Here is a 111,987-nt window from a genome sequence, read left to right on the forward strand (position 1 = left end):
CGAACAGTGTGACCCCCAGCTCCGCTTCCAGGCGCTTCATCTGGGCGCTGACGGCCGCCTGGGTCAGCCCGGTCTGCTGCCCGGCAGCGGCAAAAGTGCCGTACTGGGCCACGGCGACAAGCGTTTTAAGCTCACGAATCATGATCGGTAACTCATCAATATTTTTTGTGAGTTTATCAAAAAACAATTGATTTTATTTTTGCATGGCGGCTTTTAGGATGGCTGAACCAACCATAAACGCAGCACATCGCGGCATACCCGATAACAGGAGCTTCTCATGAGCCTTTCCCCTTTCCACCTGGCAATCCCCGTTTACGATGTGCCGCTGGCACGCGCTTTCTACAATGATGTTTTTGGTCTGGAAGAGGGGCGCTCCAGTGACCATTGGGTGGATTTCAACTTCTTCGGCCACCAACTGGTGATTCACGGGCATCCCAAGACGCCTGGGCAGGAAAGCGCGCATACCAACCCGGTGGATGGCCACAATGTGCCGGTACCGCATTTTGGTGTCATCCTGGAGTGGGATGAGTGGGAAACGCTGGCCGAGCGCCTGAAAGCCCGCGATACCGATTTCGTGATCGAGCCCTATATCCGCTTCAAGGGAGAAGTGGGTGAACAGGCCACCATGTTCCTGCTCGACCCCTGCGGCAATGCGCTGGAGTTCAAGGCGTTCAAGGACAAGAGCCAGATTTTTGCCAAATAAGCGCACTTGGGTCGCCGACAGGGCGCGTGTCAGGCGCGCATGGCCTGCTCCTGTCGGCGATGCTGTAGCGGTGGCTCGCCAAAGTAACGCTTATAGTCGCGGCTGAACTGAGGCACGCTGCGGTAGCCGACGGCCAGGGCGGTCTGGTTGACGTTATGGCGGTCCTGCCGCAATAGCTGCTGAGCCTTCAATAGCCGCAGCCGCTTCACGTACTGCGCTGGGGAGGCCCGAGTGATCTGCTTGAAGTGCTGATGAAAGGTCGAGACGCTCATGTTGGCCTGCTGGGCCAGCTGTTCCACCGAAAACGTATCGGCAAAATGAGCATGCAGGTGGGAAAGCACCTGTACGATTCTCGCATAGTGGCCCTGGCCGCTGACCAGCGCGCGTAGCGCTTGCCCCTGCTCCCCCTTGAGCGCTTCGAACACCACATCACGTATACGCGCTGCCCCCATGGTGCGGCACTCCACTTCGTCGTGCAGGGTGTGGGCGAGCCGCAGAACCGCAGCCTGCATGCCTTCGTTCATGGCCACCGAGGCCATGGGTCTGGGGGTTTTTACAAGCGGCCCTTGATCGCCCATGGCCGTGACCAGCTCGTTGAGCAGCGCGGGGTCCAGAGAGACCGAAATACCCAGCAGCGGCGCCTGTTCGGAACCGTGTGTTTCACACTCGAAAGGCAGCGGCAGGGTCTGAACGAGATAGTGTCCAGGGTTGTAGTGAATCTCGCGGTCACCCAGGTAACCGATCTTTCGCCCTTGGGCAATGATCGTCAGCCCCGGTTCGTACATGAGCGGGGTGCGCGGCTGATGCCGTTTCAGGTACAGCAGGCTGACCCGTGGCAGGGCCGAGGCGTTCATTCCTTCCCGTCGAATCAAGGGAAAAAGGCACTGAGCGAGGGCGTTGCCCGCAGCGGTGTTGGTGGCCATGGGGGCTCCATAGGCGAGACTGTCATCAGTTCGTTTAGGACAATTGTGACTTTTTTGCGCGTGTTTTTGTTATTTTATTACGCCTTTATGGAGAAATAGGCAAAAAAATCGGAGCTTCGTTCATCGCTAACCGCGGCGGTACGGCCAATAATGGAGACTTCTCTCGCATGGGCGGGATGCCTTACCAAGGAGTTTCCATGAGCCAGGCAAAATCGTACGCCGCGTTTTCCGCAGACAAACCCCTCGCGCCGTTTACCTTTGAGCGTCGTTCGCCCCGTGCCGACGACGTTGCCATCGAGATTCTTTACTGTGGCGTATGCCACAGCGACCTGCACTTTGCGCGTAACGACTGGGGCATGAGCCAATACCCCGTCGTGCCCGGCCACGAGATCGTCGGCCGCGTAACCGCCGTGGGCAGCGACGTCAGCCGCTTCCAGGTAGGCGATCTGGTAGGAGTGGGCTGTATGGTCGATTCCTGCCGCACCTGTTCGGCCTGCCAGGAGGGCGTAGAGCAATACTGCCTGGAAGGCTTCACCATGACCTACGGTAGCCCCGACCGTCAGGATGGCACCCTGACTCAGGGCGGCTATTCCGATGCCATCGTGGTGAGCGAGCATTTCGTGCTCAAGATGCCTGACGGTATCGATCTGGCCTCGGCAGCGCCTATCCTGTGCGCCGGTATCACTACCTACTCACCGCTGAAGCATTTCGGGGTAGGTAAAGGGCACAAGATCGGGGTGATTGGCATGGGTGGCCTGGGCCATATGGGCGTGAAGCTGGCCAAGGCGCTGGGCGCAGAAGTCACGGTATTTACCCGTTCCGACGCCAAGGTAGAGGAAGCCAAGCGAAACGGTGCTGACCACGTGGTGGTATCCAGCGACCCGGCGCAAATGGAGGCCGTGGCAGAGACCTACGACTTCATGCTGGACACCGTGCCGGTACAGCATGACCTCAACCCCTACCTGGCCGCGCTCAAGTACAACGGGACGCATATCATCGTCGGGCTGCTGGAGCCCATCGAGCCGACCATCGAAGCGTTCAATCTGGTCTTCAAACGCCGCGTGGTGGCTGGTTCACTGATCGGCGGGATTGCCGAAACGGAAGAGCTTTTGCAGCTGTGTGCCGACCAGAACATCACCTGTGATATCGAAATGCTGGATATTAACGACATCAACGAAGGTTTCGAGCGCATGGAAAAAGGTGACGTGCGTTACCGCTTCGTGATCGAGATGGCCACGTTGAAAAACACACCCGCTTAAGTGGCCTTCTCTGGATACAGCCCGCTCCTGTTGGAGAGGGCTTTTTCGTTGTGCGCATCGATGAAAATGGTTGGTATACATAAGTCGTAGAGGTGCCGTTTTTTCACGTGGATTGTTTTACTCTGCGCTTGAGCAGCGCCATAACAAATAAGCACAAGGGAACTCACTCATGAAGCATCTCTCGATAAAATGGAGCCTGACGGCTGCCCTCGCGGTGCTGGTGGTGATGATTGGCCTGATCAGTGGGCTGGGTTTTTACGCCAATACCAACAGCGGCCAGGCACTTGCCGAAATCAACAATACCAACGTCAGGCTGGTCAATCTGGCCAACCGAATGCAGGTCAACGCGTTACGTGCGCAGACCTTTCTCGACCGTTCGGCCAGCTTCAGCACCATGGGCAACCCTGAAAGAGGCCAGGAAAGCCTGGAGCAGGCGGCCGAAGCAACGTTGGCGGCCCAGCGCTATTTTGAAGAATTCTCTGCCGTTGCCGTGGACCCAGCAAGCGAGCTGGCCCGCCACAGTGAAGCGGTGAGCGAAGCCTACCAGGCCTTTGTAGTGGAAGGGCTGGAGCCCTTATTGAATGCGCCGCCGTTCCAAATCCAGCGCCGCCAGGTCGCACTTGGCGAGCAGAGTGCGGCGCTGGACAGCGCCATGGGTAACTTTGTGGCCTATACCGAGTCGCGTGGTCAGCAGGTGATGCAGCAGGTGGAGCGCGTAGCGACCTGGGTCGGTGCCATTGCCATTGGCCTGCTGCTGTTCTCACTGGTAGCGGCGCTGGTCATTCGTATTGCCATGGTGCGAGGGGTGGTCACTCCGTTGCGCCAGGCGCTCGACCACTTTGCGCGTATTGCCGATGGCGACCTGACCGGCCGCATCGAAGACCGCGGTCGTAACGAGATCGGTCAGCTGTTCATTGGGCTAGCCGCCATGCAGGAAAAACTCAAGACGCTGGTCCTCTCCCTGCGCAGCAGCAGTGAACACGTTTACAGCGGGGCCAGCGAGATTTCCACGGGCAGCCAGGATCTCTCCTCGCGTACCGAGCAGCAGGCCGCTGCGCTTCAGCAAACCGCGTCCAGCATGGAGCAGATGGCGACCACGGTGGGCACCAACGCAGATATCGCCCAGCAGGCCGACCAGCTCTCCGTGGCAGCCTCGCAATCGGCCGAACGCAGCGGTGAGGAGGTCGAGCGGACCGTGCAGCTGATGCGCGAGATTGCCGCCAGTGCCGACAGGGTGAACGATATCATTGGCGTGATCGACTCGATTGCCTTCCAGACCAATATCCTGGCGCTGAATGCCTCTGTGGAGGCGGCCCGAGCCGGTGAGCAGGGACGCGGCTTTGCCGTGGTGGCCAGTGAGGTGCGTTCTCTCGCCACCCGCAGTGCTGAGTCGGCCAAGGAGATTCGCGGCCTCATCGAGCAAACCACGACGCAAATCACCAGCGGTGCCAGTCAGGCCGAACGTAGCGGGCAAACCATCCATCAGACGGTGGACGCTATTCGTCGGGTCACCACGCTGGTGGGTGAAATTTCCACGGCAACCCGTGAACAGAGCGGAGGGATCGAGCAGATCAATGCGGCGTTGACTGAAATGGATTCGGTGACCCAGCAGAACGCGGCGCTCGTGCAGGAAACCAGCGCGGCGGCCACGGCCCTGGAGGGCCAGGCCAGCGGTCTGGCAGAACTGATCTCCACCTTCCGGCTGGCTGCTGGCGAGCAATTGTCGCCTGCGCCGCAGGAGATAGCGCCCGCTCTTGGGCGACAAGTACCCGCCCCGATGCCCAAAGCCAAGTCTACCCAGACACAGCAGGACGAGTGGGACGAGTTCTAAAAAGGAAGGTCCAAGGAAGGTTACAGGACGCCCCCTGAGCGCACGACGTGCTCAGGGGGCGTTGTTCATTCAGGCGTGAGCCACCACGCGCAGGCGCACGTAATCGGCGGTCCAGTTGCCGTGCCCATCGCTCAGACTGTGCGACAGCAGGTTGACGGTATGATCGAACACGGCGTCTCTCAGGTCATCATCCAGACCGTGAAAGAACGGGCTGGCAAAGGTGTCCAGCCAGTTGGCCATGCCTTTGGGCAGTGGCGTAGGGCGCGGGATGAGCTCGATGCTGTCGATGCGGAATCCCACGGTTTGCAGCAGGTTGGCGTAATCCTCTGCCGTCGGGAAATACCAGGGGTGACGCCCTTTGGAGCTGATCCCACGGAACTGCAGCGAGGCAATCAGCGCGGTGCAAATAGCCGCCACGTTACCGTGTCCACCAAACTCGGCCACAAAGCGCCCCCCGGGCTTGAGGGCCCGCTTGACGCCGGCCAGCACGGCCTGAGGGTCGAGCATCCAGTGCAGGGCGGCATTGCTGAAAACCGCATCGAACTCGTGGTCGAAAGGCAGCTGGTGACCATCGACTACCCTGGCCGTTACGCCGCGCTGCTGCGCTGCTTCGACCATTTCCGCCGACGCATCGACGCCCAGCACGGTCGCGCCCAGCTGCATGATGCGCTCGCTCAATACGCCATCACCGCAGCCCAGGTCCAGAATGCGCTCACCCGGCTGAGGAGAGAGCAGTTTGAGCACCTCGTGGCCCAGCTTGGGCACGAAAGGTGCGTTTTCCGCGTACTGGCTAGCATCCCATGCTTGCCCAGGCGGTGTATGTGAGGCGTTTGTCATGGCGGCATCCTGGCTTCGTTATTCAGTGGTACGATTATTCAGAGTGAAACACTGTATTAGAATAACGCTTCTTACAGTATAGCCATCCGCTGGATAAGCCCCAGGCAGTGCGTACATTTTTCACGCTAACCCTGCCCATCATTCGGGCAGGGCGAAGGCCATGACGCTATCGCCCAGCGTGGTTTCCGATTGGAAAGAGCCGCCTGCGGCGATCACCACATACTGGCGTCCCTGGTGCACGTAGGTCATGGGGTTGGCCTGCCCGCCTGCAGGCAGGCGCTGTTCCCATATCAGCTCGCCGGTCGCGCTGTCGAAGCCGCGCAGGTAATCGTCCATGGCGGCCCCAATGAAGGTCATGCCCCCTTGGGTGGCCAACGGGCCCCCGCTAGTGGGGGCACCCACCGTCATCTTGAGGCGCGAGGGAATGCCCAGCGGCCCCTGGTCCATGCTGGTGCCCAGCGGGCGTGACCAGACGATCTCGCCGCTGTTCAGGTCGGTGGCGCTCAGAAAGCCCCAGGGTGGCGCCGTACACGGCATGTCCAGTGGAGAGAGCCAGGCACCGCGCTCCGCCGCCACCGGTGCGCCCAGCATGGGCTGGGCCTGCTGGTCGATGTAGCTGGCATCCTGAGCACCAATGGGGGCAATGTTATCCATGGTATCGGCTTCTTCACGGGGGTAGAGCACCACCTGCGAGGGCATGCGGTTGTTGTTCACGATCATTAGTTGGCGCGTGGGGTCGAATGAGGCGCTGCCCCAGTTGATGCCGCCCAGGATGCCAGGAAACTGCAGCATGCCGCCCTCCTCCAGGGTGGGAGGGGTAAACATGCCCTCGTAGCGCATGCGCTGAAACTCGATGCGGCAGTAGAGGTGGTCCAGGGGCGTCGTGCCCCAGGTATGCGCCCCGGTCAAGCGTTCGACTTCCTGCCCTGGCAGTGAGCCAAAGTTGGGCATGTCTGGTGAAAAAGGCTGTACCGGCGAGGTCCAATCTCCTTCGATGGCTCCTTGGGGCACGGCGCGCTCCTCGATGCTGCGCAGGGGTTCACCGGTTTCACGGTCGAAGACGAACACCTGCCCATATTTGGTGGCTTGTACCACGGCGGCTCTGGGGCCTTCCTCGGTGGGGAAGTCGATCAGCGCTGGTTGCGCCCCCAGGTCGTAATCCCATAAATCATGTATCACGGTGGTGAATTTCCAGGCGACGTCGCCGGAGTCGGCTTCCACGGCGACCAGCGATGCAGTGAAGGCATCCTCCTCGGGCGAGCGGTCGCCGCCATATTGGTCATTGGTAGGGTTGCCGGTGGGCAGGTAGACCAGCCCCAGGGCTTCATCCGCGGTGATGGCCGCCCACACGTTGGGGGTGCCGCGCGGGTACACTTCACCGGGTTCGGGCTGTTGATCGGGAGTCGTCCAGACCGCGTCCCAGGTCCACTGCCACTCGCCCGTCAGGGCATGGTAGGACCTAACGGCGCCGGAAGGGCCGTCCCGGCGCTGATTGTCGGTCACCTGATGCCCTACGATCACACTGTCGTTGACCACGGTAGGGCCCGACGTATTGGAGAGATAGCCCGGTGCCTGCGGGTCCATGAACTCATACAGGTCCACGGTTCCCTGCTGGCCGAAATCGGTGCACTGAGAGCCATCATCGGCATTCAGGGCCATCAGGCGTCCATCCATGGTGCCCATCAGCAGACGGCGCGGGCACTGGGTCGTGGGGTCGTCGGTTTCATGGTATGCCAGCGAGCGGCAGGCGGCAGAAAAGACATGCTCCAGCGCATCGCGGTCGACCTGTGGGTCGAAATGCCACTGCTGCTCGCCGTTGCCGGGGTCCAGTGCAAACACCTGGTTGCTCTGGGTACAAACATAGACGCTGTTGCCCACTTTCAGCGGTGTATTCTGAAAGGCATAAGGTGTCGCGTCACTATGGGGAGTATCGCCGGTATTGAAGGTCCAGGCCTCGCTGAGCCGTGCCGCGTTGTCTGGCGTGATCTGGCTTGCCTCGGAAAACCGCCGAGCCGAAGCATCGCCGCCATAGGCCGGCCAGTCCATGGAGGTCTGTTCGTTCATGGCAGGCGGAGAGGCGCCTTCCGCCAAGCGTGCCTGCGCCGGGGAGTCGATATCCACATGACGATCCTGCAACAGCCACAGAAGTGCCAGGCCCGGCAGCGCCAGGGCGATCACTCCCGGCAGGCGTGCCCCCCAGCCAGGCTGGTGGCCGCGGTGTCGGTACAGCGCGGGCAACAGCAGCAGTGCTACCACCAGCAAACCCCACAGCACCCCCATGCGCGCCAGTAAGTCCACCTGCCAAATCGGCAGCCAGCCTTTCTGGTCGATTTCCCATAGCGACCAAGCCAGGGTCGCCAGCACCGTCGCGGCGTAGAGCCAAACGCCCGTGGGGGAGCGGCGCCATATCAGTACGGCGGCGCTCAGGATGGCAAGGCCCGCCAGCAGGAAATACCACGAGCCCCCGAGCAGAACCAGATATCCCCCTCCCACGATCATGGGCAGGCTCAGTAGCAGGAGTACGCCTGCCAGGGCGAGCATGGCCCAGACGGCCGGTCCTTTTCGATAGGTAGCGTCCATGTCTTTTCCTGTGGTGATGTGTCGGGTATTGCCTGTGTGGCGACGATACTGAATTAACCTTAGAAGAGTGAGCAGGGCTTGGCAAGTGGCAGAGGGTTGTTTAACCCATGTGGCCTGGTGAAGCTGCATTTGCCTGCCAGCGAGCCTCGCGGGTTGCCGCAAGCGGGCAAGAATGCGTTACGATTCGAGTCTTCCAATGAAGCACGCCCCCCTACTATTTCGTGATCAGTGAGGCACCATGAACGACGTTATCAAGCTCTTGCAGTCCCACCGTTCCATTCGTAAATTCACCGATCAGGAGATCCCTCGTGGGCTGCTCCTGGAGCTGATCAAGGCCGGGCAGGCGGCGGCGACCTCCAGCCATGTGCAGGCTTACAGCGTGATTCACGTGAAAGATGCGGCCAACCGGGAGCAGCTGGCCGAACTGTCCGGTGGCCAGGGCTATGTGGCCAGCAGTGCGGTGTTTCTGGTGTTCTGCGCTGACATGAAGCGTCCTACCGAAGCCTCGGCACGCACTGGCGCCAACGTGGAGCGCGGCATGACCGAGCAACTGCTGGTGGCCACCGTGGACACGGCCCTGATGGCCCAAAACGTGGCCGTGGCGGCCGAATCCGAAGGGCTGGGTATCTGCTACATCGGCGGGATTCGCAACAACCCCGAAGCCGTCAGCGAGCTGCTCAAACTGCCGCCCCATGTCTACCCGGTATTTGGCATGTGCCTGGGTTACCCGGACCATCAGCCGGAGGTCAAACCCAGACTGCCCGTTGAGGCGATTCTGAAAGAGGACTACTACACTGAAGACAGTGATCAGGTCGTGGCCTTCGATGACACCATGCGGGCCTACTACCAATCACGCAGTAGCGGCAATAAAAATAGCGACTGGTCGCACAACCTCACCCCTCTGTTCGACAACAAGCTGCGCCCCCATATGCGTGACTTTCTAGTGAAGCGTGGCTTTACCATGAAATAAGGAGCCCCTCATGTCCCTACAGCGTGCCTACCTTCTGTTCGCCGGGCTTTACAGCCTGCTGCCTGTCATGGGCATCGTGGCCATTCTCTTCGGGGGTGGGACACCGCTGGCGCTGGTGCACCTCTCCTTTGGGGTGTTGGGCGTCGTGGGGCTGTGGGGGTACATGCTCAACCGGGGCGTCATGAATCAGCGCATGTGGCGGCCGTTGGCGCTGGTGTTTGCCGTAGGAAGCCTGGTGCAGATGGGGATCGTACTGAGTGTGCCGGTGGCGGGGGTAGAGTTGACCTGGATGCTCATCAGCAGCATTTTTGCCCTCATCCTGGCCGTGATGCTCTATCACTACGGCAATCGAGACCAGCCGCTGTGGGCCAGTGAAGAAGAGCGAGCCGCTGCGATGAAACTGGCCCAGCTGCTGGAGCAGCAATCCAGCGTCACGGCGTATCACCGTGAGCCCGGCCATGAGAACAGTGTCCGCGTCTCCAAAGTGGGCAATGCCTATCAGGCCAGCGTTACCCGCCGCACCCCTAAGGGGCAGGAGACATTCGAGCAGCGCTTTCGCCATCCTGAAACCCTGCTGTTTTTTGCCGAAAAGTTCGCGAGCGTCGCGCCGCAGGCGTTTACCGGCCAGGAGGAGCGAGGCTCACAGCTGGCGTGATGTCCTGCCATCTTGCAGCAACGGGCTCTTCGCCAACTGGCTGGCCAGTTGGCCCTTGATGAACTGATAGAGAGGCGTGAGGCGCTTGGGTAGCCGCTCCTCGGCTACGCGCTGATCGATGTAGTAGGCCGCGCGACTGCCACAGTAGTCGATGACGCCGCCCACCTGGTGAAACTGGAGACCGGAAGCCTTCAGCAAGCGACTGAAGCGTGGCTCCAGCATGGCGAACACATGATGGCGTTGGCTAAGACCCACCAGTGCCGTGGCGGCAAGAAACAGGCTCAGGCTAAGCAGGGCGGGGCTCTCCTTGATGCTCTCGTAGGGGCTTTGTACTTCGCTTTGCTTGCGACGCACGGTGGGGTGAACGGCCAGGCGCGATACTTCGCATACCTGATGGGAAGCAAAATGGCGCGGGTGCGTGTTCGGCAAGAACAGGTGCGCTCCGTAGTAGGCTTCCAATGGCAGGCTATGCAGCCCATGAGCGTTTTGCTCGTCGAACAGCACGACCCTCAGACATCCTACATCCAGCCCTGTCGCCTTATGGTGGAGCAGGCACAGCAGCGACTGTTGGTCATGGTCATCGTGTTCGATATTGAGCGCGCTGCTATTGCCAAGATCGTAACGCAGCTCTTCGATGAAGACCGCGTGGCGCAAGGTAAAGGCGCGCCGCTTTTCGGTGGGCGTCTGGGCAATCAGCAGAGAAAAGTGAGTATCAAAAAAGGCGGGTGTAAAGATATTTTCGACGAGTGTATCAGGGGTGGTGACTGAGGGGGCGATGGGTATGATCACCGTCGTTTATCCTTTCAGGAGCTGTGTTAATGGAATGGGTTTACCCAAATAGAACCCTTGACCATAGTTAATACCGTACTCTTCCAGAATAGGCGACAACGCTGCCTGATCGACAAACTCGGCGATGGTCTGTTTGCCGAACCCCTTGGCAATGTCAGCAATCGCCTTGACGATGGTGTGGCTGTCGGGATTGATCAACAGGCTACGAATGAACGAGCCATCGATCTTGATGTAATCCACCGGCAGCTGGCCAAGATAATGGAAACTGCTGAAGCCGATGCCAAAATCGTCCAGTGCGGTACGGCAGCCCAGATCTCTGAACGTTTGCAGGACGTTGCGGGCGGTGGAAAAGTCGGTGATCGCTGCCGTTTCCGTGACTTCGAGAATCAGGTGATGCGGGTCGGCACCGCTGCTGCGCAGCTCGTCGGTGAGGTACTGCTTCAACCCCAGGTCGTGAAGCGACTGGCCCGACAGGTTCACGGCCAGTGAAACGCCGTGCTCCTGCAGCTTGCCTAGCGCCTGCAGGCTGTGCTTGATGACCCAGCGATCCAAAGCGACTACCAGGCCGCTCTGCTCGGCAACCGGTATGAAGTGCTGAGGCGCTATCAGGCTGCCATCGGGTTGACGCATGCGGATCAGCACTTCGTAATGTTTGATGTCGTGATCCTTGAGGCGCACGATGGGCTGAGCCATCAATTCGAACTGCTCGTGCTCCAGCGCGTTGTGCAGCTGTTCCACCCAATACACGCGATCCTGTAGCTCATCCTTGGCATTTTCGGCCTGGGATAGCAGATACCAGTCCTGGTGGCTGCTCTCCTTGGCCTTGTACATTGCCATGTCGGCACTGGCCAGCAGGTCGGCGGAGGTTTGCCCGTGGGCGGGGAACAGCGCGATGCCCATGCTGGCGGAAATATGATGCTTCCGGCCGGCAGCCTGAAAGCCAATACGGCTCAGCAACTGGTTGATATAGTCGGCAACGCTGATGGCCTGCTCGCTGTTCACTCCCTCCAGTAACAGGGCGAACTCATCGCCGCCCAGCCTGGCAATCGTGCCTCGCTGCCCGAGATTGAGGAACAGAGTGTCGGCGACTTCGCGCAATAGCTGGTCGCCTACGGGGTGCCCGCTCAGCTCGTTGACTTCCTTGAACTGGTTGAGGTCGAGTAGCACGATGGCGCCTTCGCTTTGGCACAGCAGGGCGTGCTGAACCGCATCCTGGAAGTAGCGGCGGTTGTACAGCTCGGTGAGTGGGTCGTGCTCGGCCAACCAGGTCAAACGCTCCTCGGCGGCTTTGCGCTCGGTGATGTCCAGACCTACCGAGATACGCGCCACCTGCTTCTGGTGGCTACTGGTGAGCGGCGCATGGTACCAGGCCACGGTGGCGTAGCGCTTGTCCTGGGTATGCAGCGTTTTCTCTTCCTGCTGATGGCTGGTCAACTGTCCCGTGGGCGCTTCCCGATGAGTGTGATCCCCTTGTGGCGTGTGCGCCGTGCTGTCGAAGATGTCATAAAAATGGCGGCCTTCCAGATCCCGGTCACACAGCCCTAAACGGCTGCGGGTATACTCATTGACCCGCTGAATGCGCCCGGCAGCCGTTTGCACGACGATGAACACCTGGGCCGTATCCAGCAGACTATTGACGAAATCGCGCTCGCTGGCCAGCTCCTCGATACGCTCGGCCAGTTGGTCGCTGTGATCATGTACCGACGACTCCAGGCGCTCCAGCTGATCGGTCAAGGTGCGTGTGGCACTTTCCAGAATGTCGATCTCGTTGGAACGTCTGGGCGTGGTCTGGGGCAAATGAGCGCGCACACGCTGAAACTGCCCGTCCGACAGCGCCGGTAACAGGGCTGCCACCCGGCGCAGCCGCGCCATGGGGCCGAGCAGAATCGCCAACAGCAGCAGCTCCGCCGCCAGCCAGCCCGCAACGCCCAGTGCCAATAGCGTGTTGGTGGCCCGTTGGATGGCAGCGGTTTGCGTCGTGATGTCGGACACCAGCAGAAAATAGCTGGTGCTACGCCAATCGGCGTCGTCTTCCATGTAAACCGCGCTCAGCTCCAGGTGTCGCCCGGCATACTCCATACTGAAGGGTGTGTCTGCCAACTGATAGATAGGCGTGGCCAGTGAGGCCTGCTCCAACAGTGACAAGGTCGGCTCCCGGTTGGTGATGGCGACCAAGTGGCCGTTCCAGCCTGGCAGGTATCGCGATGGGTCGTTGGCGTCGCTTTCGACCTGCCCCGTCACCATCAGCGCGACTTCGCTACCCGAGACCTCCTTGGCTTCACGGGTCACGTCGGCGAGTGAGCGAGACAGCATGACCATGCCAATGCTGTCACCCTCCACCAGAATGGGGACCGCTGCATATTGCTGGCAGCTGGTAGTACAGCGCAGCGTTTTGATGGGCACTTCCCGCGTCAGCAGATCGTCCACCCAGCCGCGAATGGGCAGCTCCATATCGGGAGCGCCCATCCCGGACTGCCCGCGCTGCTGCCCCCGACGATCGAAGACGAACACGCCATCTACCCCGGCTTCCAACTGCAGCGAAGGCCACTGGGCTGCCAGCACCGTGCGTAGGCCTTCATCATCGTTCTGAGCCAAGGCATTGCCCAGGTCGGGGGCGTTTGCTGTCAAGCCTGCCAACTGGCGCAGGTTATCGGCAGAGCGCTGCATGGCCAGGCGGATTTCTCGCTGTTGACGCTCGTGGTGCCCCTGGCGGCTCTGTTCGAGCTGCTGGGTCAGATGGTGATGGCCCAGCCAGACAAACAGCGCCACCAGCACCAGTAGCAGCAAGCTGCTGGGCGCAATGACGCGCCAGGCAAGGCTCGAACGACGCTTGACGGAGTGGCTGGACTGGTGCATCGAGACAGATCCCGGTGGCAGGGTTTAGAAGCGCAGGGAAAGTTGAAACAGCAGCATGTTCCAATGTCTGCGGGTCAGGCTGGTGTCGGGATTATCCTGCCGAGGTAGCCAGCCGGTGCCATCGACGTAGTGGTACTCCCCGGACAGCATGAGCTGGGAAGTAGGCGTCCACTGCACGCCGAGGGTCATGTCATCGGCAAACTGCGAGTGCGCAGGCCCAAACCTGGCCCGTTCATAGGCATGCCCCGAACGGTCGTCGGTATTATTGACCAGCCGGTCGAAGCGAATCAGGCCGCTCCAGTCGGGAGAGAAGCGCCGCTGATACTGTACGTACCAGCTTTCACCCGTGATATCGAAGGTGCGTGGCAGGTGATCACCGCTTAGGGACTGCTGGCGCAGTGCGTATTCGGCGGTCAGGCTCCAGTGCTCCTGGTTGTACTGCACAGAGGCTATCCAGGGCTGAAACTCGAAGTCGGCTTCCTGGCCCATCAGCGTCGCTTCCAGATTGACCGAGGCCGCGCTCAGCGCCGCTACCCACTGGCCGCTGTGATCTTCGAACAGCAGTTGCGCAATGGCCGAGGGCGCTGATGCTGAGACCCGCTGAGCAGTACCGCCAAACAGCTGGTCGGACAATGCTGACCCCGTTTGTGGGCGACCCAAACCGCCTCTCAAGCGCCATGTACCCGCCGCGGTATGCTCCTCGGCATACAGGCTAATGCCGTCCGCCGCCAGCCCCAGCGCGCGGGTGCGATCGAAGTAGATGGATTGAGGCAGCAGAATGCTCGGGCGCGTAAAGGCGACATCGCGCGTCTGGTTGTAGAGTCCAAACGGGTTCTTGAAACGGCCTACTTGCACCCCCAGCGTGCGCGCGGGGCTGGCCAGCATCTGGTAGTCCACCACGCCATAGTCGAGAGTGGGGGCCGCATCGCTGGTATCGCCTCCTGCGCGGCGGCTGAGCAGTTGGCCTGCCACCAGTACCCGGCGGTGCGGGCGAAACGAGGCGTTCAACCCCAGCTCGGTATACTCCAGGCTGCCCTTGTCGCTACTGTTGCCAAAGAAGTCGTTATGGTCGGTAATGACCAGTGCCTGGCTGAGAAACCCGTGCACCTGAAGGGTATCGGCGGGGTGGTCATGGGCCATGCCTGCCACGGGCAGCCAGGTCAGCAAGCCCGCCAGGGCGCAGCGTTGCGCCAGGCGCTTACTCCATGGAGATGACACGGACGCTTTCATCCAGGTACTCCCGTTCAAGGTAGCCCAGCGCGCCGGGAGTGCGGGCAACTTGCTCGCGCATATCCACCTGGTCGCGTACACGGTGGGGAGCTTGCCCCATGCCAGAAAACACCATCCTGTCCCAGGCCAGCTGCAATTGATGCGGGTAGACGGCCAGCATCTCCTTGGCAAAGCGCGCATGGACAGTATCGCGATTGGGTAACACAAAGACCTGCATGGCCTGGCCGTTGGGCCAGGTGCGTTGGCGCATGGCAAACATGGCACGCAGAGCGTCGCGGGGCAGGGCCGAGTGCTCGATGTCGGGATGGGCCACCAGTACGATGACCGCGAGCGACTCTGCGGGCTCGGCCCTGGCCGTGGCAGGCATGAGCAGCAGCCAGCATAGCGCCAGCAGCCCATAGGTGCGCCAGTGGTTACGCGGCCTCACGCTAAGCCAATGCACCAGGAGTAGGCGCCATGTGTGTAAGAATGAGGGACCCCTCCCTACCATGTAAAAACGATGACCTGACAACGCTTTTTTATATCAGCAAGATAGCACGCTAAAGTGTGGCCGGGTAATCGTGATGAACGCTGGAAAAGCATGCCTATTCAACGATGAGTGCCTGTACACGATCCGGGTAATCCGAAAACAGCCCATCGACGCCCAGCCCCATCAGGCGCTCCATCTCCGAAGGCTCGTTAACGGTGTAAACGTGCACCGGCAGGCCGTTCTGCTGGGCCAGCTCGATAAAGTCAGCATCGATGACATCCTGCCCATCATGGCGTGCGTTGGTGCCGATACCGACCGCGTATTCGGCGATGCGCTGAAAGTCGCTGGCACGCATCTGGGCGGGGGCTGGTGTGGTGTCGTTCCACTCGACCAGGGGAGTGCCTTCGCCCTCGCTGGGGGAGTACCACAACAGTTGCACCAGCGGGATCTCAGGGTTGAGCGCCTGTATTTTCAGCAGGCTTTCCTGAGCAAACGACTGCACCAGAACACGCCCTTCCTCGACCATATCGTAGGCTTCCAGGCGCTCCACCAGTGCGGCTTCCAGGCCCGGGTTCAAGTGGGGTGACTTGGTTTCGATGTAATAGCGGGTGGTATGCCCGAAGTGATCGAACAGTTCCTCCAGCGTCAGCATGGGTAAACCGACAAAGTCTTCCGACGCTTGCTCGGGGTTTGCTTCGTTGAACCAGCTGCCGGTATCCAGCGCCTTCAGTTCGGCCAGCGTGTGCTCATGGATATGCCCTTCACCGTTACTGGTACGTTCCAGCGTGTTGTCATGAAAAATGACCACTTCGCCATCGGCGGTGATCTGAGCGTCCAGCTCCAGATAGTCCACCCCCCACTCGTGGGCCAGCTCGTAGGCGGGCAGCGTGCTTTCGGGGGCATGGCCACTGGCCCCGCGATGTGCGATGACCTGAAAGTTTTCCAGCGCGTTCAACTGCTGAGCGAGTGGAGACTCGCTGGCGATTCCCACAGAAGCAACGGCCATGAGTGCCGTCAGTGCGGTAGCCGTACCCAAATAGCGCGACATGGTAACTCCATCTATAGGCAACATTTATCAAAACCATAACGTCTCTCTATCGAAAACGCACGCACTCGCTGAGCAGAGGCTTGCCTATCGTAACGCCCGGTGATGCAACACACTCAGCGAAGCCTACGGCAACTGATGTATGCTGATTTGAAAAGCCGTTCAAAACGTGAAGAGGGCATCATGGGGTCTAAGCAGGGCTGGGGCAAAAAGGGCAGGGGAGCGCTGGCGCTACGCGTGTTGCTGGCGACGATCGTGGGCGTGGCGCTGGGCAGTGTCGTACAAACCCAACTGAACCTGGGTGAGCTGCAGGCGCTGGGCGTGGCCATTCCGCTGGGTACGCGGCTATCGACCACGGCTCAGGACTTGATTCACTTTGCGCCCGTATACGCAGGGCTCTTTCTGGTGGGTTTTCTCATCTCCCAGGCCGTGGCGGGCTGGCTGGCTCGGCGGTGGCCTGCCAGCCTTCGACGCCCGGCCTTTGCGCTGGCGGCCGTGGCCGGGCTATGGCTGACTTTCCTGCTGACCAATATGTTTGCGCCCATGCCCACGCTGGTGGCAGCCACCCGCACTGCCGGTGGGCTGGCCGCCATGCTGGCAACGGCCGCCGTGGCAGGCTGGCTGCTGGCCGTGTTGACATGCTCCGCGTCGAACAGACGGCGTAGCAACGCACCTTTGGCCATCGTGCTGTCTACTTTTATGCTGCCTGTGATTCAGCCCGCTGCCGAAGCCCAAACGGCTTATCAGATCGACACCCTGGCCGATGCGCTGGAGCACCCTTGGTCGCTGGCATTCTTGCCCGATGGCCGATTTTTAGTGACCGAGCGCCCGGGACGCCTATTGCTGCTGGATGACAGCGGCCAGACGCTGGCCGACTTGGAGGGCGTGCCGGAGGTGTTTGCCTCTGGGCAGTCGGGGCTGTTCGATGTGCTGCTGTCCCCCCAATTCGAGACCAATCAACAGCTCTACCTCAGCTACGCCTGCGGTACAGCCAGTGCCAACCATACCTGCCTGGCTCGAGCCACCCTGGGCGATGGGCGTTTGGAGCAGGTGGAAGAGATTTTTCGGGTTCACCCCGCCAAGCGTGGCGATGCCCACTATGGGGGCCGCCTGGCATGGCTGCCGGATGACACGCTGATCCTCACTCTGGGCGATGGTTTCGATAACCGTGAAGATGCCCAACGGGTGAGCAGCCATATCGGCAGCATCGTGCGCCTGAATGCCGATGGCAGCGTGCCCGACGACAACCCCTTCCTGGCCCGGGCCGATGCACTGCCCGAGCTCTACAGCATTGGCCATCGCAACGTGCAGGGGCTGGTCTACGACGCTCAGCGCCAGCAGCTGATTGCCCACGAGCATGGCCCGCGAGGCGGAGATGAGCTCAACCTCATCCAACCCGGCAACAACTACGGCTGGCCGATTGCCACCGGCGGGCTGGATTACACTTGGGCCAGGGTCTCGCCGTTTACCGAATACCCCGGCATGCAGCCCCCGGCGCTGGAGTGGACGCCTTCTATTGCCCCTTCGGGGATGGCCGTCTATCGGGGCGAGCTGTTCCCCGAGTGGCAGGGCGACCTGCTGGTGGGGGCATTGGTCAATCGTGAAGTGCGTCGGGTACGCTGGCAGGAAGACGGCAGCGCCGAAGACGTAGAGGGGCTGTTTGGTGAGCTGGACGCGCGCATTCGTGACGTGCGAGTAGGCCCCGAGGGCGCGGTCTACCTGCTGACCGACAGCCCCAAGGGCAAACTGGTCAGAGTGACGCCAATCGAGCCACAATAAGTACGAGATAATAAGTACGAGACAATAAGCACGAGAAAGGCAACTCCGCGGCGCTGCGCCGCGCGATGAGGAGATAGCGCATGCTGGCTTACACAATGGTGGGAACCCAGGATCTGGAGCGTGCCCTGCAGTTCTACACGCCGCTGTTCAATGCCATGGGGCTGGATATCTGCTGGCAGGATGACAGCTGTGTTTCCTTCGGCGACCCGGATGATGTCGAAGTGCCCCAGTTTTTCGTGGGCCTGCCGTTTGATGGTCATCCTGCCACGGTAGGCAATGGCACCATGACCGCCTTCCAGTTCAGCGACATCAAGGAAGTGGATACGCTGCATCAGCTGGCCTTGCAGAGCGGCGGCAGCGACGAAGGCGAACCAGGTTTTCGCCCTCAGTATGGCGACGGCTTCTACGCGGCTTACGTCCGCGACCCCGACGGCAACAAGCTCGCCTTCGTGGTGTATCCACACCGGGTTGGGCTTTAAGCTCCCAACTCCCTGCGCAACCAGCTCGCCAGGGCTTCGCTGCGGCGGGCGTTGGTGTGTTTGGGTAGCCACAGGCAGAGCCTGGCCGAGGTTTCGATATAGCCCCAGGGGGCGACCAGCCGACCGCTTCTCAGGTCGTCTTCCACCAGTAGCCTGGGGGCAATGGCGACCCCGAGCCCTGCCACGGCGGCTTCCATCAGGTAGTAAAGGTGTGCAAACCCCTGGCCCTGCTGCAGGGCTGCTTTCAATGCGGCGGGTTCCAGACCTTGGGCGGCAGCCCACTGCGGCCACGCCTGGGGGCGTGATGCGGTATAGAGCAGCTTGCTGCCAAACAGCGATGAGGGGGCTTCCACGTGGCATGCCGTGGCCAGCCGGGGGCTGGCCACGGCGCAAATTTCCTCAGCTATCAGAGGAATGCGCTCTCCTTCCTCGGGCCAGGGTGGTTCGAAGAAGGCCAGCGTGGCGCTGGTCTCGGGTTGGCCCGGCTGTTCTGCATCGCTCACCACCACTTGCAGCTTCAGTTCGGGCAGCGTCTGGTTCAAGCGGTCCAGGCGGGGGATCAGCCAGCGGGCCAGCAGGCTGCCGGGGCAGGCCAGCGTAAAGGGCGCCTCTTCCACCTCATGCTTGAGCAAAGTGCAACTATCCCTGAGTTTGGCGAAGGCCTCTCCAACCCCGCTTTGCAACTGCTCACCGTGGTGGGTCAGCACCAGCCCGCGTCCGGCTTTCGTGAACAGCGCCACGCCAAAATGCTCATCCAGACTCTTGAGCTGTCGGCTTACCGCGCCGTGGGTCACGCTCAGCTCGTCAGCGGCCGCAGTGACACTGCCCAGCCGAGCAGTGGCTTCAAAGGCGCGCAAAGCGCTCAGCGGGGGCAGGCTGTGTTGCATGGGGTCTCCTGGAACAGTTGCGAAAAACTCACAGGTGCTTGACATCTTATCGATTTTTCTTCCGACCTGCCTGCGCTAACGTCGACACATTGCAAAAACGCCCCAAATCGCAGAGGTCGAGATGAACCAACCGTTAAGCCTACCCGATGCCAACGGCATGTTTGGCAGCTTTGGTGGCCGCTTTGTGGCCGAAACCCTGATGCCGCTGATTCTCGAGCTTCAGGATGAGTACACCACGGCCAGGAACGACCCCGAATTCCAGCGCCAGCTCGCCTATTTCCAAGGCGACTACGTGGGGCGCCCCAATCCGCTCTACTTTGCCGAGCGCCTCACCGAGCACTTCGGCGGTGCCAGCATTTACCTCAAGCGTGAAGAGCTGAACCACACTGGCGCGCACAAGATCAACAACTGCATTGGCCAGGTACTGCTGGCCAAGCAGATGGGCAAGAAGCGCATCATCGCGGAAACCGGCGCAGGCATGCACGGCGTGGCCACCGCCACCGTAGCGGCCCGCTTTGGGTTGCCCTGCGTGATCTACATGGGCGCCACCGACATCGAGCGCCAGCAGCCCAACGTGTTCCGCATGAAGCTGCTGGGCGCGGAGATCGTGCCGGTCACTTCCGGTACCGGCACGCTCAAGGATGCCATGAACGAAGCGCTACGCGACTGGGTCACCAACGTAGACGACACTTTCTACATCATCGGCACCGTGGCAGGCCCGCACCCGTACCCGGCCATGGTGCGCGATTTTCAGGCGGTGATTGGCCATGAAACCCGCGCCCAGATGCTCGAAAAGCAGGGCCGCCTGCCGGATTCACTGATTGCCTGTGTCGGCGGCGGCTCCAACGCCATGGGCCTGTTCTACCCGTTCATCAACGATGACAGCGTGCACATGGTCGGTGTGGAAGCGGGCGGTAAAGGCGTCAAGAGTGGCCTGCACGCCGCCAGCCTCAACGGCGGCACCCCCGGCGTATTGCACGGCAACCGTACCTACCTGCTGCAAAACGAAGATGGCCAGATTAGCGACGCCCACTCTATTTCCGCAGGGCTCGATTACCCCGGCATTGGCCCCGAACACGCCTGGCTGCACGAGCAGGGGCGGGTCGAGTACGTCTCTGCCACCGATGACGAAGCGCTGGAAGCGTTCCAGATCTGCTGCCGCCAGGAGGGCATCATCCCCGCCCTGGAAACCGCCCACGCCCTGGCAGAAGTCGCCAAACGTGCGCCGACACTGCCCCGCGAGCACCTGATGGTGGTCAACCTCAGCGGACGTGGTGACAAGGACATGAACAGCGTGGCCCAGCATCTGGGCGACCGCTTCGGCATGAAACACTCATGAGCGCGATACAGGAGACTCCCATGCAACCTACCTTGCAACGTACTTCTCGGCTCGACAGCTGCTTTGCCGCGCTCAAACAGCAAAACCGCCCAGCGCTGGTCAGCTACCTCACTGCGGGCGACCCGGACCCCGAGACCTCCCGCCGCCTGCTGCACGGGCTGCCGGATGCCGGTGTGGATATCATCGAACTCGGCATGCCGTTCAGTGACCCCATGGCCGATGGCCCCGCCATTCAAAAGGCTGCCCTGCGCGCCCTGGAAAAAGGCCAGACCCAGGCCAAAACGCTGGCAATGGTGCGCCAGTTCCGGGAGCAGAACAGCACCACGCCCATCGTGCTGATGGGCTACTACAACCCGATTTACTGCTACGGCGTCGAGCGTTTTCTCAGTGACGCAGCCCAGGCAGGGGTAGACGGACTGATCGTGGTGGACCTGCCCCCCGAGCACGACGAAGAGCTGTGCCAGCCCGCCGCCCAGCACGGCATCGATTTCATTCGTCTGGCCACGCCCACCACCGATGCCAAGCGGCTACCCAAGGTGCTGGCCAACGCTTCCGGGTTCATCTACTACGTTTCCGTGGCGGGCGTGACCGGCGGCAGTGCCCCCACACCCGAGCGGCTGGAAGGCGCCGTGAACCAGCTGCGCGAACACACGCAGCTACCCATTGCCGTGGGCTTCGGCATTCGCACCGCCGAACAGGCCGCCACCATTGGCCGCTTCAGCGACGCCGTGGTAGTAGGCTCTGCTCTGGTAGATTGCATCGAACACGCCAGCAGCGGCGAAGAAGCCATCGCCCAGGTACACGGGCTGGTGAAAGCGCTGTCGGCCAGTGTGAGAGGGTGTCGAGAACCCCAGCAGGAGCGCGCGGGTTTGCCAGCCTGATGGTAAGCACCATCACACCACAGAGCGGGCCATGGCCCGCTCTGTTTTTATTCTGAAACCACTACGCCCAACTTGCCGCTGTTTCCATAAAACAGGCATCATCCACGTTTGAGGGTGGCGGGATAACGTCACGTGTATTCAAACAGAGGAAAACCATGGGCAAGCTCTTTTCGTTGCTGGTGCTGCTGGGGTTGGGCTATGCGGGTATCTATTTCTATTATGGCGTGGTGATTGAGCGGGAGGTCGAGCAGCAGCTGGTAGCCCGTGGCCTGACCTCGGTCAGCGTGGATAACGTCGAGTATGGCCTGCTGGCGCCGGTCAGCAACAGCGCCAATATCGCCGTCACCGTGGGGTATCGTGGTTCCTAGGCGGCGGTCAACGTGCGCGTGCAAGGTCACCCGCTGTGGTCCGATGAGGTGACGGTACAGCTGGACGGCCTGCAAGCCCTGCGTTTGGGGATCAGCTTCGGGCAGTAACCACGAGCCAAACGTGTTCATGGCCAATCGATACCGCTACGGCTACCAGTAGCCCCGCCATGACCCAGTTGAACCCTTTGATCAGCATGGGCTGCCTGACACGCTGGCCAAGCAGGCTGCCTATCACCACATAGCTGCCGGGGGCACCTGCCGCCAGTGCGGCCAGCCCCAGTGCCCAGATAAACAGGCTCATGCCCTGAATACCCTCGGCAGGAAACTGCAGCGTCGCGATGGGCAGTGTCGCGACCATGGCTTTGGGGTTGAGTAACTGCATCATCAGGCCATCACGAAAACTGAGCATGCGTGGTGCCGGGGCGTGGGTATCCAGGGTGGCATTGGCGCGGGCCACCTTGTAGGCCAGATACAGGATATAAGCGCAGCCGAGCGCGCTGAGCAGCACCAGGGAGTCTTGAGATATCCAGGCGGCTCCCGCCCACCCCAACACCAGCAAGTACAGCAGCATGGCCAGCCCCACGCCCAGGCAAAACCCCAGCGAGGTTTTACCCTGCCCGTTGATACCGACATTCAACCCCAACAGATTCACAGGCCCAGGCGTGTACATGACGCCCAGGGCATAGGCGACGATTGCTAACATGAGAAAACCTCTAGGTGGACGTGATGCTTAACGCGTGATGTCGCGTTGGTACTGGAAAGGGGTCATGCCATAGATGCGTTTGAAACGGCGGTTGAAGTGGCTCAAATCCGCAAAGCCGAAACGCAGCGCTATCTCGGTGAGTGGCGCGCCCTGGTCGAGCGCGGAGCGGGCGGCGTTCACGCGGCAATTGATCACGTATTGATGAGGGGTCATGCCGAACTGTTGGCGAAATAGCCTCAAAAAGTGGTACTTCGACAAATGCGCGGCCTGGCTGATGTCGTCCAGCGAGATATCTGCCTCAAGATGCTCATGAATATACGTTTTGGCGTGGCCCAACAGCGTGTCTGGGCGGTTGGTGCGTTGGCCAGTCACCATGTGCCCGCCAAGCTGAACCATGCGCTCGATCACGCGATACAGCGCGTTTTCCTGGTCGATGCAGCTGCCCGCTTGATGCGTGGTCAGGCGTGCGACTTCCTGTATCGCCTGGCGCAGCAGCGGGTCGTGAATGAGCGTACTCCGGGAACGAAACGGTGACGTTTGTGGGCGGCCAAGCAGCTCCTCGAACAGCGGCAACACTTGGTTGGGATGCACGTATACCATCACGTAGCCCAAAGCCTGCTCACCGCCAGCGTGGCCGTCATGAACCTCTTCTGGGTTGAACAGAATCACGTTGCCCGGTGGGCTACGATGAAACTGCCCGCCGCTGAAGAAATCCTGTCGCCCCGCCAGCGTCACCCCAAAGGCGTACTCCTCGTGGGCATGACGGTCATAGCTAAAATCCTCGATGGCCGCTTTCAAGACGGTCAGTGACGGCACATGATGATTTTTGAAAAACTCGAACTGGCTGCTGCCCATGCCAACCTCCTTGATCACATTCGGCCCATGGCGAGCTTACCCTGACCCGTTTCAGGATATGACGCGGGCGCCAGCGTGGCTTGTACATAATTGCTCAACGGCGGTGTCAGTGTATATTCACTAGACGGTACACAGTGGGCGGCATTCGCAAAACGCTGGCAAACGAGGAGGGCGCATGGCAAACCCCAACGTAGTGGTGATTACCGGCGGGAGTCGAGGCATTGGTGCCGAGACGGCCCGGCTGTTCGCCCGGCATGGCTACGATGTCTGCCTCAACTATGTCGAAAACGACGCAGCCGCCGAGCGTGTGCGCAGTGACATCCTCGCCCTGGGCGTGCGCTGCCTGGCCGTGAAGGCGGATGTGTCGAAAGCCGATGAGGTGGCGAACCTGTTTCGCCAGGTCGATCAGGAACTCGGCACGTTGACGGTGCTGGTCAACAACGCCGCCATTCTCAACACCCAGGCGCGGCTGGTGGATATCTCGCCGGAGCGTTTTGGCAACGTGCTGCAAAAGAACGTCATGAGCTGCTTTCTCTGCTGCAAGGAGGCCGTGCAGCGCATGTCTACCCGCCAGGGCGGCGCGGGCGGCAGTATCGTCAACGTTTCCTCCATGGCCGCCAAAAGCGGCTCGCCCAACGAGTACGTGGATTACGCCGCCTCGAAAGGGGCCGTGGATACCTTGACTCGGGGGTTGGCGCTGGAAGTCGCGGCCGGAGGCATCCGCGTGAATGCAGTGCGCCCCGGCCTCATCTACACCGAGATGCACGCACTCGGCGGCGAGCCTGCCCGCGTAGACCGGTTGAAGTCTCGCATCCCCCTGCAACGGGGTGGCCAGCCTTCCGAAGTGGCAGAAGCCATTGTCTGGCTGGCCAGTGACAAGTCATCCTTTGCCACCGGCACTTTACTGGACCTGGCGGGTGGCCTGTAATGCCCTGACCAGCCCCCCAAAAAAGGACACCCCATGTTTACCGGCCTGAGTGCGTTTCCGCTGACCCCCATGAACGAGCAGGGCATCAACGAGCAGGAGTTCATCCAGCTAGTGGCCCGGCTGGCCCACGCGCAGGTGGATTCCATCGGCGTGCTGGGCTCTACCGGCAGCTACGCTTATTTGAGCGTGGAGGAGCGGGCCCGCGTGGCCAAGCTGAGCGTGGAAAACGCCGCTGAGGTGCCGGTGGTGGTGGGCATTGGCGCGCTGCGCACTCGCGATGTACTGGCCAACGCCGAACATGCCCAGCAGGCCGGGGCGAGCGGCCTGTTGCTGGCGCCGGTGTCTTACCAGAAGCTCACCGACGACGATGTGTTCAACCTGTTCAGTACCGTCAGCCGCGCCATCAGCGTGCCGCTGTGCGTGTACGACAACCCCGGCACTACCCACTTCACGTTTAGCGATGAGCTGCACGGGCGCATTGCCGAGTTGCCCCTGGTGCGCTCCATCAAGATTCCGCCAGTGTCTACTGACTTGGAAGATGCCAAAGCCCGGGTGGCGCTGCTACGGGCGCTGATTCCCGAGGACGTGACCATCGGCATCAGCGGCGACCCCGCCGCCGCCACGGGCCTGCTGGCCGGCTGCGAGGCATGGTATTCGGTATTCGGTGGGCTGTATCCGGAACACGCGCTGGCGCTGACCCGCGCCGCTCAAGCGGGAGATGCCGAACAGACCCTGGCCCACTCCAACGCGCTGGCAGCGCTATGGGCGCTTTACCATGAACATGGCGGCAGCCTGCGGGTGGCCGCGACCATGGCCGAACTCACTGGCCGCGTGAGCGCGCCCTGTCTGCCCCAGCCACTGAATACCCTGCAAGGGCAGGCACGCCAGCAGGTGAAGGCGGTGATCGAGGCGCTGGGGCTACGCTAAACCATACGGCTCACGTAGCGTAGCGTTGACCTACAGCCCCTGTGCGCCACGGCGCAACCAGTCGTGGACGAACACCAGTTTGCGTAGCGTGACCTCGGAAAGCACAAACGGGTAAAGATCCGACAGCCCCATGGAACGGTTCACATGGTTTACGCCCGCCACCAAGGATGCCGCAATATGAATCAGCCGCTCAGAATCAAGTTCGGCGTAGGCATCCCAGTTGTGGTCGTCCGGTAGAACGGGCGAGGACATGCCCGACGACACAAAGCTGTCGGTGATATCCGTCAAGTGCAGCAGGTGCGAAGTCGTTTCCGCCCAATCCTCGTGGGGGTGGGAAGAGGCGTAGGTGGAGAGAAAACGCGTTTGCCAATCCGCAGGTGGGCCATTCTGGTAGTGGCGCTGCAAGGCTGCCGGGTAATCCTCACGCTCATCGCCAAACGCCTCGCGGAATGCTTCTAAAAAATCTTCCCGCAGGCTAAGCCGCCACCACAGCATATGGGCTATTTCATGGCGCATATGGCCAATCATGGTGCGGTAGGGCTCATCCAGCGCCTCTTTGCGGGTGGTGCGCAGCACGGCATCCGCTTCGGCCACGCTAATCGTCACCACGCCGCCCACGTGCCCCATGGGCACTGGGGTATCGCCTTCGGCCAGCAGATGAAACACCGGAGTGGCGCCGGGGTCTTCCGGGCGAAACCAGTGCCAGCGGCCCAGGTTATCGATCACCCAGCGTTTGGCCGCCTCGGTTTGTGCCCAGTGGGGGATCGCATCGGTGATGGAAGGATCGGGAGCCAGCGCCGTCATGGCACAGGCGCGGCAGAACTCTCCCTGCCTGGGGGCTATCCAGTTGCAGCCGATGACGTCGCGGTTGGCACAGAAGGGCGTCAAGGAAATAAACGCCCGCGCCTGGGGGTCGTAGGCCACCGGCACGCCATCCGCCGTGACCAGATTATCAAACCAGAGTGAACCGGCTCCGACCGGGTTGGCAAAAACACGCATAGGTCGGCTATCTCAAGAGAAACGAGGCTTCAGTCTAGGTGCGTCGCCCTGAGTACGCCAACGGGGATATCGACGGTGCTATTTTCCATCAACGTCATATTGTCCGGCAGGCGTGCCGAGAATTGCCGCCGCCCCTGGAGCGCTCATGCCTACTCCGCGTTCTCCATTCTCCGCTTTGCCAGGCTGGGGGCGCCTGGCATTCGCCAAAGGTTCGCAGGCTCAGTATCATAAGCGGACGACACCAACTCAAAGAAGCCACTGCTCATGTCTTGCCCACCGTGCCCCCGCTGCCAATCCGAATTCGTCTACCAGGACCAACGCCTGTTCATCTGCCCCGAATGCGCCCACGAATGGAACCCTGAAGAAGCCGCCGCCGAAGAGGCCGTGAACGTGGCCGATGCCCACGGCACGCCGTTGGCCGAGGGCGACAAGGTCACGCTGATCAAGGACCTCAAAGTGAAAGGTAGCTCTCTGGTGCTCAAGATCGGCACCAAGGCCGTCATCAAGCGGCTAAAAGAGGGCAAAGACCACCAGCTGGACTGCAAGGTAGACGGCGCAGGCGACATGATGGTGACCGCGCAGTTTGTGAAGAAGGCTTGATGAAGCATTATGTGCTCTAAGCTGTACAGGTTGGCGTGCGGTCGCTAAACTTGTACCGTGAATGGTACAAGTGAGGTGTGTATGAAAATCGTGTCTTTTACAGAAGCGAGGAATGGCTTGAAAGCCGTGCTGGATGGCGTTGTGAATGATGCAGACACCACCGTGATCACGCGCAGGGATGCTGAAGATGCCGTTGTGATGTCACTGGATTATTACAATAGCCTCATGGAAACAGTGCACCTGCTTCGTTCACCTGGTAATGCTGAGCATCTTCAACGCTCAATAGCGCAATATCGTGCTGGCCAGACAAGCGCACGAGCGTTAATGGATGAGTAGCCAACGGCTATTGTGCTGGACAGATGAGACTTGGAACGACTACGTCTATTGGCAAGGTCAGGATAAGAAAACCCTCAAGCGCATCAACAAGCTGATCAACGATGTAAAGCGCTCTCCCTTTGAGGGAATCGGTAAGCCAGAGCCCTTGAAAGAAAATCTGGCGGGCTTTTGGTCTCGACGCATCGATGACACCAATCGGCTTGTTTACGCCGTCGATCAACATGCCATCACGGTCATTTCATGCCGCTATCACTATTAGCCTGAAACTGACCTTGTCTCCGGGAGTCAGTCCGCCTTGCGGGAGGTGGCTTTAGCCCGCGACCATGCTAGCCGCCAGGCCGCCTTTAGCACCATGGCGCTTGCCCAACTGCCCATCGTAACCCCCTGAATTCTTCAGTCCACCTCACGATGCATTCAACTGAGGCTCATTCACCACCACCGCGTCACGCAACGTTTCAGCAAAGCTTGCCAAGGCGGGTGTCCAGGTTTCTGATTTGGGGGCGACAAAATAGGTATCGATATTGGCGATGGAGGTGGACAGTTCCAGCGTGTGAATCTCGAATCGGTGCTGGTGGGCTTCAACCGTGCCACGGGGGAGCACTGTGTAACCCATCCCGGCAGCAACGCAGCCCAGCATTGCATCCAGCGAACCGAGCTCGAAGATCCTGCCCGCATTAACACCCTGGGCGGCCAGCAAAAGCTCAATACGCTGGCGGTAGCTGCACCCCTGGCGAAACGCCAGGAAAGCAGACGTAAGCAGCGCTTGTGAAGAGGGCATCTGCGTCATCGGCGTAGAGCCGACTAAGACAAGCTGCTCGCTAAACGCTTTGAGCGAGTGGTAGTGGCCATGCTCGAGCCTCCCGGCCACGAAGATACAGTCCACCTGCCCATTAAGCAACAGCTCGACCAGCTCAGCCGTCGGCCCGGTTTTGATCTGGATATCAACGTCAGGCTGCGCTGCGTGATAAGCCGCCAGTATCGGCGGAAGGCGTAGCGCCGTCGTGGTCTCCATGGCACCTATGCGCAGCCGCCCACATGCCTTCACCTGGCCTTTAAACAGCGACACGGCTTCATCGTGGGCCGTTATCATGCGCTCAGCGTACTCCACCAGTGCCCACCCGGCACTGGTAGGACGAACTCGCCCCGCACGGTGAATCAGCTTTACGCTAAGCTCCTCCTCAAGCTTCTTAATGTGGGTAGTCACATTGGATTGAACCGTGTGTAGCCGTTTGGCCGCCGCCCCAAAGCTGCCGGTTTCGGCCACGGCCACCAGTAGCCGTAGCGATTTAAGTTGCACGTGCCATCTCCCAGTCAGGTTATCTATAAAAAAGATAGTATCGATCAAAACTAATCGTTTCCAGGAATGGCTACGCACGCGTAGCCTAAGAGGGTAACTACCTGCTGCTGACCTACCTGAGGTGGCTCCAAAGGGAACTGGCTTGATGAAGCGAACACTCACTACCGACGATCTGCCCGCGTTAATGACCGGCATCATGGCGACCCTGGCGGGGATAGGTATTGCTCGCTTCGCCTATACGCCGCTATTGCCTGCGATCATTCAGCAAGGGTGGTTTACCGCAAGCCAGGGCGCTTACCTGGGGGCGGCCAACCTGTTGGGGTATTTTATCGGCGCGCTTGCCGCCCACTCGCTGAGCGAGCGTTTTGCGCCGCGCTGGGTGTTGGCGGCAAGCTTTGCGGGTATCGGGCTCAGCTTCCTGCTTTGCGCCGGGGCGGGTGGTTTTCACTGGTTCTTCTTCTGGCGGCTGGTCTCGGGGGTAGGCGGGGGGATCTTGATGGTCGTGGGTCCCTCGCTGGCGCTGGCGGCCACGCCCACGGAAAGGCGAACCCGTGTCGGTGCCCTGGTGTTTACCGGTATCGGGTTTGGGGCGCTGCTTTCCGCCCTCGTGGTGCCGTCACTGCTCGGGGTAAGCCTCTCGCTCACCTGGGGTGCGCTGGGGCTGCTCTGTTTGGCGGCTGGCCTGTCGTGCGACCGCGGCGTCACGCGCTTGCCCCCACGCCCCGTGGCAAGCCAGGCAGCAAGCCCGGTGGGTAATAGCCCCGTTGGGTATGCGGGGGTAAAGTGGGTGGTGGTGCTGGTCATCGGCGCTTACGCGCTGGATGCGGTGGGGTTCGTGCCCCACACCGTGTTCTGGGTGGACTACCTCGCCAGGGAGCATGCCCTGGGCCATCAAGCCGCTTCCCTGCAATGGGGAATCTTCGGGCTGGGTGCCCTGTGCGGGCCGTTCATGGTGGGAGCGCTGGCCCAGCGCGTGGGGTGGCAAGGGGGCTTGATGATCGCCTTTACGGCCAAGGCCGCTGCCGTCATGCTCCCGGTGTTCTCGCTTGCCCTGCTCAGCCAGTCGGTTTCTTCGTTCATGGTGGGGGCGATGATTCCCGGCATCGTAGCCCTCACCTCTGGCCGCCTGGCCGAGCTGGTCGGGCCCACCGCCCACAAGCAGCTCTGGGGGCGAGCCACGGCCGCTTTCGCCGCCGCCCAGGCAGGGGCAGGCTATGCCATGTCGGCGCTGTATGGCATGTGGGGCAGCTATACGCCGCTCTTCACCATCAGCGGCATGGCGCTTGCCCTTGGCTTGTTGCTCGTACTGCTTAGCCGAGGCGTTCAGCAGCGCCGCACACATCCTTCTGCCCAATAACCTAACAAGCACTATTCAGACAAAGGGAGGCAACCATGGAACTCTACCTGAACGCAACATCCCCCTATGCGCGGCTGGTGCGCATCGTGTTACTGGAAAAAGGCCTGATGGACGCCGTGACGCTCAAGTGGTGCGACCCCTGGGCCGACGACGGCGACCTTCTAAAGGCCAACCCCGCCGGGCGCATCCCCGCACTGGTGACGGAGGAGGGCACCACGCTCAGCGAATCCATGCTGATAGCCATGTACCTGGACAGCCTGGACAACGTAAAGCCCACCCCGCCCGTACTGCCCACCAACTCGTTGAGCGACGTACTGCACTTGGCAGGCCTGGGCCAAAACCTCATGGATGCCGCATTCACCACCGTGATTGCCCGCAAGCACTATGGCCCCGAGATCGACCAAAGCGAGCTGGGCCAACGCCGGGCAAGGGCCATGCAGCGGCTGTTGAAGCAACTGAATAGCGAGCTGAGCGGCAACCCCACCGCCGCATCGATCCACCTGGGCGACATCGCCATCGCCGTCGCGCTGGAATACCTCGACTTCCGGCTGCCAGAAATACGCTGGAAAGAAGCGCATCCCCAGCTTGCCGCGTGGCATGCGGCTGTAACAGCGCGAACAAGCTTCCAGCAAACCGCCTTCACCTAGCCCCCCGTGGGAGGCCGCTTCAGCCCGCGACCACCTCCCCCATAGGTGAACCCGCCCTGTGGGAGGTGGCTTCAGCCCGCGACCATTCCAGCACCCAGCCAGCCAAGGGAAATTTTTCGTTGCGGCTCCGCCAAAAGCTGATTCAACTAGAACCAATGGTTTTAACCTCCAACCCCACTAACCCTAACCACCTCCCTCACCACCGCCTCATTCAACACCCCGCGCTTGGCTTCCACCACCGTGAGCCATTCGCGGGCACGGGTGATGCCGGTGTACACCAGCTCGCGGGTCAGGATGGGGTTCAGCGTGGGCGGCAACAGCAGGGCGGTGTGCAAGAACTCCGAGCCCTGGGATTTGTGCACCGTCATCGCAAACACGGTTTCCACCGCGTGCAGGCGGGAAGGCAGCACCCAGCGGATGGGTTTGTCGGTGTCGCTGGCAGCACTTGATGAAGGAAAGGCCACTCTTAATAGCTTCTGCTGCGGGTTGCGCGGGTCGGGTACGGCCAGGGTGATGCCGATATCGCCATTCATCAATTTCAGGCCGTAGTCGTTTTGGGTCACCAGTACCGGGCGGCCCTCAAACCAGCCTTTCTCCAAGGTGTAGTCACTGCCGAACAACAGCTTTTCGCGACGCAATGTGCTGGCGATGCGCTGGTTCAAGCCTTCAACCCCCCAAGGCCCTTTGCGCAGCGCGCACAGCAGTTGGAAATGGCTGTAGGCGCTGAGTACCTCGCTGGCCCAGGTGTTGTAGACGGCGGGGCTCTCCTCGAAGGATTCCCCCCTTGGGCGCTGTGCTTGCAGCACCTTGAGGTAGTGGCGGTAGCCCGTGGGCGGGGCGATGGGCTGGCCTTGGTGGTCGGTGCGGCCTTCGCCGTTGCCTGCAAAGCCGCTGGGGCTGCCGTGAATCACCAGCTTATCCAGCGCGGCGTCGTCACTCATCACCAAATGGTGAATATCCGGGTAGCCGTGGCGCAGCACGGCGGTGACGGCCTGCTGCTTTTCCCGCTCGCTTTGCGCATGGCCCGGCTGGTTGATGGCCTTGGCGAGCTGGCCGATGCCGCTGTGTTCATTGAAGCGGTGGCTGACCCGCAGCATGGTAATGGCCTGGTCCAGCGGCTGGCCTGCGGGGTCGATGAACTCCGCTGGCAGCGGTTGCCCGGTGGCCTGGGCCAGCCATTCGGCGGTGGCCGGGGTGTAGTGGGCGGCTTCCGCGCGGCGGCACAGGTCGCCGAGTACCGAACCGGCCTCTACCGAGGCGAGCTGGTCTTTGTCCCCCAGCAGTATGCACTGGGCGTGGGCGGGCAGGGCGCTGAGGGTGGCGGCCATCATTTCGATATCCACCATCGAGGCTTCGTCGATCACCAGTACGTCCAGGGCCAGCGGGTTGGCGGCGCTGTGGCGGAAGTGGCGGGTGTCGGGGCGTGCGCCGAGTAGTCTATGCAGAGTGGTCACTTCTGTGGGGATGGTGGCTGATAGTTGTTCTGTGTGTGACAGCTGTTCTGTGGCTGAATCGTCGTCGAGGCGTCGAACCGGAGCTGAAGCTCCCTCCCACAAGGCTCCCTCCCACAAAGTCCTCTCCAACACAGTTTCCTCACTCAAAGCTTCTGTCTGCTCGGCTCCTTTCAGCAACATGGTGAGGTCGGTGAAGGGGAGTTTGGCGACTTGTCCGGCGATGGATTCGTTCAAGCGGGCGGCGGCTTTACCGGTGGGGGCGGCCAGGCGGATGCGCAGCGGCTGGCTGGGGTGCTGGGCCAGTTGCAGGGTTTGCAGCAGGGCGAGCAGGCGCACCACGGTGGTGGTTTTGCCGGTGCCGGGGCCGCCGGTAATGATGCCGAAGCGGCTGCGGGCGGCCAGGGCGCAGGCGGTTTTTTGCCAGTCCAGGGCGTTGCTTGGCTTGAACAGAATGTTCAGGGCTTGGGGGAGTAACCCAGGGTGACTGGCGTCACCCATCGCCCAGTGAATTGGCCTCCCACTTTGGCTTTCTGTGCCCGTGCTTTCTGCGCCTGTGCCTTCCAGGCGGGCGGCGATGTGTTGGTGGAGGCTTTGTTCGTACTGCCAGTAGCGGCGCAGGTAGAGCCGCGTGTTGGGCGTGGCGCTGGTTAAGTGAGTGGTTACTACTACCAGCGGCGTGTTGCCGGGGCCTTCGCTGGTGAGCAGCGGGTGGTGCAGGGCGGCTTGCCATTCGCTGAGCGTGAGCGTGGCCAGCACGTCGCTGGGCAGCGGCGGCGGGTCGGTGAGGTCGTCGCCTTCGGGCGGTAGCGAAAGGGCGAAATCCGGCGCGTTGAGCGTGGCGTTGATATCCAGGCACACGTGGCCCCGGCCTAGCTGGTGGCTGGCCAGCGCGGCGGCCAGTAGCAGCAGCGTGGGGGCATCCGGTGCTTCGCTGGCGAGAAAGCGCACCAGGGCGCGGTCCAGGTCCCGCAGCCAGCCGCGTGCTACCCAGCGTTCGCACAGGGCCAGCAGTTCCGGAGTGCTGCTCAGTGCAGGGTGAGCGCTGGCGGTGGGCGCATCGCCGAACATGTCGAAGGTGTGGGTGTCGTGCTGGCGGCTCATGCCGTGGCCTCCTGCTGGGTGGCGTGGGGCTCGCCTGCAAACAGGCTGTCCAGGGCTTCGATGAGTTCAACCGGGGCGGGCTCGCCCACCACGCCACGCCCAGGGCTGCGGCTGCCGCGCAGGAATACCGTCATCGAACCGCCCAAGTGCTGGTGCGGGTCGTAATCCGGCAGGCGCGCTTTTAACAGCCGGTGCATGGCGAGCAGGTAGAGCGCAGCCTGCAGGTCGTAGCGTTTGGCGAGCAGCGCGTGGCGCAGGGCCTCGGGTTCGTAGGCGCTGTCGTTGGGGCCCAGGTAGTTCGATTTCCAGTCCAGCACGTAGAAGCGCCCTTGATGCTCGAAGGCCAGGTCGATGAAGCCTTTCAGCATGCCGTTGAGGGTGTCGGCATCCAGCGCGGGGCGCTCGATGCCTGGCAGTAAGTGCTTGCTCACCAGCGCGTCGATGGCTTGGGTGTTCACCCGCTTGGCGGCAAACCAGAACTCCAGCTCTACCTGGTAGCTTTCCAGCTCATTCAGCGCCACGCTTTGCGGGGTGGGCGCGGCCAGCGGCAGCGGCGTGGTGAGCAGGGCGCTTAGCCAGCCCGCCAGCGGCTCTTGCCACGCCTGCCAGCCGCGTAGCTGCACCCGCCGCCACAGCATGTCGTTGAGGGCTTCTCTATCATTTGCGGCAGCATCGAAACCTTGCTTGCCTGCCCACTCCAGCAGCCCGTGCAGGAAGGTGCCGGGGCCGGGGCCACGGGGGAATTTGTGCAGGTGATACGCTTCCGGTTGAGATAGATCCCGAGGTTCATCCAGCACTTCGAAGGCGGTGGCTTCCTGGGCGGTGGTGGGCTCTAGCGGTGGCAGCACCGGGGCGGTGAGCGTGCCGGAAAGCCGCAGCGCGGAGTAGCTGGCAATCCACCAGTGCTCTTTGGCCGGGCGCGTGGGCGTGCGGGCGTGGCCCAGGGCGTTGCTTTCCGCCACGGGCGTCACGCGTTCAGCGGTGGGCTCGGGCGGCGTGCCGAGGTGGATGTTGCTGCCAACCACCAGGGCATCGAGCGCTTTGGGGAGCGCATCGGAGGAAAGGGTGCTGCCACCGGTCAACAGGTAGCCCAGCGCGCTGTTTTCCAGGCCTTTCAGCGGGGCTAGCCCCAGCCAGGTGGCGTGGCGGGCGCGGGTGAGCGCCACGTAGAGTTTGCGCAGGTCTTCTCCCAGCCGTTCGCGGTCGGCGGTGGCGAGTATCGTGTCATCGGCGTCCAGGCTGAGCTGCAGGTTGCCCTCGCTGTCGTGCCAGCGCAGCGGTACGTCTTCGGCTTTCACCGGCCGGTGGTTGGCGATGAAGGGCAGGAACACCAGCGGGTACTCCAATCCTTTGGATTTGTGGATGGTGACCACCTTGACCAGATCCGCGTCGCTCTCCAGGCGCAGCTTGTGGCTGTCGCCGTGGCTTTCCGGGTCGGCAATGGCATCAAACAGAAAGCGAATCAGCGCGTGTTCGCCGTCCAGCTCGGCGCTGGCCTGTTGCAGCAGTTCGCCCAGATGCAGCAGGTCGGTAAGCAAGCGCTCACCTTCCTCGAACTCTGCCAGCAGGCGGGCGGGAATCTCGAAATCCACCATGATGCGGCGCACTAGCGGCAGCACGCCCTGGCGCTGCCACAGGCGGTGGTAGTGGCTGAACTGCTCGACCCGCGCTTCCCAGGCCAGCTCGTTCTGCTGCAAGTGGTCCAGCTCGGCAAGGCTGAGCCCCAGCACTGGGGTGGCCAGCGCGGCGCGCAGGTGCGCTTCGGCCTGGCGGGAGCTGGCCAGCGGCTCGGCGCAGGCGCGCAGCCAGCGCTCTACCTGGGCGGCCATGGGCGAGCTGAACACCTTGTCGTGGTCCGACAGGTACACGCTCTTCACCCCTCGGCTGGCCAGCGCCTGACGAATGGCGCGGGCTTCCTGCAGGCCGTTCACCAGTACTGCCATATCGGAAGGCTTGAGCGGGGTGAGCACGTCGTCGGTTTGAAAGCCGCTCTTGCCGTGTTGGCCTGCGTTGAGCAGTTCCGCCATGTACGAGGCGCAGCGTTCGGCCATCTCGGTCTGGTAGGCGGTTTTGGAGAGCGGCTCGTCGGCGGCGAGTGGCCAAAGCGTCATGGCGGGCAGTGGTTGGCCCTGGTGAACGAGCTGTTCACTTCGGCCTTTGGCGTCTACCGGCAGAAACGGCAGCGGGTTGTCGCCGCCTTCTTCGCGGAATAAAAACGCCCCTGCCGGATGTTCATCGGCATAGCGGAAGCAGTGGTTCACCGCCGCTACCATGGCGCGGCTGGAGCGGAAGTTGGTGCCCAGCGTCACGTGGCGGCCTGCGGTGTCTTCGCGGGCTTTCAGGTAGGTGAAGATATCCGCGCCGCGAAAGGCGTAAATGGCCTGCTTGGGGTCGCCGATCAGCAGCATGGCGGCGTCGCGGCGGGGCCTGGCGACTTCATACACCGCGTTGAAGATGCGGTACTGGATGGGGTCGGTATCCTGGAACTCGTCGATCAGCGCCACGGGGAACTGGCGCAGTATCTGCGCGGCCAGCGCCTCCTTGTTGGGGCCTTGCAGGGCGCGGTCCAGGTGGGTGAGCAGGTCGTTGGGGCCCATTTCGGCGCGGCGCTCTTGCTCCCGCTCCAGGCGCACTTTGCACCACTGCACGGCGTGAATCAGCAGGTCGTTGCGTGGCTCGGGCAGCGTGTTGAGCGCGGCGGGCAGCTCGGCCAGCGCTTGCCAGGCTTTCGGGCAGGGTGGCGCGCCCTCTTTCCATATTTCCGCCATGCCGTCCGGGGTCAGGCGTTTCCAGGCGGCGGGAGTGAGCGCGGGGCGTTCCTGGTCGCTGTTGCTCCACTCTTGCAGTGCGCCTAGCCAGTTGGCGCGGCTTTTGGCGTTGAAGCTTTGGCCTTTGAAGGCTTTGCGCTGGGCGGCGTCTTCCAGCGCGGGCACCAGGTCGTCCAGCCATGCGGGCCAGGGGGCTTTCAGGGTGCTGAGCAGGGCGCTGCGCTCGGCGGCGGCGGTGCTCAGCGTGTGGGTTGGCTCGGGGCGTAGCGCCCCCAGCGCGTCGCTTTCGTGGAGCAGTTTGCGCACGTCCTGATGCAGGTGGTCGGGGGATTTCCAGTAGCCGGTGATGCTGCCCAGCGCCTCGGCGTCCAGCGGGTAGTAGAAGGTGCGCCAGTAATCGCGCACCACTTCTTGCTCCAGTTCGTGCTGGTCGTTTTCCAGGTTGAGCGAGAACAGGCTGCCGCTATCGAAGGCGTGTTCCCGCAGCATGCGGTAGCACCAGCTGTGGATGGTGGAAACGGCGGCTTCGTCCATCCACTCGGCGGCCAGCTCCAGGCGGCGAGCGCAGGCGGGCCAGGTGGCCTCGGGGTACTGGCTGCGCAGCGCCAGAAGAAGAGAGTCTTCACCCTGATCACGAAATACGGCAGCCGCCTCCACCAGCCGATGGCGAATGCGTTCGCGCAGCTCCTGGGTGGCGGCGTTGGTGAACGTGACCACCAGAATTTCCGGCGGGGTGAGCGGGCGCACGAAGGCGGTGTCGTCCTCGCCGTGCTGCCCGCCCAGCACCAGGCGCACGTAAAGCAGCGCGATGGTGAAGGTTTTCCCCGTGCCCGCGCTGGCTTCGATCAAACGGCTGCCGTGGAGTGGTAGCGTCAGCGGGTTCAGCGGGGCGGGCTGGCTCATTCTTCTTCTCCGAACATCACGGCAGGCGGAAAGCAAAGCGCCTTGGGTGGGTGACCCAAGGCACCGGCACTATATCGCGTCGCCGGGTGCTGGGCAAAAGAGCAAAGCAGCGTTAGAGGCTGGTTTGAAAGACGCTATCGAACTCGCTGGAGAAGTCTTGGGTGGCTGGAAAAATCCCTAATTGTTCAGCGCTCCATGTCACGAGTCTTTTTGACGTGATGAGAAGAACGTCAGAAAGTTCGTTCAACAGGTTAAAGTGCTCTGCTATTTGCGCGTAGTGTGTCGAGTAATCATGAGCGGCAATATTGCGAATGGCACGACAACGCTGCCAGTCGCTGGTGGCGTCCACGACGCCTTGTTTTTCAAACAGCGAAAGGACTTTGAGAAAGCTGTCGGTCGATTCACCTGCCAACAGAGCGCTGTGCCTCATGGCAGACGCAATGGAGTCCTGGAGTTTGGCAAAGCGCTCATTGATAGCGGCCAGTGTTTCAAAAAGGTCGACGTCTTTTTTATGGTCGGCTAACCAGTCACCGTCCAAAGGCCATGTGACTTTTTTGCGTGACTGGTGAAGAAACCAGGCGCAACGCTGGATGGCTTCAAGCAGCTGCGCCAGATAACGCTGCTGTTCGCTAAGGACATCTTGGCTCATGCCGCTTCCTCAAGCGTTATTGAGCGTGACTGTGCGAGCGCCATGGCTTGAAACGGGGTGGGTTCCGCCTTTTTTACGTAGGTTACGAGATCGAACGGTAGCTGGAGGCGCTGTTCAAGCGCCATTTTGAGTTCAGCGCAGGCAAGTAGCGAAATAGCGGTGGGTGAGATAAGCAGTAAATCGACATCGCCGCCTCGCTTACCATCGTCTAGTCGCGAGCCGAATACATGCACGGCCACCGAAGGCCCAGCAAACTCACGGACGGCTGCCAGAATAAGCTCACGCTGTGATTGAGAAAGACGCATGGGGTCTGCTCCTCGCTGAACGCTAATGTTTTAAAGGTTAGCACTCTATTGCCGATGGCGGATAGTCGCTCAACTGCCCGCAAGTTAGGGCAAAAGAGGGCAGGGTGTGAGGTATCGCTGCCAACTGCTAATCTAGTGGGCTAGCCGCTCTTGGCGATCTGTTGACGCTGGTGAAGGGATCTCATGCTGACCTCGCTTCTGGATAACGATTTCGTAACTGTTTAGCTCACGCCGCCTGATCCGTGGCTGTAGGCTGCATGAAGGATGGCACATCACCCGCAAACAGTTGCTCCAGTGCGGTATGCGCCGCCACCCCTTGCTTGACGGCGGTCGAGAGGAAGCTGCGCATCCGGCAGAAGATCTCCGCCCCCTCCCAGGAGCGGAAACAGCCCGAGATTTTCTGCTGGACCTTGGTCATTCGCAGATCGCGTTCCCCCTGGTTGTTGGTGAAGGGAGCGGCAGGGTCGTCGAGGAAGCGCAACACGTCGTCCTCGTACGCCTGGAGGCGTTCCAGGAGGTTGCGCGACTTGGTGCGCTTGGCCCGGCCTCGCGTTCCAGGTGGCGGTTTCACCGGCGGGGGGCACTCGGCGTCCCCTTTCGCCAGGCAATCTCGATAGCGCTGCCGCCAGGCTCGGGTCTCATCGGCCGAGAGGCAGCCGTCGGCCACCTCCACGGCGCGATGCATCTCCAACAACAGGTCATGCAAGGCCTTGGCCCATGCCTGGCCATCGTTCTCCCAGGCCGCTGTCAGCTCCCGAAGGTGGTGCGCATTACAGAGCGCGTGCCGGCAATCCGGATAGCGGTAGTAGGGCTTCCAGTGATCATGCACCAGCACGCCACGCACGAAGGGCAATACGCCGATGGCGTCCATCGCTTCCTGGCCGCGCTTGGGGTGCGGGGCCAACCAGGTCAGGGCCTCGTTGGAGGCGCTGTGTAGCCAGTAGCGTTTGCCACCGACCTGCATTCCGGTTTCATCGGCATGGACGGTGGCTGCTTCACGTAGCGCCGGGATCACCCACTCGGCGAACGCCTCGGCCCGCTGGTAGGCCTCCTGGTTGAAGGCGAACAGGGTGCCGGTGCTCAGCGACAGGCCGCACTGCGAGGTGAGCAACTCGCGGATACGCGCATAGGGCAACAGCTGATACTGGGAGAGATAGACGACATGCGCCTTGAGGCGAGGGCCATACTGGATGGGGCGAGTCACGCCCTCGGGGAATGGCGCCACGTAGCGTTGCCCCTGATCATCTTCGAGGACCTCAGCCTGATATTCGGTGACCACGGCCTGGATTACGATGTCCTGCACTTGGCGCGTTTCGACGCCGACCGGGCGGTAAGAACGCCCCTTGGGGAGTTGCCGACGATCGACACGGAGCTTGACCACCTCGTCGGGGTCCGTCACCGGCGCCAACGTCTTACCCTCATGCCCTGGCTGTCCGCCGGGGCGCCGCTCGCCTTTGGCGCGCGAGCGGCGCTGGCGATTGGGATCCTGGGACGGTGGCTTGCTGCTGTTGCGGCTACTGGTGGCCAGGCGATCGGCCATGAGCTTGACCAGCAACATCAGCACATCGATGGCCGCACGCAGCGACGGAGAGACCGTCTGGTCTTCCTTGAGCTGCTGTCGGACCCGCTCCAGAGCCTCGTCGACGTTGATATCGCTGATGGTCATGTCACCGCATAGATATGCCGAAGGATTAGGCACACTATGCCAGAAAAATCAGGTGGTTGTCGACAGGCTATCCGCAACCACCTGAATAGTTACACGATTTCTACAAGATCACGATGCAGAATGCCGTGATCAAACGCTTTCCCTATGCCCATGCCCGTTACGCCTTCATCAATCGCGGGGAGCATGCCTTTCCCGAGGGCTTTGGTGAGGCGCTGCGCGGGGAGGTAGACCGCATGGTGGCGCTGTGCTTGACCGAGGAGGAGAAGCGCTATCTGGAAACCACCTGCCCTTACCTGGACCCCACCTATCTCGATTTTCTGGCGGGCTTTCGTTACGACCCCCGCGAGGTGACCATAGAGCAGCAGGGCGGCGAGCTGTCGGTGGTGATCGAAGGGCCTTGGTACCGCACCATTTTATGGGAAGTGCCGCTGATGGCGCTGATCAGCGAGCTTTGGTATCGGCTGCGCGGCGTGGCGGTGTCGGAAGAGGATGAAGCGCTCATCGAGCAGCGCACCCGGGAGAAGATCGAACTCTACCGCCAGCACGGGCTGAAGATTGCCGAGTTCGGCACTCGTCGGCGCTTCTCGTTTGCGGTGCATGACCGGGTGGTGGAAGCGCTGCGCCACTACGGCGGGGAGGCCTTCAGCGGCACCAGCAATGTGCTGCTGGCCATGCGCCACGGGGTGAAGCCCATCGGCACCCACGCCCACGAGTGGTTCATGTTCCACGGGGCGCGTTTCGGTTTCAAAATGGCCAACAGCCTGGCGCTGGAGCACTGGGTGGATGTGTACCGGGGGGATTTGGGCATCGCGCTCACCGATACGTTTACCACGCGGGCATTTTTCGAGAGCTTCGACAAGAAGTTCGCCAAGCTGTTTGACGGGGTGCGCCACGATAGCGGCGACCCGATCGAGTTCGCCGATGCCACCATTGCCCATTACCGGCGCCTGGGCATCGACCCGCTGAGCAAGACCATCATCTTCTCCGATGCGCTTACCCCTGAAAAAGTGGAGCGCATTCGCGCCTTCTGCCAGGGGCGCATTGGCATGGCCTTCGGGATCGGCACCAACTTCACCAACGATATCGGCGTGGCGCCCATGAACATGGTGATCAAGATGGTCGAGGCCCGCCCCGAAGGGCAGGGCTGGCTGCCGGTGGTGAAACTTTCCGATGTGCCCACCAAGAACACCGGCGACCCTGAGATGATTGCGTTGGCGAAGAAAGTCCTCAGCATGGGCCGTTCATAGCCGTGTGGCTTTACTCCTTTTTGCCCTTAACAGCGAAAAAGAGCGGCGCGTAAAGTGATTCGGTCAGTGTGGCAAAAGTGTGCCCGTTGGCCTGCTCGAAAAACAGCCGCTCGAAGCGGGGCCACTGGTGGCTCAAGTACGCGCTTTGCGCGGCTTCGCCGGTGACCTTGTAACCCCCTTCATAGGCGGCTTCGGCGGCAGCAAAGGCGTCGCTGTCTCGGCCTTTCTCCTGAGCTATCTCCGGCGTGCCTTGCTTGGCCAGCCAGGCAAAACCGGCCTGTGGGGCCAGCGGCAGCGGGGTTTGCTGGCCCGCTTGCCAGGCGGCGAGCTGGGTTTCCAGATGCTGGCGGGCGGTGTCGGCGGCCACGGGTTCCAGCGTGACATGCCCGGCTTTGGAAAGTAGCAGGGTGGTCATCGGGCCGCTGAGGTTGCCTGCCAGGTGGGCAACCCAAGGGCGCAGCAGGTGGCTCCAGCGGTACTGGCCGCGCCCGCTGCCCTGGCTAATCAGGCTACTGCTGAGCAGCAGCAAGCGGCAGCGCTGGCCTGCCTCATCCTGGCGCAGCTCGCCCAGGGGTTCCTCCAACGTGAGGCCGTGGGCCTCGAACTGCACCTGTGCGTCTGGCAGCGCGTGCGGCCACGCCGTGAGCGCTTCTTCGTAGGCGTTGAACAACGCTTCCATGGGGTCGGCGAGGGCGTCGCGCATGCGCTCGCCGAAGGCACCCATGGCCAGTACCCCTTGGCCTTGAAAGCGCTCCAGCGCGTCGTGCAGCGCCTCGATACGCGGCTGGCCGTGATCCACCGCGTGGCGCTGGGCGGCAATCAGCTGGTCCTGGAGCTGCCAGTTTTGCAGGCCATCCAGCGCGAAGGGCTCGGCGTCCAGCTCGGCGATTGCCTCCTGCTCGAAATAGACCCCCAGCCGGGTATTGAAGAAGCTGCGCACCGGCTCGCGCAGAAAGCCGCCCAACTGCGCCAGCGAGAGGCTGGTGGGGGCGTTTTCCGGTGCGGGTAGCATGCGCTCCACCGCGGGCGGCGTGCGGGGGGCATGCACTTCCCGCCATTCGTGGGCGTAGGTGAACAGGCGGCTTGCCGGTTGGTTGAAGTAAGCGCGGCTGAACGGCTGCAGCGGGTGTTCGGTGGTGAGACTTTCCAGCAGCGGCGCGCCGGTGTGCGTTTGCCAGCCAGCCTCCAAATGATCGCGCAGTTGGCCCACCAGTACCGAGGGGGGCAGCGGGGAGTTGTCGATCTGGCTGCGGCCCATCCAACTGATGTAGAGCTGGTCCCGGGCGGAGAGCAGCGCTTCGAGAAACAGGTAGCGGTCGTCTTCTCGGCGGGAGCGGTCGCCGGGACGGTAGTCGCTGCCCATGAGGTCGAAATCCAGCGGTGGCTGGGAGCGGGGGTAGTCGCCGTCGTTCATGCCCAGCAGGCACACCCGCTTGAAGGGGATGGCGCGCATGGGCATCAGGGTAGCGAAGTTGACCGCCCCGGCCAAAAAGCGCTGGGAAAGGCTGTGTTCATCGATTTGTGCCAGCCAGTGTTCGCGCACCATGGAGAGCGGCAGCGGGTCGTCGAGTTCTGCTTCCTGGCTGCTTTCCAGCATCTGCTGCAAGCCGTTTTCCAGCCTGGTGAGCATGATGCTTTCCTGGGCATCGTCGGTGAGGAAGAAGGTTTCCAGCAGTGCCCGCAGCCGCGCGACCCAGGTGGCGGCATCGGTGGGTTGGCAGAAGGTTTCCCAGGTGGCGTCGAGTTTTTCCAGCAGCGTGGCCAGCGGCCCTGCCAGGCCCGCTTCCAAGCCGCCAATATCATCGAAGGGCTCGATGCCTTGCCAGGCGTGGCCGTCGCCGACGGTGTAGCCCAGCAGCAGGCGGCGCAGGCCGAAGGCCCAGGTGTTCTGGCTCAGCCCGCCGGGCAGCTCTAGCCGCTGGCGCTGCTGGGCGTTCAGCCCCCAGCGGATGCCCGCGCCTTCCATCCAGCGCTCCAGCACCGGCAGGTCGCGCTCTTCCAGGCCAAAGCGCTGGCGCAGGGCGGGCACTTCCAGCAGGTCGAGCACATCGCTGACCGTCAGGCGCAGCTCTGGCAGGCGCAGCAGTTTTTCCAGCGCGATCATCAGCGGCAGGCGGTGGCGGCTGGCCTGGTCCGAGAGCGTGTAGGGAATATGCCGCGGGTCGTCCGTGGGCAGTTGGCCAAATACCGCTTCGATGTGCGGGGCGTAGCGGTCGATATCCGGCACCATGACGATGATATCGCGCGGGCGCAGGGCGGGGTCGGCGCTGAAGGCGGCCAGCAGCTGGTCGTGGAGAATCTCCACTTCCCGCTGGGGGCCGTGGGCAATATGAAACACGATGGAGTCATCGGTGGCGGGCAGCGCTGGCCACTGGCCTTGGGTTTCTGCCACCGGGCGCAGCTCGCGGATATCGTCTTGCAGCTGGCTGAGCAGGCAGTGGCGCTCCTCGCCGCTGAACGGCTCGAACATATCGATGCGCAGCGCCTGCTGCTCGAAAAGCGTTTGGTAGTTGCCCGCGTCGTCGTGCTCATCGAGTAGGCGCAGATAGTCGCGGCCCTGCTTGCCCCAAGCGGCCAGCAGCGGCTGGGCGTGCAGGTGCAGGGCATCATCGGCATCGCCGGTGCCCAGTACGTCCAGCGTGTCGGGCATACCGGTCTTGCGCCGCTGGCGATAGCGCTGGGCGCGCAGCAGGTCTTTGTGTTCGATGATGTCCGCCCAGTAGAACTGGCAGGGGTTGTGCACACACAGCACGATCTGGCAGCAGCGGGAGAGCGCCGCCAGGGCTTCCAGGGTTTGCTGAGGCAGCGACGAAATACCGAAAATGATCAGCCGCCGGGGCAGCCCTGGCGGGCAGGCCTGGCCTTCCAGCTGTTCGGTGGCCTTCAAAAAGCGCTGGTGTACCTGGGCGCGGCTGCTGTTCAGCCCGGCATCGCCTTGGGTGGCGGCCACATCGTCACGCAGGATGCGCCACAGCGCAGGCTGCCAGCACTGGTGCTCTTCCAGCGGGCGGTGTTCGCCTCGGGCGGTAATCAGCACATCGTGGCCGTTGGCCCAGGCGTCCAGCCAGTCGGCGCGGTACACCTGGTACTGGTCGAAGAGATCCGCCAGCCGCTCGGCCAGCTGGTAATGCTTGCGCTGGTCGCGGTCGGTTTCCAGAAACTGCGCCAGTGGTTCGAACACCGGCTGCCCGGCCAGGGTGGGCAGCAGGCGCAGCAGCCGCCACACCAGGCGCGATTTATCGAACGGCGAGGTTTCCGTCACGGCGTCGGCATCGTGGGAAACGTGGGTGAGCACCCGGCGGTAGGCCTGCCATAAAAACCGCGCGGGCAGCATCACGTCCAGCGCCGCTGCAATACCCGCGCCGCCGTTCTTCGGGTCTTCCGCCAGGGCCAGCTTCAGCCACTGCCCAATGCCGTTGCTCTGCACCAGAATGGTTTCGTTCTCCAGCGGCCCCAGCGGGTGTCGCCGCATCCACTCCACCGCCAGCCCCCGTAAATCCTCCAGGCGATTGGCGTGTACCACCATGAAGCCGGGGGTGAGCGAAGTGGGGGAGAGCAGGGCATTGGCAGGCATACGGCGGCGTTCCTTCACGGCAATCGGCGTCACGGGGATGCGGTCACGCTATGGTGCCATAAGATGGAGGTTGTCGTGTGTCTCTGGAGTAGGAACTTTTACACATCCTGAGTTATCATAAAAGATAACTTGATCGGAGCTGTGCTATGGAGTGGCAGGTTGAGTTTTACCCAGGCGTAGAGCAAGAAATTTTAAGCATGCCACCCAAAATACAGGCCAGAATGCTTCGGTTGCTGGAGATGGTAGAGCAGCATGGTGCTCACTTAGGGCCTCCTCACACGGAGTCCATGGGTGACGGCCTGTTTGAGATTCGAGCAAAGGCACAAGAGGGGATTGGCCGTTCCTTGTTCTGTTACGTGCATGGGAAACACATCGTCGTGCTGCACGCATTCGTCAAGAAAAGCCAGAAAACGCCGCGTCAGGCGTTAACATTAGCGCGGTCAAGACAGCGCGAGGTGCAGTCATGATGAACTTAAAGGCACTAAAAGAGCAGGCGCTTCAGAACCCTGAGGTGAAGGCGGAATATGAACGTCTGGCACCGGAGTTTGCATTGGCCTCCACGCTTATTTCAATGCGCCAGCGTGCCGGGCTGACTCAGGAAGAGCTTGCCAAACGTCTGGAGACGCAGAAAAGTAACATTAGCCGCCTGGAGCGAGGAAGCAGTAACCCCGGTTGGAAAACGTTGCAGCGCTATGCAGATGCCTGCGGCTTCGAGCTGACGGTACATGTGGAACCACAAAAACACCCCTCCCACTAAACAACCAATCGCTCCCATGACGGCGGCCTTTCGTGCGTCATTGATTCAAGCCGAAAGTCACCGGAGTCTTCTAAAGCTGCCGATGGGAGGGCGAGCATCATTACCAAAAGGAGCGGCTTACGGCGCTTCTTCTTCCTTGAACGCCTTCAATCCGCCTTCGATATTCACGACTTGGGTATAGCCCAGTTGCTGCAGGGTGTCGGCGGCCAGGGCGCCGCGATTGCCGCCTGCGCAGTGGCACACAATGGGCGTATCTTTATCGGGAATCGCTTCCTGAATGCGCATTTCCAGCGTGCCTCGGCTGATGTTGAGGGCGTTTTCGATATGCCCCTGCTCGTACTCTTCCTTGTCTCGCACGTCCAGCACCACGTGGCCCTGGGCGATGCGCTGTTTGGCATCGCTAGGCGATACCTGGGTGGTACGCTGTTTGGCGGCTTCTGCAAGGCGTAGAAACTCTTCTGAATGATGGGCCATGGGGTGCTCCTGGTAGGTGGCGTTGGAAGGAGTCTCAACGTTGCTCAACCGTCATGGGCATGTCAATAAAATCGTGTATGGTTATTGGCTGCCTGTTGTTCAACGTTGCAAGGAGCCGAGCTTATGTCGGAACCCCGTCCTTCCTCTGATACTGCCGTATCGCCTGCTCGCATTCGAGAGGTGTTCTGGGCCTTTTTGGCGCTGGGGCTTACCTCGTTTGGCGGGCCGGTGGCGCACCTGGGCTATTTTCGTACGGAGTTCGTGGCCCGCCGCCAGTGGCTCAGCGAGAAAGCCTATGCGGATTTGGTGGCGTTGTGCCAGTTCTTGCCCGGCCCGGCCAGCAGCCAGGTGGGGTTTGCCCTGGGCCTGCTGCGGGCAGGCCCCTGGGGGGCGGCCATGGCCTGGCTGGCCTTCACGCTGCCTTCCGCGCTGGTACTGGCGCTGTTCGCCATGGGGGCGGCGGTGCTGGATGGGCCGATGGCCAGCGGCATCATCCACGGCTTGAAAATCGTCGCAGTGGCTATCGTGGCCCACGCCGTATGGGGCATGGCGCGCAACCTTTGCCCGGATAAAACCCGGGCAGGCATTGCCCTGGCGGCGGTGTTTGCCGTGGCCATGGTCAGCGGCCCGCTAGGGCAGGTGAGTGCGATTGTGCTGGGGGGTATGGTAGGGCTGTTGCTCTGCCGCGAAAGCGCTCAGGGCGAGCTGGCGGATTCGCTGCACTTTGCGGTGTCGCGCAAGGTGGGCTTGATCTCTCTGGGGCTGTTCGTGGCGCTGCTGGTGCTGTTGCCGCTGCTGGCGGGCGGCGCCATGTGGCTGGCGGTGGTGGATGCCTTCTACCGCTCGGGGGCGCTGGTGTTTGGGGGCGGCCACGTGGTGCTGCCGCTGCTGGAAGCCGAAGTGGTGCAGTCGGGCTGGATCACGGCGGATGAGTTCTTGACGGGCTATGGCGCCGCACAGGCCGTGCCGGGGCCGCTGTTCACCTTTGCGGCTTACCTGGGCGCACTGCTGCCTGGGCTGCCCAGCGTGGTTGGTGCGGTGCTGGCGCTGCTGGCGATTTTCATTCCCGGCTTCCTGCTGCTGGTGGGCGTGCTGCCGTTCTGGAACCGTTTTCGCCAATGGGGCAGTGCCCAGGCGCTCATGCGCGGTGCCAACGCGGCCGTCGTGGGGGTTCTGGGGGCTGCGCTCTACGACCCCGTCTGGACCAGCGCGGTGGTGGGGCCGTATGAGTTTGCCTTGGCGCTCACGGGCTTTTTGCTACTGACCGTGTGGAAGCTGCCAGCCTGGCTGGTGGTGATCGTGGTGGCTGTGGGTGGGGTAGTGATTGCGACATAGCTTCACTACCCCTGCCGGTTCACACGCGGCTGACCTTGACGGGTAACCCTTGCCTCACGCTAGCGCCGCTAATGGGCTCCAGCCAAGTGCCGCCGACCTCGCGCGTGGGATCTTGAAAGCCCAGGTCGTTGATATTGATACCTGCCCGCATCCAAGGCATATCTGGCTGAGAGGTGCCATCGATAATATGCGGTGTAGCACCTAGATCCTTGTGGCCGTAGCCGTGCTCGATGCCCAGCGCGCCAGGTACGACACTTTCGCTTACCAGAGCGAGCCCTATCACGCTGCCGCCGGGGCTTTCGATGCGTATGGTGTCGCCGTGCTGAATGCCAAAGCGTTCGGCATCTTGACGGTGCATTTGCACGGGGTTGTAGGGCTTGATCATACGCAGCCGTTCGTTACCGATGGCGTAGGAGTTCATCAGATTGGATTTGAACGAGAATGCCAGTAACGGCCACTCTTGCTCTGAGAAGATCTCCCGCATGGGCTGCTTATTCGCCATTTGAGGCAGCGAGTGACACGGTACGCCCCGGTTTGGCAACCCATTGGTGGTATCAATGCTGGTGCCTACTGCTTCGTTATAGACACACAGGGTTTCTTTCCACTGGCGTTTTAAATGCTGGCCTACAAAGTGTTCGCTGGCATCTTCAAAACGTCCACCCCGGGCGTACAGATAGGCCACACGTCCGCGTTCATCGGCTTTCAGCGTGCGCTCAAGCTTAGGCAGCAGCGGTGCAATGCCACTATGGGCAACGTCAGTGTCGCTCGCTTCTGGAAGCGGTTCCTCCTGGAAAGCGATGTTGGCGGCTGCCCTGAGATAGTAATCTTCAGCACGGTTGAGCGGGTGAAGGTGACCGTTAGCATCGGGTATGGCGTTATCGCCAAAGCCCGGCAGTCCTAACCGCTTAGCTACGGCGATAAAGAAGCTATCCATAGACACCGGCTCGCCTTCGGCGGTTTTTTGTTGGCGCGGTTCAACCACCGGCCAGCAAGCGGTGGTCAGTTTGCCCAGCGTGCCTTTCCATGAGCCTGCAAACCCCCATACTTCGTACATGACTGAATCCGGTACGATGTAATCGGCGTAACGATTGGTCTCGTTGATAAAGCCATCAACCGCGACAAATAACCCTAGTCGGCTGGGATCTTTTAACTTATCGACAACGACGCCTTTCAGGCCCGCTTGGCCATAAATCGGGTTGGCCATGCAGCCAATCAGGGCTTTGATGGGGTAAGGGTAACCATCCAGCGCAGAAGGTAAATGCTCGGTGAGGGTGGGTGGCGCGAGTGAGCGCCAAGGAGCCTTCGCAGGGTAAGGGTTCTCACCAGCCGCTACCTTACGCTGGTACTCCGATGATTTTTCATAGGGGAAGCGTGAGCGCGAGAGAAAAACGCCCTGCGGACCACGCTTTCCGGGGAAATTGGCCAAGTCGTAGCGTGGACCTTCGCCGGTGCCTGTATAAGTGCCACCGCCCACCGCGCTGCCGCCTTTCATGTTGTAGTTGGCGGCCAACAGGTTGAGCATTTGAACGCCAAAAGCAGCGTAGAAGCCGTTGCCTGACATCATACCACCGTGGCAGTTAACGGCGGCCTTACGGCCGTGGCTGGCATACTTTTTGGCTAAGTCGATAATCGTTGCTTTGGGAATACCACAATGTTCAGCATAGGCGTCCATGTCGTATTCATGGGCCGATTCATGCAGCAGCGTTAGGCTGGTTTTAACGGTGACGGTGCTGCCATCGGCAAGCTCCACTGCACGCTCGGCAAATAGTTCGGCGGCCATGACATCTTCGTTGAGGGCGAATTCGCCGTCTGAAACGACGACGGGCATATCCGCATCGCTACCGGCCTCAGCAAGGCCCAAATCGCTGGCGCGCAAAAAGTAGCCACGGCGCGGATGTTCGAAGGTATCAATGACCAAATGCGTTGCGTTGGTGTGGGTGGTCTCGCCCGCGGCATCAGCAGCAGACTGGCCCGGCAGGGCGAGAAAATCGCTGGCATAGCCCTCGTGGTCCAGCAGCCACTGAATCATCGCCATGGCAAAGGCGCTGTCGGTGCCGGGGCGAATGGGTACCCAGCGATTGTTATCCGCCGCATGGGAAGTCGCGGCATTTAATGCCGGGTCGACCACCACGTATTCAAGGGTGCCAGCGGCGCGTGCTTGGGCAATCAAGCGGCCTTGGCGCTTGAACGGGTTGCCTGCTTGTCCCGGGGCACAGCCAATGTACATGATGAACTGCGCGTTCTGAATATCAGGTTTGACGTGGGCATTGGTGACGATGTTATTCATCACGGCCCCTGAACCCATGCGAAATGCCAGTCCGCAGTAAGCGCCATGGTGCCCATAGTTGCGGGTGGCAAAGGCATTGAGCGTAAAGCGTTTGAGTAGGTCCGAACGCCCGTAATCGGTGGCTTCCATGACCATCAGCTGGTTTGCTCTGGGGCCGTATTCTGGATTGTCTGGGTCGATAGGTGTGTCATGATCGTGAATAGCGCGCAGCCCTTCCACTTGGCCTTCACCGAATAGATCGCCCCCTTCACAAATCTCTTCGATCAGCTCTTCAAACGAGATTTTTTGCCACTCCCGGTTACCGCGCTCGCCAACGCGCTTCAGGCAGTGGTCGATACGGAAAGGGTTGGTGATCTGGCTCATCATTGAGTTGCCACGGGCGCAGGCGGTAGAGCGATTTACTTGGCCCTGTTCTCCGTAAGCGCTCACGCTGCGCAATGCCTCGGCCACTGGAGTTCGCATTGGCAGATGGTCATCAGCAGAGAGCGGATGGTATGGGTTGCCAGATACACGCAGCACTTCGCCCCGGGTGTCATCGATGCGTACCCGCACACCGCATAGGGTAGTGCAGCCGTAGCAAATGGTAAAGGCGGTGCGTTGGTCGGGAGTGAGGGTTAGCTCGCCAGTGGCTAAGTCAACGCGGTACTCCGGCGTGAGCGAATTGCCGTGAATGTTGTGCTTGGGTTTTTCTCCTGCGCTGCCACTGAGTCCTTTGGCCATCTTGGCAAGCGGGTCAGCGTAGCCTACTGCAAAGGTGGCGGCACCGCCTGCGGCAGCAGCGCCTTTAAGAAACCGGCGGCGTGAGGGGTCTTGAGCAGACTTAGCCATGGTTAGGCGCTCCTTGTTCGGCGTTAAGCGAGTCACTGGATGTATTGGTATCGAAAGAGGGCGGCGGTTTAACGCCACCTTGCTGGGCTTGCCGCCATGGAATAAATAGCTCAATCAGTAAGATAGCGGCCAGCCAAAGCCCAAAGGTACCGACGATGCCTAAGATGCCGGAAGAGCCAGCGGGAATGCCATAGTGGTGGAAACCAGCACTATTACGGGCGACGTGCTGCACATCCATCAGCACCACCCAGCGGAACATCCAGCCCATATGAATAGCTACCAGGCCGAGTAGCCAAGCCCAGGCAAACAATGCGGGTTGGCGTTGGGCAGGGCGCGAGACTAACCACGCCACCGCTATAAAGAGCGTTATGCCAGTAATACCGCCCCACAGCGCGGTGCTGCGCCAGGAAGGGCTGTGACGAACAGACTCCAGCGCTGCTGCGACCGAGCCAACGTTGGCGTTAATACCATCCAGGAACCAGCTAGCCGCGATTAAACCCGCCACGGCACAGAAGGCAAGTAGGACATACAGCATTTGCCGAACGGTGGCGTGCGAACACACTCCGCTTACCCGGTTGAGTACCAGCACTAGCCCTGCTGCCGCGATGAAGCCTGTCGCGACCAGCATGGGCGGAAGCCATACGGTGTTCCATAGCGGGCGTGCTTTCACAATGGCAAGCTCCGCGCCGGTATAAAGCATAATGCCGCTGGAAAGCAGTAGTGCGGCTAGTCCCACGATGGCCACCAGCGCCCTGGGAGTGGCGCTATCGCCCAGACTTAGCCATTTAGCCATCCATCCGCTCAGCCCTGGCGCATTGCGCCGGGCCTGGAGCGCCGGGCGCCAAGCCAGCCAGGCAAGGCCCAGTACGCTGACGAGATAGAGCGGCAGAACCACGCTGCCAATAGACATCCACGAGCGGGTGTTGGCGTACGCGTAAAAATGCCAAAAACGCAGCGGTTGGTGCAGGTCCGCAAGTAGTGCAACGGGCGCTACCAACGTGGTGCTGACGCAAGCGAGGAGTGCAAGGCGTGCGGTGGGCAGCCATGCTCGTTTGCCGAAAATTAACGCAGGCGCTGCTAGCCAGAGACTCGCGTAGGAGACGGCGATCATGAAAAAGTACTGTACTGCCCAGGGGTACCAGGCAATGTCATAACGCGGGGCGAGCAGTTCAATGGTGGAATTCATAGCCCATCTCCTGGCCGTGGGGATCAAACACTTCAAGCGCCACGGGTTCCGCCACGGGGCGTGTAGTGAAGCGTTCATCCATGCCGAGGTAGAACACTTGGGGAAGCGTGTTTTTTTCTGGCTGAAGTACCATCAGTGCATCACGGTGCTCTTGAATCATGCGGCTGATTTGGCTGTCAGGATTGCGCATATCACCAATAATCCGCGCACCTCCAACACAGCTTTCAACACACGCAGGCAGTAGCCCTGCCTCTAAACGGTGCGCGCAGAACGTGCATTTGTCGGCGGTTTGGGTGCGCTCGTTAATAAAGCGTGCGTCATAGGGGCAGGCGTTAACGCAGTAAGCGCAGCCCACGCAGCGGTCGCTATCAACCACCACGATGCCATCCTGCTGTTGGTAGGTAGCTTCAACGGGGCAAACGGGTACGCATGGCGGATTTTCGCAGTGGTTACACAGGCGTGGCAGCATAAAAGTAGCCAGCTCACCGCTCTCCTGATGCTGCACTTCGTACTGGGAGACCGTGGTGCGAAACTGGCCAAGCGGGGCGGCGTTCTCAATATGGCACGACACCGTACAAGCCTGGCAGCCGATGCACTGGCGAAGATCAATCAACATGCCGTAGCGCTTTGTGGGATCACCTTCGCGCCGGGCAGGCTGTTGATTAATGCCTGCTTGGGCAAGGCTAGAAAAGGGTACCAGTGCAGCGCCTGCGCTTAAGCGGGCCAGCTGGCCGAGTAGCGAGCGGCGTATGGCGTCCATATCGCCTCCTTAGCGGGTAAAACGTCATTCGCAGGGGCGAATGGTCGGGGTACGCTAAGATTACGCCTTACGTTGAAGGGGAAAGTTGATTCTCGTCAATGAGTTAGCGCGCTTTTCTTAATGCTCCCTTAATCTTAAAACGCTAACTAATTGTTTTCGTAACTGTTTAGCTCACGCCGCCTGATCCGTGGCTGTAGGCTGCATGAAGGATGGCACATCACCCGCAAACAGTTGCTCCAGTGCGGTATGCGCCGCCACCCCTTGCTTGACGGCGGTCGAGAGGAAGCTGCGCATCCGGCAGAAGATCTCCGCCCCCTCCCAGGAGCGGAAACAGCCCGAGATTTTCTGCTGGACCTTGGTCATTCGCAGATCGCGTTCCCCCTGGTTGTTGGTGAAGGGAGCGGCAGGGTCGTCGAGGAAGCGCAACACGTCGTCCTCGTACGCCTGGAGGCGTTCCAGGAGGTTGCGCGACTTGGTGCGCTTGGCCCGGCCTCGCGTTCCAGGTGGCGGTTTCACCGGCGGGGGGCTCTCGGCGTCCCCTTTCGCCAGGCAATCTCGATAGCGCTGCCGCCAGGCTCGGGTCTCATCGGCCGAGAGGCAGCCGTCGGCCACCTCCACGGCGCGATGCATCTCCAACAACAGGTCATGCAAGGCCTTGGCCCATGCCTGGCCATCGTTCTCCCAGGCCGCTGTCAGCTCCCGAAGGTGGTGCGCATTACAGAGCGCGTGCCGGCAATCCGGATAGCGGTAGTAGGGCTTCCAGTGATCATGCACCAGCACGCCACGCACGAAGGGCAATACGCCGATGGCGTCCATCGCTTCCTGGCCGCGCTTGGGGTGCGGGGCCAACCAGGTCAGGGCCTCGTTGGAGGCGCTGTGTAGCCAGTAGCGTTTGCCACCGACCTGCATTCCGGTTTCATCGGCATGGACGGTGGCTGCTTCACGTAGCGCCGGGATCACCCACTCGGCGAACGCCTCGGCCCGCTGGTAGGCCTCCTGGTTGAAGGCGAACAGGGTGCCGGTGCTCAGCGACAGGCCGCACTGCGAGGTGAGCAACTCGCGGATACGCGCATAGGGCAACAGCTGATACTGGGAGAGATAGACGACATGCGCCTTGAGGCGAGGGCCATACTGGATGGGGCGAGTCACGCCCTCGGGGAATGGCGCCACGTAGCGTTGCCCTGATCATCTTCGAGGACCTCAGCCTGATATTCGGTGACCACGGCCGGATTACGATGTCCTGCACTTGGCGCGTTTCGACGCCGACCGGGCGGTAAGAACGCCCCTTGGGAGTTGCCGACGATCGACACGGAGCTTGACCACCTCGTCGGGGTCCGTCACCGGCGCCAACGTCTTACCCTCATGCCCTGGCTGTCCGCCGGGGCGCCGCTCGCCTTTGGCGCGCGAGCGGCGCTGGCGATTGGGATCCTGGGACGGTGGCTTGCTGCTGTTGCGGCTACTGGTGGCCAGGCGATCGGCCATGAGCTTGACCAGCAACATCAGCACATCGATGGCCGCACGCAGCGACGGAGAGACCGTCTGGTCTTCCTTGAGCTGCTGTCGGACCCGCTCCAGGGCCTCGTCGACGTTGATATCGCTGATGGTCATGTCACCGCATAGATATGCCGAAGGATTAGGCACACTATGCCAGAAAAATCAGGTGGTTGTCGACAGGCTATCCGCAACCACCTGAATAGTTACTTGTTTTCATGAAAGACGCCCTATTAAGCGTGACAAATAAAAACAGGCTGACCCAATGGGCCAGCCTGTATCGAAAAAGGGAGTAGATTCTGATGTAGTCGCTGTTGCTATGGCACCTCCAGCTCTAAGGTGCGACGCAGTACATTGAGTTCATCAATGTTGAGGTGCTCGAGCCTTCCGGCGAGCAGGTCGCTGACCTTTTGCACTGGAAGACCCGCCCGGCGGGCGATATCACGACTTCCTAGGTCTGAAATAGCAATCAGACGGGTAATAATACGCATTAGGCGCATACGTTTTTCTAAATCCCTGACGTCGAGGTCAGGGCTGCTTCGCGGAGGATCCAGCGTTTCTGCGTAAGCGGTTGAGTATGCCGTACTCATGTGACTCCATCAGTCTGAAATGACAATCACACAATGCCGCCAAGTCGCGCTGTTTTCAATGCCTAATTTGATGAAAATTTCACGACCACGCAAACGCCCGCAAACGCCCACGGCTCTGGTAAACTACGCGCCTTCCTATTTTTGAGTGAGTTGCGCACTGTGTGCGGCTTTTTTCACTGCTTTTTTGCTTAACGAGGCCGTTGGCCGAGGAGTTTTTGCATGTCGAACAGCGCACCTAAAGTGGGCGTGATCATGGGGTCAAAATCTGATTGGCCGGTCATGGAGCATGCGGTGGCGATGTTAGAGCGGTTGGGTGTTGCCTACGAAACCCGCGTGGTCTCGGCACACCGCACGCCGGACCTGCTGTTCGACTATGCGAAAAGCGCAGCGGAACGTGGCCTTCAGGTCATCGTGGCGGGCGCTGGTGGCGCGGCGCACCTGCCGGGCATGGTGGCCTCGCAAACGGCGCTGCCGGTGCTGGGTGTGCCGGTAGAGTCCAAGGCCTTGAAGGGGCTGGATTCGCTGCTCTCCATTGCACAAATGCCGGGTGGCATTGCCGTGGGCACGCTGGCCATCGGTAAAGCCGGGGCCACCAATGCGGGGCTGCTGGCGGCGCAAATCGTCGGCTTGCAGGACAGCGCCGTGCGTCAGGCCGTCGAGGCCTTCCGAGCAGAGCAAACGCAGCTGGTGCTGGATAACCCGGACCCCCGCCCGGATGCGCCTGCGGCCAGCGAATCGGCACAATAGGAAGCCCATCATGAGCGTGCATAGCAATCGCGTAAAACACATTGGCGTACTGGGTGCCGGGCAACTGGGCCGTATGCTGGCGTTGGCGGGCTACCCGCTGGGCAACACGTTTACCTTTCTGGACACCACCGGCAACCCTAGCGCCGGTATCGGTGAGGTGGTGGTCGACCCGGATAATCAGCATCTGGCGGCGTTCCTCGACAAGGTCGATGTGGTGACCTACGAATTCGAGCACCTGCCCGTGGCGCTGGTGCAGCAGATCGAACAGCACAAGCCGGTCTACCCCAGCAGCCGTGCCATTGCCGTGTGCCAGAACCGCGTGGAAGAGAAGGCGCTGTTCGACCGGCTGGGCATCCCGACGCCTGCCTACCGGGTGGTGGAGAGCGCCGAGCAGCTGCAGGCCGCTGCCACTGAGCTGGGCTGCCCCGTAGTGGCCAAATCCGTCACCGAAGGGTACGACGGCAAGGGCCAGGCGGTGCTGAGAGCGCCAGAGCAGGCCCAAGCCGCCTGGGAGTCGATTGGCCATTCCCGGTTGATCGTGGAAGCCTTCGTCGATTTCGTGCGCGAAGTGTCGCTGATTGCCGTGCGTGGCCGCGATGGGGAAGTGGTGTTTTACCCCATGGCAGAGAACCAGCACGTAGACGGCATTCTGCGCTATTCGGTGGCGCCGCTGCCCGACCTGGACGACAGCGTTCAGCAAATCGCCGATGGCTACATTCGTGCGCTGCTGGATGAGCTGGATTACGTGGGCGTGCTGGCGCTGGAGCTGTTCCAGACCCGCGACGGTAGCCTGCTGGCCAATGAGATGGCCCCGCGGGTGCATAACTCCGGCCACTGGACCATGGACGGCGCGGTGACCAGCCAGTTCGAAAACCATCTGCGGGCCGTACAGGGCTTGCCGCTGGGTTCGACTCAGGCGATTGGCCCTACCTGCATGGTCAACGTGATTGGGCAAGAGGGAGACAACCCCGCGCTGCTGGCGATTCCCCATACTCACCTGCATCGCTACGACAAGGCCGAGCGGGCGGGGCGCAAGCTGGCCCACGTGAACGTCGTGGCGGCCAGCCATGCCGAGCTGCTGGAAAAAGTACGCGCCTGCCAGGCACTGCTGCCGGGTGCTCCGGCGGTCGAGTGGAGCTTTGCCGACTCGCTCTGAGCCGTGCGTTCGATGGCTGTCATGCTCTCTTCAAAGCCGCCCTTCGAGGCGGCTTTTTCATGTTCGAAGGCTACTTTTGCTGCGTAAACATGCTAAAAGATAAGGCGTGATAAAACGTTTGTATTAATCAATAAGATTGGCCCATAGGCCAACGAAAACGGGGGTTCTATGTCGCCCAGCAAGCCAGCGGCGCCGACAGCAACTGCGTCAGGGTTACGCAGCGGCTACCAGCGCGATCACCATCTCACCCTGCAACAGCTGCGCGGAGAAAAAGTGCGGTTGTTGTATGACAACCTTTGGCAACCGGTGCTCAGTAGCGTTTTGGCGGGCGGGTTGCTGGTGGCGGCGATGTGGCCCGTGGTGGAAGGCTGGGTGCTGTTGGGTTGGTATGCTGCCTTGGTGGTGGTGTCGGGATTGCGTTTGGCGTTGGCTCACCGTTTCAAGCGCTTGCCGATTCAGCAGCAGCAACGGCACCGGTGGCTACGCTGGTTTGCCATGGGGGCCATCGTTTCCGGGGTGGTATGGGGCAGTACGGGAGTGCTGCTGTTCAGCCCTGAATATCCGGGGCAAATTGCGGCGCTGTCGATCGTGCTGGCCGGTATCGCGGCGGGAGGCGTCACGACGCTGTCATCGGTGTGGTGGGTGGCCACTGGCTTCGTATTGCCCATCCTGTTGCCTTTGAAATTCCAGTTCATGCTGATGGGAACACCGCTTTCCGTGTTGATCGGGCTGATGCTGGTCCTGTTTCTGCTGCTGATCCTGATCACCAGCCGCCGCTTGAGCCGCACCATCCATGACAATATCGCCCTACGCGTTACCATGGCGGCCCGTGAAGCGCAGCTCAAGGAAAGCGAAAACCGTTACCGCTCGATTTTTCAGCACTCCCCCCTGGGTGTTTTGCACTTTGATGACCAAGGGCAGATCACCGACTGCAACAACAAGCTGCTGGAGATCCTGGGCGTCGAGCGTTCTCGTCTGCTGGGCTATCGCATGCTGGACCGTTCAGCCGATCGATACGTCGCCAAGGCTGTGTCGGCAGCCCTGGAAAAAGGCACCGGCTACTACGAGGGTACCTATCGGCTGCCTAGAGCCAGTGAGGGAACGCCACTGCGGGCATTCTTCAACGGCGTACATGGTATGGGCAACCGGATGATCGGCGGCGTGGCGATCGTCGAAGACTTCACCGAGCGTAAGCGCAGTGAGGAGATCATTTATCGTCAGGCGTACTACGATGCGCTGACGGACCTGCCCAATCGGCGTCTGTTCATCGAACGCATGGAAGCGCTGTACCAAGAGGCGGGCCATGCACGGCGGGGTGGTTTGGTAATGTTCATGGACATGGACCGCTTCAAGCTGATCAACGACACCCTGGGGCATGCCGCGGGCGATGACCTGTTGGTACAGGTAGCGCGGCGTCTGGAGTCGTGCTTGCGCGACGGCGACATGGCCGCCCGGCTGAGTGGCGATGAGTTTGTGCTGCTGGCGCAATTCCCGGAGCCAGAGCCGGACAAATTGAGTGCCCTGGCTGAGCAGTACATGCAGCGAGTGCAGCAGGCGCTGTCTGAGGAGTATCGGCTGGAAGGCCGTTGGGTAGAGGTGACCCCGAGTATGGGGTACACCTGCTTTGAAGCATCGACCTGTGACCATGCCGAAGTGCTCAAGCAGGCAGACACTGCCATGTATCAGGCCAAATTGGCGGGCCGTGCTCAGCTATGCCGCTATCAGCCCTGGATGCGAGAAGCAGTGAATAAACGAGCGGCCGAGCAAACGCCTAACTGGCCAGCTGACCGCTAAGCAATAGCCACAGCGCAATCAGGGCGAAGTGCCCCGGGTACCAGGCCAGCCACAGGCGGCGGGGCATGGCCAGCGCCACGGGCGGTACGCGCTGGGCGGCGCCCGCGGCCAGCATCAACACCAGAACGCAGGTGCCGACGGTAAAGGATTTGGCCATGTCCGACGCGTTCATCTGCCCGGCGATCCACAGCAGCGGAAACGCCGCCAGACCCGCCCATAGCCTTGATTTGAGGGCATCGCGGGTCTCGCTGAGGGCCTGCATGGCAAACATGAACAGCGGAATCAGCAGCAGGCCGTTGTGGCCATACTCCACCCAGAAGCCCAGCAGATACCAGGCGGTGACACACACGGCGGCCCCCAGCATCAGCCAGCCCAGGCCCAGCGTCTGTGCCTGGTAGTGCTGCCACCCCTGGCGTACCAAGGCACCGAGTGCCAGGCCGCTGGCCAGCGTAAAGCAGACATTCAGGATAAACGCATCCGAGGCCCTGGGCATCATCATGTAGGGCACTTGTGCCGCGATACCGATGATCAGGATACGGCGTGCGTAACGCAGCGGGTTGCGAGTGTTGAACAGGCCGTGCCAGGCCACCATGGCAGCAAACAGCGGAAAGGCAATGCGCCCAATCGAAGAGCCCGCCCAGCCCAGGTCCCAGGCATCGGGCAGTACGTAGCGGGTCAGGTGGTCCACGGTCATGGTGAACAGCGCAAGCCACTGGCCCCAGGCCGTCCAGTGGGAAGAGGGGCGCATCGTCTCGGGTAGGCCCGTGGAGGGCGTTGCGTGTGCCGCTGAGTGTTCTGCCATGTTACCTCCTTGTAAAAGCGCATTATGCCATTAAAGACCGGCATTGGCTGAGCAAGTTCGCTGGGCGGCCTCGGGCGCTCAGGGGGCGCTGAAAATCGGTTTGCCCAGTGCCCACACCTGGTCAATGGCCCAGCGACCTTCGCTCAACACGATGAAATCGGCATCCGAGCCGGGTATCAGACGGCCTTTTTGGGGAAGCTTCAAGGCATCGGCGGCGGTGGTGGTAGCACATTGCAGGGCGTGCTCCATGCGGATCTGGTGGTCGTTGACACACTCGCCCAACACGTCGAACAGGCTGCTGAGTCTGCCGGGTTTCAGGCCCACGAAACGGCGCTGGTCATCGAACTCCGGCAGCGAGGCGTTGGCGTCCGAGGAGAGGCTGAGCTGGCTCGGGTCGATCCGCGCTTTCAGTGCCCGCGCTACCGCCTCGGAGGCGGGCACTTCGCCACCGGCCAGCAGCTCGGGGGTGGTGCTGGTGGTGAAGTCGATGCGCCCGCCTTCACGGGCAAAGCGCAGGCCGTCTGCGAACAGTGCGCCAGTACGGTTGATGTGGGTCGGGTAGAACTGCGTGATGGGAATGGCGCTGGTGCTGGCCACCTGACGCAGTGGTTCCAAGTGGGAGTCGGCGTCGCCGGTATGAATGAACACGATGCCGGATTTGCCTGCCAGCAGCCCGGCCGTGCGAGCGTCGGAAGCCAGTCGCGTCAGCTCCTGGGTAGTGGGCTGGGAGCCACGGTGGTCGCTGATGGCCACTTCGCCCACCCCGATGAATTCCGGCACGTAGAGAATGTCGCTGGCCACCGTGCCGGTCAGCGTGACCGGAGGCAGCTGATAAGAGCCGGTGTAGGCGTAGGTGCTCAGCCCACCGGCAGCGAGCTCCCGCGCCTTGCCGATCAGGTTGGCGGGGGTGCGGGTAAGGGCATCGGTGCCCAGAGCGCCAATCAGGGTGGTCACGCCTGAAGCGCAGGCGTCTGCCAGGCTGAGTTCTGCAGTGCGGTTGCCAAACCCGCCTTCACCGCCCCCGCCAATGTAGTGCACCAGCGGGTCGACCAGCCCCGGAATCACCCGACGGCCCTCCAGGTCGATGGTCTTGATCAGCGTGCCCAGTTGGTACGCTTCGTTGGCATCCAGCACGGCCGCGATGCGCTGGTCGGCGATCAGCAGATGGCACAGCCCGCGGGGTTCTGGGGCAAAAAGCTGGGCGTTTTTGACAAGTGTCAGCATGGGCTTTCCGGAAAAGTGATGAGCAAACGGTACGCGCCGACCAAAGGCCGGCGCGTGTAGGCGGGTGGCGCGGTTCAAGCGCGGCGGCCGCCGATCTTACAAGCGTACATCGTAGTTGAAGTAACGGTTCATGATTTCATCATAAGTGCCGTTCTCTTTCACCGCACGCAGAGCGTCGTTGAAGCGTTCGGCGAGGGCCTCGTCACGGGGGCGGAACGCGACGCCAACGCCCTTGCCAAAGATTTCCTCGGGCTCTTTGATGAAGTCGCTGATGCGCTGGAAATCGCTTTCGGGCGTGTCGATGTCGATGGCGGCTTCGGCAATCGGGTAGTCCATGAACGTCAGGTCCAGGCGGCCTGCCAGCAGGTCGGTGACCACATCGTCCACACCGGTATAGCGGCGAATTTCCAGCACGTCACCGTAGAGTTCGGTGACATAGTTATCCTGCAGGGTTGCTCGCTGTACGCCGACCGTTAGCCCTTCCAGGCTGGCCCGGTCTTCGATGTCGATATCGTGGGCGTGGGTCGTGATCCAGGCGCTGGGAGTGGTGTAGTAAGCCTCGGAGAACAGCACGCGCTGGGCGCGCTCGTCGGTAATCGCCATGGACGACATGATGGCGTCGTAGTTGCGGGCCAGTAGGCCGGGAATGATGCCGTCCCAGTCTTGTTCTACCCAGGTGCAGCTCACTTCCAGGTAGTCGCATACGGCATTGCCCAGCTCGATTTCAAAGCCGGTGAGGGTGCCGTCGGCTTCCCGGTACATGAAGGGCTCGTAGGGAATATCCACACCCAGACGGATTTCGTCGTAGTCTCGGGCCAGTGCGGCAGTGGATACCATGGAAAGTGAAGCACCAGCCGCCAGCACGGCAGCCACGGACAGCGTTGCATAACGCATGGTCAGTCTCCTGAAACGATTTTTAGTAGGTATGTGGGAGTTGCTTTATGCCAAGCGCCGAAAGGGGCCGCTACAGCACGGGGTGCGCCAGGCGTGGGAGTGCCCTGCGTCGATCACGCATGGCAACATGCACGCACAGGGGCGTGTTTCGGCACGGGCGTGCCAAAGAGGGGGCTATTCGTCGAACCACTCGCTCAGGTAGAAGCGGGCAATGGTGCCACGGGTACCTGGGCGTTGCGCATGGGGCGCAGAGGGGAGTAGGCGGTATGGAGTCATGGTATTGGCGTGCTGCCATGCCTTCCCTGAGGAAGGCATGGCGAGACGGTCAATGTTTACTCTTCGCCAAAGTAGCGAGCGTAGATTTCATCGTAGGTGCCGTCTTCCTGCAGTTCGGCCAGTGCTTCGTTGAAGCGCTCGGCCAGGGCCTGGTCGCGTTGGCGGAAGGCGATGCCGAAGCCGTCACCGAAGTACTCCTTGGGCTCGCTGATGCGCTCGCCTACGACCACGTACTCGGTGTCTTCGTTGTTCAGCAGGGTGGACTGGCCGATCGGATAGTCGAGGAAGACGATATCCAGGCGCTGTGCCTGCATGTCCAGCACCATGTCGTCAGCGGTGGAGTAGCGGCTGACGCTGGCGATACGGCCGTACTGGTCGGTCACGTAGTTGTCTTGCAGGGTGCCGCGCTGTACGCCGATGGTCTTGCCGGCCAGGGTCTCTTCGTTGGCGTCACTGAGTTCCAGGCTAGCGGGGGCGAACCAGGCCGACGGCATGGTGATGTAGGGGTCGGAGAACAGCACCTGCTGACGACGCTCGTCGTTGATGGTCATCGACGACATGATGGCATCGTAGTTACGTGACATCAGGCCCGGAATGATGCCGTCCCACTCCTGCTCGATCCACTCGCAGGTCACGCCGATGCGCTCGCACAGGGCGTTGCCCAGGTCGATATCGAAGCCGGTCAGCTCGCCCTCGGGGGTGCGGTATTCCATGGGCTCGTAAGGTACGTCGACGCCGATACGCACGTGGTCGTAATCACGGGCTTGGGCAGAGGACGCGGCAGCCACGGCCAGGCCCAGCAGAGAAACGGTCAGCAGTTTTTTCATTGTAGACTCCAAAGGAAGCAGGTTCACCGGAGGTGATCCCCTTTAAGCTACCCCAGCTTGCGGTTGGCGAAAAGGGGGGTGACCTGAATTAAACCAACGCTTGTTTTACGTTGGCGTATGTTGGATTTTTCGTCATGCTCAGGTTTGTGGCCGCAAATGTGCCAGCAGCCGTTTTTCCAGGTAACGGAAAAAATACAGAATGGCAAAAGTGAGGCACAGATAAATGGCCGCCACGAACAGGAAGGCATCGAAGGGGGCATAGAAGCGCGCATAGACGAAGCGTGCGGCCCCGGTCAGGTCCATCAGGGTGACGACGCTGGCAATGGCGCTGGCATGCAGCATGAAGATGACTTCGTTCCCGTAGGCGGGCAGGGCACGGCGAAAGGCGCTGGGCAGGATGATACGGCGCATCATCAGGCTGTTGGACATGCCATAGGCCTTGGCGGCTTCGATTTCACCCCGTGAGGTGGCCTTGATGGCACCCCGGAAAATCTCCGTGGTGTAGGCCGCCGTGTTCAAGGTGAAGGCGATCAGTGCCGGGTAGAAGGCTTCGCGCAGCAGCGGCCACAGGAAGGTTTCCTGAATGCCATCGATGAACACCACCCCGTAGTAGATGATGTAGAGCTGAATGAGCAGCGGGGTGCCACGAAACACATAGGTATACACATAGACCGGCAGGCTGATCCATTTGTGCTTTGAGCTGCGCATGATGGCCAGCGGGACGGCCAGGATCAGCCCGGCCACCAGCGAGAGGAACACCAGCTGGGTGGTGGTCACCAGGCCTTCCCAGTAGTAGCCCAGGGTGGTGGGGGTGAAGATCAGGTTACCCGCCAGTAAATCGTTGAACCATGCAGAGATGTCCAGCATGTCACTGCCCCCCGAAGCCGATGTCGTAACGTTTTTGCAACCGTGCGAAGACCCACTCGGAGACGCTGGCAATCAGCAGATAGGCTGCCGCCACCGGAATGAGGAAGACAAACGGCTCGTGGGTGGCCCGAGAGGCTTCTGCCGCCACCCGCACCATGTCCGTCAGGCCGATCACCGACACCAGGGCGGTGGTCTTGAGCAGCACCATCCAGTTGTTGGAGAGGCCGGGCAGCGCGTGACGCATCATCTGGGGAAAGCGAATACGCCGAAATACCAGTGCGTTGCTCATGCCGTAGGCCTTGCCTGCCTCGATCTGGCCATTGTCGACGGCCATGAACGCCCCGCGAAAGGTTTCGCCCATGTAGGCGCCGAAGATGAAGCCGATGGTGATGACACCGGCCGCGAAGGCGTTGAAGTTGATGTAGATGTCGATGTCGTAGCGGTCATAGAGCATATCGCTGATCGCATTGACCCCGATCTGCCCGCCGAAGAACAGCAGCATCATCAGCACCAGGTCGGGCACACCACGAATCACCGTGGTGTAGACCGTTGCGCTACGGCGCAATAGCCAGTTGCGGGACATTTTGGCGCTGGCGGTCAAGAGCCCCAGCACAATCGCCAGGATCAGCGAGAGGAGGGCCAACTGAACGGTCACGCCTGCGCCTTCCAGCAGGCGGGGGCCGTAGCCTTGCAAATCAAGCATCGTGCATGCCTCGCGGATCAGTATTTGGGCGCCAGAAACTGCTTCAGGCGCGGCGATTGCGGGTTGCCCAGCACGTCATCGGGCGTACCGGCTTCTTCCACGAGGCCCTGGTGCAGGTAGATCACCTTGCTGGAGACGTCCCGGGCAAAGCTCATCTCATGGGTCACCACTACCATGGTGCGCCCTTCGTTGGCCAAATCGCGCATGACCTTGAGCACGTCGCCCACCAGCTCAGGGTCCAGCGCCGAGGTGGGTTCGTCGAACAGCATGACCTCCGGGTTCATGGCCAGCGCCCGGGCGATGGCGCCACGCTGCTGCTGACCACCGGACATTTGCGCCGGGTAGGCGTTGGCACGCGCGCTGAGGCCGACTCGGTCGAGCAGCGCGTGGGCGTGTTCGATGGCTTCTTTCTTGGGTTTACCCAGCACGTGAATCGGCGCTTCGATGATGTTTTCCAGCAGCGTCATGTGGGCCCACAGGTTGAAACTCTGGAAAACCATGGAGAGCTTGGCGCGCATCTGCACGACCTGTTTCCAGTCGGCGGGTTCGCGGCCATGGCGGGTGGTCTTGAAGCGGATCTGTTCGCCGTGGACGATCAGGTCGCCGTCATCGGGCTGTTCCAGCAAATTCATGCAGCGTAAAAAGGTGCTTTTTCCAGACCCTGAAGCACCGATCAGGGTGATCACATCACCTTTCTGGGCTTCAAGAGAGAGGCCTTTGAGGACTTCTGTATCGCCGAAGCGCTTTTTGATGTTACGCACTTCAAGGGGAGTCGGCGTAGCGGCCATAACTTAGGCTCCAGTACAGGGTTGCCGCAGCAACAACGAATGAGTGTTCGTGTTTCTGTGCGGCTGGCGCGAAAAAAGGGGCGATTCTATCAGGAGTGCGCCGGAGACGCGTACTTTATCAGGCCGACCTTGGTCGTGTTGCCTGAAGAGCACTCCTGATGGCCCCTCTACGTTATTGTTATCAAACTATCTTTTCTTCAACGGGACTTTCTGTGGCTAGGGTGCGTTAACAATTGCTGATGGAGATCGGGCTGATTTAGAATATCAGCATTTTTCGGTGATCTATGCCTCGGCTAATGCTACGTGATGACCAATGGGAGCGCATCGAGCACATGCTCCCCGGCAAAGCTTCAGATCGCGGGGTGACGGCCAAGGACAATCGCTTGTTCGTGGAAGCCGTCCTGTGGATCGCCCGGACAGGCGCTCCCTGGCGTGATCTGCCCGACGCCTTCGGTCGCTGGCACACTGTCTACATGCGCTATAACCGGTGGTCTAAGAAGGGGGTCTGGCAGCAGGTTATCGACACATTAGCCGATGATCCCGACATGGAGCAGCTGATGATAGATGGCAGTATCGTCAAAGTTCATCAGCATGGGGCGGCAAAAAAACGGCTCAGAGCACCGAAGCCATGGGGAAATCGCGTGGGGGATTGAGCACCAAGATCCACGCGGCGGTCGATGCCCTCGGCAACCCGGTACGGCTAATCCTCACACCGGGCCAAGCGTCTGAGTACGGAGCCGCCCCAGCGTTACTGGCGGGCTTTTCTCCAGCGGCGGTGCTTGGCGACAAGGGGTATGATTCCACCGCTTTGAGGGACATCATTCGAGCGGTGGGCGCCGAGCCGGTGATTCCGCCGAGAAAGAATCGCTTGGAATGCCCCGAGATAGATTGGCACTGTTACAAGGATCGCAACCTGGTAGAAAGGTTCTTCCAGAAAATCAAGCAGTTCAGGCGGCTGGCAACACGCTATGAGCGACTGGCGAGAAACTACCAGTCGCTACTCAACCTTGTATCCGCCGTCATATGGCTGGCCTAATTGTTAACGCTCCCTAGTTTGCTGTCCGTTCCGGCGCCACCAGCAAGGCGGCTCGGGCGCCTATCTCGACCTGAGCGTTGGGAAACACCACGTGCAGCGGCGTCTCTTCCACCACGAAGTCACCGGCGGTGGCATCCTTGGCCAGGCAGGTGCCGGTATCGAAGCGACTGAAGCTGGGCACGTCTTCATCGAAACACAGCGTGAAGTCTTCGGAGTGACGTATCAGTTCATGCTGCACCCGGTAGAATGCCATGGTGCTGGCTGGCTGGGTGGGGGGCGCATAGCCGCTACCGAGAGCACTGATCAACGTGAGCATGGGGGCCAGGGCTTCCATGTCATTGTGGCCGAACGGGGCGACTTGCCCCAGCTCGAAGGTAAAGGCTTGGGCACCATGGTAGTACTTGCTGTAGTGAGAAAACGTCCAGCTATGCTGATGCTGGTGCAGCACGGCCTGCATGTCGGCGGCGGCCAGCCACTCCCACTGTTCAGAGTCGGTCGCCGACTCGGCGAATGGCTCGACCGCGAAGCGGGTATGCAGGCTGCCGCGGATGGCGGTATGCAGGTCGTAATGCAGCCGAGGCAGGGCGTGATGGCGGGCATAGAACGTATCCACGGCCTCCATCAGCTGGCGCGCCCGTTCGGGCTCGTCGCCCTGGTCGGCCAGTTCGCGCTTGAACAAGCGATTCAGGTTGGTGGTGATGTAGCGCTGCTGGGCCTTGAGGGCAGGAATGTTGCCCAGAATCACCAGCACGGGAGCGCCCAGTTGCAGGGTGCTGGCTTCCAGAGCGGCCAGCCATTCGCCCAGCAGTTCTACCGGAGCGGTCTCGTTGCCATGAATGGCGGCAGAAAAGACACAGGCCCGGGCATCGGGGCGCAAAATGTTGGGCGTTAGCTCCAGTATGCCCGGTCGGTGCAGATGGTAGCTGCCGCTGGCAAAGCGGCCTATGCGTGGCGACGGGCGTTCATCGTCAAGGGTCCAGTCGAGCCATTGGCCTAGCATGAAAGTGTCCTTGGTCATGGGCATCTACTTGTGTTGCCCTACCTTTACCACGCTCAGCTCGTGTCGCAAGGGGTGGCGTCGTGCGCGTGAAAATGGTCGGTGCGAGGATGAAAGTAACCCGTAAAAAAGCGCCCATGGCGTGATCCACAAGCGCTTTGCAATACCGGGCGGGTAAGGCCGGGAGGTCAGCCCGACCGTTGGCGCTGCATTTCGTCCTGATACTCCTTGGCCAGCGTGGTTTTCTGGGCTTCCTGCAAGCCCCGACCGGCCAGTTGAAAGACTTCCTGTTCTTCTTCGTCCAGGTGATGGGTCACCAGATGCTGCAGCTGCTTGGCGTGGGTCAGCCAGTGGCTGGCACTGTAGTCGGTGTCGTCCAGCAGCTCGATCAGCTCATCGATCTCGTGGTGTTCGGCAACGCTGTGGCGCGCTTTTTCCTGGGTGAGGTCGAGGTCCATCATCGGAATATACAGAGCCCGCTCTTCGGCGTTGGCATGGTACTTAAGCTCCGCCCGTACCCGTTGGTAAAGAGAGTCGCGGGCGTCGCTGTCACCGTGGGTCTCTACCAGTTGGGCCAACAGGTCACGCTGAATATCGTGGTCTTTACGCAGTGCTTCGAAAATGGTCATGCCTGGCTCCTTGGCGTTGTACCCGAATGAAACGGCAAACAAGTTGAATACAAAAAAATTAGTGCTGAAGTGGCAAAAGTGCAAGGTGCCCACATCGATGAAATCGATTCAGAGCGTCGAAAACTTTCGCTGATAAGTGGCTGGGGCTGGACTATGGTGTAACCAGTCCTTGCTGCCCGTCTGGGGTAGCGTGTCGTCATCTGAAAGGAGTGAGCCATGACGAAGGTATTGGTACTGTATTACTCGATGTATGGGCACATCGACACCCTGGCGGCCGCCGTGGCAGAAGGCGCCGAGGGCGTGAAAGGGGTCGAGGTCACCGTCAAACGCGTACCGGAAACCATGCCGGAAGACGCGTTCAAGAATGCCGGTGGCAAGCAGGACTTCACTACCCCGGAAGCCACGCCAGGAGAGTTGGCCGACTACGATGCCATCATCTTCGGCACGCCGACGCGTTTTGGCAACATGGCGGGGCAGATGCGTACCTTCCTCGACCAGACCGGCGGGCTATGGGCGAAAGGCGCACTGCGTGGCAAGGTCGCCAGCGTGTTTACCTCCACCGGCACCGGGGGCGGCGACGAGATGACCATCACGTCGACCTGGACCACCCTGGCCCACCACGGCATGGTCATCGTGCCGATTGGTTACGGCATCGAAGAGCAGTTCGATATCTCGAAGGTCAGTGGCGGCACGCCCTATGGCGCGGCGACGCTGGCAGGCGGCGACGGTTCGCGTCAGCCGGATGACCGCGAGCTGAAAATTGCCCGTTTCCAGGGTAAATACGTGGCTGAAGTCGCTGCCAAACTGGCCAGCTAACGCTCAGCGCGCACAGTGTGAACGCCTGCCCCGTTGAGGGCAGGCGTTCGCGCTTTTACAACCAATTTTTATCAACTACCGTTTCAATCGCCTTTACCAACCGCCTTTACCAACCACATTGATCAACGACATGGCCAGTGGGGCCTGGCGCTAGCCCTGGTCGCGCAGGCGCTCGGCAATGGCCTTGCCCAGGCTTTCCGTGGTGCCCTGGCCGCCCACGTCGCGGGTGAGCACCTGCGGGTTCCCTTCACTGAGCACGGCTTCGATGGCCTCGACCATGGCGTCGGCGGCTTCCTTGTGTCCCAGGTGTTCCAGCATCATGGCGCCTGACCAGATTTGGCCGATGGGGTTGGCAATGCCCTTGCCCGCAATGTCGGGTGCGCTGCCATGAACCGGCTCGAACAGGCTGGGGAACTTGCCTTCCGGGTTGATATTGGCGGAAGGCGCGATGCCGATGGTGCCGGTGCAGGCCGGGCCCAGGTCGGAGAGGATGTCGCCGAACAGGTTACTGCCCACGACCACGTCGAACCAGTCGGGGTGCAGCACGAAGTTGGCCGTGAGGATGTCGATATGGAACTTGTCGACGTTGATATCCGGGTACTGCTTGGCCATCTCGGCGACCCGCTCGTCCCAGTAGGGCATGGTGATCGAGATGCCGTTGGACTTGGTGGCCGAGGTGAGCTTCTTGCGTGGTCGCGTCTGGGCCAGGTCGAAGGCGTATTTCAAGACTCGGTCGACCCCGGTGCGGCTCATCACGGTTTCCTGAATGACGATCTCCCGCTCGGTGCCTTCGAACATCTTGCCGCCGATGCTGGAGTATTCGCCTTCGGTGTTTTCACGCACCACGTAGAAGTCGATATCCCCCGGGGCGCGACCGGCCAGCGGGCTCTTGATGCCCGGCATCAGTTTGCAGGGGCGCAGGTTGATGTATTGATCGAACTGGCGGCGGAACTGCAGCAGCGAGCCCCACAGGGAAATATGGTCAGGCACTTTGTCTGGCCAGCCCACGGCGCCATAAAACAGCGCATCGAAGCCCTTGAGCTGCTCGTACCAGTCATCCGGCAGCATCTTGCCGTGCTCAAGGTAGTAGTCGCAGTTACCGAACTCAAAGGTGGCGAACTCCAGCGCGAGGTCGAAGCGCTCGGCCACCGCTTCCAGTGCGCGAATACCTTCCGGCATGACTTCGGTGCCGATGCCGTCGCCAGCGATGACTGCAATCTGATGGGCCATGGGGCCTCCTTTTTTTATGGTCGTGTGAAAGGCGTACCGTTCATGCAGTGTAGCGGCTGTTGGCGATGAGATAATCAGGCTACTATTCAAGCTATTGTTGCTTTCAGGTGTAGAATCCCATGGCTCCACTGGACGATCTGGCGTTTTTTCAGCAGTTGGCTCGAGCGGGCAGCCTGACGGCAACGGCCCGGGAGTTGGGTATTTCCCTCTCGGCGGTGAGTAAACGGCTGAAGCAGCTGGAGGCGCGGCTAGGGGTGTCGCTGGCGGCGCGCACGACCCGCCGCCTGACGCTGACCGCCGAAGGCGAGCGCTATCTTGCCCAGGGCAGCCTGATTCTCGATGAGCTGGACGCCCTGGAGAGTGACCTGCGCGACGCGGCCAGCCATGGGCTGCAGGGGCGCTTGCGGGTCAATGCCACCTTTGGCTTTGGGCGACGCCACATTGCGCCGCTGCTGTCACACTTCTGCGTTCGGCATCCGGGCATCGAGAGCTGGCTGGAGTTGACCAACTTTCCCCTCAATCTCAGCGACCATGGGTTCGATGTGGGGATTCGCATTGGCGAACCGCCGGATTCACGGCTGGTGGCTCGGCGTATCCTGCCCAATCGGCGCATGCTCTGTGCGTCGCCGAGCTACCTTGCCAACATGCCCGCCCTGCGTACGCCGCAGGATCTGGCGCAGCACCGCTGCCTGTTGATCCGCGAGAACGATAGTGACTTTGCGCTGTGGCGCTTCGAGCAGCGCTCCGCAGCGCGGCGCCAGCAATCGGTCAAGGTCAGTGGCCACCTGGCCAGTAACGATGGCGAAGTGGTGACGCGACTGGCGCTGGATGGCCATGGCGTCATGCTGCGCTCTTGGTGGGATGTCAACGAACACCTGGCCAGTGGCGAGCTGCAACTGCTGCTGCCCGAGTGGCAGGGCGTACGGGCAGACTTCTATGCGGTGTTCGAGCAGCGCCGCCATACCCCGGCCCGCATCCGTGCACTAATCGATTTTCTCCAGCAGGAGATCGCGGGCCGAGTACCTGCGTTGCCTGATGCTGAGTAGGTGCTGTGCAGGCGAGCCTGGCAGAGCCTAGCGGCCGGGGCAGCGCTCGTCTTGAACCACATCGATCAGCTCGTCGGTGGGGAAGTCCAGCTCGGCCGCTTGCTGGCGCAGGCGAGCTTCCAGCTCGCTATCCAGCGTCGGTGTGCGTGCCAGAATCCACAGGTAGTCTCGGTTCGGGCCGGAAACCAGCGCCCACTGATAGTCATCATCCAGTGCCAGCACGTTGTAGCCGCCGTAGAACGGGCCAAAGAAGCTTACCTTCAGGCGGCCAACGCTGTCGTCATCGATGAAATAGGCCCGGCCCTCGGCTTCGTCCCAGCTGCCTTCTGCCAGGTTGTAGCCCCGGTTGATGACCCGCACACCGCCATCGTCGCGCAGGCTGTAGTTGGCGGTCACGCAGTCCAGGCCGCGCTCGAAGGAGTGGTCCAGGCGAGCGATTTCATACCACTCCCCGAGGTACTGATCGAGTTCGAACCCGGTGACGGCCTCGGTGCCATCGGGGATGCCCGTGCATCCGGCCAGAAGCACGCTTGAGACACAAAGCGCCGATGCCGTTACCAGTTTCCTTGGCGACAGTAGGGAATAGCGCATGACGACCTCCATGTGAACGGTTCCTTGTAAGCGGTGGGAATATCGCCATTCAATTTAACAGCGAGGCGACGCCACCGCCATGGCGGCGATGACCTGTGGTGAGTTTTATGGGTGCGCGGCGAAATAGGCTATGGTTGAACGAAACGTTTGGGTTTGACGACCCCCATACTTGTTTGCAGGCCCACCATGACAAAGGAGTGTTTATGTGGCACCAACAAGAGATTCACCTGCCCGACATGCCCAGGGGCTTCCATCTGATCACTGATGAGATTGCTCGGGCACTGCCGTGCCTCGAAGAGTGCCATCAGGGGCTGGTGCACTTACAGCTTCTGCATACCTCGGCCTCCTTGACCCTGAACGAAAACAGCGACCCGGATGTGCGCCACGATCTGAACGCCTTTCTAAGCCGCCTGGTGCCGGAAGGGCTGGACTACTTTCGACATACCCTGGAAGGGCCGGACGACATGCCTGCCCACGTGGTGTCCAGCCTGCTGGGTACCCAGCTTTGCCTGGCCGTGCGGGATGGGCGTTTGGCGCTGGGCACCTGGCAAGGCATCTGGCTGGGCGAGCATCGCGAACAGGGCGGGCCCAGAAGAATCCTGGCAACCATCACGGGCTGCTGAGCATGGCGCAGCGTTTTTTGCCGTGTATGGACTAATTTGCCATTTTTCTTGCCATTTTGGTGCAGCCGTGAAGAATGATGCACCTTCACTTTTCTCAATCAAGGTCAATTAACCATGGATGCGACACTTTCATCTCTGTTGACGGCGGTCGTGGATCGCAGCAACGGGCTATTATGGGGCAGTGTACTGATTTACCTGCTCATCGGTGCGGGTCTCTACTTTACCGTGATGACACGGGGAATTCAGATTCGCTATTTTGGCCACATGTTCAAACTGCTGCGCACCTCGCGGCAGTCCAATGGCGGGATATCCTCCTTTCAGGCGCTCTCGACCAGCCTGGCGGCTCGAGTGGGAACGGGGAACCTGGCCGGGGTGGCGGTCGCCATTTATTTCGGTGGCCCAGGGGCGATTTTCTGGATGTGGATGACCGCCATGGTGGGCATGGCGACCAGTTTCGTGGAGTCCACGCTGGCGCAGGCCTACAAGACCGACCACGGCGACAATACCTTCCGTGGCGGCCCGGCCCGCTACATCGAGCGCGGCCTGGGGCTGCGCTGGCTGGCGGTGCTGTTTTCGATCTGCCTGATCATTGCCTTCGGCCTGGCCTTCAATAGCGTGCAGGCCAACTCCATTGCCCAGGCCATGGAGCAGGCGTTTGCCATCCCCACCTGGGCCATGGGGCTGGTGCTGATGGCCGTCGTGGCGCCGATCATCTTTGGCGGCTTGAAGTCGATTGCCAAGGTGGCCGAGCTGGTCGTGCCGCTGATGGCCCTGCTGTATCTGGTGCTGGCGCTGATCGTGGTGGCCATGAATATCGCCGACCTGCCCGCCGCGCTGCTGACCATCGTGCAGAGCGCCTTCGGAATCGAGCAGGCCGCTGGCGGGGCCATGGGCTATGCCATTTCCCAAGCCATCATCAACGGTATTCAGCGAGGCCTGTTCTCCAATGAGGCGGGCATGGGCTCTGCTCCCAACGCGGCGGCCACGGCCAGCACCCGGCCGGATCATCCGGCGGCCCAAGGGTTCATTCAGATGCTGGGGGTCTTCCTGGATACGCTGGTGATCTGTACCGCCACGGCGGCCATTATCATCATGGCGGGCCCGGAACTGCTGGCCAGCGAGGAGAGCAACGGCATCCAGCTGACCCAGATGGCGCTCTCCAGCCATGTGGGCGAGTGGGGCGGCATGTTCATTGCGGTAGCGATTCTGCTGTTTGCGTTTACGTCCGTGATTGCCAACTACTCCTACGGTGAGTCCAACATCGAATACCTGGCTGGCCGCCGGGCTCCGCTGGCGGTGATGCTGTATCGTCTGGCCGTGCTGGGCATGATCATGGTGGGCTCGGTGGCCAGCCTGGGAGCCATCTGGAATTTTGCCGACCTTTCCATGGGCATGATGGCGATCATCAACCTGGTGGCTATTCTGATGCTGTCGCCCATTGCCTTTGCGCTGTTCAAGGATTACGACGCGCAGTTGAAGGCGGGTAAGGAGCCGGTGTTCGACCCGAGCCAGTTCCCCAAACTGGCCAACAAGGTGGACCCCAAGGCCTGGCCCAAAAAGCCCTGAACGCGTCATGAAAACGCCCCGCCCGTGTTGCCGCCATGGCCACGGAGCGGGGCTTTTTTTATGGAGCACGATTCGATTTTGTCGAATGAACGGCGGAAAACGTTGCGCTTTTGCTTATTGGAAAGCGCCTTAGAATAGCGCCATCTCTTTAATCTTTGGCAAGGAATCTTACGATGGCAACCCGTACTCTGTTAGTCACGTCTTCCGTTCTGGGTGAAAACGGCCAGTCCAATGCGCTGGCGAACCATTTTCAGCAGCAGGCCGCTGCCCGTGGCGGCGTGGAGGTCAGCCACCGCGACGTGGTGGCCAATGCGCTGCCCCACCTGGACATCGAAGAGCTGGGCGCATGGCAAACCCCGGCCGACGAGCGTAGCGACGCCCAACAAGCACTGGCGGCCCGCTCCGATGAGCTGCTGGCCGAGCTGCGTTCCCACGACGTACTGGTGCTGGCGGTGCCGATGTACAACCTGGGGATTCCTTCGCAGCTGAAGGCGTGGTTCGACCGCGTGCTGCGCGCTGGTGAAACGTTCCGCTATACTGAAAATGGCCCGCAGGGGCTGCTGGAAGGTAAGCGCGCCATCATCCTCGCGGCCCGGGGTGGTCAATACGCTGGCACCGAGTTCGATAGCCAGACCCCGCACCTGAAAACCATGCTGGGCCTGATGGGCATCAGCGATGTGGACGTGGTGTTTGCGGAAGGCCTCAACATGGGCGACGCCCAGCGTGATAGCGCACTGAAAGAAGCCTTCCAGGCCATTAATCAACTGGTGGATGGCCTGTAAGCCATCTCACCTTGGAGATCCCGCATTCGAGGTAGCCATGCCGCGTCCCGAGCTGTTGGAACAGATCTATACCATCGTCGATCAGATCCCGGCGGGACGGGTGACCACTTATGGGCGCGTGGCCAGCATGACCGAAGGGGCCACGCCGCGCATGGTGGGGTCTGCCATGCGACACTTGCCCGAGGGGCACCAGGTGCCCTGGCACCGCGTGATTGCGGCATCGCTGACGCTGGCCGACCATGGCGGCGCGGCGCGCCAGCACCAGAAGTTGCGTGACGAGGGCGTGGTGTTCGATGCCAAGGGCAGGGTGCCTGCCCATCTGGTATGGCCGGATTAGCGCAGCCGTTTTGGCATCTCATGCCAGTTGCGACGCTAAGCAGGATGTTCAATAAAAAGCCGCTCCCTGAGGTTCTCTCGAGGGAGCGGCTTTTTTTATCCAGCCATCACGGCGGCCGGGGGCTTACTCTTCCCGTTTGGCGCCGGACTTCAGCGACCAGTCCCGCCAGCGCAGGTCGAAGAGATCCTTGCGGCGGTCCTTGAGGTTGGTCACCGAGCCTTCTGCACGCACTACGGTCAGGCGGGTCAAATCCAGGTCCGAGAAGATGATCATCTCGGTATTGGGCGTGGTTTCGGCCAGCACCGCGTCATGGGGGAAGGCAAAGTCGGAGGGGGTGAACACCGCCGACTGGGCATACTGGATATCCAGGTTCTCGATGGACGGCAGGTTGCCCACGCTTCCGCAGATGACCACGTAGCACTCGTTCTCGATAGCCCGTGCCTGAGCGCAGTGGCGCACACGCAGGTAGCCATTTTTGGTGTCGACCCAGAACGGCACGAACAGAATGTCCATGTCCTGGTCGGCCAGCAGGCGGCCCAGCTCCGGGAACTCCACGTCGTAGCAGATCAGGATGCCGACACGGCCGGCATCGGTTTCGAACACCTGCAGGTCGTCGCCGCCTTCGATCACCCAGTCGCGCCGTTCCTGCGGGGTGATATGCAGCTTGGACTGTTTCTCCACCTCGCCGTCCCGATGGAACAGGTAAGCCACATTGTAGAGGCGATCATCCTCGCCCACCTCGATCATCGAACCGCCGACGATATTGATGTTGTAGGACACCGCCATCCGCGACAGCTCGCTCTTGAAACGGTCGGTGAAGCCCGCCAAAAAACGGATGGCGGCGGTCTGGTCTTTCTGGGCGGCGCGATCCTGCAGGCCCATCAGCGGCGTGGTGAACAGCTCCGGGAAAACGGCAAAATCACTTTGGTAATCCGAGAGCGCATCGACGAAATACTCGATCTGCTGAAGCGCTGCTTCCACCGAGGCAAACTCACGCATTTGCCACTGGACTGCCCCCACACGAACCTGCGTCGGGCGGGTATCCAGCACGCTGTCGGCGGGTTCGAAGAGGATGTTGTTCCACTCCAGCAGAGTGGCGTAGCCGCGCGACTGCTCGTCCTCGGGCAGGTACTTGCGCAGTAGGCGCTTGACCTGAAAGTCGTTGGCCAACTGGAAGGAGAGGATCGGGTCGTAGATCTCCTTGCGGGAGACCTTGTCGATGTACTGGGCCGGGGTCAGCTCGCCAGCATGCTGGTGATACTCGGGAATGCGCCCACCGGCGAGAATGGCGCGCAGGTTGTGGGAGCGGCACAGCTCCTTGCGCGCTTCGTACAAACGGCGGCCCAGGCGGTAGCCACGGTAGTCGGGGTGGATCAGGACATCCAGCCCGTACATGGCGTCGCCGTCGGGGTTGTTGAGAATGATTTCCCGGTGGCCGATCAGGTCGTCGTACTTGTGTGGGTTGGAGAACTCGTCATAATCCACTTGTACCGTCAAGGCCACGCCCACCAGCACGCCATCGTCTTCGATGGCAATCTGGCCGTCAGGAAACTCCTGGATCAGCTTGGCAATGGTGTGCTCGGGCCAGGCGCCACCAATATCATGATACACCGCGTCCATCAGCGACTTAAGCTGCTCGTAATCGTCGCTACTCAGGTTACGCAGATTAAGGTGCAGTTCTTCCAGGGACATAGGTCAGGGGTTCCCATTCAGCGAATGATGTTAGCCTATTGTATCATTGCTGGGCGCTGCTCGTTTTACTGGCCGCCACGCGGCTGACCAAGGGGCGGGTCAAGGTCTGCGCCATGATCACGCCTGCCAGGATCAGCAGCCCGCCAATGAAGTGGAAGCCCGCTACCCGCTCACCCAAAAACGCCATGGCAATCAGGGCGCTGAACAAGGGCATCAGGTTGATGAAAATACTCGACTGGTTGGCCCCGATCTGACGGACGGCCCGCATCCATAGGAAGGTAGTGATCACCGAGGCCGGAATGCCTGCGTAGAGAATCAGCCAGACGTTGCTGCTATCCACTGGGGTCATGGGGCCCATCAGGTACGCGGGCAGCAGGAACAGCACGGCAAAACAGACCTGGGCATAGAGCATTACCCAAGGCGGAAGGTTCATGGCCCAGCGTTTCAACATGACGCCGTACAGCGCATAGCAGGTGGCCGCCACCACCATCAGTGCATCGCCCTGGGCCACCTGGAGTTGCAGCAGCGACAGCGGGTTGCCTCGCCCCAGCAGTACCGTCACGCCAATGAAGGCCAGTACGCCGCCCGCCACGCCGCCCAGCGTGGGGGGCTCACGCAGAATCAGCGCGCTGAGCAGCACCGTCAGCAGGGGTACCATGGCCGCCAGAATGCCCATGTTGGTGGCGGTGGTGGTTTCGGCTGCCACGTAGGCAAGCCCCTGCCACAGGCCCATGCCCAGCAGCCCAAGCAGCGCCAGCTTCAGCCAGTTGCGGCGAATCTCGTCGCGGTGACGCAATACCGCAGGCAGCACGAAAGGGGTCATGACCGCCAGCGCCAGCAGCCAGCGTAAAAAGGCGATACTGCTGGGCGCAATCGCGCCGACCGTCAACTGGTTGATGGTCATGTTCCCCGACCAGATCAGCACGGTGGCTAGTGGGGGCAAGAAGTAGATCAATGGCATAGCGCATTCCCTGAAGACAATCCCTTGGAGGATGTTTACAAATGTCACGAGCGACGGTCAGGCAAGGCGAAATCAGCCGAAAAAGCGGAGTTTACAGAGTGTAAATGAGCATTTTGAGGCTGATTTCAACGCCGCATGGCCTAGCGCAGTAGTTTGTAAGCATCCTCTTATCGTTAGTCGGTTAATGTGACCTTCTTTTCCATGATGAGCAAGGGGGCAACGGCGGTAAAAGGCTGTACGCCGAAGGAACTATGTCATACGCTTGTTTGAATATGAGAGGCTTGTCGTTCTAACAACTCCAAAGGAGCGCCGTGATGCACGCTTATCCGCACCTTTTTCGCCCGTTGACCGTGGGCCACCTGACGCTGCCCAACCGGGTGCTGATGGGCTCCATGCACACCAACCTGGAAGAGGCCCCCAACGGCTTTGCACGTTTGGCGGCGTTCTATGCCGAGCGGGCGCGGGCGGGGGTCAGCCTGATCGTCACTGGCGGCATTGCGCCGAATGCCGAGGGTGCGGTGTTTCAGGGGGCGCATGCGCTCACCGAGGCCAGCCAGCTCGAAGAGCACCGCCAGGTGGTGGACGCCGTTCACCAGGCGGGCGGACATCTGTGCATGCAGATTCTGCACGCCGGTCGCTACGCTTACTCCCCTGAGCTGGTGGCGCCTTCGGCGTTGCAGGCACCCATCAATCCGTTCGTGCCCCGTGCGCTGACCAGCGACGAGGTCGAGCAGCAAATTGCCGACTACGTGCGCTGCGCCACGCTGGCCCAGCAGGCGGGCTACGATGGGGTCGAAGTGATGGGCTCCGAGGGGTACCTGATCAATCAGTTCATTTGTCGCCGCACCAACCACCGGGACGATGAGTGGGGCGGCGACTTCGCAGGGCGTATACGCTTTGCGGTGGAGATCGTCAGACGCGTTCGTGAAGCCGTGGGCAACCGCTTCCTGATCATCTTCCGGCTGTCGATGATCGACCTGGTGGAGGAGGGCAGCACTTGGGAAGAGGTCGTGCAGCTTGGCCAGGCCATCGAAGCGGCGGGCGCCAACCTGATCAATACCGGCATTGGCTGGCACGAAGCGCGGGTACCCACCATCGTCACCAGCGTGCCTCGCGCAGCCTTCAGCGAGGTGACCAAACGGATTCGCAGCGCGCTGTCGATCCCGCTGATCACCACCAACCGCATCAATATGCCCGATGTGGCCGAGCGTCTGCTGGCGTCAGGGCACGCGGACATGGTCTCCATGGCGCGGCCTTTCCTGGCAGACCCTGAATGGGTGCAGAAGGCCGAGGCCGACAAGGCCGAAGAGATCAATACCTGTATCGCCTGTAATCAGGCGTGCCTCGACCATACCTTCATGGGCAAGCTGACCTCTTGCCTGGTCAATCCGCGTGCATGCCACGAAACCGAACTGCCTTTGGTGGCTGCCGAGTCTCCCAAGCGAGTGGCCGTGGTCGGCGGTGGGCCTGCCGGGCTTGCCACCGCCGTGGAAGCCGCCCGCCGAGGTCATCGGGTGGTGCTGTTCGAACGGCGCAGCGAGCTTGGCGGGCAGTTCAACTTTGCGCGCAAGATTCCGGGCAAGGAAGAGTTCAACGAAACGCTGCGCTACTTCCGCGTCATGCTTGAGAAGCACGGCGTGGAGGTGCGCTTGAATACCGAGGCCACGCTGGAGGCGCTGGCTGCCTTCGACGACGTGGTGCTGGCCACCGGCGTGACGCCCCGCGAGCTGACCCTGCCCGGCGCCGACCATCCCAGTGTGTTGAGTTACGCCGAAGCCATCGCGCAGCCCGAGCGCGTGGGCCGCCGGGTGGCCGTGATTGGTGCCGGAGGTATCGGCTTCGATGTGTCGGAACTGCTGGCGCATCATGGCCACCCGGCCCTGGATCTGCAGTCCTGGTGTGAAGAGTGGGGTGTGGACCTCACGGTGAGTGAGCCAGGCGGGCTGAAAGCCCCCACACCGCCCGTCTCGCCACGCAGCATCGTGATGTTGCAGCGCAAAAGCTCCAAGCCGGGTAAAAACCTGGGCAAGACCTCGGGCTGGGTGCATCGTGCGTCGCTTAAACAGCGTGGGGTGCGTACCCTGACCGGCTGCGAGTACCTGAAAATCGACGATGCCGGGCTGCATGTTCGCCAAGGCGAAGAGCCGCAGGTGCTGGCGGTGGACACCATTGTGGTGTGCGCGGGTCAGGAGTCGGTGCGGGACCTGCTGGCGCCTCTGGAGCAGGCGGGCAAACGCGTGCATGTGATTGGTGGCGCAGACGAAGCGGCCGAGCTGGATGCCAAGCGGGCGATTGACCAGGGCACCCGTCTGGCTGCCACGCTGTAGCGGCATTGAGCGCGTGACGTTAATGCTCAAATGACGATAGACTGAAGGTCAACCCTAACGACTAAGCCCTGTTAGGGAATTAAGGCGCAGGTGGCACCCGGCCTGCGCTGCACGACCGCCAGAGAAAAAGGATAATCGTCATGCCCTCGGAGTGTACCCCACGATTTTTAGCCAGTGACAACACCTCGGGTATTTGCCCGGAAGCGATGCAGTACCTGCTGGAAGCCAATCAGGCCGATGACCTGGCCTACGGCAACGACCGCTGGACTGCCCGTGCCGCCGACCGCTTTCGTGAGATGTTCGACTACGATTGCGATGTGTTCTTCGTGTTCAACGGCACCGCTGCCAATTCACTGGCGCTTTCCGCGATGGGGCGCAGCTACCACAGCGTGATTTGTCATGAGTTGGCCCACATCGAAACCGACGAGTGTGGCGGTCCGGAGTTCTTCTCCAACGGGGCCAAGCTGCTCACCTCCCCGGGTGCCAATGGCAAGCTGACTCCCCAAGGGATCGAGGCGCTGGTCACCAAGCGTAGCGATATCCACTACCCCAAACCCAAGGTCGTGTCGCTGACCCAAGCCACCGAAGTGGGTACGGTCTACTCCCGTGAAGAGCTGTTGGCGATTCGCGCCATGGCCGACAAGCATGACCTGCGCCTGCATATGGATGGCGCGCGCTTTGCCAATGCCTGCGCCAGCCTGAAGGCGTCACCGGCCGAGCTGACCTGGCAGGTTGGGGTGGATGCGCTGTGCTTTTCAGGCACAAAGAACGGCCTGGCGTTTGGCGAAGCCATCCTGTTTTTCAACCGGGAACTGGCCGAGGATTTCTCCTACCGCTGCAAGCAGGCGGGCCAGCTCGCCTCCAAGATGCGCTATGTCTCGGCGCCCTGGCTGGGCCTGCTGGAAAGCGGCGCCTGGTTGACCAATGCCGAGCACGCCAACGCCATGGCCCGCTATCTGTCGGAAGGGTTGCAGGCGCTGCCTGGCGTCTCGCTGATGTTCCCCACCGAAGCCAACAGCGTTTTCGTTGAATTGCCTCCTCATGCCATCGAAGCGTTGAAAGCGCGCGGATGGACCTTCTATACCTTCATTGGCGCGGGCGGCGCACGCTTCGTGTGCGCCTGGAACACCACCATCGAGCTGCTGGATCAACTGCTGGCCGACGTCAAATCCGTGCTGGAGTAAGCCGCCAGCGAGGCTCGTTCGTGGTCGTCGCGCCGCCTGTTCAGGCGGCGCGTTGCGTTGTTGGAGAGGATTCTTGTCAGCCCGGTGTTTTCAACGCAACTATTTTGCCTCGCCTTTGCTCATAGCCATATAAGACGCGGAAAGTTGCGCTGCGTTGAAGGTTTCGTCATCACATTTTGCTAATGCTGACTACGCTGATAGAGCGACACTTCGCACGGCAGGCGGCCTGGGAATTTGGGTCAGGCGATGGCTGCCGGGGATGGGCCACAGGAGAGTTCCATGAGCATCTTTGATCACGTTCAAGACCGTTTTGCCCGCGTTCAGCAAGAGGACATGAGCCTGGAGGAGTATCTGGCGCTGTGCCGCCGTGATCCCAAGGTGTATGCCAGCGCCGCCGAGCGCATGCTGGAAGCCATAGGCGAGCCTGAAGTGATCGACACGGCGAAAGACCCGCGTCTGTCACGTATCTTTTCCAACAAGGTGATTCGCCGTTACCCTGCGTTTGCCGAATTTCATGGCATGGAAGAGGCCATCGAGCAGATCGTGGCCTACTTCCGCCACGCGGCCCAGGGCCTGGAAGAGCGCAAGCAGATCCTCTATCTGCTGGGGCCGGTGGGCGGCGGCAAATCGTCGCTGGCCGAGCGTCTGAAGCTGCTCATGGAGCGTATCCCGTTTTACGCCATCAAGGGCTCGCCGGTGTACGAATCCCCGCTGGGGCTGTTTTCACCGGAAGAGGACGGCAAGCTGCTGGAGCAGGAGTACGGTATTGCCAGCCGCTACTTGCGCAGCGTCATGTCACCTTGGGCCGCCAAGCGCTTGAAGGAGTACGGTGGTGATATCTCCCAATTCCGCGTGGTGCGGCTCTATCCGTCGCGCTTGAACCAGATCGCCATCTCCAAGACCGAACCCGGTGACGAGAACAACCAGGATATCTCCTCGCTGGTGGGCAAGGTGGATATCCGCCAGCTGGAGCTCTACTCCCAGGACGACCCGGACGCCTACAGCTTCTCGGGCGGGCTGTGCCGCGCCAACCAGGGCCTGATGGAGTTCGTGGAGATGTTCAAGGCACCCATCAAGGTGCTGCATCCGCTGCTGACCGCCACCCAGGAGGGGAACTACAACCCCACCGAAGGCATGGGCGCGATCCCCTTCGATGGCGTCATTCTGGCCCACTCCAACGAATCCGAATGGCAGGCCTTCCGCAACAACCGCAATAACGAGGCGTTCCTCGACCGTGTATACATCGTCAAGGTGCCTTACTGCCTGCGCGTCTCCGAAGAGATCAAGATCTACCAGAAACTGCTGGAAGACTCGTCCCTGAACGCCGCGCCTTGCGCCCCGGATACGCTGCGCATGTTGGCCCAGTTCTCCGTGCTGTCCCGGCTGAAAGTGCCCGAAAACTCCAGTATCTACTCCAAGATGCGGGTCTATGACGGCGACAACCTCAAGGATACCGATCCCCGCGCCAAGTCCATCCAGGAGTACCGCGACGCGGCAGGCGTCGATGAAGGCATGCAGGGGCTGTCTACCCGCTTTGCCTTCAAGATCCTTTCGCGGGTGTTCAACTTCGACAGCCAGGAAGTGGCAGCCAACCCGGTCCATCTGCTGTACGTGCTGGAGCAGGCGCTTGAGCGGGAGCAGCTGCCATCGGAGGTGTTCGAGCGCTACCTGGGCTTCATCAAGGAGTTTCTGGCCCCGCGTTACGTGGATTTCATCGGCAAGGAGATTCAGACCGCGTACCTGGAGTCCTACAGCGAGTATGGTCAGAACATTTTCGACCGCTATGTGACCTATGCCGACTTCTGGATTCAGGATCAGGAGTACCGCGACCCCGAAACCGGCGAGCTGTTGAACCGCCAGTCGCTGAACGAAGAGCTGGAGAAGATCGAAAAACCGGCCGGGATCTCCAATCCCAAGGACTTCCGTAATGAAGTGGTCAACTTCGTGCTGCGGGCGCGGGCGCAGAACAACGGCATGAACCCTAGCTGGCAGTCCTACGAGAAGCTCAAGGGCGTCATCGAGCACAAGATGTTTGCCAATACCGAGGAGCTTTTGCCGGTCATCTCGTTCAACGCCAAGGCATCCAGGTCCGATCAGAAGAAACACGAGGATTTCGTGGCGCGCATGGTGGACCGCGGCTATACCGAAAAGCAGGTGCGGTTGCTTTCCGAGTGGTATCTGCGCGTTCGCAAGTCCCAGTAGCCAGCCGGTTACGGGGGTGAACCTCACGATGGGCGGGCGCGAATGTTCAGCGCTCCCGCCTGAGGCATCAAGGAGGTCGAATGACCTACTTCATTGATCGCAGACCTAACGCCAAGCACAAGAGCGCGGTCAATCGGCAGCGCTTTCTGGAGCGTTACCGCAAGCATATCAAGCGTTCGGTCGAGGAAGCCGTGAACCGTCGCTCCATCACCGACATGGAGCGCGGCGAGAAAATCTCGATTCCAACCAGGGATATCTCCGAGCCGGTGTTCCAGCACGGCAGCGGCGGCGCCCGCACCATCGTTTCCCCCGGCAACAAGGAGTTTCTGCAGGGGGACAAGATACGTCGCCCCGGTGGGCAGGGCGGTGGTGGCGCGGGTGAAGGCGGGGCGTCCAATCAGGGGGAGGGCAACGACGAGTTTGCCTTCACCCTCAGCCGCGAGGAGTTCCTGGAATTCGTTTTCGACGGCCTGGAGCTGCCACACTTGCAGCGCAAGCCCTTGAAGTCGCTGGAGGAGGTCAAGATGGTGCGGGCGGGGCTGGCCCGTGACGGCGTACCTTCGCGCATCAGCATTACCCGCTCCATGCGCGAAGCCTACGCCCGCCGTATTGCCATGCGCGCGCCCATCAAGCGGGCCTTGAAAGAGGCTGAAGAGGCGCTGGCGGCGGAAGAGCGCAAGGACCCGGTGCTGCGCAACCCGGCCCGGGTGGCGGAGCTCAAGGCCGAGGTGGAGCGGCTGGAGAAGCGCATCGAGGCGATTCCGTTCATCGATACCTACGACCTGCGCTATCACCAGCTGGCCGCCCAGCCGCAGCCATCGAGCCAGGCGGTGATGTTTTGCGTGATGGACGTTTCCGGCTCGATGACCCAGAACCACAAGGATATCGCCAAGCGGTTTTTCCTGCTGCTCTACCTGTTTCTGGAGAAGCACTACGAAAAGGTCGAGCTGGTATTCGTGCGCCACCACACCGCCGCTCGGGAGGTCAACGAGGAGGAGTTCTTCTACTCCCGCGAAACCGGCGGAACCATCGTCTCCAGTGCGCTGACGCTGGTGAACAGGATCATCGAAAAGCGCTACCCGGCAGGCCAGTGGAATCTATACGTGGCCCAGGCCTCCGACGGCGACAACTGGGACGATGACTCCAATATCTGCCGCGACCTGCTGGTCAAGCAGCTGATGCCGCAGCTGCAGTATTACGCCTACGTGGAGATCACCCCCCACGATCATCAGTCGCTTTGGCATGAGTATGAAACCGTGGCTGCCCAGTTTCCCGAGCGTTTTGCCATGCGCCAGATCGTCGATGCCGGGGATATCTATCCCGTCTTCCGTGAGCTGTTCAAGCGCCGCCTGAGCCAGGAGCGCTAACGCGCGTTAAGGAGTGGGCCATGAGTGTTGACCGCAACCCCATTGCAACGGGTTCCGACTGGAACTTTGGTATTCTGGAGCGCTTTGACGAAGAGCTGGCGCGGCTGGCTGACGAGTATCGGCTGGATACCTACCCCAATCAGATAGAAGTGATCACCACCGAGCAGATGATGGATGCCTACGCCAGCGTGGGCATGCCGGTGGGCTATCACCACTGGTCGTTCGGCAAGCAGTTTCTGGCCGTGGAACAGGCCTACAAGCGAGGCCAGATGGGCCTGGCCTACGAGTTGGTGATCAACTCCAACCCCTGTATCGCTTACCTGATGGAGGAGAACACGTTGATGATGCAGGTGCTGGTGATTGCCCACGCCTGCTACGGCCATAACTCTTTCTTCAAGGGCAACTACCTGTTTCGTACCTGGACCGATGCCGAGTCCATCGTCGATTATCTGGTATTTGCCCGCAAGTACATCGCCCAGTGCGAAGAGCGCCACGGTACTCACGCCGTGGAGCAGTTGCTGGACGCTTGCCATGCCCTGCAGAATTACGGGGTCGACCGTTACAAGCGGCCTTCTCCCATGTCGGCCGAGGAGGAGGCCAAGCGCCAGGAGGAGCGAGAGGCCTACCTGCAAACCCAGGTCAACATGCTCTGGCGCACCATTCCCGAGCCACCGACGGGTGCCGTACCGCTACCCGGGGCGCTGCACAGCGACGATGACCCGCTAGGGCTGCACAGTGGCGGGCGCTACCCCTCGGAGCCCCAGGAGAACCTGCTCTACTTCATCGAGAAGAACGCGCCGTTGCTGGCCCCCTGGCAGCGGGAGATCGTGCGCATCGTGCGCAAGCTGGCGCAATACTTCTACCCTCAGCGGCAAACCCAGGTAATGAATGAGGGCTGGGCGTGCTTCTGGCACTACACCCTGATGAATCGGCTCTATGACGAGGGCAAGGTGGACGAAGGGCTGATGCTGGAGTTTCTACAGTCCCACGCGGCGGTCATCAATCAGCCGGGGTTCGATAGCCCTTACTACAGCGGCTTGAACCCTTATGCGCTGGGCTTTGCGATGTTCATGGACATCAAGCGCATCTGCGAAGATCCCACCGCCGAAGATCGCGAATGGTTTCCGGACATTGCCGGTAGCCCCTGGCGGGAAACGCTGGAGTTCGCCATGCGTAACTTCAAGGACGAGTCGTTCATCCAGCAGTTTTTATCACCCAAGGTGATGCGTGACCTGAAGCTGTTCATGATCGTCGACGACGACCAGTCGGAGATGTTGGAAGTGGCGGCGATTCATGATGAGCGGGGATATCGGCGGGTGCGCGATGCGCTCTCGACCCAGTATGCGCTATCGGTACGCGAGCCCAATATTCAAGTGGTGGAGGCCGCCATTCGGGGGGATCGCTCCCTGACACTGCATCACGTTCAGGACCATCGTCGTCCGCTGGCCAGAAGCGTGTATCCGGTGATTCGTCACCTTCAGCAGCTGTGGGGGTTTCCGGTGCACCTGGTGTCGCTGGACGAGGGGCGGGTGACTCGCCGCTACCAGTGGCCGGTAGAAGAAGAGAACAAGGAAAACCATCCCTGAAAACAGTGACCCCGCGGCGAGCGCGGGGTCCAGGGTATCAGCCTTGTGCGGTCCAGGACTGGCACCAGCCGTCCGGCTCGACACTGTTTTCCGGGAACAGCTGGCAACCTTCGGTGCCTTCCACAAAAAACATGCAGTTGGAGCACAGTTCACCCTCTTCGAAAGCCGGGTGGTCGCTGGCGTCGCTGGCTTCTTCAACGTAGTTCAGTGCCTGGGCCGTCGGTGAGGACGGGTCCAGACGGGGCAGCTCCTGAGCAAAAGCAGTTTTCGACAGGATACCCGCACCAAACGGCAGGGCAGCAAGCCCCAGCACGCTGTTACGCATGAACTTACGACGGCTCTGATTAGCCATGGTGTCTCCTTATCGTCACGGTCTGACGGTGTGCTACGGTGATCGGGTGGTGGGCCACCTCTATAAAACTCCGACAGCGAAACGCTGCTGGAGATCTCTAGTACATGCTAGCGCAAGCGTAAAATTAGTGCGAATAACCTTATGAAAAGCGCGACAATTGGCCACGCTGCCCGGCAAGGCTTGGCCCCGCCGGGCAGGCTGCTATACTCGCTGCGTCGTGCAGTATTCATCTTACCGCCACTCATTTGCGAGGACGCCATGCAAAGCGCAGTCATCCTGATCAATACCGAAAAAGGCCAGATCAAGGCCGTGGCCGAACGCCTGGCCGATGTGGAAGGTATCAGTGAGGTGTACTCCACCTGCGGCCGTTACGATCTGGTGGCCATTGCGCGCACCCGCGATTTCGAAAGCCTGGCCGAGCTGGTGACCGAGCGGTTGAATGCCGTGGAAGGCATCAGCGATACCGAGACGCTGAACGCCATGCAGGTTCACTCACGCCATGACCTGGAAACCATGTTTTCCGTTGGTTGGTAACGCCCCGGCTTTGCAAAGCCAATGAAACGAATGATGAAACGCCGCTGAGAGGGTGTTTACAAATGTCACGAGCGACGGCCAGGCAAGGCGAAATCAGCCGAAAAAGCGGAGTTTACGGGCTGTAAATGAGCATTTTGAGGTTGATTTCAACGCCGCATGGCCAAGCGCAGTAGTTTGAAAACACCCTCTGATAAGGCGTCTTGAAAGATAGCAGGGGAGTCCTCCGTTGGCTAAATCACTTTTGCGCTGGCGTCGTCAGGGGCGACGCCTGGGCATTGCCGTGCTGTTCGTGCTGGTCGGTACGGGCTTGTGGGAGTATCAAGGGCGCCAGCACCAGCAAGCTTATACCTGGATGGGCGTACCCACCTGGGAAACGTTGCACCCTACCAGCCTGCACCGTGTACTGCGTAACGATGGCTTTTTAGTGGGGTGGTCGGATGTACGGGTGGGGGCCTTGTGGGTCAGCTACCAGGTAGAGGCCGTGCCTGAGGATATGCGTATTGGCCCCAGGCCCAATTTCCAGCCAGACTGGCGCATGCTGTGGCCGGTGAGTACCGATAGCTATTCCGGCAGCGGCTACGACAGAGGACATTTGGCGCCCAACTACGCCATTGCTGCCGTGCATGGGCGCAGCGCGCAGGTGGACACGTTCTTGATGAGCAACATGCTGCCCCAGCGGCCGAATCTGAATCGCCAGCTCTGGCAGCGGCTCGAAGCCTCCGTCATGGATCACTTTGCCCCGCGTTTTGATCGCTTGCAGGTGATTACCGGGCCGGTCTACCCCGAGCGCTTCATGGATAACGTCTTCAACCGCGTGGGCTGGGTGGAAGTACCCGAAGCCTTTTACAAGATCATCGTGGCGCCCCACGATGAGACGCCCCTGGCGCTGGCGTTCATCATGCCCCAGGACGTGCAGGGCAATGAGCCGTTGAGCGACTACCTGGTGACCATCGATGAGATCGAAGCCCGCACGGGGCTGAACTTCTTCCCGAACCTCTCACCCCAGCTTGAAGCCGTGCTGGAAGGTGAGCTGCGTACCCAAGGGTGGGCGCTGGAGGAGGTGTCTCGTCGCCCAGGCCGGTTCCAGTAGTACGGTACGCTGCATGCTGTCAGGCCAAGGCGTTGCCCTGGCCTGCCGCTTGAGCGCAGACACGGCAATGCTCGAACGGCATGGGCTCGATATACATGAAATAGACAGGCAGAAGAGAAGGCAGACAGAAGAGAAATAGTGGGGAAGAAAAAGTATCAGAGCAAAAGGGTATCAGAGAATAGAAGCATACAGATGAGGGTTTGCCAAAAGAGAGCGACTGATGAGGGACAGCAAACAGATAGAAACACATTAGATGGGATAATACGAAAGCAAGAGCGATACGGGGGCATCGATGGTGCCCAGGAGAGGACTTGAACCTCCACGACCGTACGGTCACTAGCACCTGAAGCTAGCGCGTCTACCAATTCCGCCACCTGGGCGTATCGACTCTTTCACTGCTGTACTGCTTTCACAATACATTCAGCCATTACGTCGGTGTTCGCATGGTGCCCAGGAGAGGACTTGAACCTCCACGACCATACGGTCACTAGCACCTGAAGCTAGCGCGTCTACCAATTCCGCCACCTGGGCGAACACGAACGTACTGCCTTTCTTTCACTGCTTTACTTGCCGCCGCACCGTGCTGATTCATGAAAGGGGATAACATGAAACAGTTGGTGCCCAGAAGAGGACTTGAACCTCCACGACCATACGGTCACTAGCACCTGAAGCTAGCGCGTCTACCAATTCCGCCATCTGGGCAAGTGGCGCGTATGATACCGAGGCTGTGGCTAAATGCAAGCCCCTGGGTGATTTTTTTAATGTAAAAAACCGGGGTTTGCAGCGCCAAGTGGTTGGGTGATTGAACGGGCGGCGCTATACTGCGCCCATGACCAAACAAAACATGACTTATTTCAACTCATCGTTAGTTGAACACGACGCCCTTCGAGGCGCACATGCCTTTCGCCCGCAGTGCACGCTGCCCGCGCTTTTTGTTCGCCTCCCGCAACCGTTATCAAGGATGTTGATCGCATGAAGTACTGGACGTTGAGTGATGATCCGCACGCCGAGCGCGAGGCGAAGAATTACGATAACCCGGCTCCTAGCCGTGAATACCTGTTGGCTGCCCTGGAAAGCTATGGCAAGCCGATCACCCATGAAAACATGAGCCGCATGTTGGGCATCGAAGACGAAGACCATCTGGAAGCGGTGCGTCGGCGTATGGCGGCCATGGAGCGCGACGGCCAGGTGCTGCGCGACCGCCGAGGCGCCTATGCACTGATCGACAAGCTCGACCTGATCAAGGGCAAGGTGCTGGGCCATCGGGATGGGTTTGGCTTCGTGCTGCGTGATGACGGCAAGAAGCCGGACCTGCTGCTGCCGCCCCGTCAGATGCGTCGCGTCTTCCACGGTGACCACGTATTGGTACGCGTCAGTGGGCGAGACCGTCGCGGTCGAGAGGAAGCCACGATTGCCGAAGTGATTGCCCGCAATACCGAGACCATGGTGGGCGTATACCGCAGCAATACGCCGGAATTCGGGATTCTCATTCCCGAAAACCCGCGGATTACCCAGGAAGTGATCATCCCGCACACCGTTAGTGGTGGTGCCAAGGATGGTCAGGTGATCTCAGCCAGGATCGTCCAGCAGCCTGCCACTCGGGTTCAGCCAGTGGGTGAAGTGATCGAAGTGCTGGGGGAGCGTATGGACCCCGGCATGGAAATCGACATCGCCATCCGCAGCTACGACATTCCCGCCGAGTTTCCGCCGGAGGTAGTGGATCAGATCAGCGAAATCTCCGCTGAAGTGCTGGAAGCCGACAAGCAGCACCGCGTCGATCTGCGCGATTTGCCGCTGGTGACCATCGACGACGAGTCCGCCAAGGATTTCGACGATGCGGTGTGTGCCTGGAAGACCAAGTCCGGTAGCTGGAAGCTGGTCGTCGCGATTGCCGATGTTTCTCACTACGTGCGCCCTGGTACCGCGCTGGATGACGAAGCGCGCACTCGCGGCAACTCGGTCTACTTCCCGGGGCAAGTGGTGCCGATGCTGCCCGAGCTGCTTTCCAACGGTCTTTGTTCATTGAATCCGCACGTCGACCGGCTGGTGATGGTGTGCGAAATGAACATTTCCAGGACCGGTGCCATCAGCCGCTACTCCTTCTATGAAGCCGTGATGAATTCCCATGCCCGACTCACCTATAACAAGGTGGCGGCCATGCTGGACGGCGAGAGTGAAGAAGGAGAGGCGCTGCGCCGTGAGCACGCCGAGCTGGTCAAGCCGCTCAAGAACCTGCATGAGCTGTACGGCCTGCTGCGCGCTGCTCGGGAAGAGCGTGGGGCAATCGACTTCGATACCACGGAAACGGCGATCATCTTCAATGAAGAGCGCAAGATCGAGAAGATCGTGCCGCGTAGCCGTAACGATGCCCACAAGCTGATCGAGGAGTGCATGCTGGCCGCCAACGTGGCGACGGCGCGTTTCCTCGACAAGCACGACCTGCCGGCGCTGTATCGTATCCACGAGCGCCCGACCCCTGAGCGGCTCGACAAGCTGCGCCTGTTCCTGAGTGAGCTGGGGCTTTCGGTGGGCGGCGGCGACGAGCCGACGCCTCAGGATTACCAGGCACTGCGGGAAGCGATTGCCGACCGCCCGGATGCCGACATCATCCAGACCGTGATGCTGCGCTCGATGAATCAGGCGGTCTATTCGCCGCAGAACGAGGGGCACTTCGGCCTTGCTTACCAGGCCTACGCCCATTTCACGTCGCCCATTCGTCGCTATCCTGACCTGCTGGTGCACCGTGCCATTCGCTCGGTGATTCGCGGGCCGCGCCAGACCGCTACCGTGGTGCGGGTAGAGGGTGCGCCGGTGGATCCGCCGAGCAAGTGGTGCCCCTATACCTTCGAGCAGATGCTGGAGCTGGGCGAACACTGCTCCATGACCGAGCGGCGGGCCGATGAAGCCACCCGTGACGTGGAGAGCTGGCTCAAGTGCGAGTTCATGTCGGACAAGCTGGGCGAAACCTTTGAGGGCACCATCGCCTCGGTGACCCAGTTCGGGCTCTTCGTGCGTCTCGATGACTTCTTTGTGGAAGGGCTGGTGCACGTCACGTCACTGCCTTCCGACTACTACCACTACGAAGCCGAGAAGCATCGTCTCAAGGGTGAGCGCACCGGCACCACCTATCGCCTGGGCGATGGCCTGACCGTGCAAGTGGCGCGGGTGGACATGGATGATCGCAAGATCGACTTCGGTCTTGCCGATGACAAGCCGCGCCCGCAGCGTCAGCCGCGCAAGCGTCGTAGTGACGGCTCGGGTGCAAAGGGCGCTGGGGCAAAGGCGGCAGCCGGTGAGCAGCCCGCCCGTCGCGGCCCGCGCCGTACGCGCAGTGGCTCACGTAAACCATCTCCGAAAAAGGGTTGAGCATGAAATCGGCGTCGTCTCGACGTGGCCCTCGCCCGGCTACGCGCACTTCTGTCCGTACGCCCGATGGGCTGGATCACGTCTATGGTGTGCATGCCCTGGAAAGCCTGCTGGCACGGGGCGAGTCGCCCAAGGAGCTGTGGGTGCAGCAGGGCGCAGGCCAGCGTTTGCAAACGCTGGTGGCCGATGCCCGAGCCAGTGGTGCGGCGGTCAAGGAGCAGTCGCGTGACGTGCTCGACCAGTTGACCCAAGGGGCGGCGCATCAGGGGGTGGTTGCCTTCTGTGCCCCCTTGATGGCAGAAGGAGAGGAGTCTTTGTGGCTCAAGCTCCGCGCTTGGCCGTCTGATACGCCCCCCTTGCTGCTGGTGCTGGATGGCGTCACCGACGTGCATAACTTTGGCGCGTGCCTGCGCAGTGCCGATGCCTCGGGTGCCCACGGGGTGATCGTGGCCAAGGACAAGGCGGCGCCGCTCAACGCCACGGTCAGAAAAGTCGCCTGTGGTGCCGCAGAGGTGGTGCCGGTCTATCAGGTCACCAACCTGGCGCGCACGCTGGCCAGGCTCAAGGAAGAGGGCGTGTGGATCACCGGCACCGCCGGTGAAGCACAGGCCAGTGTGTTCGATATCGACTTCACCGGCCCGACCGCGCTGGTGATGGGGGCCGAAGGCAAGGGGTTGCGCCGGTTGACGCGGGAAGCGTGCGATCATCTGGCCAAGCTGCCCATGGCGGGGCAGGTGTCCAGCCTGAATGTCTCGGTGGCTGCCGGAATCTGCCTGTTTGAAGCAGTGCGTCAGCGGCAGCTTGCAAGTTAGCCTCCGTCCCACTAGAATGCTTGCGCCCGTTTATACATAAGCGGGCGTTCGTATTGGTAACCCCACTACGACACTGGTTTTATCTGCTTGATGTTCTTTTCAGCCATACGTGGCTTGCCAAGGGCATTTCAGTCAACTCCTTGCTTCCCAGTCGCTGTCAGAGCATATGCTTCGGCACACTCAGGAAGCTGCCAAACCGCAAGGAGATTCCATGCGTCATTATGAAATCGTGTTCATGGTCCACCCGGATCAGAGCGAGCAAGTACCGGCAATGGTCGAGCGCTACACCAGCATCGTCACCGAAAGCGGCGGTACCGTGCATCGTCTGGAAGATTGGGGCCGTCGCCACCTGGCTTACCCGATCAACAAGATCCACAAAGCCCACTACGTGCTGATGAACGTTGAGTGCACCGGCGAGACTCTCGAAGAAATCGAGAACATCTTCCGCTTCAACGACGCCATCATCCGCAGCCTGGTTGTGCGCTGCAAGGAAGCCGTTACCGAAGCTTCTCCGATGATGAAGCCGGCAGAAGAAAAGCGTCCGCGTCGCGAAGAAAAGCCGCGCGCTGAAGCTGAAGAAACTGCCTGATTCTATCCACTGCACGTTTTAAGGAGCTAGTCCATGGCACGTTTTTTCCGTCGCCGCAAGTTTTGCCGCTTCACTGCTGAAGGCGTCAAGCAGATCGACTACAAAGATCTCGACACGCTGAAGGCTTACATCACGGAAACCGGCAAGATCGTTCCGAGCCGTATCACCGGCACCAAAGCACGCTATCAGCGTCAGCTGGCGACCGCTATCAAGCGTTCACGCTACCTGGCACTGCTGCCCTACTCCGATAGCCACCAGTAAGCGTTTAACGTGATGCTGGCACTGGCAAGATGGCTGATGCGCGGAACGCCCTATGCCGTAGGCGGGGCGGCCCTGGCATCGCTGGTGCCCTGGCTGTTTTGGCTGGGCGCCGCCATTGCCGCACTGGTGACCTTGCGCAAGGGTTTTGCCCCTGCGCTGCCGGTCATCATCGCCGCTGCTCTGCCTGCCGGTTTCTGGTGGGCACAAGGTGACGTGATACCACTGGCCAGCGTTCTGCTGGTCACGCTGATGTCCGTCATCCTGCGCGAGCGGATGCGCTGGAGCGAAGCCTTGATCGTGGGCACATTGGCTGCCGCCGTCATGGTTCAGCTGGGCATCTTCAGCCCGCCGGGGGGAACGCAGCTCATGCTGGAGCAGCTGCGGGAGAGCTCTACCGAGATCGACCGTATGCTCACCGAGTTTGCCAACCAGGGCGTCGACACGACGGCCTTGGCTGCCATGGTCATCGGTGGTGTCACGGGGCTGGTCGTGCTGCTGGCCGCCATTATCTGTCTGGCGCTGGCCCGCAGTTGGCAAGCCGGGCTGTATAACCCCGGTGGCTTTCGCGAAGAGTTTCATGCGTTGCGCCTGAGCCCCCGTGAGCTTGCCGTTCTGGTGGTGTTGGGAGTGGCAGGCATGGCGCTTGGTGCGCAGGCGCTGGCGATGCTCTGCTGGGTTCCGCTGCTGATTGCCGGTATTGCGTTGGTGCATGGTTTTATTGGAATAAAGGGGATGAACGGGCTGTGGCTGGTGGCATTTTATGTGCTGCTGATCACGACCTGGCCCACGATTCTCATTGTGCTGCTGTTGGGGCTGATCGATACATTTGCGAACGTTCGCGCACGCCTTGCCCGCAGCAACTGACAAGAGGTTTACGAGATGGAAGTCATTCTGCTCGACAAGATTGGTAAGCTGGGCGGCCTGGGTGACAAGGTCACTGTCAAGCCTGGTTATGGTCGTAACTACCTGGTGCCTTACGGCTTAGCCGTACCGGCCACCAAGGACAACATCGAAGCGTTCGAAGCGCAGCGTGCCGAACTCGAAGCGCAAGCCGCTGAGCGTAAGGCGGAAGCCCAGGCGCGTGCCGAGCAACTCAACGACATCGAACTGTCGTTGGTGTCCAAGGCAGGCGACGAAGGCAAGCTGTTCGGCTCTATCGGTCCTCGTGACCTGGCCGACGCGATCTCCTCTGCGGGAATCGACGTCGCCAAGAGCGAAGTACGTATGCCGCAAGGCCCGATTCGTCAAACTGGCGAATACGACATCGACCTCCACCTGCATGCAGAAGTGGACGCCGTTGTACGCGTGGTCGTTGTCGCCGAGTAATCATACTCGCCAACGCTGACGCCTCAAAGGGCGCGGGTTCTCCCGCGCCCTTTGTCTTTTTAGACCCTTTGTCTTTTTAGACCCTTTGTCTTTTTAGGCCCTGTGGCTCTTTTGGCAAAGGGCGACACAGCAGGCTTATAAAGCCCTCACTTTACGCGGGGGCCAGTGGTGTTATCCGAGCCGCACGGCTAAGATAAGCGCCGTTGGCTATCGGGTAATTGTTAAGGAGCTCGCAATGCAGGACCAGCCTTCTGCTGATCAGGAAACGGCAGCGTTAAAACTGCCACCGCATTCATTGGAAGCGGAGCAGTCGGTGTTAGGCGGGCTCATGCTGGACAACCAGGCGTGGGACAACGTCTCCGAGCGTCTGGTGGCTGACGATTTTTACCGCTATGAACATCGGCTGGTGTTCAATGTGATGACGCATCTGGCCGAGTCGGGCCAGCCGCTGGACGTCGTGACCCTTTCCGAAGCGCTGGAAGCCCGCGACCAGCTGGATACGGTGGGCGGACTGAGTTTCCTGGCCGAGCTGGCGCGCAACACGCCTTCGGCCAGCAACATACGCGCCTATGCCGATATCGTCCGTGAGCGTGCCACGCTGCGTAAGCTCATCCGGGCGGCCAACCAGATTGCCGAAGGGGCTTTTTCGCCTCAGGGCAGGCCCGCCGACGAGCTGCTCAACGAGGCCGAGCGGCTGGTGTTCCAGATTGCCGAAGAGCGGCCCAAGACCGGTGGCCCCATTGGCATGAGTGACCTGCTCACCAAGGCCGTGGATCGAATCGATGAGCTGTTCAACCTGAAAGGGGAAATGACCGGCCTTTCCACCGGCTTCCGGGATCTGGATGAGATGACTTCGGGCCTGCAGCCTTCCGATCTGGTCATCATTGCCGGACGCCCCTCGATGGGCAAGACCACCTTCGCCATGAACCTGGTCGAGCATGCGGTCATTTCCAGCGACAAGCCGGTGATGGTGTTTTCCATGGAGATGCCCGCCGAATCGCTGATGCTGCGTGTGCTCTCGTCATTGGGGCGTATCGATCAGACCCGCGTGCGTTCGGGGCAGTTGGAAGACGAAGATTGGCCGCGGCTGACCTCGGCGGTGAACCTGCTGAAAGACAAGCAGCTTTTCATCGATGACACGGCGGCCCTGTCACCCAATGAGATGCGCTCACGGTTACGCCGGGTGGTGCGTGAGCACGGCAATATTGCCCTGATCATGATCGACTATCTGCAGCTGATGCAGATTCCTGGCTTTAACGAAAACCGCACGGGCGAGATTTCGGAAATTTCGCGTTCGCTGAAAGGCCTGGCCAAGGAGTTCCAGTGCCCGGTGGTGGCGCTTTCCCAGCTGAACCGCTCGCTGGAGCAGCGTCCCAACAAGCGTCCGGTCATGTCGGATTTGCGTGAGTGTGTCACGGGAGACACGCGGGTGATGCTGGCAACCGGAGAGCGGTTGCCGATTGGTGATCTGGTCGGGCAAACGCCGGACGTCATATCGCTGGGTGAAGATGGCAAGCTGCGCCGCTCGACGACGGATTTGGTGTGGTCAGTGGGCACCAAGCCAGTATTCGAGATTTGTTTGGCTAGTGGGCGGCGTATACGTGCAACAGCCAGGCATCGATTGAAAGCGCTATGGGATTGGAAAACGGTGGCCGAGCTCAAGGTAGGGGATCGTATCGCCTTGGCCAGGCAGTTAGCGCAGCCTGAGCATCCGGTCGTGTGGGAGGAGCATGCGCTTATCCTGCTGGCGCATTTGCTGGGTGACGGCAGCTATGTCAAAGGACAGCCGCTGCGCTATACCACCGCTAGTGAAGCGAATAGCGACGTTGTGAAGCGCTGCGCAGAGCAGTTTGGCTCGACGGTGACTCGCCATGCGGGACGCGGCAACTGGCATCAACTTGTCATTGCTGGCAATGGCAATCGCTGGCACGCCCAGGGAGTGGGCGCCTGGTTGAAATCGCTGGGTATCTTTGGGCAGCGCTCTGCAGAAAAATATATTCCAGGTGACATCTTCAGGCTGTCCGATCAGCAGCTCGCGCTGTTCATACGTCATTTGTGGGCCACCGACGGCAGCATTACGACAGATAAAAATGGGCGCACACGCGTCTATTTTTCTACGGTTAGCCGTCGCCTTATCGATGATGTCAGCGCGCTGCTACTACGTTTCGGTATTGTGACCCGAATCCGCCATGTCGTGTCAGGAGAGGGGAGTGGTTGGTATACCGCCGACGTGTCGGGAAGCGATCAACAGCAGCGCTTTGCACAGAATATTGGGGCTTTTGGGCATCAGGTGGCGTCGTTAGCACCGCTGAAAGCGGCATCCGTCGTGGCGAACACCAATATCGATACCTTGCCCCAGGAGGTGTTCGAGCATGTCAAACAGGCCATGCTTGCTAAAGGCGTGAGTCACCGGAAAATGGCTGCAATGCGTGGCACATCTTATGGCGGCTCGTCCCATTTTAGCTTTGCTCCTTCCCGGGAAACCCTTGGCAGCTATGCAGATGCGCTGGGCGATGTGGCTTTGGCACAGATTGCCTCCAGCGATCTCTTTTGGGACCAAGTCGTCGAGATACGCCCTTGCGGTGAAGAAGAGGTCTTCGATTTGACCGTCCCCGGTGACGCGTGCTGGCTAGCGGATGGCATCGTGAGCCATAACTCGGGCGCGATCGAGCAGGATGCAGACGTCATTGCCTTCGTGTATCGCGACGAAGTGTATAACCGCGATAACCCGGATAACCAGGGCCTGGCCGAGCTGATCATTGGTAAGCAGCGTAATGGCCCCATTGGAACGGTACACATGGCCTTCATAGGCAAATACACGCGCTTCGAAGATCTGGCGCCGGATAGTTACGGTGAAGCCTTCGGCGATTGACTTGAGGCTGAGGGGGGAGCACGTATAATGCGCTCCCCGTTGGCTGAGTCGTCTGGGTAACCCTCACTGGAAGGGCGGGATGAGAAGCGTGGGTCAATCGCATTGGTAGATAGACAGGAGTAACGCATGGCAGGTGGTTTTAGGCGCGGTAACCGTAAGCGGCTTCCCAAGCTGGAAGGTCGGGGTGAGCTCCAGTCGTTAGAGCGTGAAGGTCCCTTCAAGGAGTGGTTGGGCATGCCCGACCTTTACCGCTACCACCTGGTAGTGGAAGGGGAGCAGTACAGCTACCAGACAGAAGATGCGGAATTACCGGTCACCATTGGCGACAAGGTCGTGTTCCGTTACAAGGAAACCAAAGGGGGCAACTGGATCGATCGCAATTCCCTAGGCAAGGCCATCGACCCCTCGGAATATCAGTAACACGACACACATCTTGACGTTTCGGTCAGGAACTCTTTTCTGTTATTGCCCTCTTAGAGAGATAGTGCCAGGGTAATATGATTGTCATGGGGCAAGGGCATGCTGTGCTCCATGGCAATGACCAATAACAGGAGGGAACCATGGAACTTAAAGAGCTTAAACAGTTCGTCGAACGTCATGACAATTTTGAAATTCGAGTAATCACGCACTCGGGCAGCCGGTTTTATCAGGTCGAGCTTGAAGATGTCGAGGGTGAGCGCCATATGCTGACCCAGCGTGGCAAGCCCATGCTGTTTCGTTCGCTGGACGATGTCTACCTCGAACTCAAGCGGGCAGGTATCCACCGGGCGTATCTTGTGCAGCACGTGCCTCAGGATGAAGTCATTGGTCGCGACGCCCACTACAGCGCGCCGCTGACCTCGCGTATGCCGCTGGTATTCTGACGCCCAGGCATCACTGATTGCGCGAGCGTGACCCGCATTTTTCCCACCATTGGCCCAGCCGAATTCGGCGACGGGCAAAGAACCGATAGCCTGCATCCATGACGGCGCGCAGGCCAGGCAAGCAAGACAGTCTTACCAGCCGCCTGTAGCCCAACACGGCATACAGGGCCCGGCTGGCATCCATCCCCACATACCAGTTTCCCTGCTGATCCTGAAGATGCAGTTGCCCCATCATGGCCTCGAAGCTGAGCCCCAATGCGCCGGGATCGAAATCCTCGTGCTGAATATCGACCAGACGAATGCGCTGGTGGTGGCGATGTTTGGCTAGCCAGGCCACTTCGACGCGACAAAAGGGGCAGTGTCCATCGTGGTAGAGCGTGACCGGTGGTTCGGCATGCAGCGTTGCGAAACGGCTCATGAGGAGCGCTCCTCGTGGGGGTATCCTTGGGTGTGAGCGGCTTGCTCGTAACCGGCGGCAGTGGGGGGCGATGCCAGGAGCTGCTCTACCTGCTGGCGCAGAACGCCACCACCGCGCCTTCAGGAGCCCGGCGGAGGGTAGGCAGGGTCAGGGAAAGCTGGTCACCCAGAATGAGTAGCAAAGGCTTGGACATGGGTTGGTATACAGTTGTACAAATTATGTTGATAGTATAACTTTATCCCGCGTCTTTGCTGAAAAGTGATAAGATTTAGACCATTGTGAATGATCGACAGCCCCCAGGAGTAAGTGAGATGGCCGACAGCGTTGTAAAGGATCAACCAGGTGAAGGGCGCTTGGCCCACGCGCCAAGCAGTCATCCTCCGGTTGCCCCCGCCAAGGTGGGCGTGGTGCTGGCCAATCTGGGGACGCCCGATGCGACTGACTACTGGTCCATGCGGCGCTATCTCAACGAATTCCTGTCGGATAAGCGGGTCGTGGACTATGCGGGTTGGAAATGGCAGCCGCTGCTGCAGCTCATCATTCTGACCAAGCGCCCCTTTACGTCGGGCCATGCCTATAAAAGCATCTGGAACACCGAAAAAGACGAGAGCCCGCTGCTGACCATTACCCGTGCACAGACGGAAAAGATGACCGCCCGGCTGAAAGCGCTGTATGGCGACAGTGTCGAGGTCGATTTCTGCATGCGCTATGGCAACCCTTCCACGGAAAGCGTGCTGAATCGCATGAAAGAGAAGGGCTGCGAGCGCATCGTGTTCTTCCCGCTCTATCCGCAGTACGGCTCGCCCACCACGGCTACCGCCAATGATCAGGCGTTTCGCACGTTGATGAAGATGAAGTGGCAGCCCTACCTGCGCACGGTGCCGGCCTACTTTGAACACCCGGCTTACATCCAGGCGCTGGCCAACTCGGTGCAAGAGGCGTACGACGGCTTTGAAAGCCGTCCCACCAAGCTCGTGGCCAGCTACCACGGTGTGCCGGAACGCTATCTGATGGAAGGCGATCCCTACCACTGCCAGTGCCAGAAAACCACGCGCCTGCTGCGTGAGCGTCTGGGGTTGAGCAAGGAGGAGGTCGATACCGCCTTCCAGTCACAGTTTGGCCCGGAAAAGTGGGTAGGCCCGCAAACCGTGGATCATGTGGCCGAGCTGGCCAGGCAGGGCCACAAGCACATTGCCATTCTGTCACCTGCTTTCTCCTCCGACTGTGTGGAAACCCTCGAAGAGATCAAGGAGGAGATTCACGACAGTTTCATGGAGGCCGGTGGCGAGACGTTCAGCTATATTCCTTGCCTGAATGATCGCGATGATCATATCGATGCCCTGTTGGCCGTGGTCAATAATGAGCTGTTGGGCTGGTTGCCCGTGCCCGCTCCGTAAGATTTCTGCTCGCGCTGACGCCGCTTTGGCCACTGCCCGAGCTTTTTTTATGCCAGCGAGGTGGCTGGAGTTTTTCGAAAGGCTGGTATAAGGTTTGTGCATATAAAATCACATTTATTCAACGTTTAAGCGGCACATGTCGTACCATGCGCCGCTTGCGGGAATAGTTTGCGCTTATTTTAGGGAGAGAACGCCGGATGCAATTTGCCGTTTTAATAGGCTTCGTGCTGGCAGCGTCGTCACCGCTGCTCAACCTCTGGTGTAGGGAACGAACCAGCCTGGTGCTGGCGCTATTTCCAGCGCTGATGGCCGCGTGGCTGATTGGCCAGGCCCCGGTGGTGCTGAGTGAAGGGCCGCAGCTGCTGGAGTGGGCGTGGGTGCCGTCGCTGGGGATCAGCCTGAGCTTTTTGCTGGATGGCCTGTCGCTGCTGTTTGGCCTGCTGATTTCCGTCATCGGTACTTGCGTACTGATCTATGCTGGCGGGTATCTGAAAGGGCATCCGGATATTGCCCGCTTCCATCTGGCGCTGGTGGCCTTCATGGCCTCCATGATGGGGCTGGTCATGGCCGATGGCCTGTTGACCCTGTTCGTTTTCTGGGAACTGACCAGTATCACCTCGTATCTGTTGATCGGCTTCAACCATAACGATATCGAGGCCAGAAAGTCGGCTCGCCAGGGCTTGTTCGTGACCGTTTCCGGTGGCCTTGCGCTGATGGCGGGACTGGTCCTGCTGGGTGTGGCCAGCGGCAGTTGGTCGCTGAGCGAGATTCTGCAGTCCGACGACAACCTGCGCGAGCATGCGCTCTATACGCCCATGTTGATCTGCCTGCTGCTCGGGGCGTTCACCAAGTCGGCGCAGTTTCCGTTTCATTTCTGGCTGCCGAACGCCATGGCGGCGCCAACGCCCGTATCGGCTTACCTGCACTCGGCCACCATGGTCAAGGCGGGCATCTACCTGCTGGCGCGCCTGCAGCCCGAGCTGGGCGGTACCGGCATGTGGGTGGGCATTCTCTCGGTGGTGGGTGCGACCACCATGCTGACGGGCGCCTTCCTGGCGATCCACCATACCAATATCAAGAAGCTGCTGGCCTACTCGACGATCATGGCGCTGGGCACCTTGACCATGCTGCTGGGCATTGGCTCCGACTATGCCATGACGGCGTTCGTCACCTTCCTGCTAGCGCACTCCATGTACAAAGGCGCGCTCTTCATGGTGGCGGGTATTCTGGACCATGAAACGGGCACCAAGGATGTCACGGCCATGGGGGGCTTGCGGAGAGCCATGCCCGTGACGGCGACGATTGCCTTCGTGGCGGCGCTGTCGTTGGCCGGGGTTCCACCGCTGTTCGGTTTCATTGGCAAGGAGCTGATGCTGGAGGCTGCCTTGGGCGCCGACAGCGTGCGTCTGATGCTGGTGCTGTTTGCGTTCCTCTCGGCCATTCTGACCATTGCCGTGGCGGCCATCATTGCGCTGCGCCCTTTCTTTGGCGCGCAGCATGCCACTCCCAAGGTCGCCCATGAAGCGCCGTTTAGCATGCTGTTGGGGCCTGCACTGCTGGCCTGCGGCTCGCTATTGCTGGGGCTGGCGCCCGCGCTGCTGGGGGTGGATGCACTGCTGACCGCTGCGGCCACTTCGGTAGTGGGCGATGCGCTGACGGTTACCCTGTCGCTGTGGCACGGTATCAACGTGGCGCTGATCATGTCGCTGGTGAGCATGGCGCTGGGCTTTTTGCTGTTCAAGCGTTGGGACGAGGTGCGCAGCCATTTGGCGCGATTGGCACCGGTCATGCGCTATGGGCCGGAAGCAGGCTATGAAGGCTTCATGAATGGCGTCGTACGCTTCTCCGAGTGGCAGACCCACATTCTGCAGAATGGCTACATGCGTAATTACATTCTGGTGATGCTGGTGGTGTTGATCGGCCTGGTCGGTAATTCGATTCTGCTGCGCCACTCGCCCCAGCTGGCGCTGACGCTGGACGTGCGTTTCCATGAAATCATCGTGGTCGGTACCATGGCCATGGGGGCAATTTTTGCCACCATCTCGCGCTCGCGCCTGGGAGCCGTGGTGTCGGTTGGCATCATGGGCTTCTCGATTGCGCTGATCTTCATTCTGTTCAGTGCCCCCGATCTCGGCATCACCCAGCTGCTGGTAGAGACCATGACGGTCATTCTGCTGGTGCTGGTGCTGTTCCGCTTGCCGCGTTACTCCAACCTCTCGACCAGCCTCGAGCGCGTGCGTGACGGTGCCGTGGCAGCTGCCATGGGGGTCATGATCTTCCTGTTGATCATGACGGCATGGAGCATCGACCAGTTCGAAACCATTTCCACGTACATGGTCGAGAACAGCGCACCGCTGGCTCATGGGCGCAACATCGTCAACGTGATTCTGGTGGACTACCGTGCCCTGGATACGCTGGGCGAAATGTTCGTGCTGGCGCTGGCCGCCATTGGTGTCATTGCCATGTTGAAACTGCGTCACGATGGCCCCCAGGGCAAATCAGTAGAGGCGGAGAAGAGCAGCGTCAAGGAGCCCTACGATGGTTAAGTCAGGTACGATCATTCTCAATACGGCGGCACGCTTTTTGATGCCGCTGCAACTGATGTTCTCTATTTTTCTGTTGCTGCGTGGCCATGACGAGCCCGGCGGCGGCTTCATCGCCGGGCTGGTGGCGGCGGGGGCGTTTGCGCTTTACCTGTTCGCCTTTGGTGCCAGCGCCACCCGAGAAGTGCTGCGCATGGTCGACCCCCGCGACCTGGTCGGGGCGGGTCTGCTGTTGGGCATGATCTCGGTGGTGCCCGCCTGGTTCATGGGTGAGCCCTTCTTGACTGCACAGTGGTGGACGATTCCCGGTATCGAGTTCAAGGCCTCTACGCCGCTGATCTTCGATGTGGGCGTCTATCTGGCGGTGCTGGGTTCCGTGATGGGCATGGTCATGGCGTTAATGGAGGTGGACAAGGATGAGCCTTGAGCTGCATACCCCGGATAACATAGGAGGCTCCCCATGGAACCGCTAATGGCCCTGGCGATTGGTTTGCTGTACGCCACTGCCGTATTCATGATGCTGCGGCGTTCGATCGTCAAACTGGTGATCGGTTTGCTGCTGCTTTCCAATGGCGCCAACCTGCTGATTTTTACCACCGCAGGCATGACCCGTGGCGCGCCACCGCTGATTCCCGAAGGCATGATGCAGCCACTGGGCCCCGTGGCCGATCCGCTGCCCCAGGCCGTGGTGCTGACCGCCATCGTGATCGCGTTCGGCGTACTGGCATTTGCCGTCGTACTGATTCGCCGTGCCTATGAGATCGTGAAGGCAGATGATTTGGACAAGATGAAGGATACCGACACGTGAGGCCTGAAGTTGCACTTCCCGTTCTGTTGCCTCTGCTTTCGGGGGCGATATCGCTGCTGTTCTGGCGGTCGCGGCCCATGCAGCGCTTTGTGGCCGTTGCTGGCAACGTTGCGCTGCTGGGCGTCAGTCTGTGGCTGTTTGTCGCGGTACTGACAGATGGCTATGTCACCATGCAGATGGGTAACTGGCCTGCGCCCTTCGGCATTACCCTGGTGGCGGACATGCTCAGTGCCGTGATGATCCTGCTGACTGGCATCATCGGTCTGGCCATGGGTATTTACTCATTGGCCACCACCGGGCGTGGCCATGAAAAATTCGGCTACTACCCGCTGATGCACCTGCTGCTGGCCGGTGTGGCTGGAGCCTTCCTGACCGGCGACATGTTCAACCTCTACGTGTGGTTCGAGGTGATGCTGGTGGCATCGTTCGCGCTGCTGATTCTGGGGGGAGAGCGTGCCCAGATGGAAGGTGCCATCAAGTATGTGACGCTGAACCTGCTGGCATCGGTGATCTTTCTGACCGCGATTGGCTTGCTGTATGGCACGGTCGGTTCGCTGAACATGGCCGACATCGCCCTGCGCATGGATGAGGCCGAGCACAGCGGCATGGTAGAAGTGCTGGCCGTGATGTTCATGGTGGCCTTTGGTATCAAGGCGGCCGCGTTTCCGCTGTTCTTCTGGCTGCCCGCGTCGTATCACACGCCGCCCGTGGCGGTATCGGCGCTGTTTGCTGGCCTGCTGACCAAGGTCGGGGTGTACTCGCTGTTCCGCGTCTTCACGCTGATCTTCGATCAGACCATGGGCTACCTTCAGGACATCATACTGTGGGGTGCAGTCTTGACCATGGTCACCGGCGTACTCGGGGCGGCGGCGCAGTATGAGTTCCGCCGTATTCTCTCGTTTCACATCGTCAGCCAGATTGGCTACATGATTCTTGGTCTGGCGCTCTATACCCCGCTGGCCATCGCCGGTGGCGTGTTTGCGATCATGCACAATATCATCGTGAAAACGAATCTGTTCCTGATCAGTGGTATCACGCATCGCTTGCAGGGCACCTACCAGCTCAAGAAGATGGGCGGGCTGTATCGCGAGCGCCCCTGGCTCGCCGTGGCGTTCTTTATCTCGGCTTTCTCGTTGGCGGGCATTCCGCCGTTGTCCGGCTTCTTCGCCAAGTTCGTACTGGTGCGAGCAGGCCTGGAAGCGGGTGCCTATGTCGCCACCGGGATTGCTTTGGCCGTGGGCTTGATGACCCTCTACTCCATGGTCAAGATCTGGAACGAAGTGTTCTGGAAAGCCTTGCCGGAAGAGAACAAGGTGCCTGCAACCCAAACGCCCACAGGCGATGATGGGCGTATGCTCAAACCGAGCCTATGGATGATGTATCTGCCGGTGATCGTATTGGCCATGATGTCGCTGCTGGTGGGTGTTTTCGCCGAGCCCATCATGCAGGTCATGAATCAGATTGGCGATCAATTGATGAATCCTGCAGGCTACATAGAGGCCGTGCTCGGTGAGTCGGCGAATGTTATCGATGCGCTGCTGGAGTCGGCAGATGCGGGCGTGGATCAGGCGAGTGACGTTCAGGAGGAGGCTCCATGACCGGTGCAATTTGGAACTTGTTACTCGGCCTGGCCTGGGTACTGTTGAGCGGTGACTTCTCGGGCTTGAACCTGCTGGTAGGCATGGTGTTTGGTTATATTGCGCTGGTGTTGATCGAACCTCAGGTTGAAGCGCTGAAAGGCTATCCTTCGCGAGTGCCGCGCATCATCGGCTTCATTGGCTTCTTCATGAAAGAGCTGGTGCAGGCCAACTTGCGCGTCGCTTTCGATATCCTGACGCCGCCCTGGCACATGCAGCCAGGGGTCATTGCTTTTCCGCTGGCCGCGCGCACGGAAATGGAGATCACCATGGTGGCCAACCTGATTTCGCTGACGCCGGGCACGTTGAGCCTGGACGTCTCCGATGATCGCCGGGTGCTCTATATCCATGCCATGTTCCTGGACGATGAAGATGAGCTGAGACGCAGCCTCAAAGAGATGGAGCACCGAGCCCTGGAGTTATTTCGCTGATGGATACCGTGATTTTGATTAGCCAGGTCGTGATGGGCTGTGCCCTGATACTGACCTTCGTGCGCGTGGTGCGTGGCCCTAGCCTGCCGGACCGAGTGGTGGCGCTGGAGCTGTTTTCCACCACGGTGGTGGGGCTGGTAGGGGTATATGCCATACAATCAGGTGTATCGAGCTTTCTGGATGCGGCCATCGTCATTGCGCTGATGGGCTTCCTGGCCGCCATCGGATTTGCTCGCTTTCTGGAACGTGGAGGGCCGCGGGATGATTGATTTCGTCAAGGGAACGCTGGTTCTGACCGGCGCCAGCTTCATGCTGCTGGCCTCCATTGGTTTGCTGCGGCTGCCCGATTTGTTGACCCGTATGCATGCCACCACCAAGGCTGCTGCACTGGGGGTGATCCTGATCATGCTGGCGGCAGCCATGCACTTTGCCGAAGTGGGGGTCGTGGCGCGGGCATTCGCGATCATCGTATTCATCTTGATCACCGCACCTATTGCCGCCCATGTGATTGGCAGGGCGGGTTACTTCGTCGGCTCTCGACTGTGGAGCGGTACGGTGAAGGATGAACTCAGGCCCAATTATGATCCGCTCACCCATGAATTGAAGAGCGGATTGGAGACCCATGAAAATGCCAAGCGTCAACCTCGGCCTACAGATCCCGACTGACCATTAATCAACGAGTTAACCAAAAGCCACCTTCGGGTGGCTTTTTTTATGGTGCGCCAGGCATGGCGCGCAGCGCCAATTAGGCGCTATCCGGTCCGCCGTGGTGGTTGGCCGGATGACTTGGGGGTGAAAGTCCCCTACGGACCCTGATAGCGGGAACCGTTAGCTGAACAGCAAGGGTGTTCGTCGTGAGGCGGAATCTGAAGGAAGCTGTAGGCAAACTCCTGGCCCGACGAACAGGAACCGCATATGAGGCAGCCACATCTGGGCGAGAGGGCCATGAAACTCGAAGCCCAATAGCTATCCAGAAGATGTGGAAGTAGATGCGGCGGGTAGATGGGAGGAAGGTCGCGCGTCTTACCCTGGGAGGCCTGTTCGCCTGCCACTGGCTACCGACACCGTGAGGTGTCGGGATGGGCGAACAGGAGTCAGCAGAGGCCATATTAGGCTCTCTAACCAAGAGCTGAAGGGCTGAACCTGTCACGAGTGGATAGTTGACCACTCTCTGATGTGTACGAGCAGAAGCCTCCCCGGAGGGCTCTCGATAACTGTATGGCGGGCCGGAAGCCCAAAGACTGTCGAAGCGCTCAGAGCACACAGGCGAGCGAATTCAGCGGAACGAAGCTCAGCCCGATAATGGGGGACAGGAACCGCCGTGGTACGGATCCGTTTGCCCGGTGGTGTGAGAGGACGGGGGAGGCGACTCCCCCTCCTACTCGATCGGAGTTAATAAGGCGCTGCTGTTTAACCAAAGTGCGCAGTGCCACTAAATGCCTGTTAATTTATATACAATATATGTACTGTATAAGATATAGTGTCCATGTATGAAAGCGTGGCGCGGTGCTTTACGCGCAGCGAGATGGACAGATGAGACGAAAACAAGACCTACCGGAAAAAGACTGCGTTCAATGCCAGCGCCCATTTACCTGGCGGAAAAAATGGGCGCGCTGCTGGGAGGAAGTGCGTTTTTGCAGCGAACGTTGCCGACGCGAAGCCAGACAGCACAGCACGCCGAGGAGGCACGAGCATGAACAGCACGACTGATATCGTCTGGCTACAGGATAATCTCCGTGTAGCGGACAACCCCTTACTACATTTCAAGTCCGCCCCTGATCAACTGGTTTGCCTTTACGTACTGGACCAGGCGTGGTTGACCTCCAATATGGCAGGCGAGGAGACTTGCCGCCTTGGCCCGGCGCGCCTGCGCTTTTTATGGCAAAGCCTGATGGAGCTGCGAGGCGAGCTGCTGCAATTGGGCAGCGATCTGCTGGTACGTATCGGCCATCCCGCTGAAGAAGTGGTGGCCATGGCTACGCGTCTCAAGGCCCGGCAAGTGCTGGTCGCCGAGCACTCGGGCTGCGAAGAGCGGGCGCACATCGATCAGGTGGCCGAGACGCTGCCTGAGGGTTGTTCGCTGGTGCGTTCCGAAAGCGGCTACTTGCTTGACGCTGCGACACTGCCGTTTGCCCTGGAGGAGCTGCCCGCCAGCTTTTCGGCGTTTCGTCGCCATGTGGAAAAACATTGCGAGATCCCCGAGCCGCTCACCATGCCGGTGACGCTGCCCGGGTGGCCAGACGACGCCCCCCGTGGCTTCCCGCCGCTCAAGGATGTGTGTCAGCAGAGCGCGGCCTGGCAGCCAGACAAGCGCCAAGGCTTTGTATTCGTAGGCGGTGAATCTGCCGCCCGAGACCGGCTGCAGCACTATCTGTGGCGGCAGAACGGCGCTGAGTCTTACAAAAAGACCCGCAATGGCTTGCTGGGTGCCAATTTTTCGACGCGGTTTTCGCCCTGGCTGGCCAGGGGCTGTCTCTCGGCTCGCCAGGTACACCGTGAGGTCAAGGCCTGGGAAGCCATCAACGGTAGCTGCGAGTCCAGCTACTGGATCGTGTTCGAACTATTGTGGCGTGACTACTTTCACCGTGCAGCACAGCTTGAAGGCCCTGCGCTATTCGGCCGCGAGCAGCTCCCCGTGCCTAACGAGGCGTTCAACCGTTGGCGCGACGGCAAGACCGGGGTGCCGTTCATCGATGCGGCGATGATTGAACTCAAGGGGACCGGATGGATATCCAACCGCGCACGGCAGAACGTGGCCAGTTTCCTGGTCAAGGACCTGGGCGTGGACTGGCGTTTGGGCGCTGGCTGGTTCGAGCACTGTTTGATCGATTACGATGTGGCCAGCAACTGGGGAAATTGGCGCTATATCGCCGGCGTAGGGCGAGATCCCCGCCAGGATCGCTACTTCAACGTGTTGAAACAGGCCGGACATTACGACCCAAAAGGCCTCTATGTCGCTTACTGGCTGCCGGCCCTCGAGTCCTTGCCCTTTGGCCTCGAACGGCACCAGCCCTGGCGCGCGGCGCCTTCCAGGTTCGATCCTCCCTGCGTCATGCCAAGTGAGTGGCACCGCTGGCTGATTGCTGCCGAAGAGTTCGAGGAGACGGATGAGTAAGCAAGCAGGAAGCGTTGTGAGTGAACGCCGACTGGCCTGGGGGCTGGGCCTTGCTGGGCTGATACCCTTCGTTGCGGCGAGTGGGGCAGCATGGTGGGCGCCGACTGCCTGGCAGGTCACGGCGATTTACGGGTTTACTTATTATAGCGCGGTCATTCTCTCGTTTCTGGGCGGCGCCCACTGGGGTAGCGCGCTTCAAGTCTCGCGCCCGGATAACGCCAGGCGCCTGCTGCTGGCCATGGTGCCGAGCCTGATTGCCTGGCCTGCGTTGCTATTCGATGTGGTGACGGGGCTGTGGGTGCTGCTGGCAGGTTTCGTGCTCATCGGGCTTTACGATGTCAGTCGCGATGGCCGTGATGGCTTTCCTCGCTGGTACACGGGATTGCGCTGTGTGCTGACCGGTATCGTGGGGGCTGCCCACGTTGTGGTGCTGTGGCGCCTGATGGCGTGAGGCTGGCATCAGACCCGTTTCTGAGCCATTATCACAGCCACGCCAAGGACAGCCATGAGACGATGACATGTTATTGAAATCCCAGGTATCACCCGCTTTCGCGCCCACCTTCAAGCCAGCCTTGATACTGGCAACGATGCTGGCTTTGGGGGGGCAATCTGCCCAAGCCAGCCCGCAACTGATGACCGAAGTCGATGCGCGAGCCGCCGAGCAGGTGCAGTATGCCAGCTTCAACCAGTGGCTAAGTGATTTCCGCCGTTACGCCGCCAATCAAGGGATCAGTGAAGCCACTCTGGCCAAAGCGCTGGACGGTGTGCGTTATCGCGAGCGGGTGATCGAGCTGGACCGTCATCAGCCTGAGTTCGTCAGGCCCATCTGGCAATACCTCGATAGCGCCGTGTCCAGTACGCGCATTGCCAATGGCCGTGAAAAGTATGCCCAGCATCGCGATACCGCCCAGCAGATGCAGCAACGGTATGGGGTGCCTGCCGAAATCATCGTCGCCATTTGGGGTGTCGAGAGTAATTACGGCAGCAACTTTGGTGACTTTTCGACGCTTGAGTCCCTCGCCACGCTGGCCTACGATGGCCGTCGCCGTGACTTTGCCCGCGGAGAGCTTCTGGCAGCGCTGCGTATCATCGAGCAGGGCGATATCGCCGCCGATGAGATGCGCGGCTCCTGGGCCGGGGCCATGGGGCATACTCAGTTCATCCCCAGCAGCTTCGAAGCCTATGCGGTGGACGGTGACAATGATGGACGACGTGACATCTGGGGCAGCATTCCCGACGTCATGGCCTCGACGGCCAACTACCTGGCCCGTGCCGGTTGGCAAGCAGGCCAGCCCTGGGGAGCTGAGGTAGTACTGCCTGATACGTTCGACTACTCGCAAACCGAACGTTTGAGTTCGGCCCAGTGGGCCGCGCAGGGCGTACGGGCGGTGAGCGGCGATTTGCCCGCCTTCGATAGCGCCGCCGTCATCGTACCAGCGGGTGCCAGTGGCCCAGCATTCATCGTAGGCCCTAACTTCCGGGCCATTTTGCGCTACAACAACGCCACCAGCTATGCGCTAGCGGTGGCGACACTGGCCGATGCCATTGCCGGGCGTCAGGGCATTACTCAGTCCTGGCCCACCCATGAGGCACCTTTGACGCGCGACGATGTCAGAACGCTTCAGCAGCGGCTGAACAACGCCGGTTATTCGGTGGGTACCGCCGATGGCATCATGGGACCCAATACCCAGGCAGGTGTGCGAGCCTTCCAGCGTGATCAAGGACTGGTGCCCGACGGTTTTGCCACTCAGTCGCTGCTTGAGCGACTTCCATAATCCAACTACCTCTTTAATCCAACTACCTTTTTAATCCAACTATCAAGGACGCGTTGCGATGGTGAATAGACTGCGAAAGACCATGGGCATGACGGCTCTGGCGAGTGTGCTGATGGCGAGTGCCAGCGTACAGGCCGAGGACAAGGTGTTCGGCTGGGTGGAGAACGCGTTCATCGAGCCTTGGGGCATTGGCGTCAAGGCCAAGCTGGACAGCGGTGCGCTGACCTCGTCGTTGGACGCCCGTGACATCGAGATTTTCGAGAAGGATGGCGAAGACTGGGTGCGCTTTCGCTTAAAGCTGGAGGATCAGGCCAGCGGTGAGACCTTCAGCGACGAAATCGAACGTCCGCTGTATCGTGAGCAAACCGTGCGCGGCGCCGGTGGGCGCGATGAACGCCCCGTGGTGCTGATGGATGTGTGCATGGGCGACACCATCTATGAAGAGCAGTTCAGCCTGCGCGACCGCGAAGAGATGATTTACCCGCTGCTGCTGGGGCGGCGCACCATCAGCCATCTTGGGTTACTGGACGTGCGTAGAACGTTCCTGCAGTCACCGGAGTGTGGGGAGGATGCCGAGTACGTTCCCCACGACCCCGAAGACGATCAAACCTGATCAATAGGGTGAGTCAGAACAGCCGTGCCAGCAGCGCCGTCACGGCGGTTTCTACTCTCAGGATGCGCGGGCCCAGGTGCATGCCCTCGCATCCTGCTGCCAGCAGTTGCTCGACTTCCCATTCGATAAAACCACCCTCTGGCCCCACGAAAAGTGCACAGGGCTCGTCGATGCCGCGTGGGCAGGCGTCGGGCATGCCGGGGTGAGCAACGAGCCCCCGTCGCTCGTGTAGTACGCCGTTCAGGTGATCTTCCAGAAAAGGGCGAAAGCCCTTGCACAGCGTGACCTGCGGGAGCTGCGTGTCGCGTGCCTGCTCCAACCCAAGCAGGAGATGCTGGTGCACTTTTTCCGGGCGTAACTCCGGCGATTGCCAGTAGCTTTTCTCCACCCGCTGGGTGTGCAGTAGGGTAATCTGTTTCACGCCTAGCGCGGTCACGTGCTCCAGCGTGCGGGCCAGCATGCGCGGGCGTGGCAGGGCCAGTACCAGATGTACCGGTAGCGGGGGCGGTGGAGGCGTTTCCAGCGGGCCCAGGTGGAAGAGGGCACCGCTGTCGCTCAGTTCGATCAGTTCGGCCTTGCCCATGTTGCCTCCCTGAACGCCCACGCTCAGCTGATCCCCCGGCTGAGCACGATGTACGTCGCGCAGGTGCGTCAAGCGGCGGGTGTCGGTCAGGCGGGCTTGTTGGCCGTTCACCTCACTGGGGTCGAGCAAAATCAGATTCATGATGGTCGTCTATTAGTCGTGGGCGGGCCGCGCATCGCGGCACTAATCCGTTAAGCTGGCTTGCATGGGCGTGTGTTGCAGGCACAATAGCAGCCATGGCGACAAAAGCCTTTATCGCGTTTAAGGAGATACGCTGTGCGCGTCATTCGTAAATATGCCAACCGCAGGTTGTACGACACACAACAAAGCCGCTACGTGACGCTGGAAGATTTGCGCCGTCTGATTATCGACGAAGAGCCTTTCCGTGTCGAAGATGCCAAAAGTGGCGAAGACCTCACGCGCACGATTCTACTGTCGATCATTATCGAACAGGAGCAGGCCGATAGTGAAGCGGAAGTGTTCTCCAACGACCTGCTGGCCCAGTTGATTCGCGTGTATGACATGTCGTCACCGCTGCCTCTGGCGCGCTATCTGGAACAGGGCACTCAACTGATGCTGGAGCAGCAGAAGCGCCTTCAGAGCCAGTGGCAGCAGGCCATGCGGCATACGCCCATGGAGTTCATGCGTGAACTGGCCGAGGAGAACATGCGCTTCTGGCAGAACACGCTCAACCAGCCTTCCACCAAGGAAGACGACGACCCAACGGACGGCAAGCCTTAGCTTCACAACAGCGCTGGGTTTCAGACAGCGCTTGGCGCCCCGCTAGCGGCTGCGTTATGGCATAATGCGCCCATCGACGCTCTCCTGTTTTGAGAAGGATACCCATGAAAGTTTTGATGATCGGTGGCGGTGGCCGTGAACATGCCCTTGCCTGGAAGCTTGCCCAATCCCCCCAGGTCGAGCAGGTGTTCGTAGCGCCTGGTAATGCAGGCACGGCCACGGAGCCCAAGCTGAGCAATGTGGCCATTGCCGCAACCGACCTGCCGGCACTGGTGGCGTTTGCTCAGCAAGAGCAGGTCGCCCTGACGGTCGTTGGCCCGGAAGCGCCGCTGGTGGAAGGGGTGGTCGATCAATTTCAGGCAGCGGGCCTGACCATCTTTGGCCCTACCCAGGGGGCTGCTCAGTTGGAAGGCTCCAAGTCCTTCACCAAGGACTTCCTGGCCCGCCACGCCATTCCCACCGCCGACTACCAGACCTTCACGGCGGTCGAGCCAGCGCTTGACTACTTGGCCCGCATGGGCGCGCCCATCGTCATCAAGGCCGATGGTCTGGCCGCCGGCAAGGGCGTGATCGTGGCCATGAGCGAAGCCGAAGCCGAAGCCGCCATTCGCGATATGCTGGAAGCCAACGCCTTTGGCGATGCCGGTGCCCGGGTCGTCATCGAAGAGTTTCTGGACGGCGAAGAAGCCAGCTTCATTGTCATGGTCGACGGTGAACATGTCGTCCCCATGGCCACCAGCCAGGATCACAAGCGTGCCTACGATGGTGATACCGGTCCCAATACCGGCGGCATGGGGGCTTACTCACCGGCGCCTGTGGTCACGCCCGAGGTGGATGCCCGCATCATGGAGCAGGTGATCCTGCCTACCGTACGAGGCATGGCTGAAGAGGGCAATGCGTACACGGG

At 60.7% G+C, this 111,987-nt stretch carries 102 protein-coding genes, 3 tRNA genes and 2 pseudogenes (2 of these 107 only partly in view); 62 read left to right on the forward strand and 45 right to left on the reverse strand.

Annotated elements, in window-relative coordinates:
* Window positions 1-142: the 5' portion of a LysR family transcriptional regulator gene (locus KVY02_RS04900; RefSeq protein WP_218314569.1), read on the reverse strand. Its footprint begins 731 nt before the window's first position; 142 of the gene's 873 nt are visible here — the first part of the coding sequence; the start codon lies at window positions 140-142; its stop codon lies off the left edge, out of view.
* A 135-nt stretch (window positions 143-277) separates the two neighbouring features.
* On the opposite strand from KVY02_RS04900, the gene KVY02_RS04905 reads away from it, so the two are divergent.
* Window positions 278-703, forward strand: coding sequence for a VOC family protein (locus KVY02_RS04905; RefSeq protein ID WP_039175852.1), 426 nt, complete (start codon window positions 278-280; stop codon window positions 701-703).
* Between the two features lie 29 nt (window positions 704-732).
* Here KVY02_RS04905 and KVY02_RS04910 read toward each other — a convergent pair whose 3' ends face one another.
* Complete coding sequence (locus tag KVY02_RS04910) at window positions 733-1,626, reverse strand: AraC family transcriptional regulator (protein ID WP_218314570.1); 894 nt, start codon at window positions 1,624-1,626, stop codon at window positions 733-735.
* A gap of 197 nt (window positions 1,627-1,823) precedes the next feature.
* Between KVY02_RS04910 and KVY02_RS04915 the strand changes: the two genes are divergently transcribed.
* Together KVY02_RS04915 and KVY02_RS04920 are read left to right on the forward strand one after the other, a co-directional pair.
* Window positions 1,824-2,885 (forward strand): NAD(P)-dependent alcohol dehydrogenase, encoded by a 1,062-nt coding sequence (locus tag KVY02_RS04915; protein WP_218314575.1) that lies wholly within the window; start codon window positions 1,824-1,826, stop codon window positions 2,883-2,885.
* 169 nt (window positions 2,886-3,054) lie between these two features.
* Window positions 3,055-4,716, forward strand: coding sequence for a methyl-accepting chemotaxis protein (locus KVY02_RS04920; protein ID WP_218314577.1), 1,662 nt, complete (start codon window positions 3,055-3,057; stop codon window positions 4,714-4,716).
* Window positions 4,717-4,785: 69 nt separating this feature from the next.
* Here the strand turns inward: KVY02_RS04920 and KVY02_RS04925 are convergent, their stop codons facing one another.
* Window positions 4,786-5,553, reverse strand: coding sequence for a class I SAM-dependent methyltransferase (locus KVY02_RS04925; protein WP_218314579.1), 768 nt, complete (start codon window positions 5,551-5,553; stop codon window positions 4,786-4,788).
* 138 nt (window positions 5,554-5,691) lie between these two features.
* Entirely contained in the window at window positions 5,692-8,133 is a 2,442-nt protein-coding gene (locus tag KVY02_RS04930) for a membrane-bound PQQ-dependent dehydrogenase, glucose/quinate/shikimate family (protein ID WP_193461265.1), read from the reverse strand.
* Between the two features lie 238 nt (window positions 8,134-8,371).
* On the opposite strand from KVY02_RS04930, the gene nfsA reads away from it, so the two are divergent.
* Window positions 8,372-9,103 (forward strand): oxygen-insensitive NADPH nitroreductase, encoded by a 732-nt coding sequence (gene nfsA / locus KVY02_RS04935; RefSeq protein WP_016916478.1) that lies wholly within the window; start codon window positions 8,372-8,374, stop codon window positions 9,101-9,103.
* 10 nt (window positions 9,104-9,113) lie between these two features.
* Window positions 9,114-9,758 (forward strand): hypothetical protein, encoded by a 645-nt coding sequence (locus KVY02_RS04940; RefSeq protein WP_218314581.1) that lies wholly within the window; start codon window positions 9,114-9,116, stop codon window positions 9,756-9,758.
* Here KVY02_RS04940 and KVY02_RS04945 read toward each other — a convergent pair.
* The 5 genes from KVY02_RS04945 to KVY02_RS04965 all read right to left on the reverse strand — a co-directional run bounded on the left by KVY02_RS04945 (window position 9,744) and on the right by KVY02_RS04965 (window position 16,150).
* A complete protein-coding gene (locus KVY02_RS04945) occupies window positions 9,744-10,547 on the reverse strand; it encodes a PEP-CTERM/exosortase system-associated acyltransferase (protein WP_218314589.1) in 804 nt (267 codons plus the stop codon). The two genes, KVY02_RS04940 and KVY02_RS04945, sit on opposite strands and share 15 nt — an antisense overlap.
* Window positions 10,548-10,553: 6 nt before the next feature.
* Entirely contained in the window at window positions 10,554-13,403 is a 2,850-nt protein-coding gene (locus KVY02_RS04950) for an EAL domain-containing protein (RefSeq protein WP_218314591.1), read from the reverse strand.
* Window positions 13,404-13,427: 24 nt separating this feature from the next.
* The gene (locus KVY02_RS04955) at window positions 13,428-14,633 is read right to left on the reverse strand and encodes a hypothetical protein (protein ID WP_256357568.1); all 1,206 of its coding nucleotides are present in this window, start codon (window positions 14,631-14,633) and stop codon (window positions 13,428-13,430) included.
* Window positions 14,602-15,075, reverse strand: coding sequence for a hypothetical protein (locus KVY02_RS04960; RefSeq protein ID WP_371317403.1), 474 nt, complete (start codon window positions 15,073-15,075; stop codon window positions 14,602-14,604). The genes KVY02_RS04955 and KVY02_RS04960 overlap by 32 nt, the downstream gene beginning before the upstream one ends.
* A 142-nt stretch (window positions 15,076-15,217) precedes the next feature.
* Complete coding sequence (locus KVY02_RS04965) at window positions 15,218-16,150, reverse strand: glycerophosphodiester phosphodiesterase (protein WP_218314593.1); 933 nt, start codon at window positions 16,148-16,150, stop codon at window positions 15,218-15,220.
* A gap of 180 nt (window positions 16,151-16,330) precedes the next feature.
* Here KVY02_RS04965 and KVY02_RS04970 point away from each other — a divergent pair, with 180 nt between their 5' ends.
* Together KVY02_RS04970 and KVY02_RS04975 are read left to right on the forward strand one after the other, a co-directional pair.
* Window positions 16,331-17,926, forward strand: a complete 1,596-nt coding sequence (locus KVY02_RS04970; RefSeq protein WP_218314595.1) for a PQQ-dependent sugar dehydrogenase — start codon at window positions 16,331-16,333, stop codon at window positions 17,924-17,926.
* Window positions 17,927-18,006: 80 nt separating this feature from the next.
* Window positions 18,007-18,405, forward strand: coding sequence for a VOC family protein (locus KVY02_RS04975; RefSeq protein ID WP_016916486.1), 399 nt, complete (start codon window positions 18,007-18,009; stop codon window positions 18,403-18,405).
* On the opposite strand, the gene KVY02_RS04980 is transcribed toward KVY02_RS04975, so the two are convergent.
* A complete protein-coding gene (locus tag KVY02_RS04980) occupies window positions 18,402-19,292 on the reverse strand; it encodes a LysR family transcriptional regulator (protein ID WP_218314596.1) in 891 nt (296 codons plus the stop codon). The two genes, KVY02_RS04975 and KVY02_RS04980, sit on opposite strands and share 4 nt — an antisense overlap.
* Window positions 19,293-19,413: 121 nt before the next feature.
* On the opposite strand from KVY02_RS04980, the gene trpB reads away from it, so the two are divergent.
* From trpB to KVY02_RS04995, 3 genes are all read left to right on the forward strand, one after another.
* Entirely contained in the window at window positions 19,414-20,631 is a 1,218-nt protein-coding gene (trpB, locus tag KVY02_RS04985; RefSeq protein WP_218314598.1) for a tryptophan synthase subunit beta, read from the forward strand.
* Between the two features lie 20 nt (window positions 20,632-20,651).
* Window positions 20,652-21,512, forward strand: coding sequence for a tryptophan synthase subunit alpha (trpA, locus tag KVY02_RS04990; RefSeq protein ID WP_256357569.1), 861 nt, complete (start codon window positions 20,652-20,654; stop codon window positions 21,510-21,512).
* A 155-nt stretch (window positions 21,513-21,667) separates the two neighbouring features.
* On the forward strand, window positions 21,668-21,880 hold the full coding sequence (locus KVY02_RS04995) for a hypothetical protein (protein ID WP_256357570.1): 213 nt from the start codon (window positions 21,668-21,670) through the stop codon (window positions 21,878-21,880).
* 91 nt (window positions 21,881-21,971) lie between these two features.
* Here the strand turns inward: KVY02_RS04995 and KVY02_RS05000 are convergent, their stop codons facing one another.
* Together KVY02_RS05000 and KVY02_RS05005 are read right to left on the reverse strand one after the other, a co-directional pair.
* Complete coding sequence (locus KVY02_RS05000) at window positions 21,972-22,583, reverse strand: LysE family translocator (protein ID WP_039175903.1); 612 nt, start codon at window positions 22,581-22,583, stop codon at window positions 21,972-21,974.
* Between the two features lie 27 nt (window positions 22,584-22,610).
* Window positions 22,611-23,438: an AraC family transcriptional regulator gene (locus KVY02_RS05005; RefSeq protein WP_016916494.1), complete on the reverse strand. Its 828-nt coding sequence runs from the start codon at window positions 23,436-23,438 to the stop codon at window positions 22,611-22,613.
* A 175-nt stretch (window positions 23,439-23,613) separates the two neighbouring features.
* Here KVY02_RS05005 and KVY02_RS05010 point away from each other — a divergent pair, with 175 nt between their 5' ends.
* Window positions 23,614-24,366, forward strand: coding sequence for an SDR family oxidoreductase (locus KVY02_RS05010; RefSeq protein WP_218314600.1), 753 nt, complete (start codon window positions 23,614-23,616; stop codon window positions 24,364-24,366).
* 33 nt (window positions 24,367-24,399) lie between these two features.
* Window positions 24,400-25,293 (forward strand): dihydrodipicolinate synthase family protein, encoded by an 894-nt coding sequence (locus tag KVY02_RS05015; protein ID WP_218314601.1) that lies wholly within the window; start codon window positions 24,400-24,402, stop codon window positions 25,291-25,293.
* Window positions 25,294-25,323: 30 nt separating this feature from the next.
* Here the strand turns inward: KVY02_RS05015 and KVY02_RS05020 are convergent, their stop codons facing one another.
* Window positions 25,324-26,292 (reverse strand): zinc-binding metallopeptidase family protein, encoded by a 969-nt coding sequence (locus KVY02_RS05020; protein ID WP_218314603.1) that lies wholly within the window; start codon window positions 26,290-26,292, stop codon window positions 25,324-25,326.
* A 264-nt stretch (window positions 26,293-26,556) separates the two neighbouring features.
* On the opposite strand from KVY02_RS05020, the gene KVY02_RS05025 reads away from it, so the two are divergent.
* The 3 genes from KVY02_RS05025 (at window position 26,557) to KVY02_RS05035 (ending at window position 27,487) form a co-directional block, all read left to right on the forward strand.
* The gene (locus tag KVY02_RS05025; RefSeq protein ID WP_039175928.1) at window positions 26,557-26,892 is read left to right on the forward strand and encodes a zinc ribbon domain-containing protein YjdM; all 336 of its coding nucleotides are present in this window, start codon (window positions 26,557-26,559) and stop codon (window positions 26,890-26,892) included.
* A gap of 81 nt (window positions 26,893-26,973) precedes the next feature.
* Window positions 26,974-27,228 carry a type II toxin-antitoxin system Phd/YefM family antitoxin gene (locus tag KVY02_RS05030; protein ID WP_100732319.1) on the forward strand — a complete coding sequence of 85 codons (255 nt, stop codon included), beginning with the start codon at window positions 26,974-26,976 and terminating at the stop codon, window positions 27,226-27,228.
* Complete coding sequence (locus KVY02_RS05035) at window positions 27,221-27,487, forward strand: Txe/YoeB family addiction module toxin (RefSeq protein WP_218314605.1); 267 nt, start codon at window positions 27,221-27,223, stop codon at window positions 27,485-27,487. Before KVY02_RS05030 ends, KVY02_RS05035 begins: the two co-directional genes overlap by 8 nt.
* A gap of 144 nt (window positions 27,488-27,631) precedes the next feature.
* On the opposite strand, the gene KVY02_RS05040 is transcribed toward KVY02_RS05035, so the two are convergent.
* Entirely contained in the window at window positions 27,632-28,525 is an 894-nt protein-coding gene (locus KVY02_RS05040; protein ID WP_062372658.1) for a LysR family transcriptional regulator, read from the reverse strand.
* 145 nt (window positions 28,526-28,670) lie between these two features.
* Between KVY02_RS05040 and KVY02_RS05045 the strand changes: the two genes are divergently transcribed.
* Entirely contained in the window at window positions 28,671-29,882 is a 1,212-nt protein-coding gene (locus KVY02_RS05045; protein WP_218314606.1) for a YbfB/YjiJ family MFS transporter, read from the forward strand.
* Between the two features lie 35 nt (window positions 29,883-29,917).
* Window positions 29,918-30,529 carry a glutathione S-transferase family protein gene (locus KVY02_RS05050; protein ID WP_081135264.1) on the forward strand — a complete coding sequence of 204 codons (612 nt, stop codon included), beginning with the start codon at window positions 29,918-29,920 and terminating at the stop codon, window positions 30,527-30,529.
* A gap of 161 nt (window positions 30,530-30,690) precedes the next feature.
* Here the strand turns inward: KVY02_RS05050 and recD are convergent, their stop codons facing one another.
* The 5 genes from recD to KVY02_RS05075 form a co-directional block, all read right to left on the reverse strand.
* Window positions 30,691-33,084, reverse strand: coding sequence for an exodeoxyribonuclease V subunit alpha (gene recD, locus KVY02_RS05055; protein ID WP_218314608.1), 2,394 nt, complete (start codon window positions 33,082-33,084; stop codon window positions 30,691-30,693).
* A complete protein-coding gene (gene recB, locus KVY02_RS05060) occupies window positions 33,081-36,755 on the reverse strand; it encodes an exodeoxyribonuclease V subunit beta (RefSeq protein ID WP_218314610.1) in 3,675 nt (1,224 codons plus the stop codon). The genes recD and recB overlap by 4 nt, the downstream gene beginning before the upstream one ends.
* Before the next feature lie 112 nt (window positions 36,756-36,867).
* Window positions 36,868-37,404, reverse strand: a complete 537-nt coding sequence (locus KVY02_RS05065) for a hypothetical protein (RefSeq protein ID WP_096921249.1) — start codon at window positions 37,402-37,404, stop codon at window positions 36,868-36,870.
* Window positions 37,401-37,709 (reverse strand): nucleotidyltransferase domain-containing protein, encoded by a 309-nt coding sequence (locus KVY02_RS05070; RefSeq protein ID WP_039175961.1) that lies wholly within the window; start codon window positions 37,707-37,709, stop codon window positions 37,401-37,403. The genes KVY02_RS05065 and KVY02_RS05070 overlap by 4 nt, the downstream gene beginning before the upstream one ends.
* 226 nt (window positions 37,710-37,935) lie before the next feature.
* Complete coding sequence (locus KVY02_RS05075; protein ID WP_218314611.1) at window positions 37,936-39,375, reverse strand: IS66 family transposase; 1,440 nt, start codon at window positions 39,373-39,375, stop codon at window positions 37,936-37,938.
* A gap of 113 nt (window positions 39,376-39,488) precedes the next feature.
* Here KVY02_RS05075 and pncB point away from each other — a divergent pair, with 113 nt between their 5' ends.
* Window positions 39,489-40,622, forward strand: a complete 1,134-nt coding sequence (pncB, locus tag KVY02_RS05080; RefSeq protein ID WP_218314612.1) for a nicotinate phosphoribosyltransferase — start codon at window positions 39,489-39,491, stop codon at window positions 40,620-40,622.
* 10 nt (window positions 40,623-40,632) lie between these two features.
* Here the strand turns inward: pncB and recC are convergent, their stop codons facing one another.
* Window positions 40,633-44,196: an exodeoxyribonuclease V subunit gamma gene (gene recC / locus KVY02_RS05085; RefSeq protein ID WP_218314614.1), complete on the reverse strand. Its 3,564-nt coding sequence runs from the start codon at window positions 44,194-44,196 to the stop codon at window positions 40,633-40,635.
* 146 nt (window positions 44,197-44,342) lie between these two features.
* Between recC and KVY02_RS05090 the strand changes: the two genes are divergently transcribed.
* Window positions 44,343-44,663: a type II toxin-antitoxin system RelE/ParE family toxin gene (locus KVY02_RS05090; RefSeq protein ID WP_081135273.1), complete on the forward strand. Its 321-nt coding sequence runs from the start codon at window positions 44,343-44,345 to the stop codon at window positions 44,661-44,663.
* A complete protein-coding gene (locus tag KVY02_RS05095) occupies window positions 44,660-44,953 on the forward strand; it encodes a helix-turn-helix domain-containing protein (protein ID WP_227407773.1) in 294 nt (97 codons plus the stop codon). The genes KVY02_RS05090 and KVY02_RS05095 overlap by 4 nt, the downstream gene beginning before the upstream one ends.
* A 117-nt stretch (window positions 44,954-45,070) precedes the next feature.
* Here KVY02_RS05095 and KVY02_RS05100 read toward each other — a convergent pair whose 3' ends face one another.
* Window positions 45,071-45,427 carry a rhodanese-like domain-containing protein gene (locus tag KVY02_RS05100; RefSeq protein WP_039175970.1) on the reverse strand — a complete coding sequence of 119 codons (357 nt, stop codon included), beginning with the start codon at window positions 45,425-45,427 and terminating at the stop codon, window positions 45,071-45,073.
* A 123-nt stretch (window positions 45,428-45,550) separates the two neighbouring features.
* Here KVY02_RS05100 and chrA point away from each other — a divergent pair, with 123 nt between their 5' ends.
* Entirely contained in the window at window positions 45,551-46,762 is a 1,212-nt protein-coding gene (chrA, locus tag KVY02_RS05105) for a chromate efflux transporter (protein ID WP_256357571.1), read from the forward strand.
* A 19-nt stretch (window positions 46,763-46,781) separates the two neighbouring features.
* On the opposite strand, the gene KVY02_RS05110 is transcribed toward chrA, so the two are convergent.
* From KVY02_RS05110 to KVY02_RS05130, 5 genes and pseudogenes are all read right to left on the reverse strand, one after another.
* Window positions 46,782-49,877 (reverse strand): molybdopterin dinucleotide binding domain-containing protein, encoded by a 3,096-nt coding sequence (locus KVY02_RS05110; protein WP_218314615.1) that lies wholly within the window; start codon window positions 49,875-49,877, stop codon window positions 46,782-46,784.
* Window positions 49,870-51,063 (reverse strand): NrfD/PsrC family molybdoenzyme membrane anchor subunit, encoded by a 1,194-nt coding sequence (gene nrfD / locus KVY02_RS05115; protein WP_218314617.1) that lies wholly within the window; start codon window positions 51,061-51,063, stop codon window positions 49,870-49,872. Before nrfD ends, KVY02_RS05110 begins: the two co-directional genes overlap by 8 nt.
* Window positions 51,047-51,823, reverse strand: coding sequence for a sulfate reduction electron transfer complex DsrMKJOP subunit DsrO (gene dsrO / locus KVY02_RS05120; RefSeq protein ID WP_137094539.1), 777 nt, complete (start codon window positions 51,821-51,823; stop codon window positions 51,047-51,049). The genes nrfD and dsrO overlap by 17 nt, the downstream gene beginning before the upstream one ends.
* Before the next feature lie 171 nt (window positions 51,824-51,994).
* A pseudogene (locus KVY02_RS05125) lies at window positions 51,995-53,431 on the reverse strand (IS66 family transposase).
* Between the two features lie 200 nt (window positions 53,432-53,631).
* Window positions 53,632-53,904, reverse strand: a complete 273-nt coding sequence (locus KVY02_RS05130) for an XRE family transcriptional regulator (RefSeq protein ID WP_218314618.1) — start codon at window positions 53,902-53,904, stop codon at window positions 53,632-53,634.
* 219 nt (window positions 53,905-54,123) lie between these two features.
* Between KVY02_RS05130 and purE the strand changes: the two genes are divergently transcribed.
* From purE to KVY02_RS05145, 3 genes are all read left to right on the forward strand, one after another.
* Complete coding sequence (gene purE, locus KVY02_RS05135; protein ID WP_016916523.1) at window positions 54,124-54,651, forward strand: 5-(carboxyamino)imidazole ribonucleotide mutase; 528 nt, start codon at window positions 54,124-54,126, stop codon at window positions 54,649-54,651.
* A gap of 10 nt (window positions 54,652-54,661) precedes the next feature.
* Window positions 54,662-55,807, forward strand: a complete 1,146-nt coding sequence (locus KVY02_RS05140; RefSeq protein ID WP_218314620.1) for a 5-(carboxyamino)imidazole ribonucleotide synthase — start codon at window positions 54,662-54,664, stop codon at window positions 55,805-55,807.
* A 168-nt stretch (window positions 55,808-55,975) separates the two neighbouring features.
* A complete protein-coding gene (locus KVY02_RS05145) occupies window positions 55,976-57,601 on the forward strand; it encodes a diguanylate cyclase domain-containing protein (protein WP_218314628.1) in 1,626 nt (541 codons plus the stop codon).
* Here KVY02_RS05145 and KVY02_RS05150 read toward each other — a convergent pair.
* The 7 genes from KVY02_RS05150 to KVY02_RS05180 form a co-directional block, all read right to left on the reverse strand.
* Window positions 57,579-58,403 (reverse strand): TraX family protein, encoded by an 825-nt coding sequence (locus KVY02_RS05150; RefSeq protein WP_218314630.1) that lies wholly within the window; start codon window positions 58,401-58,403, stop codon window positions 57,579-57,581. The two genes, KVY02_RS05145 and KVY02_RS05150, sit on opposite strands and share 23 nt — an antisense overlap.
* Window positions 58,404-58,481: 78 nt before the next feature.
* Window positions 58,482-59,627, reverse strand: coding sequence for a beta-aspartyl-peptidase (gene iadA / locus KVY02_RS05155; RefSeq protein WP_218314632.1), 1,146 nt, complete (start codon window positions 59,625-59,627; stop codon window positions 58,482-58,484).
* Window positions 59,628-59,723: 96 nt separating this feature from the next.
* Window positions 59,724-60,521: a transporter substrate-binding domain-containing protein gene (locus KVY02_RS05160; RefSeq protein ID WP_016916528.1), complete on the reverse strand. Its 798-nt coding sequence runs from the start codon at window positions 60,519-60,521 to the stop codon at window positions 59,724-59,726.
* 332 nt (window positions 60,522-60,853) lie between these two features.
* Window positions 60,854-61,624: a transporter substrate-binding domain-containing protein gene (locus KVY02_RS05165; RefSeq protein WP_016916529.1), complete on the reverse strand. Its 771-nt coding sequence runs from the start codon at window positions 61,622-61,624 to the stop codon at window positions 60,854-60,856.
* A 138-nt stretch (window positions 61,625-61,762) separates the two neighbouring features.
* Entirely contained in the window at window positions 61,763-62,491 is a 729-nt protein-coding gene (locus KVY02_RS05170) for an ABC transporter permease (protein ID WP_016916530.1), read from the reverse strand.
* 1 nt (window position 62,492) lies between these two features.
* Complete coding sequence (locus tag KVY02_RS05175) at window positions 62,493-63,194, reverse strand: ABC transporter permease (protein WP_189463696.1); 702 nt, start codon at window positions 63,192-63,194, stop codon at window positions 62,493-62,495.
* Window positions 63,195-63,211: 17 nt separating this feature from the next.
* Window positions 63,212-63,982: an ABC transporter ATP-binding protein gene (locus KVY02_RS05180; RefSeq protein WP_016916532.1), complete on the reverse strand. Its 771-nt coding sequence runs from the start codon at window positions 63,980-63,982 to the stop codon at window positions 63,212-63,214.
* Window positions 63,983-64,314: 332 nt separating this feature from the next.
* On the opposite strand from KVY02_RS05180, the pseudogene KVY02_RS05185 reads away from it, so the two are divergent.
* Window positions 64,315-65,018: pseudogene (locus KVY02_RS05185) on the forward strand (IS5 family transposase).
* Between the two features lie 13 nt (window positions 65,019-65,031).
* Here KVY02_RS05185 and KVY02_RS05190 read toward each other — a convergent pair.
* Together KVY02_RS05190 and KVY02_RS05195 are read right to left on the reverse strand one after the other, a co-directional pair.
* A complete protein-coding gene (locus KVY02_RS05190) occupies window positions 65,032-66,018 on the reverse strand; it encodes a succinylglutamate desuccinylase (RefSeq protein WP_218315048.1) in 987 nt (328 codons plus the stop codon).
* A gap of 185 nt (window positions 66,019-66,203) precedes the next feature.
* The gene (locus tag KVY02_RS05195) at window positions 66,204-66,644 is read right to left on the reverse strand and encodes a hemerythrin domain-containing protein (protein ID WP_016916534.1); all 441 of its coding nucleotides are present in this window, start codon (window positions 66,642-66,644) and stop codon (window positions 66,204-66,206) included.
* Between the two features lie 216 nt (window positions 66,645-66,860).
* On the opposite strand from KVY02_RS05195, the gene wrbA reads away from it, so the two are divergent.
* Complete coding sequence (wrbA, locus tag KVY02_RS05200) at window positions 66,861-67,460, forward strand: NAD(P)H:quinone oxidoreductase (protein ID WP_081192262.1); 600 nt, start codon at window positions 66,861-66,863, stop codon at window positions 67,458-67,460.
* Between the two features lie 150 nt (window positions 67,461-67,610).
* Here wrbA and KVY02_RS05205 read toward each other — a convergent pair whose 3' ends face one another.
* The gene (locus KVY02_RS05205; protein ID WP_218314634.1) at window positions 67,611-68,690 is read right to left on the reverse strand and encodes a tartrate dehydrogenase; all 1,080 of its coding nucleotides are present in this window, start codon (window positions 68,688-68,690) and stop codon (window positions 67,611-67,613) included.
* A gap of 119 nt (window positions 68,691-68,809) precedes the next feature.
* Between KVY02_RS05205 and KVY02_RS05210 the strand changes: the two genes are divergently transcribed.
* On the forward strand, window positions 68,810-69,736 hold the full coding sequence (locus KVY02_RS05210) for a LysR family transcriptional regulator (RefSeq protein WP_218314636.1): 927 nt from the start codon (window positions 68,810-68,812) through the stop codon (window positions 69,734-69,736).
* A 27-nt stretch (window positions 69,737-69,763) separates the two neighbouring features.
* Here KVY02_RS05210 and KVY02_RS05215 read toward each other — a convergent pair whose 3' ends face one another.
* Entirely contained in the window at window positions 69,764-70,327 is a 564-nt protein-coding gene (locus KVY02_RS05215) for a lipocalin family protein (RefSeq protein ID WP_218314638.1), read from the reverse strand.
* A 203-nt stretch (window positions 70,328-70,530) separates the two neighbouring features.
* Here KVY02_RS05215 and KVY02_RS05220 point away from each other — a divergent pair, with 203 nt between their 5' ends.
* The 4 genes from KVY02_RS05220 to KVY02_RS05235 all read left to right on the forward strand — a co-directional run bounded on the left by KVY02_RS05220 (window position 70,531) and on the right by KVY02_RS05235 (window position 73,635).
* Entirely contained in the window at window positions 70,531-70,950 is a 420-nt protein-coding gene (locus tag KVY02_RS05220) for a secondary thiamine-phosphate synthase enzyme YjbQ (protein WP_100731295.1), read from the forward strand.
* 114 nt (window positions 70,951-71,064) lie between these two features.
* Window positions 71,065-72,516 (forward strand): alanine/glycine:cation symporter family protein, encoded by a 1,452-nt coding sequence (locus KVY02_RS05225; protein WP_081192254.1) that lies wholly within the window; start codon window positions 71,065-71,067, stop codon window positions 72,514-72,516.
* 173 nt (window positions 72,517-72,689) lie between these two features.
* Entirely contained in the window at window positions 72,690-73,298 is a 609-nt protein-coding gene (locus KVY02_RS05230; RefSeq protein WP_016916541.1) for an FMN-dependent NADH-azoreductase, read from the forward strand.
* 37 nt (window positions 73,299-73,335) lie between these two features.
* On the forward strand, window positions 73,336-73,635 hold the full coding sequence (locus KVY02_RS05235; RefSeq protein ID WP_016916542.1) for an MGMT family protein: 300 nt from the start codon (window positions 73,336-73,338) through the stop codon (window positions 73,633-73,635).
* Between the two features lie 123 nt (window positions 73,636-73,758).
* Here KVY02_RS05235 and KVY02_RS05240 read toward each other — a convergent pair whose 3' ends face one another.
* Together KVY02_RS05240 and KVY02_RS05245 are read right to left on the reverse strand one after the other, a co-directional pair.
* The gene (locus tag KVY02_RS05240) at window positions 73,759-75,327 is read right to left on the reverse strand and encodes a bifunctional GNAT family N-acetyltransferase/carbon-nitrogen hydrolase family protein (RefSeq protein WP_100731293.1); all 1,569 of its coding nucleotides are present in this window, start codon (window positions 75,325-75,327) and stop codon (window positions 73,759-73,761) included.
* A 43-nt stretch (window positions 75,328-75,370) separates the two neighbouring features.
* Window positions 75,371-76,288: a DMT family transporter gene (locus KVY02_RS05245; protein WP_081135321.1), complete on the reverse strand. Its 918-nt coding sequence runs from the start codon at window positions 76,286-76,288 to the stop codon at window positions 75,371-75,373.
* Between the two features lie 314 nt (window positions 76,289-76,602).
* Between KVY02_RS05245 and KVY02_RS05250 the strand changes: the two genes are divergently transcribed.
* The 5 genes from KVY02_RS05250 (at window position 76,603) to KVY02_RS05270 (ending at window position 84,954) form a co-directional block, all read left to right on the forward strand.
* The gene (locus KVY02_RS05250; protein ID WP_218314640.1) at window positions 76,603-78,615 is read left to right on the forward strand and encodes an FAD-dependent oxidoreductase; all 2,013 of its coding nucleotides are present in this window, start codon (window positions 76,603-76,605) and stop codon (window positions 78,613-78,615) included.
* A 140-nt stretch (window positions 78,616-78,755) separates the two neighbouring features.
* On the forward strand, window positions 78,756-79,799 hold the full coding sequence (locus KVY02_RS05255) for a threonine aldolase family protein (protein ID WP_218314642.1): 1,044 nt from the start codon (window positions 78,756-78,758) through the stop codon (window positions 79,797-79,799).
* Between the two features lie 279 nt (window positions 79,800-80,078).
* Complete coding sequence (locus tag KVY02_RS05260) at window positions 80,079-82,001, forward strand: PrkA family serine protein kinase (protein WP_016916546.1); 1,923 nt, start codon at window positions 80,079-80,081, stop codon at window positions 81,999-82,001.
* Between the two features lie 80 nt (window positions 82,002-82,081).
* Entirely contained in the window at window positions 82,082-83,368 is a 1,287-nt protein-coding gene (locus KVY02_RS05265) for a YeaH/YhbH family protein (protein ID WP_218314644.1), read from the forward strand.
* 20 nt (window positions 83,369-83,388) lie between these two features.
* Window positions 83,389-84,954 (forward strand): SpoVR family protein, encoded by a 1,566-nt coding sequence (locus KVY02_RS05270; RefSeq protein WP_218314646.1) that lies wholly within the window; start codon window positions 83,389-83,391, stop codon window positions 84,952-84,954.
* Between the two features lie 37 nt (window positions 84,955-84,991).
* On the opposite strand, the gene KVY02_RS05275 is transcribed toward KVY02_RS05270, so the two are convergent.
* Entirely contained in the window at window positions 84,992-85,306 is a 315-nt protein-coding gene (locus KVY02_RS05275; RefSeq protein WP_189463707.1) for a high-potential iron-sulfur protein, read from the reverse strand.
* Window positions 85,307-85,564: 258 nt separating this feature from the next.
* Here KVY02_RS05275 and KVY02_RS05280 point away from each other — a divergent pair, with 258 nt between their 5' ends.
* A complete protein-coding gene (locus KVY02_RS05280) occupies window positions 85,565-85,840 on the forward strand; it encodes an Lrp/AsnC family transcriptional regulator (protein ID WP_026002022.1) in 276 nt (91 codons plus the stop codon).
* A 226-nt stretch (window positions 85,841-86,066) separates the two neighbouring features.
* Window positions 86,067-86,930, forward strand: a complete 864-nt coding sequence (locus KVY02_RS05285; protein ID WP_232710780.1) for a DNA/RNA non-specific endonuclease — start codon at window positions 86,067-86,069, stop codon at window positions 86,928-86,930.
* A 293-nt stretch (window positions 86,931-87,223) separates the two neighbouring features.
* On the opposite strand, the gene KVY02_RS05290 is transcribed toward KVY02_RS05285, so the two are convergent.
* From KVY02_RS05290 to KVY02_RS05300, 3 genes are all read right to left on the reverse strand, one after another.
* Window positions 87,224-87,310 (reverse strand) — tRNA-Leu (locus KVY02_RS05290).
* 64 nt (window positions 87,311-87,374) lie between these two features.
* A tRNA-Leu gene (locus KVY02_RS05295) sits at window positions 87,375-87,461 on the reverse strand.
* Between the two features lie 84 nt (window positions 87,462-87,545).
* Window positions 87,546-87,632, reverse strand: a tRNA-Leu gene (locus tag KVY02_RS05300).
* A gap of 270 nt (window positions 87,633-87,902) precedes the next feature.
* Between KVY02_RS05300 and rnr the strand changes: the two genes are divergently transcribed.
* The 9 genes from rnr to KVY02_RS05345 all read left to right on the forward strand — a co-directional run bounded on the left by rnr (window position 87,903) and on the right by KVY02_RS05345 (window position 97,019).
* Entirely contained in the window at window positions 87,903-90,296 is a 2,394-nt protein-coding gene (rnr, locus tag KVY02_RS05305; protein WP_100731287.1) for a ribonuclease R, read from the forward strand.
* Between the two features lie 2 nt (window positions 90,297-90,298).
* Window positions 90,299-91,108 carry a 23S rRNA (guanosine(2251)-2'-O)-methyltransferase RlmB gene (gene rlmB, locus KVY02_RS05310; protein ID WP_081192232.1) on the forward strand — a complete coding sequence of 270 codons (810 nt, stop codon included), beginning with the start codon at window positions 90,299-90,301 and terminating at the stop codon, window positions 91,106-91,108.
* Window positions 91,109-91,319: 211 nt separating this feature from the next.
* Window positions 91,320-91,697: a 30S ribosomal protein S6 gene (gene rpsF / locus KVY02_RS05315; RefSeq protein ID WP_016916554.1), complete on the forward strand. Its 378-nt coding sequence runs from the start codon at window positions 91,320-91,322 to the stop codon at window positions 91,695-91,697.
* Between the two features lie 33 nt (window positions 91,698-91,730).
* Window positions 91,731-91,958: a 30S ribosomal protein S18 gene (gene rpsR / locus KVY02_RS05320; RefSeq protein WP_009097135.1), complete on the forward strand. Its 228-nt coding sequence runs from the start codon at window positions 91,731-91,733 to the stop codon at window positions 91,956-91,958.
* 12 nt (window positions 91,959-91,970) lie between these two features.
* A complete protein-coding gene (locus KVY02_RS05325; RefSeq protein ID WP_081135335.1) occupies window positions 91,971-92,822 on the forward strand; it encodes a hypothetical protein in 852 nt (283 codons plus the stop codon).
* A gap of 15 nt (window positions 92,823-92,837) precedes the next feature.
* A complete protein-coding gene (gene rplI, locus KVY02_RS05330; protein WP_016916556.1) occupies window positions 92,838-93,284 on the forward strand; it encodes a 50S ribosomal protein L9 in 447 nt (148 codons plus the stop codon).
* 235 nt (window positions 93,285-93,519) lie between these two features.
* Window positions 93,520-96,156 (forward strand): replicative DNA helicase, encoded by a 2,637-nt coding sequence (locus tag KVY02_RS05335; RefSeq protein ID WP_218314647.1) that lies wholly within the window; start codon window positions 93,520-93,522, stop codon window positions 96,154-96,156.
* 126 nt (window positions 96,157-96,282) lie between these two features.
* The gene (locus tag KVY02_RS05340) at window positions 96,283-96,576 is read left to right on the forward strand and encodes a hypothetical protein (protein ID WP_039182003.1); all 294 of its coding nucleotides are present in this window, start codon (window positions 96,283-96,285) and stop codon (window positions 96,574-96,576) included.
* A 140-nt stretch (window positions 96,577-96,716) separates the two neighbouring features.
* Window positions 96,717-97,019, forward strand: coding sequence for a DUF6482 family protein (locus KVY02_RS05345; RefSeq protein WP_081135341.1), 303 nt, complete (start codon window positions 96,717-96,719; stop codon window positions 97,017-97,019).
* Window positions 97,020-97,029: 10 nt separating this feature from the next.
* Here KVY02_RS05345 and KVY02_RS05350 read toward each other — a convergent pair whose 3' ends face one another.
* Window positions 97,030-97,437 (reverse strand): thiol-disulfide oxidoreductase DCC family protein, encoded by a 408-nt coding sequence (locus KVY02_RS05350; protein WP_081135343.1) that lies wholly within the window; start codon window positions 97,435-97,437, stop codon window positions 97,030-97,032.
* Window positions 97,438-97,748: 311 nt separating this feature from the next.
* On the opposite strand from KVY02_RS05350, the gene hemH reads away from it, so the two are divergent.
* From hemH to KVY02_RS05415, 13 genes are all read left to right on the forward strand, one after another.
* Window positions 97,749-98,834: a ferrochelatase gene (gene hemH, locus KVY02_RS05355; protein ID WP_081135349.1), complete on the forward strand. Its 1,086-nt coding sequence runs from the start codon at window positions 97,749-97,751 to the stop codon at window positions 98,832-98,834.
* A gap of 197 nt (window positions 98,835-99,031) precedes the next feature.
* Complete coding sequence (locus tag KVY02_RS05360; protein ID WP_218314649.1) at window positions 99,032-101,380, forward strand: putative monovalent cation/H+ antiporter subunit A; 2,349 nt, start codon at window positions 99,032-99,034, stop codon at window positions 101,378-101,380.
* Complete coding sequence (locus KVY02_RS05365; RefSeq protein WP_016916564.1) at window positions 101,373-101,804, forward strand: Na+/H+ antiporter subunit B; 432 nt, start codon at window positions 101,373-101,375, stop codon at window positions 101,802-101,804. Before KVY02_RS05360 ends, KVY02_RS05365 begins: the two co-directional genes overlap by 8 nt.
* 33 nt (window positions 101,805-101,837) lie before the next feature.
* Entirely contained in the window at window positions 101,838-102,185 is a 348-nt protein-coding gene (locus tag KVY02_RS05370) for a Na+/H+ antiporter subunit C (RefSeq protein WP_026002026.1), read from the forward strand.
* Window positions 102,182-103,783, forward strand: a complete 1,602-nt coding sequence (locus KVY02_RS05375) for a Na+/H+ antiporter subunit D (protein WP_218314651.1) — start codon at window positions 102,182-102,184, stop codon at window positions 103,781-103,783. The genes KVY02_RS05370 and KVY02_RS05375 overlap by 4 nt, the downstream gene beginning before the upstream one ends.
* Window positions 103,780-104,253, forward strand: coding sequence for a Na+/H+ antiporter subunit E (locus KVY02_RS05380; protein ID WP_100731280.1), 474 nt, complete (start codon window positions 103,780-103,782; stop codon window positions 104,251-104,253). Before KVY02_RS05375 ends, KVY02_RS05380 begins: the two co-directional genes overlap by 4 nt.
* Complete coding sequence (locus tag KVY02_RS05385) at window positions 104,253-104,522, forward strand: monovalent cation/H+ antiporter complex subunit F (RefSeq protein WP_016916568.1); 270 nt, start codon at window positions 104,253-104,255, stop codon at window positions 104,520-104,522. The genes KVY02_RS05380 and KVY02_RS05385 overlap by 1 nt, the downstream gene beginning before the upstream one ends.
* Window positions 104,515-104,919, forward strand: coding sequence for a monovalent cation/H(+) antiporter subunit G (gene mnhG / locus KVY02_RS05390; RefSeq protein WP_016916569.1), 405 nt, complete (start codon window positions 104,515-104,517; stop codon window positions 104,917-104,919). The genes KVY02_RS05385 and mnhG overlap by 8 nt, the downstream gene beginning before the upstream one ends.
* An 867-nt stretch (window positions 104,920-105,786) precedes the next feature.
* Window positions 105,787-105,963, forward strand: a complete 177-nt coding sequence (locus tag KVY02_RS05395) for a DUF2256 domain-containing protein (RefSeq protein ID WP_081135361.1) — start codon at window positions 105,787-105,789, stop codon at window positions 105,961-105,963.
* Window positions 105,947-107,368, forward strand: a complete 1,422-nt coding sequence (locus tag KVY02_RS05400; RefSeq protein ID WP_218314654.1) for a DASH family cryptochrome — start codon at window positions 105,947-105,949, stop codon at window positions 107,366-107,368. The genes KVY02_RS05395 and KVY02_RS05400 overlap by 17 nt, the downstream gene beginning before the upstream one ends.
* Before the next feature lie 16 nt (window positions 107,369-107,384).
* Window positions 107,385-107,819 carry a DUF3429 domain-containing protein gene (locus tag KVY02_RS05405; RefSeq protein ID WP_218314655.1) on the forward strand — a complete coding sequence of 145 codons (435 nt, stop codon included), beginning with the start codon at window positions 107,385-107,387 and terminating at the stop codon, window positions 107,817-107,819.
* Between the two features lie 67 nt (window positions 107,820-107,886).
* Window positions 107,887-109,143, forward strand: coding sequence for a lytic murein transglycosylase (locus tag KVY02_RS05410; RefSeq protein ID WP_016916572.1), 1,257 nt, complete (start codon window positions 107,887-107,889; stop codon window positions 109,141-109,143).
* An 82-nt stretch (window positions 109,144-109,225) separates the two neighbouring features.
* A complete protein-coding gene (locus tag KVY02_RS05415; RefSeq protein ID WP_100731277.1) occupies window positions 109,226-109,756 on the forward strand; it encodes a retropepsin-like aspartic peptidase RloA3 in 531 nt (176 codons plus the stop codon).
* Between the two features lie 13 nt (window positions 109,757-109,769).
* Here the strand turns inward: KVY02_RS05415 and KVY02_RS05420 are convergent, their stop codons facing one another.
* Window positions 109,770-110,480 (reverse strand): 16S rRNA (uracil(1498)-N(3))-methyltransferase, encoded by a 711-nt coding sequence (locus tag KVY02_RS05420; protein WP_081135369.1) that lies wholly within the window; start codon window positions 110,478-110,480, stop codon window positions 109,770-109,772.
* 135 nt (window positions 110,481-110,615) lie between these two features.
* Between KVY02_RS05420 and phaR the strand changes: the two genes are divergently transcribed.
* Both phaR and purD read left to right on the forward strand, forming a co-directional pair.
* On the forward strand, window positions 110,616-111,080 hold the full coding sequence (gene phaR, locus KVY02_RS05425; RefSeq protein WP_016916575.1) for a polyhydroxyalkanoate synthesis repressor PhaR: 465 nt from the start codon (window positions 110,616-110,618) through the stop codon (window positions 111,078-111,080).
* A gap of 104 nt (window positions 111,081-111,184) precedes the next feature.
* On the forward strand, window positions 111,185-111,987 hold the 5' portion of the coding sequence (gene purD, locus KVY02_RS05430) for a phosphoribosylamine--glycine ligase (RefSeq protein WP_218314657.1). Its footprint extends 490 nt past the window's final position; 803 of the gene's 1,293 nt are visible here — the first part of the coding sequence; it begins with the start codon at window positions 111,185-111,187; its stop codon lies off the right edge, out of view.

The organism is Halomonas sp. 18071143 (genome assembly GCF_019211725.1).
In the GTDB taxonomy this organism is placed as follows: domain Bacteria; phylum Pseudomonadota; class Gammaproteobacteria; order Pseudomonadales; family Halomonadaceae; genus Vreelandella; species Vreelandella stevensii.

What these genes read in the sequence shown, in the direction of transcription:
- KVY02_RS05050 (WP_081135264.1), top strand. Translation starts at nt 29,918, where the DNA reads ATGGAACTCTACCTGAACGCAACATCCCCCTATGCGCGGCTGGTGCGC.
- KVY02_RS05180 (WP_016916532.1), bottom strand. Translation starts at nt 63,982, where the DNA reads ATGGCCGCTACGCCGACTCCCCTTGAAGTGCGTAACATCAAAAAGCGC.
- KVY02_RS05365 (WP_016916564.1), top strand. Translation starts at nt 101,373, where the DNA reads ATGGTTAAGTCAGGTACGATCATTCTCAATACGGCGGCACGCTTTTTG.
- KVY02_RS05020 (WP_218314603.1), bottom strand. Translation starts at nt 26,292, where the DNA reads ATGCGTGTTTTTGCCAACCCGGTCGGAGCCGGTTCACTCTGGTTTGAT.
- purE (WP_016916523.1), top strand. Translation starts at nt 54,124, where the DNA reads ATGTCGAACAGCGCACCTAAAGTGGGCGTGATCATGGGGTCAAAATCT.
- KVY02_RS04955 (WP_256357568.1), bottom strand. Translation starts at nt 14,633, where the DNA reads ATGAAAGCGTCCGTGTCATCTCCATGGAGTAAGCGCCTGGCGCAACGC.
- KVY02_RS04940 (WP_218314581.1), top strand. Translation starts at nt 9,114, where the DNA reads ATGTCCCTACAGCGTGCCTACCTTCTGTTCGCCGGGCTTTACAGCCTG.
- KVY02_RS05090 (WP_081135273.1), top strand. Translation starts at nt 44,343, where the DNA reads ATGGAGTGGCAGGTTGAGTTTTACCCAGGCGTAGAGCAAGAAATTTTA.
- KVY02_RS05210 (WP_218314636.1), top strand. Translation starts at nt 68,810, where the DNA reads ATGGCTCCACTGGACGATCTGGCGTTTTTTCAGCAGTTGGCTCGAGCG.
- KVY02_RS05360 (WP_218314649.1), top strand. Translation starts at nt 99,032, where the DNA reads ATGCAATTTGCCGTTTTAATAGGCTTCGTGCTGGCAGCGTCGTCACCG.
- trpA (WP_256357569.1), top strand. Translation starts at nt 20,652, where the DNA reads ATGCAACCTACCTTGCAACGTACTTCTCGGCTCGACAGCTGCTTTGCC.
- KVY02_RS05170 (WP_016916530.1), bottom strand. Translation starts at nt 62,491, where the DNA reads ATGCTGGACATCTCTGCATGGTTCAACGATTTACTGGCGGGTAACCTG.
- dsrO (WP_137094539.1), bottom strand. Translation starts at nt 51,823, where the DNA reads ATGGACGCCATACGCCGCTCGCTACTCGGCCAGCTGGCCCGCTTAAGC.
- KVY02_RS05010 (WP_218314600.1), top strand. Translation starts at nt 23,614, where the DNA reads ATGGCAAACCCCAACGTAGTGGTGATTACCGGCGGGAGTCGAGGCATT.
- nfsA (WP_016916478.1), top strand. Translation starts at nt 8,372, where the DNA reads ATGAACGACGTTATCAAGCTCTTGCAGTCCCACCGTTCCATTCGTAAA.
- KVY02_RS05095 (WP_227407773.1), top strand. Translation starts at nt 44,660, where the DNA reads ATGATGAACTTAAAGGCACTAAAAGAGCAGGCGCTTCAGAACCCTGAG.
- KVY02_RS05220 (WP_100731295.1), top strand. Translation starts at nt 70,531, where the DNA reads ATGTGGCACCAACAAGAGATTCACCTGCCCGACATGCCCAGGGGCTTC.
- KVY02_RS05000 (WP_039175903.1), bottom strand. Translation starts at nt 22,583, where the DNA reads ATGTTAGCAATCGTCGCCTATGCCCTGGGCGTCATGTACACGCCTGGG.
- chrA (WP_256357571.1), top strand. Translation starts at nt 45,551, where the DNA reads ATGTCGGAACCCCGTCCTTCCTCTGATACTGCCGTATCGCCTGCTCGC.
- KVY02_RS05370 (WP_026002026.1), top strand. Translation starts at nt 101,838, where the DNA reads ATGGAACCGCTAATGGCCCTGGCGATTGGTTTGCTGTACGCCACTGCC.
- KVY02_RS04915 (WP_218314575.1), top strand. Translation starts at nt 1,824, where the DNA reads ATGAGCCAGGCAAAATCGTACGCCGCGTTTTCCGCAGACAAACCCCTC.
- KVY02_RS05005 (WP_016916494.1), bottom strand. Translation starts at nt 23,438, where the DNA reads ATGGGCAGCAGCCAGTTCGAGTTTTTCAAAAATCATCATGTGCCGTCA.
- trpB (WP_218314598.1), top strand. Translation starts at nt 19,414, where the DNA reads ATGAACCAACCGTTAAGCCTACCCGATGCCAACGGCATGTTTGGCAGC.
- KVY02_RS05065 (WP_096921249.1), bottom strand. Translation starts at nt 37,404, where the DNA reads ATGAGCCAAGATGTCCTTAGCGAACAGCAGCGTTATCTGGCGCAGCTG.
- KVY02_RS05075 (WP_218314611.1), bottom strand. Translation starts at nt 39,375, where the DNA reads ATGACCATCAGCGATATCAACGTCGACGAGGCTCTGGAGCGGGTCCGA.
- KVY02_RS05395 (WP_081135361.1), top strand. Translation starts at nt 105,787, where the DNA reads ATGAGACGAAAACAAGACCTACCGGAAAAAGACTGCGTTCAATGCCAG.
- rnr (WP_100731287.1), top strand. Translation starts at nt 87,903, where the DNA reads ATGAAGTACTGGACGTTGAGTGATGATCCGCACGCCGAGCGCGAGGCG.
- KVY02_RS05110 (WP_218314615.1), bottom strand. Translation starts at nt 49,877, where the DNA reads ATGGCTAAGTCTGCTCAAGACCCCTCACGCCGCCGGTTTCTTAAAGGC.
- KVY02_RS05175 (WP_189463696.1), bottom strand. Translation starts at nt 63,194, where the DNA reads ATGCTTGATTTGCAAGGCTACGGCCCCCGCCTGCTGGAAGGCGCAGGC.
- KVY02_RS04920 (WP_218314577.1), top strand. Translation starts at nt 3,055, where the DNA reads ATGAAGCATCTCTCGATAAAATGGAGCCTGACGGCTGCCCTCGCGGTG.
- KVY02_RS05260 (WP_016916546.1), top strand. Translation starts at nt 80,079, where the DNA reads ATGAGCATCTTTGATCACGTTCAAGACCGTTTTGCCCGCGTTCAGCAA.
- KVY02_RS05240 (WP_100731293.1), bottom strand. Translation starts at nt 75,327, where the DNA reads ATGTCCCTGGAAGAACTGCACCTTAATCTGCGTAACCTGAGTAGCGAC.
- rpsF (WP_016916554.1), top strand. Translation starts at nt 91,320, where the DNA reads ATGCGTCATTATGAAATCGTGTTCATGGTCCACCCGGATCAGAGCGAG.
- KVY02_RS05255 (WP_218314642.1), top strand. Translation starts at nt 78,756, where the DNA reads ATGCCCTCGGAGTGTACCCCACGATTTTTAGCCAGTGACAACACCTCG.
- KVY02_RS04980 (WP_218314596.1), bottom strand. Translation starts at nt 19,292, where the DNA reads ATGCAACACAGCCTGCCCCCGCTGAGCGCTTTGCGCGCCTTTGAAGCC.
- recB (WP_218314610.1), bottom strand. Translation starts at nt 36,755, where the DNA reads ATGAGCCAGCCCGCCCCGCTGAACCCGCTGACGCTACCACTCCACGGC.
- KVY02_RS05025 (WP_039175928.1), top strand. Translation starts at nt 26,557, where the DNA reads ATGTCTTGCCCACCGTGCCCCCGCTGCCAATCCGAATTCGTCTACCAG.
- rlmB (WP_081192232.1), top strand. Translation starts at nt 90,299, where the DNA reads ATGAAATCGGCGTCGTCTCGACGTGGCCCTCGCCCGGCTACGCGCACT.
- KVY02_RS04950 (WP_218314591.1), bottom strand. Translation starts at nt 13,403, where the DNA reads ATGCACCAGTCCAGCCACTCCGTCAAGCGTCGTTCGAGCCTTGCCTGG.
- KVY02_RS05205 (WP_218314634.1), bottom strand. Translation starts at nt 68,690, where the DNA reads ATGGCCCATCAGATTGCAGTCATCGCTGGCGACGGCATCGGCACCGAA.
- KVY02_RS05410 (WP_016916572.1), top strand. Translation starts at nt 107,887, where the DNA reads ATGTTATTGAAATCCCAGGTATCACCCGCTTTCGCGCCCACCTTCAAG.
- KVY02_RS05325 (WP_081135335.1), top strand. Translation starts at nt 91,971, where the DNA reads ATGCTGGCACTGGCAAGATGGCTGATGCGCGGAACGCCCTATGCCGTA.
- KVY02_RS04965 (WP_218314593.1), bottom strand. Translation starts at nt 16,150, where the DNA reads ATGTCGCGCTATTTGGGTACGGCTACCGCACTGACGGCACTCATGGCC.
- KVY02_RS05420 (WP_081135369.1), bottom strand. Translation starts at nt 110,480, where the DNA reads ATGAATCTGATTTTGCTCGACCCCAGTGAGGTGAACGGCCAACAAGCC.
- nrfD (WP_218314617.1), bottom strand. Translation starts at nt 51,063, where the DNA reads ATGAATTCCACCATTGAACTGCTCGCCCCGCGTTATGACATTGCCTGG.
- rpsR (WP_009097135.1), top strand. Translation starts at nt 91,731, where the DNA reads ATGGCACGTTTTTTCCGTCGCCGCAAGTTTTGCCGCTTCACTGCTGAA.
- KVY02_RS05015 (WP_218314601.1), top strand. Translation starts at nt 24,400, where the DNA reads ATGTTTACCGGCCTGAGTGCGTTTCCGCTGACCCCCATGAACGAGCAG.
- KVY02_RS04995 (WP_256357570.1), top strand. Translation starts at nt 21,668, where the DNA reads ATGGGCAAGCTCTTTTCGTTGCTGGTGCTGCTGGGGTTGGGCTATGCG.
- KVY02_RS05145 (WP_218314628.1), top strand. Translation starts at nt 55,976, where the DNA reads ATGTCGCCCAGCAAGCCAGCGGCGCCGACAGCAACTGCGTCAGGGTTA.
- mnhG (WP_016916569.1), top strand. Translation starts at nt 104,515, where the DNA reads ATGATTGATTTCGTCAAGGGAACGCTGGTTCTGACCGGCGCCAGCTTC.
- KVY02_RS05270 (WP_218314646.1), top strand. Translation starts at nt 83,389, where the DNA reads ATGAGTGTTGACCGCAACCCCATTGCAACGGGTTCCGACTGGAACTTT.
- KVY02_RS05340 (WP_039182003.1), top strand. Translation starts at nt 96,283, where the DNA reads ATGGCAGGTGGTTTTAGGCGCGGTAACCGTAAGCGGCTTCCCAAGCTG.
- KVY02_RS05415 (WP_100731277.1), top strand. Translation starts at nt 109,226, where the DNA reads ATGGGCATGACGGCTCTGGCGAGTGTGCTGATGGCGAGTGCCAGCGTA.
- KVY02_RS04910 (WP_218314570.1), bottom strand. Translation starts at nt 1,626, where the DNA reads ATGGCCACCAACACCGCTGCGGGCAACGCCCTCGCTCAGTGCCTTTTT.
- iadA (WP_218314632.1), bottom strand. Translation starts at nt 59,627, where the DNA reads ATGCTGACACTTGTCAAAAACGCCCAGCTTTTTGCCCCAGAACCCCGC.
- KVY02_RS05070 (WP_039175961.1), bottom strand. Translation starts at nt 37,709, where the DNA reads ATGCGTCTTTCTCAATCACAGCGTGAGCTTATTCTGGCAGCCGTCCGT.
- KVY02_RS05150 (WP_218314630.1), bottom strand. Translation starts at nt 58,403, where the DNA reads ATGGCAGAACACTCAGCGGCACACGCAACGCCCTCCACGGGCCTACCC.
- KVY02_RS05385 (WP_016916568.1), top strand. Translation starts at nt 104,253, where the DNA reads ATGGATACCGTGATTTTGATTAGCCAGGTCGTGATGGGCTGTGCCCTG.
- KVY02_RS05190 (WP_218315048.1), bottom strand. Translation starts at nt 66,018, where the DNA reads ATGCTAGGCCAATGGCTCGACTGGACCCTTGACGATGAACGCCCGTCG.
- KVY02_RS05380 (WP_100731280.1), top strand. Translation starts at nt 103,780, where the DNA reads ATGACCGGTGCAATTTGGAACTTGTTACTCGGCCTGGCCTGGGTACTG.
- KVY02_RS05345 (WP_081135341.1), top strand. Translation starts at nt 96,717, where the DNA reads ATGGAACTTAAAGAGCTTAAACAGTTCGTCGAACGTCATGACAATTTT.
- KVY02_RS05235 (WP_016916542.1), top strand. Translation starts at nt 73,336, where the DNA reads ATGCCGCGTCCCGAGCTGTTGGAACAGATCTATACCATCGTCGATCAG.
- KVY02_RS05130 (WP_218314618.1), bottom strand. Translation starts at nt 53,904, where the DNA reads ATGAGTACGGCATACTCAACCGCTTACGCAGAAACGCTGGATCCTCCG.
- KVY02_RS04930 (WP_193461265.1), bottom strand. Translation starts at nt 8,133, where the DNA reads ATGGACGCTACCTATCGAAAAGGACCGGCCGTCTGGGCCATGCTCGCC.
- hemH (WP_081135349.1), top strand. Translation starts at nt 97,749, where the DNA reads ATGGCCGACAGCGTTGTAAAGGATCAACCAGGTGAAGGGCGCTTGGCC.
- recD (WP_218314608.1), bottom strand. Translation starts at nt 33,084, where the DNA reads ATGAGCCGCCAGCACGACACCCACACCTTCGACATGTTCGGCGATGCG.
- KVY02_RS05250 (WP_218314640.1), top strand. Translation starts at nt 76,603, where the DNA reads ATGCACGCTTATCCGCACCTTTTTCGCCCGTTGACCGTGGGCCACCTG.
- recC (WP_218314614.1), bottom strand. Translation starts at nt 44,196, where the DNA reads ATGCCTGCCAATGCCCTGCTCTCCCCCACTTCGCTCACCCCCGGCTTC.
- KVY02_RS05245 (WP_081135321.1), bottom strand. Translation starts at nt 76,288, where the DNA reads ATGCCATTGATCTACTTCTTGCCCCCACTAGCCACCGTGCTGATCTGG.
- pncB (WP_218314612.1), top strand. Translation starts at nt 39,489, where the DNA reads ATGCAGAATGCCGTGATCAAACGCTTTCCCTATGCCCATGCCCGTTAC.
- KVY02_RS05280 (WP_026002022.1), top strand. Translation starts at nt 85,565, where the DNA reads ATGCAAAGCGCAGTCATCCTGATCAATACCGAAAAAGGCCAGATCAAG.
- KVY02_RS04925 (WP_218314579.1), bottom strand. Translation starts at nt 5,553, where the DNA reads ATGACAAACGCCTCACATACACCGCCTGGGCAAGCATGGGATGCTAGC.
- KVY02_RS05045 (WP_218314606.1), top strand. Translation starts at nt 28,671, where the DNA reads ATGAAGCGAACACTCACTACCGACGATCTGCCCGCGTTAATGACCGGC.
- KVY02_RS05230 (WP_016916541.1), top strand. Translation starts at nt 72,690, where the DNA reads ATGGCAACCCGTACTCTGTTAGTCACGTCTTCCGTTCTGGGTGAAAAC.
- KVY02_RS05400 (WP_218314654.1), top strand. Translation starts at nt 105,947, where the DNA reads ATGAACAGCACGACTGATATCGTCTGGCTACAGGATAATCTCCGTGTA.
- rplI (WP_016916556.1), top strand. Translation starts at nt 92,838, where the DNA reads ATGGAAGTCATTCTGCTCGACAAGATTGGTAAGCTGGGCGGCCTGGGT.
- KVY02_RS05195 (WP_016916534.1), bottom strand. Translation starts at nt 66,644, where the DNA reads ATGACCATTTTCGAAGCACTGCGTAAAGACCACGATATTCAGCGTGAC.
- KVY02_RS05215 (WP_218314638.1), bottom strand. Translation starts at nt 70,327, where the DNA reads ATGCGCTATTCCCTACTGTCGCCAAGGAAACTGGTAACGGCATCGGCG.
- KVY02_RS05335 (WP_218314647.1), top strand. Translation starts at nt 93,520, where the DNA reads ATGCAGGACCAGCCTTCTGCTGATCAGGAAACGGCAGCGTTAAAACTG.
- KVY02_RS05225 (WP_081192254.1), top strand. Translation starts at nt 71,065, where the DNA reads ATGGATGCGACACTTTCATCTCTGTTGACGGCGGTCGTGGATCGCAGC.
- KVY02_RS04975 (WP_016916486.1), top strand. Translation starts at nt 18,007, where the DNA reads ATGCTGGCTTACACAATGGTGGGAACCCAGGATCTGGAGCGTGCCCTG.
- KVY02_RS05030 (WP_100732319.1), top strand. Translation starts at nt 26,974, where the DNA reads ATGAAAATCGTGTCTTTTACAGAAGCGAGGAATGGCTTGAAAGCCGTG.
- KVY02_RS05160 (WP_016916528.1), bottom strand. Translation starts at nt 60,521, where the DNA reads ATGCGTTATGCAACGCTGTCCGTGGCTGCCGTGCTGGCGGCTGGTGCT.
- wrbA (WP_081192262.1), top strand. Translation starts at nt 66,861, where the DNA reads ATGACGAAGGTATTGGTACTGTATTACTCGATGTATGGGCACATCGAC.
- KVY02_RS04905 (WP_039175852.1), top strand. Translation starts at nt 278, where the DNA reads ATGAGCCTTTCCCCTTTCCACCTGGCAATCCCCGTTTACGATGTGCCG.
- KVY02_RS04970 (WP_218314595.1), top strand. Translation starts at nt 16,331, where the DNA reads ATGGGGTCTAAGCAGGGCTGGGGCAAAAAGGGCAGGGGAGCGCTGGCG.
- KVY02_RS05350 (WP_081135343.1), bottom strand. Translation starts at nt 97,437, where the DNA reads ATGAGCCGTTTCGCAACGCTGCATGCCGAACCACCGGTCACGCTCTAC.
- KVY02_RS05140 (WP_218314620.1), top strand. Translation starts at nt 54,662, where the DNA reads ATGAGCGTGCATAGCAATCGCGTAAAACACATTGGCGTACTGGGTGCC.
- KVY02_RS05100 (WP_039175970.1), bottom strand. Translation starts at nt 45,427, where the DNA reads ATGGCCCATCATTCAGAAGAGTTTCTACGCCTTGCAGAAGCCGCCAAA.
- KVY02_RS05275 (WP_189463707.1), bottom strand. Translation starts at nt 85,306, where the DNA reads ATGGCTAATCAGAGCCGTCGTAAGTTCATGCGTAACAGCGTGCTGGGG.
- KVY02_RS05265 (WP_218314644.1), top strand. Translation starts at nt 82,082, where the DNA reads ATGACCTACTTCATTGATCGCAGACCTAACGCCAAGCACAAGAGCGCG.
- KVY02_RS05165 (WP_016916529.1), bottom strand. Translation starts at nt 61,624, where the DNA reads ATGAAAAAACTGCTGACCGTTTCTCTGCTGGGCCTGGCCGTGGCTGCC.
- KVY02_RS05035 (WP_218314605.1), top strand. Translation starts at nt 27,221, where the DNA reads ATGAGTAGCCAACGGCTATTGTGCTGGACAGATGAGACTTGGAACGAC.